Origin of the sequence: Paenibacillus dauci (assembly GCF_000971985.1) — a bacterium.
GTDB classification, from domain to species: domain Bacteria; phylum Bacillota; class Bacilli; order Paenibacillales; family Paenibacillaceae; genus Saccharibacillus; species Saccharibacillus dauci.
Genome location: NZ_KQ040800.1, coordinates 57888 through 159800 on the forward strand (window position 1 = coordinate 57888; position 101913 = coordinate 159800).

Genomic DNA, 101913 nt, shown 5'->3' on the forward strand with positions numbered 1-101913 from the left:
AAAATTGACCAAGTCGCTAGGATGAATAATACTTCTGTTTAATTAAAGTAGGATAACATTTCATGAGTCTGCTATTGTCTATTGTATAACTGTCTTATCAAAGTCTATGTTGATTTATGTGTAATCGTTATTCGTATCTTACAACTTTCAGTTTATATCCATATATGCAAAAGGAGAGTCGTCATGAAAGGAACACTGTTTACCGAAAGACATGCCGGTCGTGAACTGTTGATTTATTTGCCTCCTTCCTATGATCAGGCGGCCTATCCGTTGCCGGTGGTCTATGTGCAGGATAGTGGCGATCTGTATGACCCTGTGCTGAATGCCAATCTGTATCATCTGGAGCTACGCTTTGCAGCCGGAACTTTACCTGAATGCATTCTGGTCGGCATTATGCCCCATGACCGGATTCATGAATATACGCCGTGGACGGCCCAGAAGCTATTGCCAGGACGAAGATATGATGATTTTGGTGGCAGAGCCAGCCAGTATCTGTATATGATCGTCCATGAGCTCAAGCCGTGGATCGATCGCAATTTCTATACTGACCCGCGCCCGGAAAGCACCGGCATCGTTGGCAAATCACTCGGCGGTCTGGTTGCCTTGTTCGCCGCCTATGTATATCCGGAGGTATTCGGCCGCATTGGTGCGATGTCGGCTTCCCTCTGGTACGAAGGATTCGTGGAGTTTATGGAAGAGCGCCAGCTGAATCCCCACCTGCGGATCTATATGGATATCGGCTCTCTGGAAGGCACAGCCAAGACCAATCGACAGCGAATGATGCAATCCCTTACCGATGAAGCAGCAGCCATTCTGGCGCGCAGTGAGCTGCCTCCTGAACAGCGACAATTTGTGAGGATTGAGGGAGAAGATCATAACGAAGAGGCTTTTCACCGCCGATTCCCGGAAATGATGGACTGGCTGTATGCCCGTCATAGCATCCGGCTGCTGCAATAGATACCTTGCCAAATTTAACTAAAAAGCAGATAATGAAGACAGAGAATTCTTTAAATTAAGATAGCTGGAAAGATCGCAGTCATTCATTGCTGCTGATTGGACAGTCAAATAAATCGATTTGGAAGGAGCGATTCTCTAATGGAAAGAATAGAATCCGCAGAGCAGTACCAGCAATTGATCGGTGAACAAGAATATACAGTTATCAAGTTCGATACGAACTGGTGCCCGGATTGCAGAACGTTGGATCGCTTTATGGGCGGGATCATTGAACAGAACCCGGACAAACGCTTCTATGCGATGGATGCAGAGAAATTCCAGGATCTGGCCGAGCAAAATGAAGTACGCGGTATCCCGAGTCTGCTTGTGTACCGTAATGGGGAGAAAGTCGCCCATTTGCACAGCAAATTTGCCAAAACACCAGCACAGGTATCCGAATACCTGGCCGAAGTTAAATAAATACCCGTATACCAGCAAAAAACCCGGTACAGGATGATCATCCTGCCGGGCTTTTTTTGTGGTAAGGTATATGTTAAGCAGCTAAAGTATATGTGAAATGTAAAATAACATCATTACATTATTATCTTTGCTTCGCAACCAGCTCTTTACGTTTGAGAATAAGATGCTCTACACTGCGCAGATGGAGCAGTAGCTCATCCGCGTCTTCGTCATTGAGTTCACGGATATTCTCGACCAGTTTGCTGGCCATGATACCAAAAATTTTATCCAAAGCTCTTCCGCCCTTGCGGGTGATGGAGATACTCACATAACGGCGATCTTGGTCGGAGCGGGTGCGTTCAATCAGTTCTTCTTGTTCCAGTTTGTCACAAATTTGAGTTACAGCACTTGTTGTCAGGCCGGTTGCCTTGACGATGTCAGTACCATATTGACTGCCGTTGTTCAGCAGAAAGTGTAGAATAAAGATCTCGGTCGTATTGGACTTCAGCTGACGCATCAATGTAGGTAGTTCCATGATCCGCGGCATACGGTCTACAAGTAATAAATAACTCTTAAGCATTTCACCAGACGTTTCCAATTGTTAAATCCTCCTCAATAATATAGGTAAAACTGTTAGTTAATTATCGATATGATGAAAAGTGTGAAAAATGATTAACTATCAGAATTCCATTATGTAACATCAGGTTGTCCAAAATAGAAAATGCAAAAATTCAAATAAGAAATGCAAGATTCTTAAAACTTCCTTAACAATATAGTAATTTGTTACCAGTATTACGTCAATGCAAATTCGACAGATTGAGACAAAAAACCGCTGTCATTGACGTAAATTTGAACTTTTTTTATAATTAAATATAAATATCGCCGATTTAGCTATCATTTTTTAAAATGTTGAACTATGCACAGTCTGTCATTGTCTTGGGCAGGCGAATTATATCAATTAAAAGGTGGCCCAATTCTATTGAACCATTCATCACTTCCCTTTGTAACCATGGACGAAATTGTACGTGAAGGTGATCCGATTCTTCGAGAGGTAACGGATCCGGTAACCCTTCCTTTATCCGAAGAGGAACGCACAAAAGTCAATCGCATGATGGAGTTCCTCAAAAAATCCCAGGACGAAAAAGCGGCTGAGCAATATGGACTGCGGGCGGGTATAGGTCTTTCTGCCAATCAGATTGGATGGAACAAACGCGTCTTTGTTGTGTATTTTACCGATGATCAGGACCGTCAGCTGGAATATATCTTCTGTAATCCCAAGCTGGTCAGTCATTCGGCTGCAATGATCTATCTGGAGAGCGGTGAAGGGTGTCTGTCTGTAGATCGTCCAGTGGACGGTTATGTACCAAGATATGAGAAAGTTACGGTGCAGGCATATACGCCGGACGGGCAACTGTTCAAGCTCAAGTTGAAAGGCTTTGCTGCTGTAGTATTCCAGCATGAGTATGATCATCTGAATGGTGTCATGTTCTATGATCATATTAATAAAAAAGATCCATTCCGTCTGCCTGATGCTGAATATATACGTCCGCTATAATCTTTATAGTATATCGGACAAATATTCATTTTCATGAATTATTTTCATAAAAAAATTCATACTTTCTTAAAACTTTTAAAATGGGGCAGATTGGTATGAAAGAGGAATTCGAACTGCAGCCATTTACCCAGATGGGGAATTCAACTATAGTTCGCAAGCCTGAAATGCTATTCTGCTATGCTCCTATAGACTACATGATGAGGAAAGACCGTCGATGAAAGACGGTCTTTTTCATCTGGTTGTGATATGATACATTATATTTCCGATTGATTGTAAGCGTTTTAATATGCCGTATATATAATAATTTGGAATAGTGACGTACAGTAATCAGCCAGTAATTATCTATATTGATCAGGCGGAGCGATGAGAAGATATGAAGAAAGTGCGTGGAACGATGCTGCAGCTGCTCATTGAGCGTATCAATAATATCAAGATCAAGAATAAGCTTATTTTTGCGTATATTTTTGTCGTAGTACTGCCCGTACTATGCATTGGCGGGCTCGTCGTAGATTATCTGCGCCAGGAAGCGCTCAATAATGCAATCGAACAGACCACGAATAATGTAGAGCGCATCAAAAATCAAATGACGACTATGCTGCGTATCCCCATTAATATCTCGAATGAACTATTATTCGATAGTCGGCTCAGTCAGGTCGTCAATACACGCTATGAGCGGGTGTATGATCTGGTAGAAGCTTACCATAATTATCAGGAATTTGATGAATATCTGCGCCTGTACTCCGAAATATCAGCGATACGTTTTTACACCAGCAACGACACGATCCAGAATAACCTTGAATTTATGAAAATTAATTCGGATACCCGCAGCAGTGAATGGTATCAAACAGCCATCAACAGTCGCAAGATCAACTGGTTCTATCGCAGTGATGACCAGATCAGCCCGATCAAAAAGCTCAGCCTTGTACGTGATATCAAATTCAGTGATTATACGACAAGCGGAGTTCTTGTTATCGAATTGAGCCAAGCGTATCTGAATTCACTGATTAGTGCAGAGCCATTTGAGACGATGATTCTGGATCAAGACGGTAATATTGTAGCAGCCAAGGATACGACGCTCATCGGCAAGCGTCTGGATGATCCCGTGATCGATATTGATATTGATCCTGCCGGCAAAGGCACCTATGAGCGGGAAGTTAACGGTCAGCAGTCCAATATTGTTGTTGATGAACTGATACCGGAGAGCAGTGCCAATGGACTCAGGATTGTATCCGTGTTCTCCAATAATACAATTGTACGGGATTCCAATATGATCATACTGATCGGAACCGGTGTACTGCTACTGATTCTGCTCAGTGGACTGCTGTTTCTGCAGTTGATCTCGCTGCTGATTACCCGGCGTCTGTCCGGACTCAGCCGTCAGATGAATAAGGTCGGTACCGGTGATCTGAGTGCGATGTCGCATATTTCCGGAATGGACGAGATCGGTCAGCTCTCCCGCAAGTTCAATGATATGATCGCCAGTATCCGTCAGCTGATGGATCAGGTGTATGAGACGAATGAGCGCAATACTCGACTGGAGATCAGCCAGCGGGAGATTAATTTCAAGATGCTGGCCAGTCAGATCAATCCGCACTTTCTGTTCAACGCGCTGGAGTCGATCCGGATGAAAGCCTACATGAATGGGGAAAAGGAGATCGCCTATATCGTTCGGCTGCTCGGCAAGCTGATCCGCAACAATCTGGAGATCGGCAACAAGCAGACAACGATTGAAGGCGAGATGGAGCTGATTCGCTCTTATCTGGAGATTCAGAAGTTCCGCTTTGGCGATCGGCTGAATTACGAATTGCTGCTTGATCCCCAGACATGCCGGACACCGATTCCTCCACTTATTATCCAGCCGCTGGTCGAGAATGCCATTATTCATGGTATGGAGAGCAAGGAAGGCGGCGGGCTCATCATTATCCGTACCCTCCAGATCGATCATGAAGTGATGGTCGATGTGATCGATAATGGAACCGGAATGAGCGAGAGCAGGCTGGAGCAGGTGCGGCAGTCGCTGCATAGTGAAGGTGAAGGGGAACGCATCGGTCTGCGTAATGTACATCAGCGTCTGACCCTTTCTTATGGAAGCGCCTATGGTCTGCATATCTCCAGTACGCCACATGTCGGCACACAGATTTCCTTTAAAATTCCAGCAGGATAACGATTCAGCAGCATCGCACCATTCATCAGACAGATGTTATACCATTCTTGGCAGGGGGAGGTACATTATGTTTAAAGTAATGATTGTGGATGATGAACCGGCAATACGCGAAGGATTGAAAACGATAGTGGATTGGGATGCGATCGGCTTTGAGGTCGCCGAGACAGCGGCCAATGGCCGGGAAGCACTGCAAAAGTATGAACGGATCCGTCCCGATCTGATGATTATGGATATCCGTATGCCTGGTATGAGTGGACTGGAAGTGATCGAACAGCTGCGTCAGGACAAGCTGCGTCAGGCTCATGTACTGATTTTGAGCGGATATGCGGATTTTGAATATGCACGCAGAGCACTCGGCTATGGAGTAGATGGGTATTTGCTGAAGCCGGTAGATGAGCAGGAGATGGAAGAAGAGCTGCGCCGGGTATACCGTACACTGGAGCAGGAGCGAAAGGTGAGTATACATCGGTCCGAGCCGGTACCGATTCATGAAGTGGTGGAACAGATGCTGCTGAGCAGCTCCGGCAAAGAGCAGCTCAAAGCAGAAACAAAACTGCAGTTGGACTGGAATATGTATCAGATTATTCTGGTAGAGCTGCGGGAAGGACCGGGCAAGCCTTCCGAAGGATTGGCACGTTCGTTCCGTCAGCTGTCAGATGGGTGGGCAGCAGATGCCAAAACCGTTATTTTCCGGGCGGGGAGTTATCTTGGGATACTGGCTGGACGTGAAGCGACGATCCAGAGTCTGCAGCAGCTGCGTGAACAATTGATTGCACTTGAACCGGAAGGCTGTCAGGTATATCTGGCTGCCGGTGAAGTTGTAGAAGACAAAAGTCTGATTCATGACAGTTATGAACAGGCCGAATCATTGATGGCGCAGCGCTTCTGGGCAGGGGAATCGGGTATTCTCGAACCGGAACCCGCACTCGCAGCACCAGGCGGGGAAGGGACAACGCCGCTGGCCGGAGAATGGGCAGATCGTCTGTATTATGCTGTCGATATACGCAGTATAGAGGCAGTAGGGCGTGTGCTTGAGGAGTTGATCGCTGCCTGCCGCAGTGCAGTGTTGTCCGAACAGGATACGAAGAGTCTCTGCTCGCATGTGCTATCGCTTGCGCTGAGTCGCCTGCCAGGAAGCATCGCTGGTTCGGGTCCGGCTGTACAGCAGTGTCTATCTTTGATTCCCCAGCTGTATGCCTTATCGACAGCCAGCCAGATTATCCGATTGGTGCTGCAGCATACGGGCGAACTGCTGGAATCCATGGATGGCGGCAGTCATGAATCGGTTATGAAGCAGATGACCGACTTTATCCGGCGCCACTATAGCGATAATCTGAAGCTGGAGATGCTGGCAGAGATCTTCAACTATAACAGTGCTTATCTGGGGAAAATGTTCAAAACCTACACCGGGGAATCATTCAATCATTTTCTCGATCAGGTTCGGCTGGATAACGCCAAGGAAATGCTGGCTCAAGGTATGAAGGTGCATAAAGTGGCTGCCCAGGTCGGTTATGCCAATGTAGATTATTTCCACAGTAAATTTAAAAAGTATACAGGGATATCGCCATCTGCTTATCGGGAACAGATGGGAGAAGGTTAAAGCAGGAGCATAAAGCTTCTGCTTTTTTATTGGATAGATTTGTATAATTAATCAGGTCGGTGTATAAAGTACAGGCCTTTTTTTAATGGATAAATGAGAATTCCTTCCTCCGTATTACCTTCATTTTTAGTGAATAAGGGGATGGAATTTCCGATGACTAATTTTTATATGAATTTATGTGCAATTTGTAAGGTATTAACAGTAAGCGCTTTCTTTTATAATCGATATGTATCCCACACAGACGCGGTATCAAGTTATCAAGGTCGATCAGGATCGATTATAGGAAGGCGGATGAGTTATGGAATCAACCACCAAGCAGGCCTCTTCCCGTAAAAGGGATCAGGCAGCCAGTCTGAATTCCCGTAAAACCGGGGGATTCTGGAAATTATTCAAGCAGCAGCGTTATTTGTATCTCATGTCGGTGCCTTTTGTAATCTGGGCGTTCATATTCAGCTACGTGCCTCTATGGGGATGGCTGATGGCATTTCAGGAATACAAGCCGGCCCGCTCGTTTTTCGATCAGAAATGGGTAGGGTTCGATCAGTTTATTACCCTGTTCCAGGATCAGCAGTTTTACCTGGCATTACGCAATACGCTGGCGATGAGTTTCCTCGGTCTGATCTTTGGATTTATTTTCCCGGTTATATTTGCCATCTTGCTCAATGAAGTTCGGGGCATGGTGTTCAAAAGAACCGTACAGACCGTCTCCTATCTGCCTCACTTTGTCTCCTGGGTCGTTGTAGCCGGTATCGTAACCAAGGCGCTCTCGACAGACGGCGGTATTATTAACGAACTGCTCGTCTCCCTTCATATTATAGACCAACCGATTCAATTTATGGCTCAAGGGCAGTGGTTCTGGGGAATTGTAACCGCTTCCGATGTATGGAAGGAAATGGGCTGGAGCACGATTATTTATCTGGCTGCCATCACGGGTATTGACCAGGAACAGTACGAAGCTTCCCGCGTGGATGGAGCGGGTCGATTCCGTCAGATGTGGCATATCACGCTGCCGGGGATGCGAACTACCATTATCGTACTGTTAATTATGTCGATCGGTCATCTGGTGAGTATCGGTTTTGAAAAGCAGTTCCTGCTCGGTAATAACCTCGTAACGGATTATTCACAGGTACTGGATCTGTACGCACTGAAATACGGTCTGGAAATGAACCGCTATTCCTATGGTACAGCGATCAGCATATTCAACTCTGTCATCAGTATTATCCTGCTGTTCACAGCGAACGGAATCTTTAAGAAGACTACCAAAGAAAGTATCATGTAACGCTGGAATAGTAGGAAAGACATATTATCATGCTGAGGTCCAATGCATAATCTGAAGGGAGAGAATAACAATGGCTGCAAATAAAGCTTTTAACGCCACACGGGGCGATAAAATATTCGATGTATGCAATACGATTATTATGGCACTGGTGCTGATCGTCACGCTGTATCCTTTTCTGAACGTACTCGCGATTTCACTGAATGAATCCTCGGATACAGTCCGGGGTGGTATTCACTTGATCCCCCGTGCCTTTACACTGGAAAATTATTCGGTAATCTTCCAGTATCAGGGGCTGCTGCAGGGAGCGCAGATCTCGATTCTTCGTACGATCGTTGGTACGATCTTCGGTCTGATCAGTGCCTCGATGCTGGCTTTTACCCTGAGCCGGGTAGACTTCCAGGCTCGTAAGTTTATCTCGACGTTCCTCGCACTGACCATGTATGTAACAGCGGGTCTGGTACCTACGTTCCTGCTGATTCGTGACCTGGGTATGATCAACTCGTTCTGGGTATATGTGCTGCCAGGTGTAGTAAGCGCATTTAACGTATTCATTATCCGTTCCTTTATCGATGGCCTGCCGTATGCACTGCAGGAATCGGCCAAGCTGGACGGTGCCAATGACTTTACCATTTATCTCAAGGTGATCCTGCCGCTGTGTAAGCCCGTACTGGCTACGATTGCACTGTTCCTCGCAGTGGGTCAGTGGAATTCATGGTTTGATACGTATCTGTATAATGCGAGTTCACCGCAGTGGACTACCCTGCAATATGAGCTGATGAAAGTTCTGCAGCAGAGTACCCAGCAGAGCGGAGCAGTCAATGCCAACGATATGGCCAAACAAATGGCAAGCATCTCTCCGGAATCGATCCGGATGGCGATTACGATCGTCGTTACCGTGCCAATCCTGGTCGTATATCCATTCCTGCAAAAGTATTTTGTCAGCGGTATGACACTGGGTGCAGTTAAAGCATAATCGCTCTCAACCCACACATAGGCTATCAGGCGACTCTTGCCGCCTCAGCATACAAGGCTTATGCCACAGCTTTCCGGCGGATGCTAATCAGCAAATGGAATTAGCGCCGCCGGACGATGGGGCAAGCCGGATTGTCCATAGGATGCATTATCTGTTTCATGCAGTATCCATTTCATAAAGGGGGCTATATGAATGCCTAGCAAATTATTCCGATATGCACTGGCTCCACTGGTCGTTATGTCGCTTGTTACAGCGACTGCCTGCGGCGGCTCGGATCCAACCGAGCAGGAGACTTCCGATCCGTCTACACCGATCACCATTTCTTTCTTTGGTTCCGATGCCAGCCCAACCTGGAACAATATGAAAGATGATGTAGGACAGGCGATCACTAAGGCAACCAATGTTACGATCAATGCCGAGTACGATGTCAGCGGTGGCGGCACACAGAAAATCGCCCTGATGACAGCATCCGGTGAATATCCGGACATGATTTTCCCGAAAGGCTCGATTACCAAGCTGGTAGAAGCCGGTGCACTGATCGATCTGACGGATCTGATTGATAAATACGGTCCGAATATCAAAAAAGTATATGGCGACGATCTGTCCCGTCTGAAATACAGCAAAGAAGATCCTTCTATCTATGTCATTCCAACCAATGCCGGTGTAGGCCAGACTACATTTGATGCGGGCGGCGGATTTGAAGTACAAAATGCAGTCATGAAGGAACTCGGCTATCCAAAAATCAAAACTGTCAAAGATTTTGAGAACGTTCTCAAAGAGTACAAAGAAAAGCATCCAACCATTAATGGTCAGCCGACGATCCCATTGTCGCTGAATGCAGATGACTGGAAAATTATGATTACGGTTACAAACCCGGCGTTTAATGCAACAGGCGCACCGGATGATGGTGAATTCTATATCAATCCGGAAACCTACGAAGCACAGCTGCACTACAAACGTCCGGAAGAGAAAGAATACTTCCGTTGGTTGAACCATATGTATAATGAAGGTCTGCTCGATCCAGAGACATTTACCCAAAAGAGTGATCAGTATATGTCCAAAATCGCCAGCGGCCGTGTACTGGGTCTGATCGACCAGGAATGGGATTATCAGCAGGCCGAGAACTCCCTGAAAACATCCGGCATGGCAGAGCGCACCTATGGTCATTATCCGGTACAGCTGGATGAGAAGACCAAAGACCGCTCGTTCCAGGATATCGGTGCACCGGTCGGATATGGTATTGGTATCACTACATCAGCCAAAGACCCGATCCGTATTATCAAATTTATGGACTGGATGGCATCCGACGAAGCTCAGGTACTGAACAACTGGGGCGTGGAAGGCAAACAGTATGAAGTCAAAGACGGCAAACGCGTAGTGCCTGCTGCTGTACAAGAGCGCAAAGTCAATGACAACACCAACTTTACCAAAGAATCCGGTATCGGCATGTACAACTTCTCCGTACGCTACGGTGATGGTGTCAAAGATCCGGGTGGCAACTATTACACTACCAACTTCCCTGAGCAGATTATAGCCGGATATACCGACCCGGAAAAAGAAACGCTCAAAGCATATGGTGCGAAAACATGGAAAGATCTGTTCCCGCAAAAAGACGAGTTCCCGGTTAAAGCATGGGGGGCAGCGTACAATCTGCCGGCTCCTGATGACCCGAACTACACTGTAAACTTCCAGAAATCCCAGGATATCGTCCGTAAACGTATCCCGGAAGCCATCCTCGCGAGTCCGGATCAATTTGATAAGATTTATGATCAGATGATTGCGGAAATCAGCACGGATGATATGAAGAAGATGGAAGCGGAATATACGCAGATGATCAAGGATACAGTCGAGCTATGGGGCGAAGCTCCAGCTGCAAAGTAAGTATCTTATGAAGTGAAGATCGGTCTATACGACAAGTACGACAAGTACGACGAGTAAAAAGAATTACTGGAGCTGATTGTACTATCGCTCCTGTATACTGAATAAAATGGGGACTCCGGTTGCTGGAGTCCCTTTTCCATGAAATACTGCGGTAAGAAACGCACCTACTACAAAGGAGGAATAAATAACGATGCCTGGCAAATGGCTTAAACGTACGCTTGTACCACTCGCTGTCCTCTCATTGGCAGCAGTAACAGCCTGTGGTGACAGCAGTGACCCAACCCAGATGGAAACCACCGATGTATCCCAGCCCATCACGATTTCGTTTTTTGGATCGGATCCCAATGCCACCTGGAACAATATGAAGGATGATGTGGGACAGGCGATTACCAAAGCAACCAATGTGACGGTTAATGCGGAGTATGATGTCAGCGGCGGCGGCACACAGAAAATTTCCCTGATGACCGCATCCGGTGAATATCCGGACATGATTTTCCCAAAAGGCTCGATTACCAAATTGGTCGATGCCGGGGCGCTGATTGATCTGACGGATCTGATTGATAAATACGGTCCCAACATCAAAAAAGTATATGGCGATGATCTGTCCCGTCTGCAGTACAGCAAGGAAGATCCATCCATCTACGTGATTCCGACCAATGCGGGAGTCGGACAGACTTCTTTTGATGCCGGGGGCGGATTTGAAATCCAGAACGAAGTCATGAAAGAAATGGGTTATCCCAAAATCAAAACCGTTAACGATTTTGAGAAAGTACTTAAAGCGTACAAAGAAAAGCACCCAACTATTAATGGTCAACCAACAATTCCTTTGTCACTGAATGCGGATGACTGGAAAATTATGATCACTGTAACCGACCCGGCAGTTAATGCTACAGGCGGTACACCTGACGGTGAATTCGATATTAATCCCAAAACATATGAAGCGCGTCTTCATTACAAGCGGCCGGAAGACAAGGAGTACTTCCGCTGGTTGAACCATATGTATAATGAGGGACTGCTTGACCCCGAGACCTTTACCCAGAAAAATGATCAGTATCTATCCAAAATCGCCAGTGGACGTGTACTCGGTCTGATCGATCAGGAATGGGATTACCAGCAGGCGGAGAATTCTCTAAAAACATCTGGTATGGCAGAGCGTACGTACGGTCACTATCCGCTGCAGATGACCGAATCGACCAAAGATCATTCGTTCCAGGATGCAGGTCCTCCGGTAGGTTATGGAATCGGAATTACGACTTCGGCCAAAGATCCGATTCGTATTATCAAATTCCTGGACTGGATGGCTTCGGATGAAGCACAAGTGCTCAATAATTGGGGCGTTGAAGGCAAGCATTATGAAATGAAGGATGGCAAACGCTCGATGCCGGCGGAGATTCAGGATCGCCGGGTGAATGACAATACCAACTTTACCAGAGAGTCCGGTATTGGCATGTACAACTTCTCGGTCCGTTATGGTGACGGGGTCAAAGACCCAAGCGGCAACTACTACACCACCAACTTCCCGGAGCAGATCGTAGCCGGTTACACCCAGCCGGAAAAAGATGCACTCAAAGCTTATGGGGCAACCACCTGGAAAGACCTGTTCCCGGCCAAGGAAGAATTCCCGGTCAAGGAGTGGGGCGCAGCATACAATCTGCCTGCTCCAAGTGATCCAAGCTACACGGTAGCTTTCCAGAAGTCACAGGATATTGTACGTAAACGTATTCCGGAAGCCATTCTGGCCAGCCCGGATCAGTTCGACAGCATCTATGATCAGATGATCGCCGAGCTGAGTACCGATGATATGAAGCAGATGGAAGCACAATACAGCCAGATGATCAAAGATACAGTCGAGTTGTGGAGCCAGCCGGTAGCTGCCAAGTAAGTCAAGCTGCCAGCCGATACACAAAGGGGGCTCCTGCAGAGGGGCCCCCTTTTATAATGTAGAAATAAATTTACGGAAAGGTGTGCTGGTATGAAAACATCGAGACAACACTCGCCATGGTCGCTATGGTATAACCGCCCGGCAAGTGTATGGGAAGAGGCGCTTTCTATAGGCAATGGACGACTGGGAGGCATGGTATTCGGCGGAGCTGCCAAAGACCGTATTCAGCTTAATGAGGATACATTGTGGTCAGGCAGACCGCAGCAGAGTGTGCCTGTCAGTGATCCCGGAGAGCTGGCTGCTGTGCGGAAGTTGCTTCTGGACGGTCAGCTGGATGAAGCGCAGGAAATGATCAACAGCCGGATGCTGGGCAAGGACGTAGAAGCCTATCAGCCGCTGGGTGATCTGGAGATTGAATACATCAGCCCGGAAGGCGAGCTGTCCGATTATTATCGTGAACTGGATATCAGGGAAGCGATAGCGCGTACATACTGGACAACGAATGGTCAATCGATGCAGCGCGAAGTGATAGTCAGCCGCCCGCACCAGGTTATGGCCTACCGGCTCAGCAGCACGGATGGTACACCGTTCAGTGCAGCAGTAAGGCTGAATAGTATCCAGCCGCATCAGCTCCACATCGAGCAGCAGGAATTGCAAATGCATGGATATGTGTATCCGGATATGGAAAGGTATGCAGTAGAGCCTGATGTAGAGTATAAGGTGGACAATCTTGAACTGGATCGTGGTCGGAATGATCCCGATCTAGAACATTATCGGGATGATCCCGATCTAAAACATCATCGGGATGATCCCGATTTAAAACATCATCGGGATGGACACAAGTCGTATCCGTATCGGGTGGAGGAAGAACATGGTATTCATTTTCAGGTTCATGCCCGTGTACAGCATTGGGGTGGGCGTATCGAGAGTCGCGACGGGCGGCTCTATGTAGAAGATACGACAGAGCTTATTGTTCTGCTGGCGGCAGTGACTGATTTTGACGGATATGATCGGGTGCCGGGAAGTGTGGGACGTCATTTGGATGAAGAATGTACCGAGCGTCTGCAGGAAGCGGCGGTATACAGCTGGGCAGAACTGACAGCCGCTCATCAGCAGGATCATCAGCAATTGTTTGACCGGGTGGAGCTGGAATTGTACTCGTCTCTGCCGGAACAGAAGGGAGCCGATACAGAAGCACCACGTCAGACTACCCAGCTGCCTACAGATGAACGGCTGGAGCAGTATCGTCAGGGAAATACAGACCCTCAACTGGAAGCTCTGTATTTCCATTATGGACGTTATCTGCTCATTGCCTGTTCGCGTCCGGGAGATCAGGCTGCCAATCTGCAAGGAATCTGGAACCCGCATGTACAGCCGCCCTGGAATAGTGACTATACGACCAATATTAATGTACAGATGAATTACTGGCCTGCTGAAGTGTGTGGTCTGGGTGAATGTCATCAGCCGATGTTCGATCTGATTGAGGAGCTGAGTCATACCGGGCGCCACGTGGCAGAGCAGCGCTATGGAGCCAGAGGCTGGACAGCACATCATAATACCGACCTGTGGAGATCGGCACTTCCGACAGGCGGTGACGCCAGCTGGGCGTTCTGGCCAATGGGTGGCGTATGGCTGTGTGCGCATCTGTGGGAACATTATGCCTTTTCCGGAGACATGGACTTTCTCCGTCAGACCGGCTATCCGGTGATGCGGGAAGCAGCCCGATTTGCGCTGGACTGGCTGGTAGAGGACAGACAGGGTTATCTTATCACCGTACCGTCCACTTCACCGGAAAATAAATTCAAAACCTCTTCCGGTCAGCCATGCAGCACATCCGCAGCCTCTACGATGGATATGACGCTGATTCGTGAACTGTTCACGCATTGTATCGAAGCTTCCGCGCTGCTGGGGATCGACGAGGAGCTGGCTGGGCAGCTGCAGGAAGCGGCGAATCGATTGTATCCTTTCCATATCGGACAGCACGGACAGCTGCAGGAATGGTATGAAGATTATGAAGAAAATGAACCGGGTCATCGGCATGTATCCCATCTGTACGGATTGTATCCGGGACAGGAAATCAACCGCTACGAGGCCCCGGAACTGGTAGAAGCCGCACGTATTTCGCTGGAACGGCGAATTGCTCATGGAGGCGGTCATACCGGCTGGAGCTGCGCCTGGCTGATCAATCTGTATGCCCGGTTGCTCGACGGGGAGCAGGCTTACCACTTTGTGCATACTCTTCTGGCACGCTCCACCTATCCGAATCTGTTCGATGCCCATCCACCTTTCCAGATCGATGGCAACTTTGGTGGAACCGCCGGTATCGCCGAGATGTTGCTGCAGAGTCACCTGAATGAGCTGCACCTGCTGCCCGCCCTGCCAAAAGCCTGGTCCGACGGCAAAGTAACCGGTCTGCGTGCAAGGGGCGGATACACCGTCGATCTGAACTGGCAGGAAGGTGAACTGGTATCCGTCACTATCGTATCGGATAACGATACGATATGCAGCATACTCTCTCCAACGGCATTAATGCTGCCAGAGCATAGCCCTGTCTCAGCTACTCTAAAGGAGAAAGCCGTATTTCCAATTCAAACCCAAACAACTTCAGCAAAACTGACGGAAGACAAGCATTCCGATGAACACCGACTGGAACTGCCCATGAAAGCAGGGCAACGCTATACACTGAAGGTACAAATATTATAAGACGGCAATGCCTATCAGCACAGTAATAACATCCGTTATCCCATAACCTTATTAAATGTACAAACCTGCAAAACCACTAACTTACAGATTCATAAACCTGTACATCAACAAAGCGATTACAAAACCACTAAAGACCTTGCAACAAGGATGCAAAAAGCCCACCAAGCTCCAAGCACAGAACGCAGGAAAGGAAATAAGAGCAACAACCGACATTTAAGCCTGGAGATCTTCGTTCCCTTTTCCAAGTAAAAGATCTCCAGGCTTAACCGGAGGGCGTACTCTTATTCCTTTCCGAAGTGGATGATGCCTATAGCAGCCAGACATTGCATCCAGTAAAGTCCTTGAATTTTCGTACCATGAAACATAAGTTACATCCTTTTAGAAGATTCATCCCTACACTATAATGTAAGCGAATGTAAACGCATACGAACAAATATCTTCACAGCATAGCCAAACAGATGAATGAAGCGACTTTCCATCCAACCACCATACAGGAGGCACAAAACATGACTATTTTCCAATTTCCCAAAGACTTTATGTGGGGTACAGCTACCGCAGCCTATCAAATCGAAGGTGCTTATCAGGAAGGCGGACGCGGTCTGTCGATCTGGGATACCTTTGCACATACGCCGGGCAAAGTATTTGACGGACATAACGGCAATATTGCCTGTGACAGCTATCACCGCTACGAGGAAGATATTCTGCTCATGAAAGAGCTTGGTATTCAGACGTACCGTTTCTCGGTAGCCTGGTCACGCATTATTCCGGATGGAGACGGCGAGGTCAATCAGGAAGGGATTGATTTCTATCACCGGTTCGTCGATTGTCTGCTGGATGCGGGTATCGTTCCTTTCTGTACGCTGTATCACTGGGATCTGCCGCAGACGCTACAGGATGATGGCGGCTGGGAGAATCGCCGTACTATCGATGCTTTTGTCAAATATGCAGAAGTAATGTTCCGCGAGTTCTCCGGCAAAATCAAATTCTGGCTTACCTTTAATGAGCCATGGTGTATCGCATTCCTGTCCAATCTGGAGGGCAAGCATGCACCGGGCAACCAGGATCTGCAGATCGCGCTGAATGTGGGTCACCATCTGCTGGTCGCTCATGGCCACTCGGTAAAATTGTTCCGGGATCTGCAGCTTGAAGGACAGATTGGTATTGCGCCGAATGTGGCATGGGCAGTGCCTTACAGCAAGAGTCCGGAAGATCGTGCAGCCTGCGACCGCAATATCGAAGTCTATGCCGACTGGTTCCTTGATCCGATCTACAAAGGCAGTTACCCGGATTCATTGTATGAATGGTTCGTGCAGGCAGGTGCCCAGCCACCGGTACAAGACGGAGATATGGAGATTATTGCCCAGCCGATTGACCTGCTCGGTATTAACTACTACCATCCATCGGTGAACCGTTATCATCCGGAAGCCGGCTACCTGCAGAGCGAAGAGGTAGATATGGGATTGACCAAAACCGATATTGGCTGGCCGATTGATGCTACCGGGCTGTATGATGTACTGCATTATCTACAAAAATACGGCAATGTCGATATTTATATTACCGAGAACGGTGCCTGTGTGAATGACGGCCCGGTAGACGGAGTTGTTAATGATACGCTGCGTATCCAGTATTTGCAGCAACATATCGCGCAGGTGCACCGGGTGATCAATGATGGTATTCAGCTCAAAGGGTATATGGCCTGGTCGCTGATGGATAACTTTGAATGGGCAGAAGGATACCGAATGCGCTTTGGATTGATTCATGTCGATTTCCGTACTCTCGAGCGTACACCCAAAGAAAGCTACTATTGGTACCAGAATGTAGTTCGCAACAATTGGATGGAGACACGCTGATGATGTAGATGTCTTTCTATCTCCTGATTGTTTTTTGAAAAAGCCGGTATTTCGCAGCTATAGGCACAGGCCTGTCTGCGAAATACCGGCTTTTTGCGTTCATTTAATACCAAGTTACCAAATATTTTAAGGGAAAAGCAGCTAAAGCGAATCAAACCCCTGCTTTTGTGGTAATAAGCTCTATATCATACTAACGTCATACAAACGCTACTATGAACAAACCAACCGGTAGACGGACCAGAATTACAATTATGAAAGGGGAGTGGAAGATATGGCTACCAAGAGCAAAGGGCATTCCAATTCGCCCCGCAATCATTCACCAAGACATAATACGTATGCTATGAGCAGAGCGCTAACCATCGTATCATGGGTGATCTGCGCAGTAGGTGTCTTTTTGATTATTTTCAATCTTCAACCGTTCAATGACAACAATATGGGATTGATGGGCGGAATTGGCTGTCTGGTGGCAGCAACGTTTATTTACTTTATTGGTAAATCCTTCGGTTCCATGCAGGCGCGAAGTGATGAAGGCAAGGACGGAATCAAAGAAGACTGATTGTCCTGCTTACAATTAAATAGTAGCTCCTTTGAGAATTTGTTCTTGAAGGGGCTTTTTTACGGAGTAAATATATGTTAATCTTTAAATAATGTGAAAACATTCACTTCCGCTTGCTAATAAATTGACAGATTTGTTAACAAGCTAAAAAAAAACGAAATTTACACGTCCTATGGATACGCAAAAAGCAGACTTAGTGTTAACATAGGAATGTGTGGTTTCAATATTATGAACGTCATAAGCGTTATGTGAGAAAGGGGATCAAGATGAGCAAAAAACCAGGTTCGCGCCTTATGAAATGGGTTGTTCTGATTGTGACCGTTCTGTCACTGGCCCTGACGGTTTGGGCGTTGTTTGCCGGTACAGGCAACTATTTCGTTCTTAACCCGAAAGGACCTATTGCAGAAGGACAGCGGGACTTAATCGTCATTTCTACGATTCTGACGGCAATCGTTATCGTGCCGACGACAATAATTGCTTTTATTATTGTATGGAGGTATCGTGACAAGCCAGGCAGAAAGGCCAAGTACGATCCGGATTTCAGCCACAACAATTTGCTTGAAACCATCTGGTGGGGCATTCCGATCGTTGTTATCTTTATACTGGCTGTCGTAACTGTTCGTTACACGTATGCCCTGGAACCTTCTGTGGCTCTCAAGTCCGAGAAGAAACCAGTCACAATTCAGGTTGTATCACTGGATTGGAAATGGGTGTTCTTTAACCCGGAAGAAAATATTGCCACTGTGAACTCCGTGACAATTCCGGAAGATACACCAATCCGTTTTGAACTGACAGCCGATGCGCCGATGAACTCCTTCTGGGTACCGCAGCTAGCCGGTCAGATTTACACAATGTCCGGTATGGCGATGACCCTGTACATGCAGGCTGATCATCCGGGAACCTATTTTGGTTCAGGAGCGAACTTTAGCGGTGAGCACTTTGCCGATATGAGATTTGATGTGAATGCTGTATCCGATGCCGATTATCGTGCATGGGTAGAGAAAATCAAATCCGAGTCCAAACCAATGACAATGGAAACTTACCAGTCACTGGCGATTCCAGGAACTGCTGAAAAGCAAAGCTTCTCCTCGTTCCCGGATAATTTGTTCCAACAACTCGTAACCAAATACCTGCCTGGCGGTCTGGCTGATACCAGCAACCGTGCGACTCACACGACTCCTCAGACGGAAATCAATGAGAAGGAAAGTGAACAAGGGCAGAGCGATATGGGTACAGACACCAAATCCAACAATGAGCATGACGGACTGGGTACAGACACTCAGGAAGGCTCAAACAACTAGGTTTGATCAGGTTCCGCTTGCAGATAGGCTGCTGATCGTGAAGCAGTGTACCGGTAAGCGGAGCGCATAAAGACAGTGAAAGGAGCTCCCCGATGCTCGAGAATATTAAACAGTTTGCATCAGAATTTTTTGTCACCGGTGACCCGCTGATTTACGGTGCAGACGTATCCATCGCATTGGTAACGATCGCGATCTTTGCGGGACTAACCTATTTCAAGAAATGGAAATGGTTATGGCGTAACTGGTTGACTACCGTCGATCACAAAAAAATCGGTATCATGTACATCCTTGCTGCGATCATCATGATGTTCCGTGGCGGTGTCGATGCTCTTATGATGCGGACACAGCTGGCGATTCCGAATTTCGAGTTTTTGCATCCCGAGCACTATAACCAGGTATTTACTACGCATGGCGTAGTTATGATCCTCTTTATGGCGATGCCATTTATGTTCGGTTTGTTCAACGTCGTTGTACCTCTTCAGATTGGTGCACGTGACGTCGCATTCCCTTATCTGAACTCACTCAGCTTCTGGCTGTTCTTCCTGGGTGCGATGCTGTTTAACCTGTCGTTCGTAATCGGTGGTTCACCGGATGCGGGCTGGCTGAGTTATCCGCCGCTCTCGGAACTTCAATTTAATCCAGGTCCTGGACAGAACTTCTATATCTGGGGTATTCAGATCTCCGGTATCGGTTCCCTGGCAACAGGTATCAACTTCCTGGTAACCATCATCAAAATGCGTGCACCAGGCATGACAATGATGAAAATGCCGATGTTCACATGGTCGGTATTTGCAACTTGTGTAATCATTATTTTTGCATTCCCAATTTTGACTGTTACACTGGCACTGCTGTTCCTTGACCGTTTTGCTGGAGGGCACTTCTTCACGCTCGATGGCGGCGGTAACCCGATGATGTATATCAACTTGATCTGGATGTGGGGTCACCCTGAAGTATACATTGTTATTCTGCCGGCGTTCGGTATTTTCTCCGAAGTCGTCAGCGTATTCTCCCGTAAAAAACTGTTTGGTTACACATCCATGGTATTCGCCATGATGATCATCGCCTTCGTATCCTTCTTCACCTGGGCTCACCATTTCTTCACAATGGGTTCCGGTGCAGACGTCAACGCATTCTTTGCGATTTCGACGATGCTGATTGCGATTCCGACAGGGGTTAAAATCTTTAACTGGCTGTTTACGATGTATCGCGGACGAATTCGCTTCGATCTGCCGATGCTGTGGACCGTTGCCTTTATCCCGGCCTTTATCGTCGGTGGTATGACAGGGGTTCTGCTGGCGGTTGCGCCTGCTGACTTCCAGTATCACAACAGTTACTTCCTGATTGCTCACTTCCACCAGGTTCTGATCGGTGGTGTCGTATTTGGTTACTTCGCTGGTATGTACTACTGGTGGCCAAAAATGTTCGGCTTCAAGCTGAACGAGACGCTGGGCAGATGGTCCTTCTGGTTCTGGAACATCGGTTTCTACGTATGTTTCATGCCTCAATACCTGCTCGGTCTGATGGGTATGACTCGTCGTGTAAGTACGTTTGACTGGGATACAGGCTGGGGACCACTGAACGTGGTATCTACAGTCGGTGCATACCTGATGGGTATCGCATTTATCTTCCAGGCAATCCAGATTGCCTACAGCTTCAAGTATCGCGAAAAAGATACAACAGGCGATATCTGGGATGCTCATACGCTGGAATGGACAATTCCTTCCCCGGCGCCAGAGTATAACTTTGCAATTACACCTGTAGTGGACAGCAGAGATCCGCTGTGGGTTGAGAAGCAGCGTCGTGCTGCCGGCAAGCTTCCGAAGAAAGATGCGAAGCCGAAATACGAACCAATTCACATGCCTAGTAACTCGGGTATACCGATTGTATTTTCTACTTTCTTCTTCATCGCTGGTTTCGGATTTACGTTCCACTGGGTATGGATGGCAGTCCTGGGTCTTGCAGGCGTCCTGGCATGTCTGGTTGCGCGTTCCATGAACGATGATGAAGGCTTCTACATCCCTGCTGAAGAAGTAGAAAAGACTGAGGCTTCATTAAGGGGGACACTTTAATGGCACAAGCCGTATCACAGAATGATCATGGTCATCACGATCATGGACATCATGATCCGCAAGAGCTAAAAATGCTTGGCTTCTGGATCTTCCTGATCACAGACGTTATTCTGTTCGGTACGCTGTTTGCTACGTATGTGGTGCTTCACCACAACACGGCAGGCGGACCGAGCGGTGCTGATATTTTCGAAATGCCTGGCGTTATCGCTGAGACATTCATCCTCTTGACGAGTAGTTTCACAAGTGGTCTGGCTGTTCTGGCAATGAACAAAGGTAAAGTAAAACAATTGATCGGTTGGCTCGTTGTAACATGGATTCTGGGTGCTGCCTTTATCTACCTCGAAGTAGATGAGTTTGCCAAACTGATCCATGAAGGTCATGGCTTCTCCGGAAGTGCATTCCTGAGCTCCTTCTTTACACTGGTAGGAACGCACGGACTTCACGTTTCTATGGGTCTTGGCTGGATGCTGCTGTTGATTATCCAACTGTCCCGTCGTGGTATTAACGATGTAACACGCGGCAAAATCAACGTAATCAGCTTGTACTGGCACTTTTTGGACGCAGTATGGATCTTCCTGCTGTCGGTCGTATATCTGATGGGGGTGATGTAACATGGCGAATCATTCCAACCATTCACACGGACATGACGAAGCTCATGCGCATGGCTCACTGAAGTCTTATATCATCGGCTTCATCCTGTCGATTATACTGACCATTATTCCACTGGTTGTCGTTATGAATCATATGATGGATCCGATTCCTACGATCTTTGTCATTATGATTACAGCGATTCTGCAGTTCGTCGTACAGCTGTTCTTCTTCATGCACGTACGCGAGCGTCAGGGTAACCAACCGCGCTGGAACGTTATGGCTCTGATCTTCGGTCTGGCTATCGTACTGGTAGTCGTATCCGGTTCGATCTGGATCATGACTTACAACGGCGTAGGTTACTAATTCGAGTGATCCTGTTTGATAGCTTAAGCGGTTATGGAACAGGTATAGAAATACAATAAAAGCTCTTCTGCAAGTTGGCTTTCCCTTTCGAGAGAAGGGAGGCTGATACTGCAGAAGAGCTTTTTTGTTGTGTCTGGATGGTCTGGAATCCGAAGTGTACTCTATAAGACTAAATCATTTTCCAACAAGTTAAGAGCAGTTGACCCCATCTCGGCTTAATAAGCTATAAGAAGGATAAGCCTGGTACATTGTGATCGAGCTTGTTCAGGACAGAACGCTGTTCATATAAGCAGGTTGATACTTATCTTGTAAATACTTCTCGATCTCATCACGCAGTTCGGGGCGATTCAGGGCGAATTCCAGTGTCGCTTTGACATAGCCCAGTGGATCGCCAATATCATAGCGGCTACCTTGAATCTCCAGTGCGGCGAGGTGGGGCAGACGGGAGATTGCATCAGTCAGCTGGATTTCGCCACCTTTGCCCGGTGCAGTATTTTCCAAAATATCAAAAATCTCAGGTGGCAGTACATAACGGCCGATAACCGCCAGATCAGAGGGAGCATCTTCTACATTCGGCTTCTCCACAATATCGCTGACCGGGATAATTGAATACGGTGTACTGGATACAGCAGCTGGAGCAACAATACCGTATTTATGGGTATGCTCATACGGTACATGCTGCACGCCGACGATAGCCGTCGAAGGGTACACATTCTGTTTAAGCAGCTGCTGGAGTCCCGGCTCTTCATGTACAATCAAATCATCGCCCAGTAGTACAGCAAAAGGCTCATTACCGACAAACTGGCGTGCACACAGAATCGCATGACCCAGTCCAAGCGGTTTTTTCTGACGGATGTAATGGATATCTGCCATTTCGGAAATACGGTTGACCTGCTCCAGCAGAGCCGTTTTGCCTTTGGAAGCCAGATCCAGCTCTAATTCAATCGAATGGTCAAAGTGGTCTTCAATCGAGCGCTTGCCGCGTCCGGTGACGATTAATATAGATTCAATGCCGCTGGCGACAGCTTCTTCGATAATGTACTGAATAGCCGGTTTGTCGACGATGGGAAGCATCTCTTTGGGTTGTGCCTTGGTAGCAGGCAGCAGTCGTGTACCGAGACCGGCTGCAGGAATAATCGCTTTGCGTACTTTCATAATAAATGCCTCCTTGGTTGTAATCCTCGTAATCCATGTATAAAAAGGGACAGCGTAGAAGATCTGCCGCTGTCCGCGTGGTGCCTAACGAAATACCCACAATTTGCTAAAGCCAAAATTAATAACAAGTCCAAGCACGGTGACGACCATTTTGGCGATCCAGACTGGAATAGTAGCTGAAATCAGACTGATGGCAATTGTCGTAATAGCTGCGACAATACCATTGACGAGCAGGAAGCGCAGCAGTTCGCCCATATTCCATCCTTTACCTCGTTCAAAAGTCCAGCGCCGATTCCAGAAATAGCTGTTGGCTGTACCGGCCGCATAGCTAATCACTTGTGCCGGAGCCACACCGATCAGATGATGAAGCAGCATAAAGACGATAAAATCAATCGCCGTATTGGAGACGCCTACTGCAGCAAAACGCACGGCTTGATTCGTAAACAGCTTAGAAACCAACATAACGTTGTTCCTGGATCATGGGACGTTGTTCGCTGACAGGACGCTGCTGCTCCTGACTGAAGTTCTTGGTCTCCTGTACGAGATATAGTGGCCGCTGCTTGACCTCGTCATAGATACGGCCGATATATTCGCCCAGCACTCCGAGAATAATCAGCATAATGCCATTCAGGAACAGAATGCAGGCGATTACGGATGCCCAGCCAGGCGTAGTAGAGAAATGCAGCAACTTCTGACCGACGACGAATAGCAGATAGATAAAGCTGAATACAGAGATGACACTGCCGAGTATACTGGCCAGCCGCAGCGGTTTCAGGGAAAAGGCCACCAGTGCATCGGAAGCGAATTTGAGCATTTTCTTGAGTGGATATTTGGTTTCGCCGGCGAAACGTTCTTCCCGTACATAGGAGATAGATGTCTGGCGGAATCCCACCCAGCTCACCAGACCGCGTACAAAGCGGTTCGTTTCCTTGAGGCTCTTCATCGCTTCGCATACTTTACGATCGATCAGCCGGAAGTCACCGGTATCAAGCGGAATATCAATATCGCTCAATTTGTTGAGTGTCCGGTAAAAAGCGGCTGCCGACCATTTTTTGAATCCAGTCTCGCCTTTGCGCTCAGCGCGTGTAGCATAGACGACATCGTAGCCTTCTTTCCATTTCCCGATCATTTCCAAAATCAGTTCGGGCGGGTCCTGCAGATCGGCATCAATGACAACAATAGCATCACCTTGTGCATGATCCATCCCTGCCGTAATCGCAATCTGATGACCAAAGTTACGGGAGAAGTCAATCAGCTTCACTGCAGGATCGCTGCTGCACAGCTGGCTGACCATCGACGATGTCTGATCCTGGCTTCCATCATTAATAAAAATAAGTTCATAACTTTCCCGCGTCTGTCTCATCACATCGGTCAGACGGCGATAGCATTCAAATACGACAGCTTCCTCGTTATACACCGGAACGACAATCGAGTATCGCATATTTATTTCCTCCTTATCAATCCCAAGCTCTATTTATCATGTTGTATAATCCCAAGCGTCTATTCCGTCAGTTGCTCTGTTGATCCCGGCTGCTTTTCTTTTGTCTGTAGTAGTGCTGGATAATGCTATGCCGTAGTAGGGTAAGCATCCATTTTGCAATGACAGGAGAGTGATCAACAAGACCAGTAGTTTATGTAAAAAATATAACAATGCAATATGAACAATAAATGAACGTTCCCTTAAAGACCGCTGAATATTCCTGTAAAGGAACATAAAAAAATCGGCAAACCCTATGATACTGCAGGGTTTGCCGATTATATGGCTAAATATTTTACATGGATTCATCAAGTGTATTTTACCGAAAATACAGGGCGAGTCTGCTCCATGATGACTGACCCAGTCTCTGATATAGCAGGTTGACTGCACGGATCTAATACAAGCAGAGGAACGGACGATTTAGACGTCTGCTTCCCTATCTCTTGGCAAATACACTCTCATGATTGTACCTTGCTCCGGTGCGCTATCCACCTCAATATGTCCGCCATGCAGACCAACGATTTTGTGGACGATCGACAAGCCGAGTCCATTACCGCCTGTAGCCGAGTTACGGGATGTATCCGCTTTGTAGAAGCGTTCAAAAATATGCTGCCGGTGCTCCTCGGTGATCCCGCAGCCGGTATCCTGCACCGACACCTGAATCCATTGCTCATCCTGGGTGAGAGTAATGTAGATATTTCCATGATCCGGAGTGAACTTGATCGCATTGGACAGCAGATTCATCCATACCTGACTGAGCAGATCTTCATCACCGGTAAACTGGATTTTGTCCAGATCGGCAGAGAGATCGATCTCTTTGGCCATCCACATTGGAACACAGGATACAACAGACATCCGTATCTGCTCATCCAGCCGGAACTGGCTGGTATTCAGCTTGACGACATCCAGAGAGGCGAGTTTGAGCAGATTGCTGCTTAGCTTGGAGAGACGCTCGCTCTCCTGCTCGATAATCTGCAGATGCCGGACTTGCTCCTCGGTAGCACTGTCCCGCAGAGCACCTGCGAATCCACGAATCGAGGTAAGAGGTGTCTGAATCTCATGTGATACATTCGAGACGAATTCCTGACGCATCGCTTCGATCTTGGATAACTGGCTGGTCATCTGGTTAAAGTTATTGCCCAGTTCTCCAATCTCATCCCTGCGATTGAGATTCACGCGTACGCTGTAATCCCCTTTGGCGACAAGACGTGTTGCCTCGGACAGCTTGTTGATCGGACGGGCAATCAGCCGGGCAGCGAACAGGAACAACATCACTCCTGTAACCAGCATGACCGACAGCACCAGAATCATCCAGTTATTGAACTGGTTCACAAAATGACCGGGAGAAGGACGAACAAAAAGGGCATAATGCTCGCCATTTCGTTCGAACGGTACACCTACATATCGAGGTGTTTTATCTGCAGACGATTTGGTATTCAAAAAGAAATTCAGGCTAGGTACACCAGGAGCCTTGTTATCCTGCGAGTTAGCCGGATGATACGTCTGACCCTTCAGCACCAGCTGCTGCACCTGCTCGGGAATCACCCACTGTCCTGCCGGGTCGGTACCCGGAGGTGGATTGCCATTGCCTTTATTGCCCGATGCCGGAGCAGCCGAAGAAGAACGGTCAGTAGATGGCTGACTGCCATTTTCGGTAGCTGCTGGTGAAGAAGAACTTTCGGACTTGTCCGACTGTTGCGCAGTAAGGGAAGGCAGAGTACTGCTGTCATCCGTAGATGAAGGAGAAGAAGATAATCCGGGAGGACCGCCCGGACCATCGCCGGTAGAGCGGTATTCCGCACCATTTTCCCCAACGACAACGATCTGCAGTTGACCGCCCTGACTGTCCAGATACTTCTGGATCATCGATTCTGGCAGGGAAGACTGAATATCTGCCATGGCCCGTGCATCCGTGAGAATCCGGTCTTCCACAAAGTTCACCTGCTGGCGCTGGAATACCCAGTCAGATAGCAGTAGCGTTACCACGAAGCTAGCGACGATAACGAGGATAAAAGTCAGCACCAGCTGGCTATAGATATTTTTCAATCCGTTTTCACCTCGATCCGGTAGCCAATCCCCCGAATCGTCTGGATCACAAATCCATTCTCCTCGGAGAACCGGTCGCGCAGCCGCTTAATATGCACATCAACGGTACGCTCATCTCCGTCATAGTCATGACCCCAGATCTTCTCAATCAACTGATCTCTGGTAAAAATCTGTCCAGGGAATCCGGCGAGTGTATAGATCAGTTCGAATTCCTTGGCAGGCATGGACTGCAGGGTTCCACCCACATCGGCTTCCTTGGTGGAAGCATCGAGTCTGACATTGCCAATCGTCAGCGATTCGCCGGCGAAAATACGGTAACGCCGCAGCAGTGCTTTGACCCGCATAACCAGCTCTTCCGGTACAAATGGCTTGGCAAGATAATCATCGGTGCCGAGCCGGAAGCCTTTGATTTTGTCTTCGGCTTCTCCCTTGGCGGTTACGAGCAGGATCGGTACATCTCCGTAATAACGGCGGATATCCATGCACAGTTCCCAGCCATCCATATGCGGCATCATTACATCCAGAATGATCAGGTCCCATTTGCCATCACTCAGCATATCAAAAGCTTCCCGGCCATCCCGTGCCCGGTGCACACTATATCCCTCACGGGTCAAATACATATGAATCAATTCCAGTATGGATGCATCATCATCAGCGATCAGAATACGTACCATGGTTAACGCTCCTTTGGTTGTAGTGGAGTAGAGCAGATTGTGAATAACAGATTATCTGTAAGAACAGGATTCTCTAACTGTATCGGTTACAGCCGATAGTTTATCTATCGTATCACAGCAATATGTAGAATATATGAACAACCACCGAAATAAAATAAGATTAAAATGAACAAACCTCTTTTCAAAATGAACAATATGAACTAAAATGAACTTATATAAACGTAAACAGTCATTAGCTACCTATAATAAAACAAACAATCGAGAGGATGAATATTATGGAAAACCGTTATGTCTCCCACCCGAATGATGTAAAAACATTTGATACTGCCCGTCTGCGTGAGGAATTTCTGATTGAGAGTCTGTTTGCACCGGATGAACTTGTAACCGTTTACAGCCATGTAGACCGTTATATCGTCGGTTCGGCTGTGCCTGCTTCCCGCGAGATCAAGCTTGAAGTCAATCTTAAGGATATCGGAACCGACTTTTTCCTGGAACGTCGTGAGATCGGTATTATCAATATCGGTGCAGCCGGAACGGTAACTGCCGATGGGGAAAAATACGAAATCGGCGCTTTTGAATGTCTATATGTATCGCTCGGAACGAAGGAAGTGAGCTTTGCGAGTGGTGGCAGCGAACCTGCCAAATTCTATTTTGTATCGACACCGGCGCATAAAGCCTATCCGACAACCAAAGCAACCAAAGAAGACGCAACACCAAGCCATCTGGGCGATATCAAAACTTCCAATGAACGTACGATCTACAAATACATCCACCAGGGCGGTATCCAGAGCTGTCAGCTGGTCATGGGGATTACCGAGCTGGCACCGGGCAATATGTGGAATACGATGCCTTCTCATACCCATAATCGTCGCTCGGAAGTATATCTGTACTTTAATCTTCCGGAAGATGCGGTCGTATTCCACTTTATGGGCGAGCCGCAGGAGACCAAGCATCTGGTTATGCGTGACGGACAGGTTGCCATTTCTCCGAGCTGGTCGATTCACAGTGGAGTAGGTACGAGCAATTATACGTTCTGCTGGGCGATGGCTGGCGAGAACCAAACTTTCGATGATATGGACGCAGTAGCCATGAAGGATTTAAAATAAACCCAAAACCATTCCAGTGCACAGAAATGAACATATTGTATTCGTGATGGGCTCTGAACATGCGTCCAGCAGATGGTGCTGCACAGAATCATAACGAATACAGTCGATACTGGAAGGGACGGGGGTCAGGATGAGCGCACTCAAACGGCATGAACGTATTATGGAAATATTGATCGCCAGCCAGGAGATTACGGTAGGCGAACTTAGCGATACACTGAATGTAACCGGCAAGACAATCCGTGAGGATCTGGCCAAACTGGAAGAAATGGGACTGCTGGTTCGTGTACATGGAGGCGCTGTACTGGCTCAGAACGATCAGTACGGCATCCTGTCCGGACAGGGCGTGAATACCAAACATATGCCGGAAAAGGCCGAGATCGCCGAACGGGCGCTGCATTATATTCAGCCCAACGATATTATCGCGCTGGATGGTGGCAGTACCACGCTGGAGATTGCCCGCAGGCTGCCAGCGATGCCACTGACCGTTGTGACCAATGATCTGTTTATTCTTAGTGAACTGGCCAAAAAGGAACAGATTCGTCTGGTTGTTCCCGGCGGCGAGCGCAACCGCAATATGCTGGTCAGTAGTCAGGCCATTGAATATGTACGTGGACTGAATATTCATAAAGCATTCGTTTCTTCAACTGCACTGCATCCGGAGTTTGGATTGTCGATCTATACCGGCGATCTGGTTCCTTTCAAAAAAGCACTGGTGGAGACGGCCCAGCATGTATACGGTGTAATCGATCACCAGAAATTCGGGCAATTTGCGCTCTGGACATTTGCAGGCTGTCAGGAGCTGGATCGTATTATTACAGACAGCGGACTGTCAGCAGAGCAGGCGGAGCAGTTCCGTCAGGCAGGTATCCCGCTGGATCAGGCAGATTCGTCATCATAATTCCATCACTCAATAGGTAACATAAGCGATTCCATTACAGGAGGATGAACAGGGATGAAAGCATTTGATTTGAGTGGCAAGGTAGCACTGGTAACCGGAGCAAGCGGCGGACTCGGACAAGGAATGGCACTGGGTCTCGCAGAAGCAGGAGCGGATATCGTCTGTGTCTCCTACTCCAATAGCGATGACACGGTCAACAAGGTTCGCGAACTGGGCAGAGAAGCACATTCGATTGAAGCGGATCTGAGCCAGCATGACCGGCTGGAAGATGTAGTGAAGCAGGCACTGGAATTTAAAGGACGTATCGATATTCTGATCAACAATGCAGGTATCATCCGCCGTACACCAGCTGTCGATCATGCATGGAAAGACTTTGCTGATGTAATTGATATCAACCTGGAGACAGTATTCTATCTGTCCCAGCTCGTAGGTCGTCATATGATTGAGCGCGGCAGCGGCAAAATTATCAGTGTGGCTTCGATGCTGTCCTATCAGGGTGGAATCAATGTACCAGGATATACAGCGAGCAAGCACGGTGTAGCCGGGATTACCAAGGCACTTGCGAATGAATGGGCATCCAAAGGCATCCAGATCAATGCGATTGCTCCCGGCTATATGATGACGGATAATACCGCTCCGATCGTAGCGGATCAGGCACGCTTCGATGCGATTACCGAACGTATTCCGGCAGGTCGCTGGGGCAAAGCGGAAGATATGAAAGGGCCGGTTGTGTTCCTGGCTTCCGAAGCTTCGGATTATCTGAATGGACATATTATATGTGTAGATGGCGGATGGATGGCACGTTAACAGAGACTGCATTTCAGAATCGGAGGTGTCATCTTGAGACAGGCAGTATTATCTCATTTATACGGCAAGCAGCCCGTCGCTGATCTGGCCGCCCGAGTGGCACAGGGTGGATTCACCGGTGTACAGCTTGCACTGGCCAAGGCGATCTCGGACGTGGATACATCAACTGGCAAGTTAAGCCCAGGACTCGGTCATATGATCGCCGAACAGTTCGACCGGCAGGGAGTACGAATCTCTGTGCTCGGCTGTTACATTGACCCGGTGCATCCCGACCCGGCTGTCCGGCGGCAGGAGATCAATCGGTTCAAGGAGCATCTGCGTTATGCCCGCGATTTTGGCTGCAGTATGGTAGCGACAGAGACAGGCTCTCTCACTACGTATCAGCAGGCTTATCCGGACAGCTATCAGGAAGTTGGCTGGAATACACTGCGGGATACCGTAACCGAACTGGCGGAAGAAGCGGAGAAGTGGGGCGTACATATGGCGATCGAGCCCGTAGCGGTTCATACGTTGCATACCGCCGAGCTGATGGAACGACTGATCGAAGAAGTTCCTTCGCCTACCGTCGGTATGCTGTTTGATCCCTGTAATATGATGAAGACCGAATTTGTAGCCGATCAGCAGGCTTTTCTGCGTGGTGTATTCGAGAAACTGGCGGAGCGGATTATTCTGATCCATGCCAAGGATATTCGATTTACCGAGGATGGTATCAAGCAGGAATGCCTGGCAGGTACCGGTATTCTGGATTATTCGTACTTTTTTGAATTGCTGCAGCAGTATAAGCCGCATATCGATATTTCGCTGGAGGGTGTAGCAAAAGAACAGCTACCGGAAGCTTCCCTGTATATGCGCCGCGTCTGGCAGGAGACGCTGGACAAGCGTCAGGCATTGGTTACAGGATAAAAGAGAATAGTTATAGGTATAACGGATAAGCGAATAGTAGATAAAGGAATAGCGATATAGTTGCTGCTAATTGCCAGCATAGTCATATAGCTTTGCCGCTTCCTGTAAGGAAAGTCTGTCCTATTCAGGAAAAGCCTGCTGCTGTAAACGCTGGATAGACGATTGAATAATCCATATCCGTTTATGGGCGAGTTCCAGGGGTAATGATGAACATACTATTCCCCTGGGAGGAGACGACTATGACGCAATCGCCACAGGATCATCGCAAAGTTGCCCTGGTCACCGGAGCAGCGATCGGAATCGGAAGAGGAATTGCCAAAGTGCTGGCACAGAAAGGATATCGTCTTGCTTTGACCTATCATTCGGATGATGAGGATATGGAGACGGTGGCTCAGGAACTGGCTCATATTTACGGAGCAGATCCCTTTACCATTCAAAGCGATCTGACCCGGCAGGATGAGGTGGAATCGACGGTTCGTCAGGCGGTAGAGCATTTTGGTCGACTGGATCTGCTCGTTAATAATTCCGGTGGAGGCACGATGAAGCCACTGATCGAGCTGGACAGGGAAGCGATGAATCAGATGATCGATCTGGATTATCGCGCACCGATTCTGGCTACACGCTATGCGGCACAGGCGATGATTGAGCGCAATATTCAGGGGAATATCATCTATATCACCTCTTCCCGGGGAGAGAGGGCTTATCCCGGCGACAGCATCTATGGCGGTATGAAAGCCGCGCTGATCCGTTCCTGCGCTTCGATTGCTCTGGAGCTGGCTCCGCATGGCATACGTGTCAATTGTATTGCTCCAGGTGCCACAGTGAACCGGCTGGAGCAGGACCCGCTCAAGGAGCCGCTGGGCAAAAAGATTCCACTCGGACGTATGGGTACGCCTGCGGATATCGGAGAGGCTATTGCCTGGATAGCATCGGATGAAGCTTCCTACATTACAGGTATCAATCTGCGTGTAGATGGCGGACTGATTTTGCCGGGAATGCCGGAAGATGTGTCGGAGGAAGCCGGTTATGGCTGGGGTAAAGTCTACGATTGATGAAGAGCAGCTACTCACTGTCATTGTATCCGTATAAATGTATAGAAATCAGATAAAGGGTGAATTCCGCGGGAGACCGGAGAATTCACCCTTTTGGCGTTTCATCAAAACTTCATTTGACTACAGAGACGAGTGGAATCATAATAAAATATATCTTCAAAACAAATAAATTGTATACAATTTAATTAATGGCATGTATAATAAAGATAACTTCCAGATTATATAATAAACATAGTAATAATATAGCAGGATAATACTTTTATTTATGAAGCAAAAGGGTGTCTGTCTTATCACTTCCAGTGTCGTCATTGCAGGCAGCAGGTGATGCAGCAGCACCGAAATTATAATATATATGGAGGAATTCACATGTACAAATCTATTATTATCGGTACTGGTCCTGCGGGACTGACAGCTGCGATCTACCTGGCTCGTGCCAATATGAGCCCACTCGTTATCGAAGGACCACAGCCTGGTGGACAGCTGACCACGACTACAGAGATCGAGAACTTCCCCGGTTTTCCGGAAGGTATTATGGGTCCTGAACTGATGGATAATATGCGCAAACAGGCTGAACGCTTTGGCGCCGAATTCTTTACCGGCTGGGTGAACAGCGTAGACATGTCCGAACGTCCGTTCAAGCTGCAGGTAGAAGGCAAAGGCGAGATCATTACTGAGACGCTGATCATTTCTACTGGCGCAACAGCCAAATATCTGGGCATCCCGAACGAGCAGGACAATATCGGACGCGGTGTCAGCACCTGTGCGACCTGTGACGGTTTCTTCTTCCGGAATAAAGAAATCATCGTTGTCGGCGGCGGAGACTCTGCGCTGGAAGAAGCCAGCTTCCTGACCCGTTTTGCTTCCAAAGTAACACTGGTTCACCGCCGTGACGAGCTGCGTGCTTCCAAAATTATGCAGGATCGCGCACGTGCCAACGAGAAAATCGAGTGGGCGCTGAACAATACACCGGTTGAAGTGGTAGCAGGCGATATGGGCGTGACGGGTCTGAAAGTGCTCAATAATACGACAGGCCAGGAAGAAGTCATCCCGGCTCACGGCGTATTCGTAGCGATCGGCCACCATCCGAACACCGGCTTCCTCGGGGGACAGATCACTACGGACGAGAACGGTTATATCGTGACCACACCGGGCACTGCCGAGACCAATATCCCTGGCGTATTCGCTTGTGGCGACGTGCAGGATACCAAGTATCGCCAGGCCATCACTGCTGCAGGCAGCGGATGTATGGCAGCGATGGATGCGGAGAAATATATCGAAGCACTGGAGCATGCCGCAGTAACCCTGTAATGCGATGAGCTGAACGGATAATTGGTGAATTGAATATAACTCAAAAAGCTGTCTGATTTACTCAGGCAGCTTTTTTGGCTTTTCAAACTCAAGAGAATAATAAAATTCGTCCGATATAGCTGGTTACGTTTGTTTATTCTTTTCCAGTGACTACATACTGCCACGCCTCTATGCGACCTTTTTCGAATTTGAGAAATAAATCAGCGTGTGGATGATACAGATCTGGTTGGAACGGGCTATCCAGCGGCTCCGGCTGCAGGGTAGAGAGATCCCATGCCTGCATATCTACCTCGCGTCCCCAGGCAAACAGTTTGCCGGTAGAGGAGACAGCCAGCTGCGCTTGAGGATGGACAAATAGACCCGGTAAAGTTACAGAAGTCAGAAAGGTCGGTGCGTTGGTAATTACCGCATGACGATCATGCTGCTGAACGTCATAGATTACAATAGCAGACTGTACGCCTTCCTGTTGCCAATCTTCCTTTTCCAGCAAGTCTTCATCCAACTGCCCCCAGATGGCCAGCCGCTGCGCATCCAGCCATATCATGGGAAGATCCCAGTCGAGCAGCGGGTACCAGATCGATTCAAGTGAATCGCCATCTTCGGATTCCCATACATTGTCCATCCATTTGGAACTATTCCACACTCTGGCAATACCAGCAGGCCCCCATATCCAGCCCGTCTCAGCGAGATGCTCTCCATCTGGTGAGACATGCAGTTCCCCGTGAAAATAGTCCAGATAGTGTTCGGTGGCCTTGGCTGACTGGGCTTCTGATTGAGAAACCGGGATATCCCGGTCGCTGAGCGGCTGGAGTTCCGGCAAAAGAGATACAAGTTCCAGCCGATTCCAATCTGTCCCATACACCAGCAGCAGCTGTTCCTTTTTCATAATAAAAGCCAGAGGGTACACAGACTTGTCGTAGTGATACTCTCCGCGCTCCAGTGACAGCAGCGTATTGCCCGAGGCTAGTTCAATCACAACCGCATTTTTACCAAACCGGTTGGATATGGCAGCGACACGTCCACATGGGCTAACGATCAATTGAACCGGATAAGCCGGCTGGAATGCCGGTAATTCAACCTGGCTAATCAGCCGGGTCTGTCCGGTAAATAGCTCAATCTGCCACAGCTCTGCCTGCTCATTGAATGCCAGCAGCAGCGGCTGTTCTCCGGTAGCAACAGGAATAGCGCACCAGGCAATCATGGTGCCCAGGTCCGGATGCAGCGGAGGCAGAGATACCGATATCTTTTGCATATCTATTCTCCTTACATTATGTATATGAAAAATGATATAAAATAAAGCCAGTGGCCCATAGGGAGTCACTGGCTTTATCTGGATTATACGTTATTGTCTACATTATGCCAATGACTGGCATTTACGTCTTCTTTACTAAAACCAGACACTTGATATGGCCTGGAAAATCAGAAATATTCCCAACCCGGCCATTAACAACGACATGCCTTTTTTTCGCTTGGCCTGTGAGAAGTTAAACACACCCAGACTGAGCAGAGGGAAAATGATGAGCGCGAATAGGAACATCATAAAATAAAAAGGCAGCGAAATGTCGGCAGTTCCCCAGAAATTCATGGTCGCTCTCTCTCCGTTTCACAAATGGTTGATCTCTATCTATCTATAAGTTTGTATAGTGGCTACAATAGCCTTTTTTGAATATCCTACAATTACCAATAACGAAATTATAGATCAAAATGCCGAATCTGGTTCATCCTAAATAAGGCAATTTTACGTCAAATTTTAAGCAATTGAGTGAGCATATATTGTTCGCCACTCTGTCTGTGTCGATGTCGTGACCGATATGATCTATAGCAACGTTCCGTGATCATTTTCAGCATCATCCATAGACAAAACAAGAAGCACCGACGTATCTATTCAATAAATCTATAACCGGCTGCATCATAATCACATAGCCAGACTATTGTATTTGCCTATATTCCGAGTATAATACTCGGTATAAAAAGAAAGCAAAGGTGTGAATGACTGTGAATCGTATTCAGGAAATAATATCAGAACGTAATGATGACTATCTGGATCTGCTGAATTATGCGATCCAGCTCGGCGACCTGGAATGGCAGGAAGAGATTCTCGAGAGCCTCTCTCGCTGGAATACATCGAGCGACTGGGCGATTACAGAGAATCTGTGGAGAGAATTTGACCGTATCAATTATAAATTAATACAAGTGTACCAAGATATCCGCCAGAGCACGGATGAGCCGACCAAGAAGCAGCTGCTTCAGCAGTGGTGGGAGCTTAAGCTTCAGCGTATCCACGTATCCCGCCAGATCCAGTCCGAGACGACAGAGCAGGACAGCCCTGAGCAATCCTGTCCCTAGACTTTGATGGAATCGGCTTCGTGGAACCAGGCATGATCCATCTGCCTGACAGTGCTTGCTAGCCGCTGATTGCCTATAATCGGCATACCTATAGGCAGACACCGTTCACATCGCAAATGATGCAATAACAAATAAAAAGAGAGCCGTATCTGCCCCAGCAGACGGCTCCCTATATATCTTCTTTTACACGACAAGCCAGCTTGTATTCACATCCTACTGTGAATTACATGCTGGCTTGTTTCATATCACGCATCATCGTCATCATCGTAGTCATCATTTCATCGCATTCTTGCAGCTTGCTCATCATCATGTCGGTATTCATGCCCATATCCTTCATGTTCATATCCATCTTGCTGCACATTTCCATCATCATCTTCATGTTGTTCATCTTGCTCATCATGTCTTCCATACCCATACCCATCATCATTTGCATACACATCTTTTCCATAGCCTTCAGCTCCTCATGAGTGTATTGATGTTGCGGTACTGCTGATAATCTAAGGTTCTAACGCTGTTAGAATACTACAGATTTGGAAGAAAGACAATCAGCAATCCGTCAGCATGGCTCTACGATAGAGGAGAAATTTATTGTTCTGTGTAATCCAAATATAAGAAAGAGCAGAGCAGACACAACCGGGAACCGGCGGTACTACACCGATACTCGCACCCGGCCCAGAAATTGTGAAATCGCGGCATATGCCGCACCGATCACGGCAGACTGATCGCCCAGCTCGGAATACTGGATCACGAGCTTTTGCCGATGATAGGGCAGGGTACGCTGAGAGACAACCGTCTGGACGTGTGGTGCAATCCACGGCTCTGCCTGACGCATATGACCGCCGATAATGATCACTTCCGGGTTAAAGCTGTTGACCAGATTGGTAATCCCGATCCCCAGATATTCCCCGATCCGCCGGAACAGTTCGATGGCTTCCGGTTCATCCCATTCTGCCTGCTGTACCCAGTAAGCGGTCGTACTGTCGAGCAGCGGATCACGAAGCGCATGATCATAAGCCAGCTCCGAAGCATATAGTTCCCAGCAGCCGCGGCTGCCGCAGGAGCAGGGCAGACCGTATGCCTCGACCGACATATGACCGGTCTCCCCGGCATAACCACGAGCTCCCTTGTAAGGTTCACCGTCAATAATAATACCGGAGCCGATTCCCATGCCTACACTGACATAGACCAGATTGCGTACATGTCGTCCTGCACCGAACTGCAGCTCGCCAATCGCGCCGGCATTGGCTTCATTATCAATCGTGACTGGCAGTCCGAACAACTGCTCCAGCTCCTCGCGTAGCGGCACACCTTCCCAACCCAGATTGGGTGCGAACAGTACATTGCCGAGTGCATCGACCATACCAGGCACACCAACGCCCATTCCGATTAGTCCATGTACAGAGGCCGGTACCTCGGTCAGCAGCCGGGTCATCATCTGCTGCATCAGCTCGAGGGTTGTCGATACCTGATGATCCTGCAGTGGCATCATCTGCCGGGCGATAATCTCTCCTTCCAGATCGGTCAGTACAATCGTCAGCTCATTGACCGTTAGTTCCACACCGGCAGCATAACCAGCTGTCCGGTTGAATTCCAGCATGAGCGGCTTACGACCGCCACTGGACTGACCTTCACCGGATTCTAGCACCAGTTGATCATCGATCAATTCCTGCACCAGATTGGAGACAGTTGCTTTGTTCAACCCGGTTAATCGGGAGACGCTCGTGCGGGAGAGTGGTGCATGCTGGCGGATACTGTCCAGTACGAGCGACTTGTTGATACGTTTGACGAGTGCCTGGTCTCCTGTAATTTTCATAAATGATACCCCTTTATCCGATTTTTTTAAGACTTTGTTTAATGAATAGACAAAGTATTCTGTATATGTTAGGATAGCGATGTAAACGATTTCTTTCAAGCGGTTATTTTGCGCAGCGGACAGCTGGACCCAAGATGGACGACCTGTTCTGCCGCGAAATCTCACGCCCATGAACACATAAGAGGAGGATTTATGTAATGGCTTACTTTGCAAATGTTGAGAAAGTAGCTTACGAAGGTGTCCAATCCAAAAATCCCTATGCTTTTAAATTTTATAATCCGTCCCAGATCGTAGCGGGCAAGACGATGGAAGAGCACCTGCGCTTTGGTATGGCGTACTGGCATACACTCGTTGCCGGTGGTTCCGATCCGTTCGGTGTTGAAACCGCTTCCCGTCCATGGGGCTCCTATACAGGTATGGACCTGGCCAAAGCTCGCGTTGAAGGACTGTTCGAGCTGATGGACAAACTGAGCATGCCTTACTTCTGTTTCCACGATGTGGATATCGCTCCCGAAGGAGATAGTCTTCGCGAATTTTACAACAATATCGATACCATTGTCGATATGATTGAACAACATATGAAGCAAACCGGCAAAAAATTGCTGTGGAATACAGCCAACATGTTCAGCAATCCGCGCTTTATGCACGGTGCAGCTTCTACATGCAATGCCGATGTATACGCTCATGCAGCTGCACAGATCAAAAAAGGTCTGGAAGTCGGCAAGCGTCTGGGTGCGGAAAACTATGTATTCTGGGGCGGCCGTGAAGGGTACGAGACACTGCTGAATACAGACTATGCGCTGGAGCAGGACAATATGGGCCGCATGTTCCATATGGCAGTGGATTACGCCAAGGAAATCGGCTTTGATGCCCAGTTCCTGATCGAGCCGAAGCCGAAGGAGCCGACCAAGCATCAATACGACTTTGATGCGGCAACAGCCATTTCCTTCCTCAAAAAATATGATCTGACCGATCATTTCAAACTGAACCTGGAAGCCAACCATGCGACACTGGCAGGTCATACGTTCCAGCATGAGCTGCGTGTAGCCCGTACAGAAGGCATGCTCGGCTCGCTGGATGCCAACCAGGGCGATATGCTGATCGGCTGGGATACGGATGAATTCCCGGTAGATCTGTACGCAGCAACCACAACCATGTATGAAGTGCTGCAAAATGGTGGTCTGGGCCGCGGCGGTATTAACTTTGACGCCAAAGTACGCCGTCCTTCCTTTACACCAGAAGATCTGGTAATTGCTCATGTAGCCGGTATGGATACATTTGCCAAAGGTCTGACCACAGCTGCCCGTCTGCTGGAAGATCGCGTGTTCGAAGACTTTATCGATCAGCGCTACAGCAGCTTCCGCGAAGGCGTTGGTGCCGACGTAGTAAATGGCAAAGCAACACTGTCTTCACTGGCAGAGTACGCGCTGAACAACGAGCAGCCGCGCCAGAATGAATCCGGCCGTGAAGAATTGCTCAAAGCCACACTGAACCAGTATCTGGTAACTGAATAATTCTATCTTTACAGCAGACAGTCATGCATCTTATCAGATCCTGCAGGTGTGATCCAGATAGCTGTTGTCTGCATTATAAAGAGTCCATGATCGCTTCCCTGGGTCCCGTAAGGGAACCGGCAGGGGAGCGATTTTTGGTATGGATACCATCCGCTGTAAGATATTATTTTTATGTATGCAGTCATCCTATCGGGTTATTCAGCAATTTATAGAGGAGGAATACTATGAGCTACGTTATTGGAGTAGATCTGGGGACCAGCGCTGTCAAAACGGTACTGGTCAACAAGCAGGGACAGGTGGCATTTGAGACATCGGAGTCGTATCCGCTATCCCAGCCCAAGCCAGGATACAGCGAGCAGAATCCCGAAGATTGGGTAGAGCAGACGCTGGTCTCGCTGGGCAGACTGCTGGAGGTATCCGGCGTACCGGCAGAAGAGATACAGGGTATGAGCTTCTCCGGACAGATGCATGGATTGGTATTGCTGGATCAGGAGCACCAAGTGGTTCGTCCGGCGATCCTGTGGAATGATACACGTACAACTTCCCAGTGCCGCCGAATCGAACAGACACTGGGTGGAGAACTGCTGCAAATTGCCCGCAACCGTGCGCTTGAAGGGTTTACTTTACCCAAAATACTGTGGGTACAGGAACATGAACCGGATAACTGGAGCCAGGCGGCACTGTTCCTACTGCCCAAGGATTATGTACGCTATCGGTTGACCGGTGATCTGGCAATGGATTATTCGGATGCGGCAGGTACGCTGCTGCTCGATATTACCGCCAAGTCTTGGAGCGAAACGATTGCTACTGCGTTTGATCTGCCATTATCGCTTTGTCCGCGTCTGGTAGAGTCTTTTGACGATGTAGGCGGACTGCTGCCAGAGGTCCGGGAACGTACAGGTCTTGGTGAGACTACGCGTGTCTATGCGGGTGGCGCGGATAATGCTTGCGGCGCGATCGGAGCAGGCATTCTAAGCGAAGGCCAGACGATGTGCAGTATCGGTACCTCCGGGGTTGTGTTGTCCTATGAAGAACGCAAGGATTTGGATTTTGAAGGTAAAGTGCATTTCTTTAATCATGGGGAAAAAGATGCCTTTTATATTATGGGAGTCACACTGGCAGCAGGTTACAGCCTGGAATGGTTCCGCAGCACATTTGGCAAGGAATTGTCATTTGAAGCCCTGCTGTCAGGAGTAGACGAAATCACTGCCGGAGCTGAAGGCTTGCTGTTCACGCCGTATATTGTTGGTGAACGTACACCGCATCCGGATGCGGATATCCGCGGCAGCTTTATCGGGATAGATGCGTCGCATCGTCTCCCCCATTTTGCCCGCGCGGTGCTGGAAGGCATTACATTTTCTCTGCGGGAATCAATCGATATTCTGCGCGAGTCCGGCAAAAATATCACTGAAGTGGTCTCGATCGGTGGCGGCGCACGCAATGAGACATGGCTGCAGATGCAGGCGGATATTTTCAATGCCAAAGTGGTCCGGCTGGAGAATGAGCAGGGACCAGCGATGGGAGCGGCTATGCTGGCTGCCTATGGCAGCGGCTGGTTCGAATCATTGGCAGATTGTGCAGCAGCGTTCCTGCGCACCTCCAAATCGTATGCGCCTGATCCGGGCCGGGCGGAACGGTATAATCAGTTGTTTGCGATTTATCAGGAGATTTACAATCAGACGGCAGATTTGAACCGACGGCTGACTGCTTTTAGAGGATAAGAATGGTTGATCGCCGTCCTACGTGAGCCTGTGCAAGGAAGGGAAGTGTATGTATGTTCTGCTGCTAATATCAGGATGCATGTGACAGCAGAGTGAGTAGGGAACAAGCAATACAACAAGCAATAGAACGAACCACAAGCCTGATAATAGAATCAGCAGCAGATATATAATGACGCAGCCCTTTTTCTGTTTGTTGGAAAAAGGGTTGTACCTATTTTTGACAAATATGCATACATACCAGGATAAGCGGTTAAGTTGATTGTACACGCAAAAAAGTTTTACAATAAAAGAAAAAGAAGCAGTATACTATAGAATAACTGTACAGGATAAGTAGGATTGCTGGATAAGCGCCATTTATTTTCCTTTATGCAGGAAATAGGTTGTATTAGATAGCTATCACACACTTTTTACCAAATAATACAGTCGTGCAGCGCAACTATTTGCTGTCACATGCGTCTTATGCTATAGGCCTGGCAAATCGCGGGCGCAGAGCGGAATCAGCCCCTGTAAGACACAATACACACATCACTGAAATTTATCGGTAAAGCGCCCTCATTCTATTACCGGAAACGGCTTGTCTGCCGATAAATACAATCAGAGCAAATCATAGGAGAAGGGCGGTTACGTCTGCATGAAAATGTCAAATAACATCTGGGTCAAAACCCTTTTGGCCGGAACAATCCTGTTCACAGGACTTCCTGCTGTTACTCCCAATCAGGCCATCTATGCGGCCTCTTCACAGGTAACCGTTAACAGTTCCACCGATGTGACCAATGCGCTTTATACGTCGCTAATGAATCGTGATGCCGAAGTTACTCTTTTATATAAAGGAAGTACCAGTGGCCTCAAAGCAATGCTGCAAAATGCATTCGAAAATGCGCTGGAGAAAGACCCGTATACCCAGTACATTCTGGACAGCTATGGACTGAGCTGGCGCCAGAATGCCTATTCTGCCCGTGTGACGGTTACGATGAATTATCGTGAGACAACCACCCAGACCGGCTATGTCAAAAATAAAGTGCAGCAGATTCTCTCCAATATCGTGTCTTCCAGCATGAATGACCATGAGAAAGTCAAAGCGATCCATGACTGGGTCGTGCGCAATGTGAAATATGATGAGACGTATACCCGCTATACCGCATATGAAGCACTGCATGATGGTACGGCTGTCTGTCAGGGATATGCCCTGCTGACCTACGAGCTGCTCAAGGAAGCCGGTATCCAGAATATGATCGTCGAAGGTACAGCCGATGGTGAACTGCATGCCTGGAATCTGGTGAACCTGGACGGCAAATGGTATCACCTGGATACGACATGGGATGATCCGGTACCGGATCAGGGAAATGATGTGCAGACCGCTTACTATCTGCTGACCGATTCGCAGATGAAGCAGGATCACAAATGGACCAAAACGTATCCGGCAGCAAATACAACGTATCACAGCACACTGGATCAGCTGATCGCAGCAGGCGATCCCAAAGCAAGCTTTTACCAGCAGCTGGAGAAAACGCTGAACTATGTAACTGCAGCTAGCGAATCCGATTCGATTCGTTCGGCAGCAGGTCTCAAATCACAAGTACAGGCAGCTCAGACAGCTGGCAAAAGTGCAGTCACTTTCCGCTACAGCGGCAGTCTGACCAGTCTCAAAAACGATCTGCGCGGTTTGTCTTCGGTTGGCGTAAAGTCGCTTTCCTATAGCGTAAAATCGATCAGCAGCACTAATGATCTGAAAGTTACTTTGAGCTGGAGCTAATCCATGCCTTGACGTACGGCATGTAATGGATCAATGATCATAGAATCCATAACTATACTTTTTACGTAGGAAGCCCCGATTGCTGTATGCGATCGGGGCTTTTTTTGGGGAAATGGGAGTAAGAAAAGATGCAGATATATTCTGACTTGCACAAAAACCAATATTTGACCAAAAATTAGCTTGATCTGGAGCAAGAAATGACTTTGCTACTGTACGTTATTTTTATTCGCAATAGAAAAATTAGAAAAAAATATTCGTATGATTACTTCTATATTATTATATGAATTTTATTTCTCAAATAAATAAAAGAACGAAAAGTGCATTTGTGTATTTACCTTAATCAACAATAACCTTTACAAATTAACATTTAAACATATTAATTTACATTTATATTAACTATAAAATGTGCAAAAGATACCTAAATGTAGATCAAATAAAAATACGTGAATATTATATTCCCCTTTTCTGAAAGCGCTTTATAATTAAGTGTAGACATTGAGCAGCGCAGGTTGAACGTTCGATGTTAAATTGATTCAGAAGGGTGGAAGTTTCTTGAATATGAAACGCAAAGTACTTACGATGGTAGTTATAATGACGCTCCTACTGCCTATTTTTGCTGATACCAAAGGATTCGCAGCTCACTGGGCACTAAGTGGAGACGTGAATGTTCATGATCCATCTTATATCAAAGAAGGCAGCGGAACTTATGTATTCTCAACAGGTCCTGGGATTCAAGTGTTGAAGTCCGATAATGGAACCAACTTTTACCGTGTACCACAGGTTTTCCTTTCTCCTTTATCCTGGTGGAGACAGTATGCTCCAAACTTGAAAAATGATCGTGCCAATGATGTATGGGCACCGGACGTCAAACAATATAATGGTCGTACATGGTTATACTATTCGATCTCTTCTGATTTTGGCCAAAACACATCGGCGATCGGCCTTGCTTCAGCAAGCAGTGTTGGTGCAGGTAACTGGCGCGATGATGGTGTTGTTCTGACTTCGAACAGCACAAAAGACTACAATGCGATTGACCCTGAGCTGGTTATCGATGCCAGCGGGCAGCCTTGGCTTGCTTTTGGATCATTCTGGACAGGTCTGAAAATTACCAAATTGGATAAAAATACGATGAAGCCTACAGGCGGTATCTACTCTATTGCCAAACGTACTGTTAATGATGGTGCAATTGAAGCTCCATCCATTACGTACAATGCACAGACTGGATACTACTACTTATTCGCTTCCGTTGATAAATGTTGCGATAAAGCCAACAGCACTTACAAAACTGTCTATGGACGTTCGAAGAGCATTACTGGTCCTTATGTAGACAAAAATGGTGTAGATATGATGAAAGGCGGTTTCACGATTCTCGATGCAGGTAATGATCGCTGGAAAGGTCCGGGCGGTGAGGACGTCTACAATACCAACCTGATTATCCGTCATGCTTACGATGCCACCGATGAAGGCAAGCCAAAGCTGCTGATCAGTGATCTGAAATACGATTCTGCCGGCTGGCCGACCTACTAATCTCGTAGCAATCTTTACATCTGTTGCAGCTCATAAGACTGCTACAGGCTAACCGATAAGATAACTCAAAAAGCCTTTCCTGCTTCACTGTGATACCGGGAACCCGGTTGTAGACAGAGAGCGGAAAGGCTTTTTGAGTATATATTTTGGTAAAGGTTAGAGTAGGAATAGGTTCGCGACCAGCATTCAAAGATATAAGGTCAACCAATCACATCTCTGGATACTGATCGTACGGCATTATGATACCGAATCATCCGGCCGCGCGCCCGTTTCCAGATCGCATTCCGTCAGCGGGATTACTTTGGTACGCTTGGTCCATTTATAACCCAGCCATAGAATCAGGAACAGTGGGACGCTGATGTAAGAAGCGAGCAGGGATTTCCAGTCAATTGCTTCCGGTGTAATGTATGACAGACTCTGTCCTACGATAACGATCGCACACAGTACAAAAGCAAACAGTGGGCCAAACGGGAACCATTTTGCCTTGAATGGCAGATCATTCATATCACGACCCTGCGCCTGGAAAGCACGACGGAAGCGGTAATGACTGATCGCAATCCCTAGCCATGTAATAAATCCGCACATTCCCGAAGCGTTCAGTAGCCAGCTATAGACGACGCCATCCCCGAACAGGGAAGCCAGAAAGGCCAACATTCCAAAAGCAGCGGTCACGATCAGTGCATTTTGCGGAATGCCGCGGGAGTTCAGACGGCCAAACATTTTCGGTGCTTTGCCGGAGCGTGCCAATGCATACAGCACCCGGGTTGAAGCATACATACCGGAGTTACCGGCAGACAGCACGGAGGATAGGATAACGGCATTCATGACTGCAGCCGCAAAAGCCAGCCCTGCTTTTTCAAAAATCAGGGTAAATGGGCTGACACCGATATCGCTCAGATCACTGCCCAGCAGCGATGGTGTTGTATAGGGAATGATCAGACCAATCACCAGAATCGCCAGAATGTAGAAGATCAGAATACGCCAGAATACCTGACGGATTGCACGCGGTACATGCTCACGCGGGTTCTCGCTCTCACCGGCAGCAACTCCGATCAGCTCGGTACCCTGGAAAGAGAACCCGGCTGCCATGAATACACCGATAAAGGCGAGCAGTCCGCCGTTGAATGGAGCATCGCCAATCGTAAAGTTACGGAAGCCGATCGCTTCGCCGCCCATAATGCCAAAGATCATCAGTACGCCAATCACGAGGAAGGCGAGTACAACGACGATCTTGATCATGGCGAACCAGTATTCCGACTCACCGTACCCTTTGACTGACAGGATATTCAGCAGGAAGATCAGGGCCAGGAATAGCAGACTCCACAGGAACGAAGAGCTCTCCGGGAACCAGTATTTGATAATAATCGTGGCAGCGGACAGTTCGGCAGCGATCGTCACGGCCCAGTTGTACCAGAAATTCCAACCCATCGCAAAGCCAAAAGCCGGATCGACGAAACGGGCGGCATACGTATTGAACGAGCCGGAATCCGGCATATAGGTCGCCATCTCGCCAAGACTCGTCATCAGGAAATAGACCATAATACCGACGCAGGCATAAGCGAGCAGAGCCCCGCCGGGTCCGGCATTGGCTACCGCCCCGCCGCTGGCGAGGAATAATCCTGTCCCGATCGAACCGCCGAGGGCGATCATCGTCATATGTCTGGCGCGCAGGCCAGCGCGGAGCTGAGGCTCCGGTGTAGATGTAGGTTTAGCGGTTGAACTCATGATGCTTGTGTACACTCCTTCATAATCGTCCAGGGAAAGAATGCCAAAAAATAGACCGCGGCCAGGCCGGGTCTATTTCTATAGATTCCGCACCATACTTTCCCTTTAAGATAGCTCAACACAATGAAATGCTTGGATTTTTTCATTGTGACAGTTCTGTCCCTTTCGGGTACAGCCCCAGCACAGGATTCCCAGAGCGGAATCTGCACTTCGGCAGCAGGACCTTTTCAACCGGGATTCGCGGCGGCTCTACGCCTGCTCCGGTTGTACTGATTCATGCTGCGACCTCTACCTCATCGGTTATGTGTGATGAGGCATATTATTCAGTTATAGATTCATATCAACCTGTTGCGCACAGCTTGTGTTGTCTAAGCTGTTTAGCTGACATGGACGTGTTACAGTATACGTGCTTAGCAGACATTTGGCAATGATTTTGTACAGCAAGACGAAGAAAGTGAATTAGCTGGATGCATTTTGCTGACGGCTTTTGGCCATTTGCTGCCAGATCGTGCCGGCGGCTTCTTCACCGGATTCGATGCGTTCCAGTGCCATTTTGGCCTGCAAGCTGACTTCGAATTCCGGATCTTCGACAGCTGTCTCCAGCGCCTCTCGTGCTTCTTCGGTACCGACTTCGTACAGGAAGCGGGCAGCCCGCCAGCGTACCAGTTTGCTGCTGTCCTGCAGGGTTTTCAGCATGGCTGGTGTTGCTGCCGGATCACCGATATCGGACAGGGTGTCGCCGGCTGTACGACGAACCGCAGCCGATTTGTCTTCCAGTGCGCGGTACAGCAGTTCCATCGCTGCTGGTGTTTTCAGATCGCCGAGATACACAACAGCAAGACGGCGGATTTGCATTTTCTCATCCGACAACGCTTTTTCGATCAGCGGCAGGCTGTCTTCGGTCGGTTCCAGTACGTCAAAGCCGGCATAACGTACACGCCAGTCTTCACTGTTCATGGATTCGGTAATCTCCTCCAGCGTCATACCGCGGCGCTGCTCGACGAATTCTTCATTGCTGGCGCCGTGGGAGATAGCCTGATCGATAATTTTGCGCAGACGTTCCTGCGGGAAAGCGGCTTCCAGTTCCTGCTCCACTTCGCGGGCAATATCTGGTAGTTCCCCATAACGTACACCATAATCAGTCAGCTTGCGCTCCTTGATCAGCGTCGCACTGGCGACTTCGGTTACAGCCTGCACGAACCGTTCGGAGAGAGAGATGCGCTCTTCTTTGGTACCTGCTTTGACCCGGATCTGCATCGGGATACCGCGGAAAAACTGTACGAATACATTCGCTTCTCCAAAATGGTCCCCAGACAGATCTTCCGGTACTTCCAGCTTGTTCTCGATGCCCTGTTGGCCGAGCTTGTCCTGCACTTCGTTCAGAATAGCTGACCAATCGGCACTGGCACGGCGATCCAGAGCGACAAAGTCCGCGGTATGGAATACGCTTTTGACCCCGTTAATATGAAGCATCTCCCGGATAAAGGAAGGAGCCGAACGCTCGTTATCCAGTGTGTAGGTTTTACGGATCCCTTGCGGCAGTTCTTCGTCCAGACGCAGCATCATCGTGTTCGGACTGGGAGTAGGTTCAATCGAAATAATTTTCATAAATAGGTAGACCTCCATATATCAAATTGTGATTATGCAAAATGCAGATACCTATCCTGCAGAGCATTGCAGCCTGCTGCAGCCGGATATTATCGCATGATGAGTAAGAATCATCCTGTAAGACGGTCAGCATAAGCAGACAGATCTCTTCTATACTATTGTAACCCAAAGAGGAAAAGGTTGGCACATGAGAAAACGATGAAGATTGATCCGGTCAAATGAAAAAGACGATTCTGCTTGATCGATGAACAGGAAGAATCGTCTTTTTGGTAGATCACCTATAGAATTAACCGGCATCGCGTACAGTAGCTGTTTCTTTCATGCCCATCAGCGCATTCATCTGTTCCAGCAGATTGCCGCCGCCAGTCAGGGAAATGGTGCCAATTTTCTCGCAGATTTTCTCCAGGAATTCCAGTTCCTTGAGCCGGTAGAGCGTAGCATTCTCATCCATTAGCTTGGCGGTATTGAGCAGGCTGCGGGTAGAAGCCGTCTCTTCGCGGCGGGTAATCATATTGGCCTGCGCTTTTTTCTCGGCGAGCAGTACAGTATTCAGGATGGTACGGATATCGCCGGGCAGAATGACATCCTTGAGACCGGCGGACAGGAACTGCACACCATATTCCTCACTCTGTGTCTGCAGGCGACTCAGGACAAAGTCACCGATCTCCTGCTTCATGCGCAGCAGATCATCCAGCTTGAGCGTACCGACATATTCGCGCAGTAGCAGTTGCAATTGGATATAGACCTGCTCGTCAAAATTCTTGATCTCTGCTGCTTTGAGCGGATCGGTTACTTTGTACTGGCAGACAAAGTTCAGCCGCAGCGTGACTTTGTCTTCGGTCAGAATCTCCTGTCCGGTCATATCCAGCTGCTGACGGCGCAGATCGATCTTTTTGACAGTGACATTAACCGGTCCACGCCAGTAGAAGGTACGGCCCGGTGGCAGCAGCTGCTGCAGCTGATTGTCAAAGTACAACAGACCGGTCTCATGGCTGGCAATATCGATGACATACAGATGGGAATGCAGTTTCGCCAGAATACTGCGGCTGATCTCCGGTCCCACGACAGGCTGACGGATATCCGCATGGATAAACTGGTGCTCCTGCAGTACATTCCAGTATACATACGTACCGGCTGTCAGCAGCGTGTTATATTTGCCATTGACCAGATGGATCACATATTCATGGTCGCTGACTTCAACGACAGTCAGTTCACGCATCAATTCGGCATCGTGCTGATAGAGCCGGATATGAACAGCTTCGTCCTCGGTATGAGTAGAATTCCACTCGGTTGGTGTGAACTGAAGCGGCTCACTAAGCTTACAGCGCCGGATTGTAGTCTGACCGGACAGATTGAGGAATCGATAGCTTCCGGGCTGAAGAGTTTTGATGTAACTGCCTTGCTCGAACAGCAGTCCGCGCTCGTCGGCAGTAATATGTATTTTATGCAAAGGTTGTGGTTGGATGATAGTCATGGGTGTTTCCTCCTGATTTTATCTTTGTGCGGAAAGTTCTCTCGCATCACATACGGAGCCTGAGCTTGAGACAGCATCTGCTGAACCGAAGCGCCAAGTAGGGAGAATGGCATGAATCCGGCTGTGTGACTCGCCTGATTCTGCTGATCTGCCTTTCGTGACGATCTGTCCGAACACGATAACTGCCGAATCCGCCGGCTGCAAAGTAGGCTGCTGCGTGGTACCGATGCTAGCGGCACCCAGAGAACTTCCTGCTGCAAAGATTTGATTTTAATAAAGCTCCATTAACAGTGGAGTGCGCTACCTGCGCTCACGTGAAAGGTGAGTGGGATTCGAACCCGATCTACTATTTCATAGGGCGTACAGACGAATGCACGTTACGACATACCGTCATACATTGTATGCGGCACCGCCGGATCATGGAGATCCGCAGCCTGAAGGGTAAGTCATTCGTAGTGGACGCTTTATTATCATCGCTGATCAGGGGCTTCATGAACAGGGCGCAAGTATGGCGACAGGAACAAGAAGTGCATTTCGGAAGAAGCATTCATAGTATAGAAGCGCTCCATCAACCGATATTCTTGCCTATCTTTGTTCAGGCTATATGGCAAAGCAGCGGCAGATCATTCAGAAGCACAATTCAAATCAAATGTAGAGCGGCACATTCTTTATAATAAAGAAGAACAAGAAGAACATGGGCAAAGGAGGCAGCAGCATGAGTGAGCAGGTTCAGCACATGATCGATTGGTTGGAAGATCATCTGCTGGAAGAGCTTTCGCTGGCGGAGCTGGGACAGAGTGTAGGATATTCGCCGTACTATTGTTCCTTTCTGTTCCGGCATCATACAGGAATCAGCATGAAGAAATATATTCAGCTGCGTCGGGTTTTTCTGTCCAGCATCCGGCTGGCAGAGACGCAGAAGCGGATTATCGATATTGCAGTAGAACATGGATATTCCTCGCAGGAGGCATTTTCCAGATCATTCAAGGATGTACTCGGGGTCACACCCCATGCGTTTCGGCAGCATCCCCAGCCGATACAATCCTATATAAAATTAACGATTGATTCATACGGGAGGGAATTAATGATGGATATTTCCGGTAAACAAGGTATTGAACAGCTGCAGCGTCAAGTCGAGGAATTGTACGAGCACGAGATTCTGAATGTGCTGAACGGGCAGATGATGTTTGAGAAGTTCCGGGAGAACCAGTGGATGGGTCAGAGCGATTATGTTCCTTTTAATGAAGCGATGTGTGTACACGAGACGACGGAAGAGATTTTCGGTGATTCGTTCTGCAGGGTAAGGGCGGAGGGACATGGCAGCTCACTGGAGCAGTATGAGCAGATTGTGATCCAGCCGCTGCAGCCTCTGATGGAAAAGGAATATCGCTGCATTGTGCTCTGGTTTGGCGACGATATGTTCTGTCAGATCAATCTGCTGACCCTGCTTGCCTATCTGGAGCAAAAAGATTACCAGGGAACGGTGTACGTTAATGTGGTTCAGGAGCAGACTTATGACGTGCAGCAGACAGCTATCCAGCTGGGTTCATTTGCCGATATCTACTGTCAGGTGCTACTGAATCAGCAGATGCCACAGGAACAAATGCTGCCTGTCATGTATCAGGGAATCCGGTTGTATCTGAATCTGCAGCTGCCTGACAATGAAGTGACAGCATTTATACGCAGTCATCCGTCAGATTCCGCCGAGCAACTGCTACCACAGCTATTTTCCCTGTTCAGCCATTATGGCATGGGCGATACCCAGTATCTGGAGCTGATAGCATCCGTGCGTCAGCCCTCATTGTAATAGCTTGGTGCGACTCTACCAGATAGAGCAGAATAATCATCCAGACATCATATAGGAAGAAAATAAAAGCGAAGGCACTCTACCACTGAGGTAAAGTCCTTCGCTTTTTGGTACTTCTATGCATGCGGCTATCCAATCCGTTTCTTACACCGCTGCCTGATCTTCTGGCGCAGTCTTTGGATTGCGTACAATTTTCACTTCATAAAAAGTGATCTTGTTATCCAGGATATAATCCGGAATATTGCGGTGGGCATGAGATTCACGGAAAGCATCGCTGCGTGTCCAGCCCTGGAAATGATCCTTGGATTCCCAGCGTGTGCTGATCGTCACTTCGTCATACTCTTTGTTGCTGTCGTTGAACAGTACTTCCAGACCGAGAAAGCCTTCCATGAATTCCACTTTGCCGACTTTGTCAAAACGCTCGACGAGCAGATGAGCACTGCCTTTGGTAAGCTGGGATGTATTGGTTACGATAATCATATTATCTTCCTCCTGAGTGGTGAGGGATCTCCGGCAGAATAACCGGGTACTTCCCTTCAAATTGGATAGTGGCATTCATTCCATAAATATTGCGGATAAAGTCATCGTTCAACAGTTCCATTGGATGACCGGAGGCAGCGAGCCGACCTTGTCGCAGGGCAATCATATAATCACAGTAAGCGGCAGCCTGCTGCAGATCATGCAGTACCATCACAATCGTCAGCCCGGTCTCCCGGTTGATCCGGTGCAGCATATCCATCACTTCAAACTGATGGGCAATATCGAGAAACGTTGTCGGTTCATCGAGCAGTACAATATCGGTCTGCTGAGCGAGAGCCATGGCAATCCTTGCCCGCTGCTGCTCGCCGCCGGACAACGTATGGAACATGCGATCGGCATACATGGAGATACCGGTCCACTGCATGACCTGGTCCAGAATTGCCTGATCTTCGGCACTCTGCAGCGGCTGGAATCGTTTCTTGTAGGGAGCTCGTCCATAGGCGACCAGTTCCCGCACAGTCAGCTGTGGGAGCGATTCCTTTAACTGCGGCAACATGGTGATGGTATGAGACCATTCACGCAGGCTGTACTTCGCAGCAGGTCTGCCATGTACACTCACCTGTCCCTGATCGGGTTGCAGCAGGCGAACCAGAATACGCAGCAGCGTGGATTTGCCGGAACCGTTCGGTCCGACGATCGCGGTCAGCTGTCCGGCAGGTATGGAGATATGTACATCTTCCAGCCGGAAGTGTCCGCGGTTCAGCTGGATGCCGCTGGCTTCAATCGCATTCGTCATGACAGCACCGGCCCTTTTCGTTTTAATAAGTAAAGGAAGAATGGAGCACCGAGTACAGCCAGCAGAATACCGACCGGCAGTTCAATCGGATCGAACCAGGAGCGGGCAACCGTATCGGCAAACACGACCAGTACCCCGCCGCCCAGCATCGAGAAGGGAATCAGAAAACGGTAATCTTCCCCGATCAGTAGCCGGATCATATGCGGTACGACCAGTCCGACAAAGCCGACCAGTCCGGCAACACTGACCGCCGTACCTGCCAGCAGTGCCGCCAGCATAATAATCATGAATCGCTGCAGCTCGACACGCTGACCGAGCAGCCGCGCCGAATCATCTCCCAGCAGCAGCAGATTGGCAGGCTGGATGGCGAACAGGCAGAGCAGCAGACCGATAATCGCATACGGCGCCATAAACTCCAGATGATGCCAGCTACGACCATTGAGCCCACCGGACAGCCAGGGCAGTACTGCCTGCACGCGATCGCTGAAAATAACCATGATCCCGTTCGTAAACGCACCAAGCAGTGCATTAACTGCTACTCCTGCCAGCACAATTTTGACCGGTGAAGCACCGCGTTCCCAGGCCATGACATAGATGACGATAGCGGTAATAAAGGCTCCCGCAAAAGCAGTGATCGGCAGCAGATAGCTGAACTGGGGAAGGATGACCATCGTAATCATCGCTGTCAGTCCGCCGCCTGCCGAGACCCCGATAATCCCCGGATCAGCCAGCGGATTTTTCATAACCCCCTGCAGCAGTGCACCGGATGCAGCAAGACAGGCGCCGACCAACAGCCCAACCAATACCCGTGGTACACGCAGATCCATAACAATCGTACGATATACCGATTCCTGACCATACAGCCAGACTGCCATCAGTTCCTGCAAAGGAATAGACACCGCCCCATGCACAATCCCATAGATAGAGACCAAAACCAACAGCACCGGCAGCAGTATTGCGATTAGCCATCTGCGACGTGATCGTTGTCGCAGATCTGGACGTGATCGTTGTCGCAGATCTGGACGTGATCGTTGTCGCAGATCTGGACGTGATCGTTGTCGCAGATCTGGACGTGATCGTTGTCGCAGATCTGGACGTGATCGTTGTCGCAGATCTGGACGTGATCGTTGTCGCAGATCTGGACGTGATCGTTGTCGCAGATCCCGACGTGATGGGCGCAGATCCGTACATGACGTTTGCGGATCTACACTCAACCGTTGTCGCGAATCGCGGTGAGAACGTTTCTGCAAATCAGGATTACTCATGAGCCTTATCCGGATACAGCAGACCGTGCATCAGATCAAGCGCTTCGGTAACTCTTGTGCCCGGATTAGTACCGAACAGATCTGAAGGCAGAACGTCTACCTGACCATTCTTAACGGCGCTGACGCTACTCCATGCCTGATTCTCCTGCATTTCTTTCAGAAATCCTGCCTTGACTTCCTCTCCGCTACCATGGGTCATGATGAGCACATAATCCGGATCCGCTTCGACAATACGCTCGGTGTTAAGCTGGGCATACTGCGGATAATTTTGCAGTCCCGGCAGATCGGCAGCGATATTGATGCCACCGGCCAGTTCCAGAATGTTGCCGCTGAGCGAATTGGGCAGAGCAGCCATGTATGTACCGGGAGCTCCGTAGACGAGCAGTACCCTTGGTGGATGGGCAGCAGCTTTGGCAGAGGTCGACAGCTTCTGGATATGCTGTTTCAGTTCATCGTTCAGCTGACTGGCCTGGTCTTCACGCTGAAGCATCTGTCCAAACAGGGTGATCTGCTGCTGGATATCCGCTACCGAGTTCGCCGAGCTAAGTACCATCTGAGCTCCGATACTTTCGATCGTCGGAATATCCTTTTCATTGAGCGGTGCGTTACCGAGTACGATATCCGGCTGCAGGAAAGCGATCTTTTCCAGATCAATCTCATGGGTGGAGCCGATAGTCTGTACCTTTTCGGCATCGGGTACAGGTGCCTTGCCTGTAGAAGTAGGGCGTCCCACGACCGTTCCGCCCAGTGCATAGATAATATCGACATCCCCGTTGCTGAGAGCTACGATTCGCTGGGGAATATGCTGCAGCGGTATAGTGCGATTGGCAAAGTCTGTAAGAGATACTGTACTGGCAGCTGCTGCAGACGTTGCAGTGGCAGCCGTTCCGGTGGAAGAAGCAGCCGGTTGACTGCATCCGGCCAGTGTGCAGACGAGCAGGATGGATATGCCCAAATGTGAAGCCTTCATACGAATTGATGTCCTCCTGCTTTTTGTATACAAGCTATTTAAGCTAATTGATAATCATTTTCAATTATCAAGCTTGATTTAAATGATAATTAATATCATTTGTAACGTCAATAATAAAATAAATTTAAAATTTAATTTGCAGCTTTGTAGCTCTCCAGGCAAGACAACAGAATTTGTGCATATAGAGGAAATGAAACTTTACCAGAGGATGAAAAATCCTTTAAAAATAAGGTATTACGCCAAAATTGACGTATTGACAAAGATCAAAAAACTGGTCTAACATGAGCATTGTGTAATGCACACATCTTCCCTGATTATGCATGGGGAGGGGAAATCAAGCATTTCACATGTCCTGTGGACATTTATTTTTTAGATTTAATTGAGAATGATAATCAATTAAATCTCGCTCAATTCAATTTCATATGAAAGGAGGAGTTTTGTCCGATATGCAACGGAAATATGCATTACCGGTACTGTGGATGCTGATGATAGCGATGGTTATTGTTGTAGCTGTTCCATCGTCTGCTATTGCAGCGTCATCGAGCCGACCGGCGAAAGGTACATACACCATTGATTACGACATACTCCGCGCGGAAGACAATTCCGTATCCATGGCGAACGATTATTTTGAGAAGCCGGCCAAACTGTATGTGACTGGCAGCAAAATGACCATGCAGATCACTGTTAACCATAGCGCCTGGACAACGAAGTTCAAGGTGAAATACAAAGGCAAGATCGTGGATACCAAAGTGATCAAGACCAATACAGCCAAAGATACGCGTGTTGTCCAATTCCCGGTCGCCGATCTGAACAATGCGATGATCTCGCAGATCCATGTCACCGTACCGTCTTACAGCTACGATCATGACTATACGATTCGCTTCAAATTCGACCGCAGCAGTCTGAAGAAATCCAAATAATGCAATGATCCATATCCCATCATACGTATCGAGGAGAGTGTTACTATGAATATTGCAATGAACCGTTCGACAAAATGGAGCTTCAAAAATACCCTGCTGGCTGTTGTACTCACAGCTCTGCTGGCAATGATCATACTGCCTGTCAGTGCAGCTCACGCAGCACTGGCAAATGGCACGTATTCCGTAGATTACAAAGTACTCGCCGATGGATCGACCAGTACTTCCCGCCTGGACAGCTATGTAGTAAAGCCGGCCACTGTTACTGTAGCAGATGGCGTAACCAAAGCTCGTCTTACTATTACCAGCAGCAATCTGATCACTGCATTCAAAGTAGAACAAAATGGTCAACTGGTAGATGCTACTGTAGTTAGCACCAATACGGCTAACAACACCCGTGTTGTGGAATTTCCGGTATCCGATCTGGATGCTACACTGAACGCTTATGCCGAGATCAAAATTCCGGTTATCAACTACACTGGTAAATACAATGTAGATCTGAAATTTGATTCTGCCAGCGCCGAGTAATTAAGAATTTATTTACAAAAAGAAAATGCAGCTTCATTACACTACGCTTTGTAAGGTGAAATTGGGGAAAGAGTGGACGGTTATTCAAAATTGACCAAGAAGGAGAATGAATCCAAGTGAATATAACAATGAACCGTACGGAAAAAGGAACATGGCTCAAAGCTCTGATGATCGCAATGATCGTGGCATTGATTGGTGCTCTGATGGCACCGGGAGCTTCCAAAGCAGACGCAGCGGTAGCGGATGGTACGTATCTGATCGATTATACCGTCTATGCCAATGGCACGAACAATGCGTCTTATATGGATAACTCCGAATACTCCAAAAAACCGGCTACCCTGATCGTATCCGGCGGCAAAGCCACAGTAAAAGTAACACTGAACCATAAAGACTGGATCAAATCCTTTAAAACACAACAAAATGGCACTTATGTAACTGCTGCATCGACAACAAGCGGTGACACGGTAACCTATACGTTCCCGGTCAGCAATCTGTCGAACAAAGTAAACGCCCAGATTCGTGTAGTCGTTCCTGCTGATGTAGCAGGTCAACCATATGACCATACGTACACTGTGCAGTATCTGTTTGATCAAGCCAGCATCTAAACTAAAAAAACACAAATAGGTAGATAGATGACTACTGCTTATCTGGGGCCACCCGGCTCCGGATAAGTCTATTTTGTTAACAGGGGGAGCATGACTTTGAAAAGGCGCTTTGCACCATATTTAATTAAATGTATTGTTTTTGTGATGTTGTTCTCCATGGTTTCACCGGCACTGCCTTCCGCCTTCGCAGAGGATGTCGGCAGCAGTGAAGCCGGCAGCGTAAGTACAGATACCTATGGCGCTACTTCATCTGAAGCAGTGAGCGAGAATACGTATGCACCTATCGGAACACCGATTCATGTTCCTTCACAGGACCCGATGAGCCTGTTTAATTATTCGACCGCTACGACGGCTACATACAGTACGTATGCAGACGGGCAGTACACGATCGGTTACAAAGTGGTTCGTACTACGGATACGAGCAGAGAAGTAACTGCTTTTCGCGAAAGTTATGGCAATGCCGATCGTCCCGGTCGTGTTATTGTCAAAAACGGTCAATACACATTCAGCTTCCGCGGCATCAATGCCGAAAGTTTTACCGAGGTAACCGCTACTCAAAACAATCAGACCAGCACAGCAGTCTATACACAGGAGACGCAGGCTGCAACCAATCATTCGGCAGCCAAGAACTATACGAGAGTCCATTTTGACGTCTATGATCTGAACAGTCCAATCACTCTGAATTACAAGTTCAATGATGTGGCGGGTTCGGGTTATTTGATACTGGATACATCGACTCTGACCAAAGATAACACAGGAGAAACGCCGTCTACTCCGGCGGACCCCGAGCTGGTTGAACCTGCAACAGGTACCCGGCAAACCCTGAACTATAATGTTCTCAAGGATAGTACAAGCGAGACATCCATGATGGACAGTTACATGCAAAAACCTGCTACCCTTGTGACGACAGCGGATAACAAACGCTATATCCAGCTGGGTATCAATAACAGCAGCATGGTGACCGAACTTCAGACCGATGTGAATGGTTCGTATACCAATGCAGGTATTATTGCAAAAGATACAGCCAATGATACACGTACGGTGCAATTCCCTGCCGATGCTTTGACAACGAGCAATTCCAAAATATCCGGCAAGGTACATGTTACAATTCCAGCGCTCCAATATGACAACTGGTATACCGTACAATTCCAATTCGACAACAGCAGTCTGATCGAAGAAACCGTATCAGATATTAACTATACCGTACTCAAAAATGGGACCGAAGAAACCTCCATCATGGATGGTTACATGAACAAGCCAGCCCAGCTGGTAACCAAAGGCGATCAGCATTATATCCGCCTGACCATCAATAGCAGCAGCCTGATTACTTCCCTGCAAACCAGACAAAACGGGACCTACACCGAAGTAGATACCCTTTCGGAAGATCATTCCAAAAATATGCGTGTTATTCAATTCCCGATTGATGATGTATCACAAAAAGTAGATGCCTATACCCATGTAGTTATCCCCGGTATCGGGTATGACAACTGGTACTATGTGCAGTTCAAGTTTGGCAATAGCGTACAGACACCGATCTATCAAAATGGTGACTACAATCTGAACTACACGGTTCTGCATGCGACCAAAGAGCAGCCTTCTTCCATGGCCAATTACTTTACTGCACCAGCCACATTTACAGCCAAAGATGGCAAGTACTATGTGTCCTTCACAGTAAAAAGCAGCAGTATCGTAACCAGTCTGAAGACCGAAGCCCAGGGTACATTGGTCGAATCGACTACCGTTAGCCAGGATGCAGCCAACAATACGCGCCAGATTCGATTCGAGGTAGCCAATCTGGACGATATCCTGAAGGCGCAGGTACATGTCAAAGCAACACCGACATACGAAGCGGATTATGCGATCCGTCTGAAATTTGATGCTTCCAGCCTCAGTCCTGTAACAACGGCGCCAAGTACAGGCACGATTGCAGACGGACAATATGATGTGAATTTTACCGTGTACAAAAATGGTACGAATGAAACTTCTGTTATGGATGGTTATACCGCCAAGCCGGCACAATTGATTGCCGATGCCGGCAAGTATACAATTCGCCTGACGCTCAAAAACAGCTCCTGGATTCCTTCTTTCCAAACCAAGGTGGAAGGCAAGCTTCAAGAAGCACCAACAGTGTCGACAGGTAATGATACCCGCGTCGTTGAGTTTGCTATCGACAATCCGACGCAAAAAGCGGAAGCCTATACCCATGTGGTAATACCTGCCCTGAATTATAACAACTGGTATACCGTCCAACTGCAATTGGATACTTTGGATCTGCTTCCGGATACGACGACTCCAGAGGTTCCAACGCCGGAGAATCCTGTGCCGGAAGTTCCGACACCTGAGCAGCCTACCACACCAGACGGTATGGCAGATGGAAAATACAGTGCTTCCCTGACTGCCTACAAATACGGAACCAAAGAAACATCCGTTATGGACGGCTATCTGGGCAAACCGGCAACTGTCATCAAAAAAGGCGGTAAATATGTTGTACAGGTACTGCTCAAAAACAGCAGCTGGATTAAAACGTTCAAAGTAGGCGGACAGGAAGCAGAAGTCATTGCGACTTCCGGTGATACTCGTACCGTGCAGTTCCCGGTAACGGATCTGCCGCGTAAAGTAAAAGTGAACACCCATGTTATCGTTCCGGACCTGGTAATCGGTGGTATGGATTACGATCATACGTATGATGTGGATCTGCAAGTAGGCTCGCTCACTTCGTATGAGGCGCCAATATTATCTACGACAACAACTGCTGTTCCACTGGACTTTGCCAAGCTGACAGCTGGCACGTACAAGCTGCCATTCAGCATCGTGATGCCGGGTATCGCTTCTGGTACATCCACTCCGCTGGAGCGCTTTATGCCAAGCGATCAACCCGTTCAGCTGACTGTGGAAAATGACAGCCGCTATGTCACCCTGACACTGAACAACGGCAATGAGATCAAAACGCTGCGTGTGGGCAGTAGTGATGGCTACAAAGATGCCGAAGTCATGAGCAGCGATGAAGCCAAAAATACCAAAACCGTCAAATTCAGCGTGTCCGATTACACCAAAAATGTACCGGCCCAGCTCGTAACGACCGGTGGTGTCAGCATCGCCAGCACATCAGCAGACAGTAGCAGTGATACCGTATACGATTTTGAGTTCAAATTTGATACAAGCGCTGTGACTGCAGACAGCAAGGCAACAGATGCAAGCAGCGACAAAGGCAACAACAATATTGCCGACGGTGATTACACAGCCACTTACCGTATTTTGAGAAATGGTACCGATACGGATTCTGTCCTGACCCCTTATCTGGATCGAACTGCCCAATTAACTGCCAAAAACGGTAAAGTATATGCCACTATTCAGGTTACGGATAGTGAATCGGTACCGATGTTTATGACCGATTATGCAGGCAAATATACGGCGCCACAGATCGTAGCCCAATCGCAGGATGGCAAATCCCGGACGATAACATTTGAAGTGCCGAATCTGGACAGCAAACTCAGTATTTTCGCTCAGGCTCTGAATACCGGGAAAATGGGTGGTCAGCTGCTCTTCGACCACTCCACGCTCAGATCGACAACAGACAGCACACAAGCAGTACCGGCAGTAGAAACAGTCCCTTCCAGCCCGTCCGGTGCTGACGAAGCTACTCCGGCTGGAGTAGCAGCTGTAGACAGCAATGCTTCTGCCAATACAGGCAATGACGAGCCATCTGCCAGCGAAGCTGCTGCACAGAAATACAGCATTGCTGTCAAAGTATACAAAGACAAGAGTAATGAGCTGTCCGTCATGAACGATTACATTAAGCCAACAGCAACATTAATAGAAGAAAAGGGTCAGACCTATGCCGAACTGACGCTGAATAATGGCAGCTGGATGCCTGTTCTTCAGGTCGAGCAGGATGGTGTACTGAAGGACGTAGAGAAAATATCTTCAACCGATAAAGTAACCACTGTTCGTTTCAAGGTCGATAATCTGTCCGGCAAAATCAATGCCTATACCCATGTTGTTGTACCCGGTCTGATCATTGGCGGTGTACCATATGACCACTGGTATAATGTACAGCTGAAGTTCGATGAAGCGACCAAAAAAGCCAAATCATAATATCCTTATACTGCAATACCGACTGAATCGGTATCAGATTCGTCGTACATTGCAGGGAAGAATCATTGATCAACAGCATATGGGAGCAGGAATAATAGACCTGCCTACTTGCAAGTCTTGGTGCATCATAGTGCCAGGACTTGCAGGCATTTTGGCAAATATTTAAATGATGGAGGGAAAAAGGTGCATTTACACAAACAGCAGCGTCCTCGTACAACAGTGCGTCATGGGCGAATGTCATGGAAGTCATCCTGTCCTATGCTTCTGCTTATCGTATTGATCCTGTGCTTGACCGGCTGTTCTTCGCCAGGGGGCTCGGCAGCTACATCTGCGGCACCGCAGGCGGAGGCAGCTGCCAAAGACTCGGCGCGCATCGTTGCGACTACAGTCGCTATTACAGAGATTGCGAATGCACTGGATCTGGATCTTGCCGGCAAGCCAACCAGCAGCAAGACATTGCCGGAGCGGTATGCCAGCGTACCGGATGTCGGTAACCCGATGAGCCCGGATATGGAAAAGGTACTGTCTTTGCAGCCAACAGACATTTTATCCGTCACTACGCTCAAGTATGACCTGGAACCCAAGTTCAAGGATATGAGCGTTAATGCCGAATTTCTGAATCTGGAAAGTCTCGGTAATATGGAACAGGAAATCCGCAAGCTGGGAGAACGCTTCGACCGTACCAAGCAGGCCGATCAGGTCATTAACCAGCTGCAGAGCAAAGTAAAACAGATCCAGCAGCAGGTCAAAGGCAAATCTTCTCCCAAAGTACTGATTCTGCTCGGGGTGCCCGGTAGTTATCTGGTAGCTACCGAGAATTCGTATATTGGGGATCTGGTTCGAATCGCCGGAGGTACCAATGTGGTGCAGGGAGAGAGTGTAGAGTATCTGGCATCCAATACCGAGTATTTGCAACAGTCCAATCCGGATATTATTCTGCGAGCGGCTCACGGTATGCCCGAAGAAGTCGTGAAGATGTTTGATGAAGAATTTAAAACAAATGATATTTGGAAGCATTTTAACGCGGTTCAAAAAGGACATGTATACGATCTGCCGGAGCCTCTGTTTGGCACAACAGCCAGTCTGAATGCCGATGCTGCAATGGATGAACTGGTGAAAATGCTCTATCCGGAATCCTGATCATCGTAGAAAGGAGCAAATCATGATATCCAATACTCCCAAACCGGCATGGTCTGCCGCTGCGAATACAGCTGTACCACAGACAGTGCCGGATTATCCGCGTCAGTATCGCAGACGAATGTGGAGCTTTGTCGCTGTGAGTCTGCTGCTGATTGGTGTCGTGCTGTTCTCGGCTATGACCGGCAGCCTCAAAGTAGGCGCAGTGCAGCTCATTCAGGGTCTCTGGTCAGGCACCGATGCACAGGTAAATGTAGTACGTGATCTGCGCTTGCCACGCATTATTGTGGCACTGATGGCCGGAGCAGCACTCGCAGTAGCCGGCGTGCTGCTCCAGGCGGTGATGAAGAATCCGCTGGCAGATTCGGGCGTAATCGGCATCTCTTCGGGAGCTGCACTGATTTCACTGATTGCGGTTACCGTATTTCCGGCGCTGTATTTCTGGATGCCTGCATTTTCTTTTCTTGGCGGGGCACTCGCCTGGGCGATGGTATACGGATTCTCCTGGAAATCCGGGCTCAATCCGGTACGTCTGATCCTGATCGGCGTGGCGGTCAATGCTATTTTCTCGGGGCTCGGACAGTCATTTAATTACCGGGGGAGTTATGCGGTCACCAGTATCAATCAGGTCACCACTTCTACCTTGTCGATGAAAAAGTGGGTCGATGTCGAGGTGATACTCTGGTATGGCGGGATTGGACTATTACTGGCACTGCTCGTCGGCACGTGGTGCAATTACTTGTCTCTGCAGGAGAAAACCGCCCGTAATCTGGGTCTTCATGTGACCAGAGCAAGGCTAATTATCTCGGTTATCGCAGTTATACTCGCGTCCAGTGCGACAGCGATTGCCGGTGTGATCGTATTTATCGGTCTCCTGATTCCGCATATTGCGCGTCAGCTGGTCGGTTCGGATCATCGCTGGCTGATTCCATTTTGTGCATTGTCCGGAGGACTGCTGCTGCTGGTAGCCGATACACTGGGCCGTACGCTGCTCGCTCCGCAGGAGATTCCTGCTTCTATTATTATGGCTATTATCGGGGGGCCCTTCCTGATTTTCCTGATCCGAAGGAGTGACCGTATCCATGGACATTAGAGAGATTACTTTTTCCTATGATCGCAAGATTGATCGTCTGCATCAGGTGAGCGCGGAGATTCAGCCCGGCAGGATTACGACGATTATCGGTCCCAATGGCTGCGGCAAGTCAACCCTGCTGAACGTAATGTCCAATAATGCTGTTCCGCGGCAGGGACAGATTATTCTGGATGGCAAAGAGATCCGGCAGTATCGTCCTCGCGAGCTTGCACGCAAACTGGCTGTTGTGCATCAGCAGAATGAAGCACCTGCAGATCTCACGGTAGAACAGCTGGTGCGCTTTGGTCGACTGCCGTACAAGACCATGCTGTCCAGCCGCCGGGAAGAGGATGATCAGGCGGTAGAATGGGCGCTGCAGTGCACCAATCTGGAGGAGCGGCGCTATCGTACACTCGATCAGTTATCCGGCGGAGAACAGCAGCGGGTATGGATTGCGATGGCTTTGGCACAGCGTACACCTGTACTGTTTCTCGACGAGCCAACCACGTATCTGGATATGTACTACCAGCTGGAAATTATGGAGTTGATCGAGCGGCTGAACCGGGAGCATGAATTGACGATTGTCATGGTGCTGCATGATATCAATCAGGCGATCCGGTACAGTGATCACCTGATCGCCATGAAAGAAGGCAGGATTGTGATGAGTGGAGAGCCGGAGCAGATTGTCACTGCCGAGCTGATCCGCTCTGTGTATGATGTGCATGTAGCCGTTCGGCAGGATGAAGAGGCAGGATTGTATGTGATTCCTGTCAGCGTACGTCAGCAGACACTCATAGAAGCTTAACAGCCAATTTACCGTCTCGACTCTATCCGACTAAAAAGCCCTGTAACCCGATCGCCGGGATTACCGGGCTTTTTTTGCATTGGGATATTATAGGGATCGGTTGATACGTAGATATGTAAACCGGGTAATAATCTTTCAAATACCAGCAGGTAAAACAGAAGACCGAAATATACACATGATACGTCGGGATTGCCTGCCAATAAGCAGTAGGAACCTGCACACTAATCGTCAAGACTCATCAGGGAGGAATACAATCCTATGCCGAAGATTCGTTACGATAATATAGACAACGTCAGTATCGACAAGACACTCAAACAATTCAAGCAGTGGCGTGAAGACCGACGCCGCAAAGCATCAAGGGACCGTTCTTATGTCGTACCTCATGCAGAACCGGAAATGGACTACCTGCATGCCAATCGGGAAGATGCTTCGATTACCTGGATCGGTCATTCGACCTTTTTCCTGCAATATGAAGGGCTGAATATTGTTACTGATCCGGTATGGGCACAGCGGCTGGCATTTCAGCGCCGGATCGGTCAGCCGGGTATACCGATCGAGGATGTGCCGCCGATTGATATTATTCTGATCTCGCATTCCCATTATGACCATATGCATATCAATTCCATTCGCAAGCTGTATCGCAGCTCCACTACTATTATTGTGCCAGCAGGATTGAAGTCCAAAATGGTTCGCAAAGGCTTTCATCGCTGTCATGAAATGCACTGGTGGGAGACGTTCAAAGTAGGCGATGTAAATATTACCTTTGTACCGACCCAGCACTGGAGCCGCCGTACGCTGCTGGATACGAATACTTCCCACTGGGGCGGATATGTTCTTGAGCCGGTACAACATCCGGTGCTGCCGGACGAGCCGCATAATGTATGGAATACCGAGCAGGACCCGACTGCACCCAAACCGAGTGTTCCTGCGGTATCGGGGGATAGCCATGCTGATGGGTATATCCATGAGCCGCTGCCGCCTACCATTTATTTTGCCGGAGACAGTGGATACTTTCCGGGATTCAGCGAGATCGGCCGACGTCACAAGATCCATGTAGCACTGATGCCGATCGGCGCGTATGAACCGGAGTGGTTCCTGAGCTCCCAGCATACGACGCCCGAAGAAGCGCTGCGTGCCTTTTGCGATGTAGGTGCCGAGACGATGATTCCGATGCACTACGGAACGTTCAAGCTCGCCGATGATACGGCCAAGGAAGCGCTGGATCGGCTGGAGGCTGAACGAGAGCGGCTGAAGATCGAACCGGAGCGTATCCGTGTACTTGGTTATGGCGAGACGCTGATCGTCCATGGTAATGCCGATGAAGAAGCAGATAGCGAAGACAAGGAAAACGTAATCTAATCTCCTATCAGACAGCCGGTCAGCAAGGTAGCCGGCTGTCTTTGTTGATGCCCATGATTACAAATTTTAAATAAGAAAAGATAGCAGGAATGGTTCGATTACCCAAAGTTGTGTGGTATACTATTGCCAACAGTAATTTCATGAAAATGAATACTGCCTTTTTTCATGAAATAAGATAGGTTTCATTACACAATACTTTATTAATGATAAGGATGGGTTGTATACATGATAAGTACTTCAGGTGTCACGCTGCGTTACGGTAAGCGCGCCCTTTTTGAAGATGTAAATATTAAATTCACGCCAGGTAACTGTTACGGTCTGATCGGTGCGAACGGTGCCGGTAAATCCACATTCCTCAAAATTCTGTCCGGTGAAGTAGAACAGAATGAAGGGGAAGTGCATATCACTCCGGGCGAGCGTATGGCGATCCTCAAACAGAACCAATCCGAATACGATGAGTTCCAGGTGCTGGAGACCGTAATTATGGGTCACAAACGCCTGTACGATATTATGAAAGAAAAAGATGCTCTCTATGCCAAAGAAAACTTCAGTGACGAAGACGGCATGCGTGCCGGCGAACTGGAAGCCGAATTTGCAGAGATGAACGGCTGGGAAGCGGAAGCAGAAGCTGCCGAGATGCTGAACGGTCTGGGTATCGATAACGAAATGCAGTACAAAATGATGAAGGAACTGAACGGTAACGAGAAAGTACGCGTCCTGCTCGCTCAGGCCCTGTTCGGTCACCCGAACATCCTGCTGCTGGATGAGCCTACCAACCATTTGGACATCGAATCCATTCACTGGCTGGAGAACTTCCTGGCTTCCTACGATGGCACTGTTATCGTAGTCAGTCACGACCGTCACTTCCTGAACACGGTATGTACGCATATCGCCGATATCGACTTTGGCAAAATCCAGATGTATGTCGGTAACTATGATTTCTGGTACGAGTCCAGCCAGCTGGCACTTCAGCTGAGCCGCGAACAGAACAAGAAAAAAGAAGACAAGGTCAAAGAACTGCAGGCCTTCATTCAGCGTTTTAGCGCCAACAAATCCAAGTCCAAGCAGGCAACTTCCCGTAAGAAAATGCTGGACAAAATCACACTGGATGACATTCGTCCATCCAACCGTAAATATCCGTTTATCAATTTCAAAGGTGAGCGTGAAGCAGGCAAACAGCTGCTGTTGATCGATGGCCTGAGCAAAACGATCGACGGCGAAAAAGTCATCAACAATCTGACGCTGACTGTTAACAAAGGCGATAAAATCGCTCTGGTCGGTCCAAACGGCAACGTCAAAACAGCATTGTTCCAAATCCTGATGGGTGAAGTGGAACCCGATGAAGGTACGTACCAATGGGGTGTAACTACTTCCCAGGCATACTTCCCTAACGATAACTCCGCTTACTTTGATGGTGTGGACGAGACGCTGGTAGACTGGTTGCGTCGTTATTCCAAAGATCCGGATGAATCTTTCCTGCGTGGTTTCCTTGGCCGTATGCTGTTCTCCGGTGACGAAGCGCTCAAAAAAGCAAGTGTATTGTCCGGGGGAGAAAAAGTTCGTTGTATGCTGTCCCGCATGATGCTTATGGGCGGTAACGTTCTGCTGCTGGACGAGCCTACCAACCACTTGGATCTCGAATCCATCACAGCACTGAATAATGGTCTGACTGATTTTGATGGTACGATTATCTTCACTTCCCATGACCATCAGTTCGTACAGACAATCGCTAACCGCATCATCGAGATTACGCCAAACGGCATTATCGATCGTATGATGAGTTACGATGAGTACCTGGAGAGCAAAGAAATCCAGGAAATGCGTGACAAAATGTACCCGGTACAAGTATAATTCCGGTGACTTGAATAAAAAGGCGGTTCCTTTCGGGGAATCGCCTTTTTTTGTTGCCCTAACGTTCTGCTGCTGGAAGAGCTTACGCGAACGTCTTATTTCTCCTCCGGTATCGTCTTGTGTTGCCTGAGGGGAATTATATTTACCAGAGTGAAAAGTGTTGCTAGATCTTCACAACATTTCACCTGGCTTACTTGCTTTGCCCGGCGCTACAAGGTTTGCTCCAACCTACAAGGTTTACCTTTCCCTACAACGTTTCTCTAGACCCACAACAAAGCCGTTTGTTACGATGAACAGATGAAATGGGAAGCGGGCTATGAAGAGAAAGAAAAGCACGGTCTGCATGAGGAGGAACCAACAACATGGTGGATGTATATCAGAATATCAAGGAAGGCGAGCGCGGAGCATGGCTTAGTATTGTCACCTATCTGATTCTGTCCGCATTCAAGCTCATTCTTGGTTATCTGTTTCTGTCGAGTGCGCTGCGTGCAGACGGGATGAATAATCTGACGGATATTGTAGCATCTGTTGCTGTATTGATCGGACTGCGTATTTCGCGGAAACCACCGGATTCGGATCATGCGTACGGACATTTTCGGGCAGAGACCGTTGCGGCGCTGATTGCGTCTTTTATTATGGCGATGGTAGGGTTCCAGGTACTGGTAGATGGTGTGGGGCTGTTATTTGCCGGGCAAGAACAGGCACCCGAGCCGTGGCTGGCAGGAGTCGCTATCATTTGTGCAGTCATTATGTATGGAGTCTACCGCTATAATCGGAAGCTGGCCCAGCGTACCAATAGTCAGGCATTAATGGCAGCGGCCAAAGATAATCTCTCTGATGCAATGGTCAGTGTAGGAGCCGCAGTCGGAATTATCGGCTCCCAGCTGGGGATGCCATGGCTGGATATTGTCGCTGCTCTGGTCGTAGGCGTGCTGATCTGCAAAACCGCCTGGGATATACTCAGCGATTCGATGCACCGGCTGACAGACGGATTCGATGAGCAGGAACTGCCCGGTCTGCGCGAGACCATTGCTTCTATTGAAGGCGTAGAGAATATCAAGGATATCAAAGCCCGTATCAATGGCAGCCAGACGCTGGTTGATGTCATTATCGAAGTCTCTCCTGAACTCACAATTACCGAGAGCCATCATATTAGTGATAAGGTTGAAGCGAAGATGGCAGAGGTGCATAATATTCATTATGTGCATGTACATGTGGAGCCAAAAGAGATTTGAGCAGGGAATGGTTTGAGGATTCCTTATGCATTATTCTATTTAAAAGGGAAGACTCGTATACCGTATACTTGCTTTTGCTCCCTATCGTACAGGATCGAATGGAAAAGAGGTATATACCGTGAGAGAATCATCGGTTTCCGAGCGGCATTCCAGACGTTTTCGTTGGAAATGGCTGCTGGTTGCTCTGGTTATCCTACTGGTCATCGCGGCAGCCGGAGTCGCATGGCTGGCCTGGATGGTCGCTCCGCAGCGTCATCCCGGTCTTGATTACACAGAGCTCGACACAACCGCCAAGATACAAAACATGATCCAGCAGAAGCGGCTGGAAATTACACTTAGTCCGCAGGAATTTAATCAGCTTGCCCGCAAGGAGCTGCTGGATCATCAGGAAGATTATCCGCTGGGGCTGCATATCAAGGGAGCAGATTTCACCTGGCAGGGGAATGTAGTACAGGCGGATCTGACAGGAGATTATCTGGGTATTCCTTTTGGGGCGCTGTTGGATTTTGATGCCCGGCTACAGGGTAACCAGCTGGTGTTGACCCATCGTCATACTACCGTACAACATGGTGAATGGACAGGAGCGCTGTTGGAGCCTATAGACATTTCGCTGACCAAGTATTTTCCGGCTATTGTAGAAGTAAAACAAATGGAATTTGGCAAAAATGAGGTTTTGGTCCGTTTTCGGCTGGATTTATTCAAGCTGCCCCGATTGCTAATGCGTTAAATAGTAATTGCAAAGTGTAGCAGGTTATTTCCGATAAATCCGTAACTATGGCCAACCATACATAAAGAGCCCTTCTCCCGAAGAGAAAGGCTCTTTTTGCTGATGAGATACTATCTGGATCGCAGCAGAGCTGCATATTCATTCCATTTGGTACAATGAATGACTTTATTGTTAATACGTTCGTCTGCGTCCTGTAAACAGGCTGATCACGAACAGCACCAGGAAAAGGAAGAACAGCACCTTGGCAATAGTAGCAGCCGCTTCAACGATTCCGAAGAATCCGAACACGCCAGCAACAATCGCAATAATCAGAAAAATAACGGACCATTTTAACATAAATATCACCCTTTCGTTTGTAAATTTGAACAAACCGCATTTCCGATTGGATATCGGGTAACGAGGACGGTATGAAATTAGTTACTTATTAATTAGTAAAAGTACCTTAACCGCGCGGTTAGTAGGTTGAAACAGATGTTGGTATATTTCCCCGAACAAGTCTCGCTTCTGTTTCGGTGGTAAAACAGAAGGGTAGTTTATGAATAACATCCTGAAAAAATGTGAAACCAAAACATTCATTGTTGAAAGAGAGGGTAAATTATGAACATTGTTATCAGTATCAGTGTAGCGGTTGTCGCTATCGCATTCGCAGTACTCGTTGTATTCCTCGTTAAGACCCTGTTATCCGCCAAGGATTCGCTGGATAATGTATCCGCAACCTTGAAGGATGTACAAAAGACAATGGAAGAACTGACATACGAAGTAAAACAGACTATCCGTAATGTTAATGAGATTACAGGAGATGTCGAACATAAGCTGCAGCAGGTTGATCCGGTTGTAGAATCCGTTAAAAATCTTGGCGTGGTACTGAGTGAAATCACCGAAACTGTAAAAGATCTGACGCTCAAAACCAAAGAAGTATCCGGTACATTGTTTGATCGTGTGAAATTTGCCAGTGGCAAATCGGAGCATTCTACCAATGCACATTCCATGGTAACAGCTTCTACTCCGGAAGATCGTACGTTGCAATCCTACTCTGCTACATATGACAAAAATGGTCATAACAATGGTGCATGGTTGAACTGGGTAGATACAGCAGTGAACGTATGGCAGAAATTCCGCAAGATCCCGACTAAATAACCATATTTGATTAAATATTCCGAATTCAATGTTCTGATAATCTCCAAACGACCAACGGCTACATGATGATTCATGTGTAAACCGCAGAAAGGGTGAGACGATGCTTACTTACATGATGTTACTCGCTGGAATATTGTCCCCTTACAACGGTTCTGCCCAGGTATCTGATGCACCGTTACAGCCAGTCGTAGCTGTGCAGTCTGCTGAGTATGCCGCGATGCCCGCGGATAACAGTATCCATACTGCTTCCATAACATCTGCAACAGATTCCGTATACGAAGAACCCGATACCGAGGATACACTCAGCTACCATACTCTAAATGGCGTCTCTCTTAGTGACAGCCGGGCAGAGCTGCTGAACAAAAAGGGCGAACCGCTTCATCAGGTGAAGACGGATGCCGGCTATACGGAATATGAGTATGACGATGTGAAAGTAGGCATGATGGGGGATCACATTTACTATGTAAGTGTACCCGCACAGGCTGGCTCACTGACACTGGATGGTCACACGCTTCCTATTAATAAGCAGGCGATTACCAGTGAGTTGGGTGAACCGGATTTCACAGCAGATGATGGGGAAGGCTACAATAATGACTTTTATGCTTTTAAAGTCTTTACCGACCCTGGCACAGGGAAGATTGTCAGCGCAGATATTTTCGATACATTATCGGAGTGAATATTAATTATTTCTGAAAAAAATGTTTCATAGATTGGCAGTGTGGGTAAATGGTATATTGACTATCTTGTGAAAGCAGGTGATAGACATGAATCCGACTAATGCCAAGCCATACGCCAAAGTTGTAGCAAACGGTATACAAGCTGTAGAAGTCGTGAAGGAGCTGCAAAGTACGGGATATGGGTTTGATGATATCTATGTACTGGCGCATCAGCAGGACGTTACAGCCAAAATTGCCGAGACAGCCGGGGCACAGGAGATCGGGCTGAAGGAAGAAGGCATGTTTGACTCACTTGCCAATCTTTTCCGTTCACGTGGTGATGAACTGCGTTCCAAAATCACCTCACTTGGATTTACCCAGGCAGAGGCAGATTTTTACGAGCAGGAATTAGACCAAGATAAAGTACTTATTATTGCCAATCATAAATCCTAATTATAGAGGCTGCATGCTAAAGACAAAGAGGTTGTATCAAAATCATATAACCGTTGTCCCCGCTAGGGCCTAGATTTGTAAGGAAAATGCCTTCAATTCCACTTCCATGGTGGAGTTGGAGGTTTTTTGACGAGTTTTTGATACAGCCCCTTTTTGGATAACAATCACAGTTGGCTTATAATGAAAACAAGGTATATGAATCCGCTTCATGAAATAAGGGAATGAGGAGAAGTTATGAATATATTAATCGTTGATGATAATCCGACCAATGTAATAATTATCCGTGAGATTCTGAAAAGAGAACAATATACCAATATCGTCACTTCCGCATCGGCCCGGGAAATGTTCGAACATCTTGGTCTGGGTGAACCTGATGCAGTAGCACGTGCCAAAGCCAATTCGTTTGACCTGATTTTGCTGGATATGATGATGCCCGAAATGGATGGTATTGAAGCCTGCCGGATTATTCAGCAACATGAGCTGCTGAAAGATATTCCGATTATTATGGTCACAGCAGTAGGAGATTCCAAAAAACTGGCGGAAGCACTAGATGCCGGAGCAATGGATTATGTGACCAAGCCGATCAACAAAGTGGAATTGCTGGCTCGTATGCGTCTGGCCCTGCGACTCAAACATGAGAAAGACTGGCATAAAGAAAGAGACCAGCATATCCAGGATGAGCTTAAATTAGCCAGTCTGGTACAGCATGCGGTGCTAAGTACGCCGATTCATGATCCTTCTTTCCAGATTGAAGCCCTGTACAAGCCTTCTTTTGAGCTGGCAGGTGATTTGTATGCCTGGTATCCTCTTGGAGAAGGACGTTATGGCGTCATTTTGCTGGATATGATGGGGCATGGTATTTCTTCATCCTTGTTCTGCATGTTTATCGCATCTGTGCTTAAGGATACAGTTACTACCTATGTAGAACCGGAGAAAGTCATCCAGGAGCTGAACCGTCGTTTTAATCAGCTTCATATTGAGAATCAGCTGGTACAATACTACTTTACGGCGATCTATCTGGTGGTAGATACCAAGTACAAACGGATCGATTATGTTAATGCCGGACATCCTCCAGGTCTTTTCTTTGATGATAACGGAGAAGTGACCAAGCTCAGTACGAGTACGTTCCCTGTTGGCTTATTTGACCGAATTGAAGCAGAGCCACGCAGTTTCCATTATGAAGGAGACGGACATCTGGTACTGTATACAGATGGTCTGCTTGAAGCAGTAGAAGGCGATCAGGATGTGCAGCTTGATTTCCTGATTGATCAGCTGAAATCCAATCATCAACTGGATAAACAAAAAATCGAAACCGTATTTTTTGAAGCAAGTGCACCTGCAGATCGGGATGATGATAAGTGTCTGGTGTGGATTTCACTCAATGAAGGAGCGGACAATTAATGAAGCTAAGAACGAAGCTGGTCTTGGGGTTCAGTGTCATCATTTTATTATTGATGACACTGGGCTTTATTACGTATGACCGGATGAACTATATGAATGAACAGCTTGATAAGGTATACCAGGAGCGCTATCTCAAAGTACGGTATTCAACCGATATCCGCTCTCAAATGAATGTGATTGCCCGCGAAGCAGCCAATATGCTGCTCAGCGCTTCGACGCAGCCGGTAGAGCAGAGCCGCGTCACAATAGAACAGATGATTACGAGCAGTCAGAACAGCCTCAAACTGCTGAGTGAATCTTCCAATACACCAGAAGAAAAGAAACAGATTGAAACGGTGGCGGTTAACTGGCAGACCTTTATTGATTACTCGCGCCAGCTGACTTCGCTAGTAGCAGGAGACCAGATTGCCGCTGCGAACAATTACCGAACCCAGGTAGGGCTGGATGCGCAGACAAATCTGAATCAGAGCATATCCGACCTTGCGGAATATCAGGATAATGCGATTGATACGGAGATTGCGCAGGCCAATCTTGCTTATCAGAATTCGATTCGGATTACCACCTATGTGATGCTTGCCGGCGTTGTACTGAGCTTGTTGGTCATGCTTTGGATTGTACCAAGTATCAGCAAAGGTCTTGGAACCGTATCCCTGATGATCAAAGGATTCTCGGAAGAACGTTTTGGCGTTATTCGTCGTATTAAGATCAAATCCAAGGACGAGATCGGCGACGTAGCCAGAGTGTTCCAGCAGATGGCCGAAGATTTGCAGGAAAAGCGTCATATGGAAGATCAATATCGTCAGGCACAGGAAGACCAGTCCTGGCTGGATTCCAATACATCACGCATTACCGAGCTGCTGCGAGGCGTTAACACGTTGGAGCAGAGTGCACAGACTTTTATCAATGAATTTTCTCCGACACTTGGAGCCCATTTTGGAGCTCTGTATTTGCGAACGAATGAATCCAGCGACAAAATCATGCTCAAAGCAGCGTATGCTGCCGATGGCGAATTATGTTCCAAAAAAGAGATTCGTATTGGTGAAGGACTGACCGGACAGTGTGCTGCCGATCAGAAGCCGATCGTGCTGGATCAGGTACCGGAAGGGTACATTCCGGTCAATTCCGGACTGGGTGCGAGCAAGCCACAGAGCGTGCTGATTTATCCAGTACTGTTTAACGACGAGCTGCTGGGCGTTATCGAGCTGGCTTCACTGCGTGCATTTACATCGCTGCAGAGACAGCTGCTTCACTTACTTACCCAGGATCTTGGTATTATTATCAATAACATCAATCGTCGTTTGCACGTAGAAGAACTGCTGCGTGAATCTCAGGCACTGACAGAAGAGCTACAAAGCCAGTCCGAAGAGCTGCAAATGCAGCAGGAAGAACTGCGCCGCTCCAATGAACGTCTGGAAGAACAGACCGAGGAACTCAAGCGTTCCGAAGATATGCTGCAGCGCCAGCAGGAAGAACTGGAGCATTTTAATAATGAATTGATCGCCAAGACCCGCGAACTGCAGGAACAGATCCAGCATGTGGAAGAGCAGAATGAAGAGATTGAACAGAGCAAGCATCAGCTGGAACAACAGGCGATGCAGCTCGCTGTAACGAGTAAGTACAAATCGGAATTCCTGGCGAATATGTCCCATGAACTTCGTACACCACTGAACAGTCTGCTGATTCTTTCCCAGCTGCTGACCGAGAACAAGGACGGCAATCTGACCGACAAGCAGATGGAGTACGCAAGTACCATCTATATGTCTGGCGCGGATCTGCTCAAGATGATTGATGAGATTCTGGATCTCTCCAAGGTCGACGCCGGCAAAATGGAAATTAACCGTGAAGCTATACCGGTGACCAATCTGGAGTCCTTTGTAAATATGAACTTTGCTCCTGTAGCGGCGAAAAAAGGAATTGATCTGCATATTACGATCGGCGATCAGGTGCCGGAAGCCATTGTAACCGACGAGCACCGGGTTAAGCAGGTTCTACGCAATATGCTGTCCAATGCATTCAAGTTTACGGAAAAAGGATATATCGAAATGAATATCGATCAGGCAGAGCCGGGAGAACTTCCATCCTACCTGAACAGAGAAGAAGCGTATATCGCAGTCAAAGTGATCGATAGTGGTATTGGTATTCCGCAGGATAAACTGGATCTAATTTTTGAAGCGTTCCAGCAGGTGGATGGTACGACAAGTCGTAAATATGGCGGAACTGGATTGGGATTGTCCATCAGCCGCGAGCTGTCCCGTCTGTTGGGCGGTGGAATTACCGTCACTTCGGAAGAAGGCAAAGGCAGTACCTTTACCCTCTATCTGCCGAAGCTGGTTCCATCATCGGCTGACGAGACAGAAAGCAAGACGGATAGTACTGCCGACCGCATCAATTCCGGCTACATGTCGGCTGATTTTACCGATCAGGTATTGCAGCAGTCCTCCATGCGTATGAATAATCGCAAACAGGCTGCCGAGACAGAGTCTGCCGTTATTCCGCAGCCGCTGGCTGATGACCGTGACCAGATCAGCAAGGAAGACAAAGTACTGCTGATCATCGAGGATGATCCGAACTTTGCCAAAATCCTGATGGATATGGCCAGAGATCGTGGATTCAAAGCACTCGTAGGTATGCAGGGCGACACTGGCCTGCATATGGCCAAGACTTACAAACCGGATGCAATCATACTGGATATCCAACTGCCGGTGATCGATGGATGGGCAATCCTCAGTGAACTGAAAAGCAATGCCCATACCCGTCATATTCCGGTACATGTCATTTCTGTCATGGATGATGTCAAGCAGGGACTCATGATGGGGGCGATTGCCTACCTCAAAAAACCATCCAGTAAGGAAGCGCTGGAAAAAGCATTTTCCCATCTGGAATCCTATACCGAGCAGGGACTGAAGCAGCTGCTGATCGTAGAAGATGATGCGATTCAGCGTCAATCTATTATTGAACTGATTGGTCATGATGATGTCTCCATCACTGCAGTATCGACAGGCAAGGCTGCGCTGGAAGAACTGGACGGCAAGCGTTATGATTGTATGGTACTGGATCTGATGCTGACCGATATGACCGGCTTTGAACTGCTGGATCGTATTCGTGATAATCATCGTCTGAGCGATTTGCCGATCATTATTTATACTGGCAAGGATCTGGATACCAAGGAAGAGACCCAGCTGCGCAAGTATGCGGAGTCTATTATCGTCAAAGACGTCAAATCGCCGGAACGTCTGCTGGACGAGACGACCCTTTTCCTGCACCGGGTAGAAGCGGATCTGCCTGAAGACAAACGCCGTATCTTGCAGAAACTGCATAACAAGGAGACTCTGTTCGAAGGCAAGCGAATCCTGTTGGTAGATGATGATGTACGAAACGTATTTGCCCTGTCCAGTGTACTGGAAGGATACCGGATGGAAGTGACGTTCGCCGAGAATGGACGCGAAGCAATCGATATTCTGGCACAGCAGGATTTTGATCTGATTCTCATGGATATGATGATGCCGGAAATGGATGGATACGAAGCGATGCGGATTATTCGTCAGATGCCAGGGTATGACAAATTACCGATTATTGCGCTGACTGCCAAGGCAATGAAGGACGATCGTTCCAAATGTATTGAAGCGGGAGCCTCAGATTATGTCAAAAAACCAATACAAACGGACCAACTTTTATCATTAATGCGTGTTTGGTTGTATTCGTAGAGCACAAAAGTGGGTAAATGATTTATAATGTTAAACGTTGGCGATTTATCTGTGTGTTCAGATACGACCAATTCGGATAGAAATGGTTCCGATTTTACGCGGATCCATCTTGATCTCAAGCCAAAGAACAACGAACGACCATATAATTTTGACGAACATGTACAAATGTTGAGAAGCCGGTTGCACAATACAGTGAACCGGCTTTATACCGAATACGAATCACGTACAGTTTACAAGGAATCGGGGCTGAAAAGATGACACCGACGGATCATGAACAAATACAGAACAACTCAAACTCGCCCCAAGGGGAAGGTCAGATTATCACTAATCTCGCAGAGCGCGAGAATATTGAAATCGATCTGCTGCTGGAAGGGGTACATCGTTTGTACGGATATGACTTCCGTAATTATGCGCGTGCTTCATTGACCCGCAGAATATGGCATCATGTCCATGCGGAGAATCTCAAATCTGTCTCGGCTCTTCAGGAGAGAATACTGCATGATCGTTCCTGTTTTGAACGATTTGTACAGAACCTGTCGATTCCGGTGACAGAGATGTTCCGGGATCCGCACCTGTTCCGTATGTTCCGGGAAAAAGTCATTCCCCTGCTGCGGACCTATCCGTATATTCGGATATGGCATGCGGGCTGCTCCACGGGAGAAGAAGTATACTCGATGGCAATCTTGCTGCACGAAGAAGGTCTGCTGGACAAAGCACGGATCTATGCGACCGACATGAATAACCGTTCACTACAGCAGGCGCGCGAAGGCGTCTTCGGTATTGATCGTATGCAGCTATACACCAAGAATTATCTGGAAGCTGGCGGTACCCGCTCTTTTTCCGAATATTATACAGCCAAGTACCAATCCGTTATTTTCCAGCCGTTTCTTCGCAAGCATATTATTTTTGCGGAGCATAATCTGGCTACTGACCGCTCGTTCAACGAGTTTAATGTAATCTTGTGCCGAAATGTAATGATTTATTTTGACGATAAACTCCGTGAACGTGTTCATGGATTGTTTCATGAAAGTCTTAGCCGCTTCGGTATTCTGGTGCTGGGCTCCAAAGAGTCGATGCAATTCACCGGCTACAGTGATTCGTATGAACCACTGGATCGACTGGAAAAGGTATACCGGAAAATTAACTAGAGAATGTAGGGGGATACCATGAGGTTTCATGAACCGATTCATATCTTGCTGGTAGATGATCGACCTGAAAACTTGCTTGCCCTGGAAGCCGTTCTCGAGAGTGAACGTTATAATCTCGTCAAAGCGACTTCAGGGGAAGAAGCGCTGCGCTGTCTGCTCAAGGATGAATTTGCTGTTATTATTCTGGATGTTCAGATGCCGGGGATGGATGGCATTGAGACTGCCAAACTGATCAAAGCCCGTGAGAAAACCAAAGAAATTCCGATTATTTTTGTGTCTGCCAATAGCAAGGAAGCCGAGCATCTGTTTGCCGGATATTCTGCAGGTGCTATTGATTACATGGTAAAACCATTTATTCCGCAAATCCTGAAATCCAAGATTGAAGGATTTGTAAATATGTATCTGACCAACAAGCGTCACAAAACCCAGTCCATGCTGCTGCAGCAAAAAACGCTGGAACTTGAAAAAATGAATCAGGAACTGGTTCGTGCCAAAGAAGCTGCCGAGATTGCAGCCAAAGCGAAAACCGAATTCCTGGCAATGATGAGCCATGAGATCCGTACTCCGATGAACGGAGTAATCGGTATGATCGATCTGTTGATGGAGACCGATCTTCAACCTGAACAAAAGGACTATGCCGAGATTATCCGCAGCAGTGCAGATACACTCGTTATGGTCATTAACGATATTCTGGACTTTACCAAAATGGAGTCAGGCAAAATGGAACTGGAAGAACATCCATTTTCGCTCGAAAATTGTATTTCCGAAGTGTTTGGACTATTTTCGGTGGAGGCTGGCAAAAAGGGTCTGGAGCTGCTTTACCGAATTGGAGATAATGTACCGGGCTATCTGTTCGGAGATATGGCGCGCCTGCGTCAGGTGCTCATTAATTTGACGGCGAATGCTATCAAATTTACCGAGCAGGGCGGTGTCTATCTGGAAGTAGAAGCGGTAGGCCAGCATGATAATCGTCTGGAACTGGAGTTCAAAGTCAAGGATACAGGTATCGGGATTGCTCTGGAGAAGCGGGAGCAGCTGTTCCAGCCATTTTCTCAATTGGATTCATCCATGACAAGAAAGTATGGCGGAACCGGACTGGGTCTGGCGATTTGCAAAAACCTGGTACAGATGATGGGCGGAGATATCCGTCTGGAATGCAAAGAGATGGAACCTGGCGATGGAGCAGTATTTGCCTTTAGCATCCGTGTGGGTGAATACACGGTTGAAGAGACAGAAGTAGATGTGGTGGAGGAAAGGCCGGTAAGTCTGCTTCAAAAGAGCGGCTCCATTCCCCGCATTCTGATTGTAGACGACCATCCGATCAATCAGAAGCTGATGGTTAGTATGCTCAATAGACTCGGTTACGAGCCGGATACTGCAGATGACGGAGATGAAGCGATCCGGATGGCTTCTGCCCAGACGTATGATTATATCTTTATGGATGTACAGATGCCTAATATTGACGGACTGGAAGCTACGCGGATTATACGCGAGCTGGGGAATGGAGAACGTTCGGTCATTATTGCAATGACTGCTGATGTGATGGAAGGTATCAAAGGACGATGCTTTGCAGCAGGCATGGATGATTATATAAGCAAACCGGTCAAAATGAGTAGCGTAAAAGCAATGATGGAACGTTATGCATTGGAATTATCACGGTATGAAGCCAAAAAAACGGTATATTGATCATTCGTATGTGATAACCGAATTAACATATAATGCGCAATAAGGTCTTGCTGCCACTGGCGGAAAAGGCTAGATTTGCGCTGCCCCTACTAAAGTTGTTATAACAACTAAAAATTGTATATACTATAAAAAACAGGATATAATCAAAATCAGTTCTCTAATCGGTTATTTAGGATATGTTTCATAAGATAACAGATTGGGTTATTAGTAAAGAAACCATTGTTCAGGGGAGAATGTCTATGACTACTAACAAAAACGAAAAATTTAATGCAGTAACCCAACTCGAAGAAGGCGCATGCACTGTCTTTTTAAGCGGGGAAATGGATTTATCGGTAGCGCCTGATTTTCGTCTGGTTATGGAGCCGCTTGTAGGCGACGCTGGCCAGGATCTGATCGTAAATATGAAAGACCTGAAATATATTGATAGCACAGGTATCGGTATACTGCTCTCTATCCTCAAAGCACGGCACGGTATGAATGCCAGCTTTACTGTTGAAGAGGTTCCTCCACAAATTCAGAAACTGTTTGAAATGACCGGAATTGCCAAGTTTTTTGCCCCTCAGGAGAACTCCCACTAGGAAAGGATCGAACATAGCATGAAAGCTGATACTCAAAAAGTAATACTTAATTTACCTGCAACCGCAGAGTTTGTAGATGTAGTACGATTGAATCTGTACGGAATTGCTTCCAAAATGGGATTTTCATATGAAGATATTGAAGATATGAAAGTAGCCGTATCCGAAGCATGTAACAATTCCGTGCTGTATGCCTATGGGCAAAATGATGGACATATTGATGTAACTTTCGAAATCGGTGAAGAAACGTTATCCATTACTGTCGAAGACGAAGGGGAGAGCTTCGAAACAGTAAAAGGTGGCGGAGAAGAAAGCACACTGCATGACAAAGATCTGAATGATGTTCAGATTGGCGGACTTGGCTTCTATCTGATGCAGGCATTGATGGATGATGTCAGCATTGAAAATGTAGCTGGCCAGGGTACTCGTGTCGTCATGTCCAAAAGCCTTGCTCTAAGCGAGGAAAGAGTATGAGTGAAAGAGTGACTCCCCCCGAATCGATGGACGAGGCGATCGGCCTGATCTGGGAGTATCAACAAACAAAAGACAATGACATTGCGACCGTGCTGATCAAAAAGTACGAGCCTATGGTTAAGATGGCTGCGGGTAAAATTGCCCGTAACCGCCCTGACTTGTACGAAGATTTGTACCAGGTCGGTCAAATGGCATTGATTCGTCTTTTGCAACAGTATGATATTTCTTTGGGGATTCCCTTTGAACCATATGCCATGAAGAGTATGATCGGGCATATGAAAAACTTTTTGCGCGATAAATCGTGGTACATACAGGTTCCGCGCCGAATCAAAGAAAAGGGAGCCCTGGTTCAGCAGGCGATCGACGAATTGACGGTCAAGCTGGAACGTTCCCCTAGTGTGCGGGAAATTGCCGGTTTTCTGGAACTTTCGGAAGAGGAAACCATTGAAGTCCTGGCAGGACGCGAATGCTATCACTACGTATCTTTGGATTCGCCATTGTCCCAGGAAGAAAGCGCAGCTACACTGGGCGAACTTATCAGTGCAGATGTGAATGATTACGATGCAGTAGAGAAGCGGATGGATCTGCAGCAGGCACTTAGCCAGCTGAAGGAGCAGGAACAAAAAGTACTGCTGCTTGCCTTCCAGGAAGGTCAATCCCAACGTGCGATTGCACAAAAGCTGGGTGTATCCCAGATGAGTGTATCGCGTATCCAGAAGCGCGCTACGGAGAAGCTTAAACAAATTATGTCTAACGCTTCATCATCGGGTTAATGTTGCACATGTACAAGATTAAATTGTCGGTTATGGCAATTGACTGAGGTATGCTTTGATTCTCCGAATGGAGGTTGAAGCATACCTTTTTTAATTTCCTGCTGTGTTTCATATGATGCAGAATTTGGAGTGTAAGTGTAAGTGTAAGTGCGTTTGCTGTTCTATTGGATGCTTAGACTTGGATTTGTAGTACAGTTATAAATGAAGCTGAAGTGAATGTAAGTTTGTCCGCTCCGAAATTGGATTAGTCTCCTGCCCCTCGTTAAGATCAGATATCCTGAATATCCGCTTGCAGCGGAGGATATCCAATCTTAAATAGGGCCGCTTCGCTGCTGGAGTCTAATTCCAATTCCTTCGCTTAGAGCTTGGAATACATTCTTGTTTCTCTAAAAAATCTGCGTAAACAGCAGAGCGGAGGGAAGGGAATCTTTCCAAAGGACGACATTTAAGAATGGATATTTACCGATACAATCGGTGATTCAAAATATCCATTCTTAACCGGAGGACGACGGAATGATCCCTTTCCGCAGCGGTTGATGCATCATCAGTATACTAGCATAGCAGGCAGCCAACACCGATCGATCCCATGCCACATATTCCTGTTGTACAACTTGATAATAAAAAATCCCTGTGCGCGGATAAAGGATAACATTGCTGTATCTTTTATCTATGCACAAGGATTTTGATAAAGGAAGCGATGCGAATTTACTTCTGTTAACCTTTGCCTCCACTTGTATCTGCACCTTGGGAAGCCTTGACATAATCGAGAATCTGACTGATATAGTCACCGATCAGCGGCAGGGAAACCATCTGGCTCAGGATAAAGGCAAGCAGCGCCAGGATGACGATAGTACCCAATGATAAGCCAAGACCACGAGCAGTACCAGCAATAAAGTTGGTGATCAGGCGGCGGCGTACACTGCTGTAATTCTCGATGATATCTCTGATTTCCGCTTTGTCCAGCGCTTTGGTCAGCTGATCGAGGCGTTCATTCAGACGCTTCACTTCATGACGCAATTCGAATGGATGCTCGCGCACATTATCTGGCGGAGGTACCACTTCAGGGGATGTAGGTGATAACTCTTTGTCTTTGTCAGCCATGAGATTCCCTCGCTTTCATATGAATTCGCCACATCGGGCATAAAAATAGCCGACTGCAATGAGCCGGCTATTTTGGTCAATCCAGGTTATATTAGCGTTTGTTGTTAGAGTTAAAGTTATTGTTTGTTGACGGGTTGGAACCCGTTGTAGTGGAACCTGGTGTAGTAGATGTTGTAGAGCCCGCTGTTGCAGATCCAGTTGTCGTCGAAGCACCTGTGCTGGAACCTGTAGATGTGGAAGAACCGGAACCGGACGAAGTCAGCGGCTTGGAATCTTTTTTCACATCTTCAGCAGCTTTGGTTACTTCTTTGGCTACATCTTCTTTTGCACCTTTTACATCTTCAGCGATGTTTTTGGAAGCTTCGGCTACATGTTTTACGATGTTTTCTTTGGCTTCTGCTTTTTCTTGATCAGCAGATTCGCCTACACCGATCGAAGATTTGGCTTTACCAGTCAGGTCAGTAGCTTTGGTAGCTACAGTCTGAGCAATGGTTGTAGCTTTGTCACCTACCACACTTGCCAGTTCTACGGTTTTGTCGCTGATCAGGCCAGCTGCTTGCATCGTCTGGTCGGATACAGTACCGTATACATTTTTGGTTTTCTCACCGGCTACAGCCAGTTTGTCGGACAGATCGCTACGCAGCTCACGTCCCGGTTTTGGCGAGAAGAGCAGTGCGGCAGCAGCGCCGATCAGGCCACCGATAAATACACCTTTCAAAAATGTGGAACCGCTTTGCATTGGATATTCTTTTTCTGCTTCGTTCATAAAAAATCACTCCTTCAATTAGTGTAGGTTGCGTGTAATAGCGTACGGTTCTGCGACTAGAGCCGAAGAGCCAGCCATATCATATCAAGTGAAGCTTCTCTGGGAGTATTAAGTATTATGTTGCAGCTTACCATAAGTATGGCTTATATCATGCCTGTCTGAGATCAAGATGCTCTGTGGAGCAGTCGGGATAACAGTCCAAGCAGAAAAACGAAAATCGCAGTTCCCAGAATAGCCGGGATAATCGCAAAATCACCGATATTCGGGCCAAAGTCACCAAACAACAGGGCGCCCAGCCATGCTCCTACAAATCCGGCAATAGCGGCTCCAATGATACCACCAGGCATTGCTTTGCCTGCGAGCGCATTACCGATTAGGCCAATAATAACGGCGAGCACAATACTGATAATGATTCCCCACATGCAGATCGCCTCCTTTACTTTACGCTACGCTAGTCCATTTCAGCTGAAGGCACGTAACCGTTGAAGTGGGCTATCTCGCTTGTTTGTCTTACTTCGTATATAAACATGGGGCATACGCATGAAACATTGGTTGCTTACCCCTTTGCATCGTCAAAAGGTTGCTGGGGCTTTCTTTTTTGCCATACAGACAAGGCATACGCACATGTAATCAGCCACAGAAATCCGCTGGCAAAACCGGCAATAATATCGGTTGGATAGTGAACGCCGAGGTATACACGTGTAATGCCGATCAAGGCGATGAGTATAATACCACACAGGATGGCTGGTACCATGGACTGGTTTTTCTGCCTGCGATAGCGGGCCCAGATAAAGAACAACATCCCGTACATAGCTGCCGCGATCGTCGCATGACCACTGGGAAAGCTGTACCCTGAAGCATGAGTCCAGAATTCCAGTTCAGGACGTGGACGCATAAAGTGTGCTTTCAGAATCGTATTCAGCAGCCATGCACCCAGTGATGTCACAAGCAGCATCAGTGCTTCACGGTATTCGCGCCATACTGTCAATAGCAGTGCAAAACCAAGTGATACACAGACTGTCGAATAAAATCCGCCCAGATATGTGAAAAACAGCATTGTACTTCGGAGTGGTTCTTCATGATAAGTGCGCACCTCGCGCTGGAATTCATTTTCCCATATATGAACCTGACCGCCGAATGCATTCTGAATCAGCCAGGTAACCAGATTAAGGAGGATAAAAGAAACCGCTGCTCCTGCAATCAGCACGAGGGTAATTATGAGCCATAGAGGGAGATTGGAGAACTTGCGTCCTGAACGTTCAGGAAAAGCTGGAGATGAGATAGGGATCGCCTTCTTTCATTTGTTATCGTTATGTTAAATTTAACCCTGTATTCACGACTGAACCCTGTTAACAGCAAACATTCGTGAACAATATGCTAAATGTCTACGAATCAAAAGAAGCATAGTAACAAAATCCACATAAAAAAGCCTGCTTCCTCAAAAAAGGAAAGCAGGCTTTGATACCTGGAAAAGTGAAAAGTTATTTGCTGCGCAGACGTCCCAGTTCGGACACAAGTGCTTCAACTTCACTGATGCTCAAGTTGGGTTTATTCATCACAATATCATAGACTTCATGGATATCTTCATACTGATCCAGCGAAAAAGCAGAAGCCTGCATCGCTGCACCACTGGCCATCCGAAGCTTGGTTTTGATCGCTTCAATCATGACTTCCAGATTTTCCGTTGTAGGTTGGGACAAATCCATCGGTACGTTCTCCCTTTCTGTAACAAAAGCTGATTTTGTTGTATTGTACCATGGATAGCGACAGGGAACCAATATTTTGCGGTAATAGGGCGCATCGGTTAAAATTACTATAGATACGCACAGTTGAGGAGGGAATCTACTATTATATGATTAATCGTCAGTCAAGTCTGCTTCCCTATGACCAGCAGAATCGGCGCAATGTGAACCGGGATGGGTTGACCCAGTTTTTCCGGATGATTCACAGCCGTCATGCGCTGGAGGAGCTTGCCTTTGTGTGTATCGGTACAGACCGTTCAACGGGAGATGCACTGGGACCGCTAATCGGCAGTGGTCTGAAAGCACGCAGCATTCCCAATATTACAGGCACAATGGAGTATCCCTGCGATGCGCATAATCTGCATGAGCGTATTCCGCGCATATCGGGTGATCTGACGATTATTGCGATAGATGCCTGCCTCGGTCAGCAGCGCTCGGTAGGACTGTATAGCATTGGAGAAGAGCCGCTATTCCCTGCGTTGTCGGTAGGAGGCAAATTTCCGGGCGTAGGCACATACAGTATCGCAGCCATTGTGAATGAGAATGGACCCAAACCCTACTGGACGCTACAGACAACCTCATTGCGCCATGTTATGAAAATGGCAGAGGACGTCGTGGAAGCGGCGGTTCGTGGACTAGGCATTACCGATTGAATAGGCATATATCATTCGTCTGAATAAAATGATCATAGTGAATTCGATATCGAATAGGTTATACCTACTATAGATAAATGATTTCTATACATTTCCGAACTAACTGCACAGGGAGGCAATCATTCATGAATCAACCTATACAGCAACCATCCGAACTTCTTTATTTTACCGATACCGGTGCAGGTGAGCCGCTTGTATTGCTGCACGGTTTTATGGGCAGCTCTGCCTACTGGGATGAAGTTGTTCCCGAATTGTCCAGAACGTATCGCTGCATTGTGCCCGATCTGCGTGGGCATGGCCGCAGTCCGGCACCGGAAGGAGCCTACCGGATTGAACAAATGGCAGAAGATATTATCCGATTGCTGGATCATTTAAATCTGAACAAGGTTACGGTACTCGGTCACTCGATGGGTGGTTATGTGGCTCTTGTGCTGGCTGAGCAGTATGCAGACTATTTGAACGCATGGGGACTGGTTCATTCGACCGGATATGAGGATTCGCCAGAAGCCCGGGAGAAACGTCTGCAGACCGTCTCCAAAATTAACAGTGAAGGCGTAGCTGCTTTTGTAGACGGATTCATCGAAGGGTTGTTTGCACCGGATTCGGTAACTGAGCTGCCACAGGCTGTACAAAAAGCAAGGGAGATTGGATACCATACGCCTCCACAGGGAGCTTGCGGTGCAGCCATGGCGATGCGCGAACGTCCAGATCGTCGCTCGGTTATCGCTTCTTCCATTCTGCCGGTGCTATTGGTTGCCGGTGAGAATGATCATGTTGTACCGGCAGAACGTCTATTTACCGCTGAGGGAGAACAGATTACATCCGTAACGATACCGGGTGCCGGACATATGAGCATGCTGGAAGCACCAGAAGAACTAATCGCAGTGATCAACAAGTTTATTCGATAAAATCTACTATAGAATCATATTGAAGGCGGGATAGGAATGTTCAGAAAAGATTACCTCATGGGCATGATCGAGGATATGGCCAGCATGATTTCCAAAGCGTTCGGACTCAAGGAAGAAAAGAAATATACGGAAGCACTGTGGGAAGTTGATGACCTCATGCGCAAAAACTTCCGTTTGAACAGTGAACTGGTAAACCGTATGCCTACAGATGAAGTTATAGATATGTTCCGCGTAGGTCCCACTGTCGAAGTGGATCAGCTGCAGGGATTGGCACGCATGATCGAAGTAGAAGCCGATATTTATGCAGCCGGCGGTCATGATGAAGATGCTGTAGTACGCCGAATCAAATCGCTGCATCTGTTCCTGTACAGTGCGGTGAATGGGGCAGATCGCAGTCTGCTGGATTATCCACAGCATATTGATGGACTGCTCGATCAGCTGGAAGAGTACGTGCTGCCGGCTGCAGTAGAAAAACTGATGCTGGAATATGAAGAGCAGGAAGGCTATTATGATAATGCGGTAGATGCACTTCGTCGCCTGACCGAGCTGGACCCTACTGAAGGACAGCAGACCGGCGCAGCCTTTTACGAACGGATGCTAAGCAAAAGCGATGAAGAGCTGCAAGAAGGCGGCATCACCCGGGCCGATATAGAAGCGGCGCATGCCCGGCTGCAAAATTGAAAAGGAAAGAAAGTGATTGTACATCATGGATTCACTCCAGAAACTCGTTCATCAGCTGATTGAAGGCGGTGAACTGATCTCGGCGACGCTTAGTCAGCGCCGCAAACGGGACGCCGATGCCTTTAACAAAGTTATTATCAAACCGGTTGAACTCAAGAAGCAGCTGCATTATCAGTTTGCTTATCATTATAATAATAAAGTTACTCATGAGAATGTACCTGCTGCCGAAGCGGAGCGTCCGTTAATGGAGCTATTCGAGCAGTCGATGCGCCAGGGTCTGCTGTGCACCACAGAGGCGGATTATCAGGTATTGATCAGCAAGAAATACAAAGTGTCGATTTTAACCAAGACAGCGACCAAAACAGAAGCCGATCTGAATCATAACCGCAAAAAGCGCTATATTCTGGATGAAGGCGAACCTGTTCCTTTTCTGGTGGAGCTAGGTATCATGAATGCCGATGGCAAAGTGTTTGCCAAAAAGTATGACAAGTTCCGCCAGATCAATCGCTTCCTGGAGATGGTACAGGATATACTGCCATCGCTGCCTGAGGATCGTGAACTGACGATTGTGGATTTTGGCTGCGGTAAATCCTATCTCACCTTCGCTCTTTATCATTATTTGAATATCCAGCAGCGTCGCCCTTTGCGTATTGTTGGTCTGGATCTCAAAGCCGATGTCATTCAGCACTGCAGCCAGCTGGCCGAGAAGCTGAATTATGACAAGCTTCAGTTCCTGGTCGGAGACATTGCAGATTATAACGAGCTGGATCAGGTCGATATGGTCGTTACTTTGCATGCTTGTGATACAGCAACCGATGCTGCTTTGGAAAAGGCAGTACGCTGGGACGCCTCGGTTATCCTGTCTGTTCCATGCTGTCAGCATGAGCTGTTCAGCCAGGTAGAGAATGATGCCCTGAGCCCTCTTTTGTCCCACGGTATACTCAAGGAACGTTTCTCCGCGTTGGCTACTGACGCGATTCGTGCCAAGCTACTCGATCTGATGGGCTACCGTACACAGCTGCTCGAGTTTATCGATATGGAGCATACACCCAAGAATATACTGATCCGCGCGGTCAAAGGTTCTGCCGGTGATACAGCGACGATGTGGCAGGAATACAGTGTATTCCGAAATATGCTGCAAGCTCGCCCGTATCTGGAAAATGCCTGCCGTGACCTGCTTCCGCAGGAGACTACCAGCGAAGCTGTCCTGTAAAATCAATTCAGACGGCTACGTATCAATAAGACTGTATTGTGTACCATATATGTACCGCTTAATATCAACACCAACGGACTGTTTGTTTTGGCAGTCCGTTTTTTTATATTTTCCAAAGACGTACATATCACTGTCTGTGTGCATTGTTTATCCTTTTCCCCTTCTGGATAGCGTCCTCGGAATAGATGAGGTTAAAACTAGCCCATGTTCACATCACTGTGCTAAAATATGTAAGGACATCATTACGACACAGCGCTTGAGTCATGTGGGAATACATAAGCCTGATATAGAGACAGGAACACAACCATACTGAAGGAGGACTGGTGGAGATTATTTCCGATATTATTTCACAACTACTGCACTGGGTGGAACAGCTCGGTTATGCAGGTATTATGCTGGGATTGATGATTGAGGTCATTCCGAGTGAGATTGTGCTGGCCTACGGCGGATATCTCGTATCCACAGGCAGTATCAATTACTTTGGAGCGGTAGCGTTTGGTACCGTTGGCGGGGTCATCGCCCAGCTGTTCATTTACTGGATCGGACGTTACGGCGGACGCCCTGTACTGGAAAAGTACGGCAAATACATTTTGATCAAAAAAAGCCATATCGACCACGCGGAAGAATGGTTTGATAAATACGGCACAGGTGTTATTTTTACCGCGCGTTTTATTCCGGTTGTACGCCATGCCATTTCGATACCGGCAGGCATTACCAAGATGTCCCATGTACGCTTTATTACACTGACTACGCTGGCGGTGATTCCATGGTCTGCCCTGTTTGTTTATCTGGGTATGGTACTGGGCAGCCAGTGGGAGAATATCGATCAGATCGCAAGTAAATATACGACACCGATCCTGATTGTGGCAGTTGTGCTGCTGGCATCCTACTTTTTGGTTAAAAGGAAGATGAAAAAGAAATAAATCATCCGAAAGGCGGCGAATATAATGAGCAAGCGCAATCTGGCAGACAAATGGGAAGTGGCAATTACTCCGGAGCAGTTTATGGAGGGAATGACACAGAACAAGGAAGCTTTCCATGATGGACATACCTTATTCAATTGGACCGATCTGGAGGATCACGAATTTTTCAAATTGCTCCAGCATCGTGATGACTTGCGCTCCATTATTATAGCGGCTGACTGGTGTGGCGATGTAGTTCGTAATATTCCGGTTGTATTCCGTGCTTTTGAGGAAGCGGCTATTCCAACCCGGGTTCTTATTCTGGAGGAGCATCAGGATGTTATGGACGAATATCTGACGATGGGTGGGCGTTCTGTACCGATAGTTATCATTACGGATACTGGCGGTCATGTGCTGGGACAATGGGGACCGCGTCCACAGCATGTGCAGGAGCTGATGGTGGCTTTCCGTCAGGAGAATCCGGATCGTGAAGCTCCCGACTACAAGGACAAGATGGCAGAGGTACGCAAAGGAATGATGGAGCGCTATGGAGAAGGTTCTGCTTCTCATGCGATGGTGATCCGTGAACTGCGTGAATTATTATCAGGAGTGTGAATAACGTGTTCAAAATAGAGACTTTTTCGCTTGGACCGCTGCAGACCAATGCGTATCTGCTGATCGCAGAAGATAATCAGCATGCGGTAGTGATTGATCCGGGGATGAACCCGGGCTCACTGATTCGGCGTATAGATACATTGAATCTGAAGCTGGAAGCCATTTTGCTAACCCATGCTCATTTTGATCATATGGGCGGGGTACAGGAGATGCGTCAGCATTATTCCTGCCCGGTTTACCTGCATGATCTGGAGGCAGAGTGGATGACCAATCCACGGCTCAACGGTTCGGCGATGTGGCCGGATGTGACTCCGCCAATTACAGCCGAGCCTGCAGAATACGCCTTGGATAAAGGACAAAAGCTGGAGCTGATCGGCCATACATTTACCGTGTACCATACACCGGGTCATTCACCGGGCAGTGTCAGCTTCCTGAGTGGAAAAGAACTGTTCTCCGGTGACGTACTGTTCCGCATGGGTGTGGGACGTACCGATCTGACCGGCGGCAGCGAGCGGGCATTGATCGATTCGATCCGTACCGTATTGTACCGTTTTGATGATGAGACGACAGTTTATCCGGGACATGGACCGAGAACAACGATTGGTAACGAGAAAGCAGGCAATCCCTACGTTCCTGCATAATGTAGCAGCATCTGCATGAGCGCTTGCACGGCAGATAGAATTTTGCATCATCGCTTCTGTCTGTAGCGAGGTACTTTTATACAGAAGATGATTTTCTCAAAGACAATTACTTAGACAAGCAGACTGGATCTTTTTCTGTCTGCTTGTTTTATTTTGGAAATAAAATGACACCAATCGACCTCTATAGACGTACTTTATAAAATGCATATTTTCACAAGGGTATTAAGATGTAATTTTTGGGATTAAAGTGGACACCACTTACTTATTGTAGTAGGATGTACAAATAAGGAGATAAGCTAGGGGGAGATAGACGATGCTGCATCTGGGAGAAAAAGTCGTAGTGGTCACTGATACCTTTGAGCAAAATCTGCCTGTAGGTGATTATGGATATATAATTGCGTATGACCGTAACCCTGATAATGCCTTCGATTATGTCATTCGTATTCCTAAAGCAAACCGTAATTTCTTTGTACCGGCTGGCGATATTGAGCCGGAGGAGATACTGCTGCAACAGGAAGCAGAACGAATCGGACGCGAGGCGCTAATCGATTATGCTCTGGCGACACACAATGAAAAGTTGTTTTTCCAAGTGATGAATGGTGAGGAACTTCCGGTACCTGAAGAACCTTTAACAGATAAAAGTACACAGGCTGATTTCGTCAAACAAATCAATCTGCGTGCTTGGATTTAAAAGAGTCGGCGCTGCCGGCTCTTTTTTTATTGCTATCGCTTTAACGGATTGAATTGTAAGGGTATGTACCCTATAATGGAAAAAGTTATTTCCCGCCGGTTTGGCTGTGATGCGGACAGAAGTTATAGGTTCTGCATGCTATCCAGTACATCCAGCGAGAGACCGGTACAGGATTGAAGGAGGGTTTATCAATGACAATCAATATTCAGGATGTGGAACATGTAGCCAGACTGGCGCGTCTGGATTTGAATGAAGAAGAGAAGGAACAATTCACTGCGCAGCTGGATGCCATTCTCAAATATGCAGAAAAGCTGAACGAGCTGGATACGGACAATGTCGAGCCTACCACGCATGTGCTGCATGTCAGCAATGTAATGCGCGAAGATAAAGTGCATGAAAGTCTGCCGATTGAAAAAGTACTGCGCAATGCTCCCGATGATGAAGACGGGCAGTTCAAAGTACCGGCTGTTCTGGAATAGACTCCTGCAGCCCGATCCCAAGTAAACCGAATTGAAGGAGGACACGAAGTGACTTTATTTGACCTCAGTCTGAACGAAATACATAACCGGCTTCATGCCAGAGATCTGGCAGTAACCGATCTTGTAGCACAGGCTTTTCAGACGATTAACGAACGTGATGACCGTATCCAGGCTTACCTGACGCTGGATGAGGAAGCAGCCAACTGCAAAGCAGCTGCACTGGATGAGAAAATGGCCAGCGGGGAAGCCCGTGGTCTACTGTTTGGCTTGCCGGCAGGGATCAAGGACAATATCGTGACCGAAGGACTGCGCACGACCTGTGCCAGTCAATTTTTGCGTAATTATGATCCGATTTATAATGCTACGGTTATGGAAAAGCTGCAGCTGGCAGATTCCGTTACACTGGGCAAACTGAATATGGACGAATTTGCCATGGGCGGCTCCAATGAAAACTCCAGCTTTATGCCGGTACGCAACCCGTGGAATCTGGATTATGTACCAGGCGGTTCAAGTGGTGGATCTGCAGCAGCAGTTGCAGCCGGCGAAGCATATTTCACCCTTGGCTCCGATACCGGCGGTTCGATCCGTCAGCCCGCTTCCTACTGCGGCGTTGTTGGACTCAAGCCTACTTATGGTCTGGTATCCCGTTTTGGTCTGGTTGCTTTTGCTTCATCTCTTGACCAGATTGGTCCGATTACCAAAAATGTAGAAGACTCCGCTTATGTGCTACAGGCAATTGCCGGATACGACGAGAAAGACTCCACATCAGCCAAAGTGGATATTCCCGATTACATTAGCTCGCTCACAGGTGATATCAAAGGACTGAAGATTGCCGTTCCTTCCGAATACATTGGTGAAGGTGTCGATGCTGCAGTCAAGGAATCGATCATGAGCGCGCTCAAAGTACTGGAAAGTCTGGGCGCAGAATGGGAAGAAGTTTCTCTTCCGTATACCGAGTATGCAGTAGCTACCTATTATCTGCTTGCTTCTTCCGAGGCTTCTTCCAACCTGGCGCGTTTTGACGGTGTACGTTATGGTGTACGTGCCGAGAATCCGGGCAATCTGCTGGAGCTGTATCATCAGTCCCGCAGTGAAGGATTTGGCCCGGAAGTGAAACGCCGGATTATGCTGGGTACCTATGCACTGAGCTCCGGTTATTATGATGCTTATTATCTCAAAGCCCAAAAAGTACGTACATTGATCAAGCAGGACTTTGACAATGTATTTGCCAAATATGATGTTATTGTTGGACCTACTGCGCCGACAACCGCATTCAAGCTGGGTTCCCAGGTGAATGATCCACTCACCATGTATCTGAATGATATTCTGACCATTCCAGTGAGTCTGGCAGGTGTACCGGCGATTAGCGTTCCTTGCGGATTAGTGTCGGGACTTCCTGTCGGCATGCAGATTATCGGCAAAGCCTTTGATGAACAGACGGTTTTGCGTGTGGCGCATGCATTTGAACAAAATACCGATTTCCATAAGCAGCGTCCACAGCTGTAAAACCATCTGAAGAAGGAGGACGATACCGATGTCTACAGCCAGATACGAAACAGTCGTCGGACTGGAAGTTCACGTTGAACTTCATACCCAATCAAAAATCTTTTGCGGCTGTTCTACCGCTTTTGGAGCACCGCCAAATACGCATACCTGTCCGGTCTGCCTCGGTCACCCGGGTGTACTGCCCGTGCTGAACCGTCAGGCCGTGGAATATGCAATGAAAGCAGCGATGGCGCTGAACTGCCAGGTTGCCGATGTAAGCAAGTTTGACCGCAAAAACTACTTTTATCCCGATTCTCCCAAGGCCTATCAGATTTCCCAGTTTGATCAGCCAATCGGAGAACATGGATGGATCGATATTGAAGTGAATGGACAGACCAAGCGAATCGGCATTACCCGTCTGCACCTGGAAGAAGATGCAGGTAAGCTGACCCATACTTCGGGCGGCTATGATTCACTGGTAGACTTTAACCGTGTGGGTACACCATTGATCGAGATCGTCTCCGAACCGGAGATTTCTTCTCCCGAAGAAGCACGTGCCTATCTGGAGAAACTGCGTGCCATTATGCAGTATTGTGATGTATCCGATGTGAAAATGGAAGAAGGATCGCTGCGCTGCGATGCCAACATCAGTCTGCGTCCTGTTGGTCAGGCAGAGCTGGGCACACGCGCCGAACTGAAAAACATGAACTCTTTCCGCGGTGTACAGCGCGGTCTGGAATATGAAGAGCTGCGTCAGGCGCAGATTCTGGATGATGGGGAAAAAGTCGTTCAGGAGACCCGCCGCTGGGACGAAGCACTGGGCAAAACCATTTCTATGCGCGGCAAGGAAGAATCGCATGATTACCGCTACTTCCCGGACCCTGATCTGGTGACCCTTCATATCGATCAGCAGTGGAAAGACCGTGTGCTTGCGTCGATTCCGGAGCTGCCGGATGCACGTCAGGCACGCTATACTTCCGAGTATGGATTGCCTGCCTACGATGCAGCCGTTATTACTTCTTCCAAACCGCTGGCAGATCTGTTCGAAGAAAGCCTGCAGTATACAGGAGATGCCAAATCGGTTGCCAACTGGATTCAGGGCGAACTGCTCGGTTATCTAAATGCCAACAACCTGGAGTTCTCCGCTGTTCCACTTACCGGACAGGCACTTGGTGAGATGATCGGCCTGATTGAAAAAGGAACGATCAGCAACAAAATCGCCAAAACCGTCTTCAAGGAAATGCTGCAATCCGGCAAGAGCCCACAGCAGGTCGTTGAAGAACAGGGATTGACCCAGATCAGTGACGCAGGTGCGATCAAGACGATTGTGCAAGAAGTCATTGCTGCCAATCCGCAATCGGTTGCCGATTATCAGGCCGGCAAGGACAAAGCCATTGGCTTCCTGGTTGGACAAGTCATGAAACAAAGTAAAGGCAAAGCCAATCCGGGCATGGTTAACCAACTTTTGGCTGAATTGCTGCCGCGCTAAATACAGCGTATAATTTAACGGGATTCATGATATACAGATTTATGACATACAGATATGTAGAGGACATGCCAATCAGGGCATGTCCTTTTTAAAATAAACACTGTCCATACAGCCTGTTATCAGGCTGCTGGCCGTTAGAGGAGACGCCGACCATGATACGCCAATGCTCACTGGAAGATGATGATGTAGTAAGACAGATCTGGGCGCTTCAGCATATTGCCTACCGAATGGAAGCACAGCTGATAGGAGTCAAGGAGCTGCCGCCGCTTATGGATACGGTAGAGAGTATTCGCCGCTGCGAAGAGACGTTTTATGGGTACTTTAATGAAGAGGAAGAAATTCAGGGCGTTGTCGCCATCGAGCAGGAGGAGCCGGATACACTGACAGTCTCACGCATGATGGTGCATCCGGCGGCTTCCAGACAGGGAATCGCCAGCCAGCTGTTATCCTATGTATTTGAAGAGTATCCGGATGTACCGTTATACATTGTGTCTACAGGTACCAAGAATGAACCGGCAGTTGGTTTATACCGCAAGCATGGCTTTGAGCCGATCGAAGCTTTTGAAGTGGCTCCTGGTGTGGAACTGACTACTTTTCATCGTCATAATCCTAACATCACGAATGAATAGGAGGTGTAATTATAAATATGAGTAGTCCCTGGCTCATTGATAATATGCATATTTTATTCCGCCTGCTGGCTGCGATGCTGATGGGTGGGTTGATTGGATGGGAACGGGAACGTTCAAGTCATGCTGCGGGTCTGCGTACGCATATTCTGGTGTGTGTTGGTTCGGCACTGATCATGATGCTGTCCGTGTACGGCTTTGCGGATTTTATACATGAGACCAATGTGCGTATTGATCCGGCACGTTTGGCGACAGCCGTTATTTCCGGAATCGGTTTTCTTGGAGCAGGTACCATTCTGTTTACCGGCAAGGCCATTACCGGACTGACCACAGCTGCTTCTCTCTGGGTAGTAGCAGCGATCGGTCTGGCCATCGGAGCCGGCTTTTATTTTGCAGCTTTTGTATCCACATTGCTGGTAGTACTGAATCTTTGGGTACTGAATATTGTGGAACAGCGCTATATCCGGCGCAGCAAGGCTCATGAGATTACGATCGAAGGCATATCAGGTATACTGACGCTCGATCGGGTATCCCAATTTTTATATAGCGAGAATATTACGATCAAGAGAATTACTTTTATTAAGGAGCGTAGCGGTCATACCTTATCGTCGGATACACTGCTTACCGAGCTGCGTATGAACGTGGAGATCCATCATGCATACAACCCGATGGATATTATCAGCCGTATGCAAAAAATTGATGGAGTGACTGCTGTCTCTATTGAATAGACTCATAAGCAAGTATCTGTGTACAGATAAAAGGCACTACTTTAACACTATCGAAAATTTCGGACATACCTATCGTCAGCGGTATGGAAGGAGGAATCAATATGGCGAACTCCCCGTCCAGACTCCCGCTCAAACGCAAATTTATTGCTGTGCTGCTTGCAGCCATTTTACCGGGTTTTGGTCATATTTATCTTGGATTGGCACAAAAAGGCATTCAATTTATCGCTTTGCTGCTGCTGGATATTACAGCACTCTTTTATTTTACCTCCCAGGGCATTCAGATCAATCTGCCATTCCTCGGTCTGCTGGCGCTTCTCGTACCGGTGATTTACTTTTATAACGTATACGATGTACTACAGTCGACCGATTGGATTAATGAGCATATTCGGGCATATATTCCTTTCAAAAAGAAAAATCGGCCTTACGCCGGTCTGCGCGGTATCAGTTTTGGCTTGTTGCTCATTCTGGAAGGAACGATGATTTGTATTCTGCTGCTGCGTCCCTATTGGCTGCGCAATATTGTCAGCTTCTGGGGCGGCTATCTGACAGCATTGGTATGCTTGCTGATCGGGATACTGCTGTTAACTTTCCAGGGAATACGCATCTACCGTGCTCTGCATAAAGGATCGCAGGAGAAGACAGGAGGTGCAATCCATGCCCACAAAAATTAGAGTCGGCAGGATCACCGCTTCCTTGCTCTGGCTGGTATTGGGTGTTTTGGTATTTCTGGATCAGTGGACCGGTGGTGGACAGCTGCTATGGCTGCTAACATGGTGGCCGGTAATACTCGTCGTATGGGGAATCGAATATATTATTTTTTATATCCTGTCACGCCGTCGGTTGTTCAGACTGCGGATGGATATCAGAGGCATGTTAATCGCTTTACTGGCAGCAGTGTCCATTTTCCTCGTTACCGAGCAGAATCAGTATTTGTATTTATGGAGCAGGGTCAGTCTTGACCTGACAGCAGCTTCAGCCGAATTCAGTGAAGCATCAGGTACACGTACGGAACTGGATAGCCTGGCAGTACCGATTACGGAAGAGACGGATGAACTGAATGTAGAAGGTATTAATGGCGATCTGATTATTCACTCCGGCAGTGTAGACCAGATTCAGATCCGGCCTGTAGTGTGGGTCGATGAAGTGCAGCGGGAAAAAGCCAAAAAGATCGCCCTGTCTACCAAAATCAACTTTACTGAAGGGCAGGATATCGATATTCGTCCGGAGACGACCTCTTATGGAGAATCCAGCAATCGTCAGCCGCGAGTCAATATGGAGATTACCGTACCGGCCAGTCGGCACTTTGATATCAATGTCCAGACGACCAACGGCAAAATTACGATGAACGGTATAGAGGCGCTGCGCAGCATTTCGGTTCGGAGCGGTAACGGGGGTCTTGTGCTTCGTGACTTGCTGGGTGATGTCAAAGCACAGACCACCAACGGTAATATGGAAATCACTTCTATACTGGGCAATGTGAATGCAGAGACCAACCAGGGAACATTCCGGGTTAATGATATTAGTGGAGCTGCCAAACTGTATACACAGGTAGGCGATGTATCACTTACCGGAGGGCTCGGTGATATTGACGTCAATACACGTAATGGTAATATCTTTGTCGACGAAGCCAACTTCGAGACACGAGCAGAGACGCTGAATGGCAATATCGAAGTGCGCTCTGTCAGTATAGGTGGAGACTGGTCCGTATACAGTGCAGTGGGAGTCATTAATTTGTATCTGCCAGCCGCTGGCAATTATGAAATTTCCGGCTCCAATAGCTATGGCACGATCAAGACGGATTTACCTTTGGAAGTGAAAAATAAAGCGGTTAGCGGAACATTTGGTACTGCTGATCATACCATTCGTGTCGATGGCAATGGCGATTTGAATATATTGCACAATACAGACTCGATGATCCAAGACAATGATCAGCAGCGGGTTGTACCTTCTACAGGTCAAAAAGAGCCTTCCGACACTGCAGGAACAAAAACAGATGCTGCAGATAAGACAGCAGATCCATCTGCGGCAAAGAAAACAACAGAACCTGTTCCGGAGCCGAGTGGTAATTCTTCGACCGATAAATAACGGATACAGTTCATTGTTTACCGCATTGGAAAATAAGACTATACCTGTTTTAAGGCTGTTTCAGTAGCGTTGACAAGCTTCTTCAGCAACCTTTACAATGTGAAGGGCAATCCTGCAACAAGAGACAGCTGATAATGATCAGGCAAAATGCAGTTTGCGTAGTTCAACAAGGCGGTGGACCAGATGACAACACGTGTTCAACATGCACTCGAACAACTGAAAACCAGTGGCGTACGAATTACACCACAGCGTCATGCCATACTCGCCTATTTGCTGGAGTCTATGGAACATCCGACAGCTGATGAGATTTATCGTTCACTGGAACCGCAGTTTCCCAGCATGAGTGTTGCGACTGTATACAATAATTTGAAAATGTTTATCGAAGCAGGGATGGTTCGTGAGCTTACGTATGGAGATAGCTCCAGCCGCTTTGACGCGAACGTCACCGAGCATTATCATATTATCTGTGAGCAATGTGGCAAAATTGAAGATTTTAATTACCCTTCACTTCGCGAAGTAGAGAATCAGGCAGAACAGCATACAGGCTTTCAGATTTCCGGTCACCGGATGGAATTGTATGGAATTTGCACCGATTGCAGAGATTGATAGTAAAGGTTAATTCCAGCAGCACGGGATCAGAATATCCAGTGCTGCTTTTTTTATTAGGTTCAAATGACACAACTACATACAGGAGGCTGTATTGAGCAGACAGAAGCGAGCACGAGTGAACAGAAGTCGTAGAGCCAGACGTTGGTGGATGGCAGTATGTATTTTAATCATAATCGCAGCTGCAGCATATATTGCTATTCCCAATCCATTTCATGAAGATCCAGACTGGAAAGGGATCGATAAGCCGATCTTTGTTAAAGGTGAGCTAATGCAGTATCCGGCAAAGGGGACAGGTGATTCCCTGCAAATTCCACTGCCGGTTCTTCAATCCAAAATAGATCCGAATATTAGATATGAACAAGCGACCCAATCGATTATTTTGACATCAAGCAGTCATATTATGCATCTCAAAGAGGGAAGTACCAAAGCAGAATTAAATATGAAGCCAGTTCAGCTTCGTTTTGCTCCAGAACAGCAGCAGCAAGTAATATACGTTCCATTAGCGGCGCTGAAGCAAATTTACCATATAGATGTACATGAAGATCCGGATACGGGAGCCGTGATCCTGATGCGGGCCGGGGAACGGGTTCAATACGCGAAGGTGTCTGCAGGCGGTAGCGACCAGACTGTAGCACTCCGCAGTGAAGCCAGTATTCATGCACCGGTATATAACGATGTACCGGATGGTGCGAATTTGAGAATCTGGCAGACAGGTGATCAATGGCTAAAAGTACAGCTGGATAATGGAATTACCGGTTATATGCAGCAGCAAGCTATCCGATTAGGCGAGTTGACGACTATACCTGTTCCTGCCATTCCGGATAACCGTGTACAAACCGATTGGAAAGGTAAAAAAGTTAATCTTGCCTGGGAAGCGGTATACGAGAAAAGGCGTGACCCACATACGATTGGGGAACTACCGGGTATAAATGTACTGAGTCCAACATGGTTCGAGATTGTTGATGACTCCGGTAATGTCAGAAGCAAGGCAGATATGGAGTATGTAAACTGGGCCCATCATCGCGGCATTGAAATATGGGCGCTGCTGAGTAATGGATTTGACGCTGACCGGACGACAGAGGCATTGTCCAGCTATGAGAACCGGCGACGTATCATTACACAGATATTGGAGTACGCCAGAATATATCAATTGGACGGGATTAATATTGACTTTGAGAATGTGCATACTACAGATGGTCCGAATGTGACACAGTTTATTCGTGAATTGAAGCCGCTGGCATCCGAGTACAGTCTGGTGCTGTCTATGGATGTTACGCCCAAATCCAACAGTGAACTCTGGTCCAAATTCCTGGATCGGCAATCACTCGCGCCTTCGCTCGATTACATGATGGTTATGGCATATGATGAGCACTGGGCATCCAGTCCCAAAGCAGGTTCGGTCGCATCCCTGACCTGGACAGAGAAGGCAATGCAGCGTGTACTGGAAGAAGATGAAGTGCCTGCAGACAAATTGATACTGGGTATTCCTCTATACACTCGTATATGGACAGAGAAATCAGAGAATGGACAAACCAAAGTATCCTCCAAAGCGGTAGGCATGGAAAGTATCGCCAAGCTACTAGCCGAAAAAAAACTCAAACCGCGCCTGGATCCTGATACAGGACAGAATTATGTGGAGTACAAGGAAAAGGATGTCACATACAAAATCTGGATAGAAGACGAGTTGTCCCTAACCGCAAGAGTAGAGCTTGCCCGTAAGCTCCAGCTGGCAGGAGTAGCTTCGTGGACACGTAGCCTAGGCGATGAACGCGCCTGGAATACATTATCTACATTCAAATAAGCTGATTTTTATAGACACTCTGTACACCTATCAGCTATTAATCTTAAATACGGTTCACCAGATACGTACAGTTATCATTACCGAATAACTGTATACCATCCGATTACATCTTCTGCCTTGTTAAGCACTATGCTTAGCAGGGCTTTTTTTATGAAAATAGGCAAATTCCTCTATTCAGGCAGGAAAGGTATTCCAAAATGTAGAAATTAACCTTTAGATAGAAAAAGTCAGAAAAAATAAAAGTATATTAATCCCCATACCAACAAGGGAGGATCATGTGGAATTAACCAATCTTTCGTTTCTAAATGAAAGCTTCAATAACCGCAAAGTAGTCGGGGCTGTGGCGTCCGAGAGCAATAGTAAACAGTTCAATGGTTCACTGCTGCATGATTTTGAAGTTTTGATCATCGTTGTTTGTCGTCAAGATATGGAAGAGGAAATTATAGAGCACCGTATGGATATTTCCAATACGCATATTCAGGTCATTTATATAGATCGTGAACTTATGGAGAACTACGCAGTAGCGGGCCAGCAGCGCCGTATCGTCGAGCAGTTTATCAAGGGAGAGGTTATCTGGGATACCGATGGAGAAATCCAGCGGCTTAGAAGCCAATTTATCGAGATGGCAGGTCATCTGGCAGAACGGCGGGTGTTCAGGGAATTCAGTCTGTTTTTGACGCTTTATGTAGAAGCACGCTACCATATGCAGAACGGGCAGACTATGGATGCATATCATTGCATTTTTCAGGCTCTACAGCATTGGGCCAAGCTTGAATTATGTGAAAGAGGCATCTATCCTGAGTCAGCGATCTGGCAGCAAGTACAAAAGCATAAACTGGATGTCTATAAGCTGTATGAACAGCTTGCATTCAGTATGGAGACAATGGATCAGAGAGTAGAACTTGTTTTGCTGGCTTGTGAGTTTTCCGTAATGTCCAAAATGCAGGAATGCTCTGCGGTACTGTTCCGTGTACTTCGCAGTAGAAGACAACCATGGAGTATTGAAGAGTTAATCCAGCATCCGGAACTCAGTCATGTTGGAAATGCCTTATCCACTGTTGTTCGTAAGCTGGTATACCGTTCTCTAATCAGCGAGACCGTAACCTGGACACCCCAACCAGGAGGGGAAAGAGAAATCCGTTATTGGATCATTTAATATCGGCTTCCCCTGAAGCAGCTAAACTGTATGATCTAGTATTCCAGATTTAGTATTACCGTATAATGAACAATACGGAATAGCGCACAATGAACAATGCTGGATAGATCAGCAGTACAATCAACCAGTTCTTCTAGTTCTTCTAGTTCTTCTAGTTCTTCTAGTTCTTCTAGTTCTTCTAGTTCTTCTATATAGAAGAACATACTTGAAGATATAATCTATCCATAAAAGAATAAGCGGCAAATAATAAGCACTAAACAATAAGCACTAAACAATAAGCACCAATAGCAGTTTAGATATAATAGTTTTAATACAATTTTTAAAAAATATTGCTCTAGCAACGATGCATAAAGTGATCTTTCTTCACTACCAACCGAGCCATCAAAAATAGGACAGAGCAGTATAGAAAATACAACCAATAAAATGCTAAATAAATAGTTGACGACATTTAGGGAAATATGATAAATTATAAAACGTTCCGCTTCGGAATAAATTACTCATTAATGAGTGATTTCAACATCATATTTTAAGGGTATTGATTCATATCAAAACCTAATAAAAAAAGTGTTGACAAAAATAAACTCACATGATATATTATAAAAGTTGTCACGAACGAGTGACAATGAAAGATAAAGTGTCATGAGAGTCACATCAGCGAGTTACACATTAAGAAAAACTTCTTAAAAAAAGTGCTTGCTAAATGAAAACGAACATGATATGATATAAGAGTTGCTGCGAGAGACACAGCGGTAACGAAAAAGACTTTGATCTTTGAAAACTGAACAACGAGTGAGTGAAGAACTTCGGTTCTTCAAAATAT

92 protein-coding genes and 1 riboswitch (1 of these 93 cut by a window edge) are annotated in these 101913 nt (G+C 47.6%); of the genes, 69 read left to right on the top strand and 23 right to left on the bottom strand.

Going from position 1 to position 101913, the window contains the following annotated elements:
• From WH46_RS23275 to WH46_RS05685, 3 genes are all read left to right on the top strand, one after another.
• A protein-coding gene (locus tag WH46_RS23275; RefSeq protein WP_052714131.1) for an SMI1/KNR4 family protein crosses the window boundary here: on the top strand, window positions 1–25 show its 3' end. 839 nt of this gene lie to the left of the window's left edge; the window shows 25 of its 864 coding nt (coding positions 840–864); the start codon falls outside the window, past its left edge; it ends in the stop codon at window positions 23–25.
• Between the two features lie 158 nt (window positions 26–183).
• Window positions 184–957 (top strand): alpha/beta hydrolase, encoded by a 774-nt coding sequence (locus tag WH46_RS05680; protein WP_046226052.1) that lies wholly within the window; start codon window positions 184–186, stop codon window positions 955–957.
• A gap of 138 nt (window positions 958–1095) precedes the next feature.
• Window positions 1096–1413: a thioredoxin family protein gene (locus WH46_RS05685; RefSeq protein ID WP_046226053.1), complete on the top strand. Its 318-nt coding sequence runs from the start codon at window positions 1096–1098 to the stop codon at window positions 1411–1413.
• Between the two features lie 121 nt (window positions 1414–1534).
• Here the strand turns inward: WH46_RS05685 and WH46_RS23280 are convergent, their stop codons facing one another.
• Window positions 1535–1990, bottom strand: coding sequence for a MarR family winged helix-turn-helix transcriptional regulator (locus WH46_RS23280; protein WP_017814254.1), 456 nt, complete (start codon window positions 1988–1990; stop codon window positions 1535–1537).
• Window positions 1991–2371: 381 nt separating this feature from the next.
• Here WH46_RS23280 and def point away from each other — a divergent pair, with 381 nt between their 5' ends.
• The 14 genes from def (at window position 2372) to cyoD (ending at window position 22159) form a co-directional block, all read left to right on the top strand.
• A complete protein-coding gene (def, locus tag WH46_RS05695) occupies window positions 2372–2947 on the top strand; it encodes a peptide deformylase (protein ID WP_231584300.1) in 576 nt (191 codons plus the stop codon).
• Between the two features lie 373 nt (window positions 2948–3320).
• Window positions 3321–5111 carry a cache domain-containing sensor histidine kinase gene (locus tag WH46_RS05700; RefSeq protein ID WP_082208321.1) on the top strand — a complete coding sequence of 597 codons (1791 nt, stop codon included), beginning with the start codon at window positions 3321–3323 and terminating at the stop codon, window positions 5109–5111.
• Between the two features lie 67 nt (window positions 5112–5178).
• Entirely contained in the window at window positions 5179–6711 is a 1533-nt protein-coding gene (locus WH46_RS05705; RefSeq protein ID WP_046226054.1) for a response regulator transcription factor, read from the top strand.
• 298 nt (window positions 6712–7009) lie between these two features.
• A complete protein-coding gene (locus tag WH46_RS05710; protein WP_046226055.1) occupies window positions 7010–7990 on the top strand; it encodes an ABC transporter permease in 981 nt (326 codons plus the stop codon).
• 70 nt (window positions 7991–8060) lie between these two features.
• Complete coding sequence (locus WH46_RS05715) at window positions 8061–8963, top strand: carbohydrate ABC transporter permease (RefSeq protein ID WP_017814259.1); 903 nt, start codon at window positions 8061–8063, stop codon at window positions 8961–8963.
• A gap of 192 nt (window positions 8964–9155) precedes the next feature.
• Complete coding sequence (locus WH46_RS05720; RefSeq protein WP_017814260.1) at window positions 9156–10844, top strand: ABC transporter substrate-binding protein; 1689 nt, start codon at window positions 9156–9158, stop codon at window positions 10842–10844.
• Between the two features lie 190 nt (window positions 10845–11034).
• A complete protein-coding gene (locus tag WH46_RS05725) occupies window positions 11035–12726 on the top strand; it encodes an ABC transporter substrate-binding protein (protein ID WP_046226056.1) in 1692 nt (563 codons plus the stop codon).
• A 90-nt stretch (window positions 12727–12816) separates the two neighbouring features.
• On the top strand, window positions 12817–15429 hold the full coding sequence (locus WH46_RS05730; RefSeq protein WP_046226057.1) for a glycoside hydrolase family 95 protein: 2613 nt from the start codon (window positions 12817–12819) through the stop codon (window positions 15427–15429).
• 506 nt (window positions 15430–15935) lie between these two features.
• Window positions 15936–17279, top strand: coding sequence for a GH1 family beta-glucosidase (locus tag WH46_RS05735; protein ID WP_046226058.1), 1344 nt, complete (start codon window positions 15936–15938; stop codon window positions 17277–17279).
• 271 nt (window positions 17280–17550) lie between these two features.
• The gene (locus WH46_RS05740; RefSeq protein WP_017814264.1) at window positions 17551–17835 is read left to right on the top strand and encodes a hypothetical protein; all 285 of its coding nucleotides are present in this window, start codon (window positions 17551–17553) and stop codon (window positions 17833–17835) included.
• A 266-nt stretch (window positions 17836–18101) separates the two neighbouring features.
• Window positions 18102–19136 carry a cytochrome aa3 quinol oxidase subunit II gene (gene qoxA, locus WH46_RS05745; RefSeq protein WP_017814265.1) on the top strand — a complete coding sequence of 345 codons (1035 nt, stop codon included), beginning with the start codon at window positions 18102–18104 and terminating at the stop codon, window positions 19134–19136.
• Between the two features lie 92 nt (window positions 19137–19228).
• On the top strand, window positions 19229–21205 hold the full coding sequence (locus tag WH46_RS05750; protein WP_017814266.1) for a cbb3-type cytochrome c oxidase subunit I: 1977 nt from the start codon (window positions 19229–19231) through the stop codon (window positions 21203–21205).
• Window positions 21205–21816 carry a cytochrome o ubiquinol oxidase subunit III gene (gene cyoC / locus WH46_RS05755; RefSeq protein ID WP_017814267.1) on the top strand — a complete coding sequence of 204 codons (612 nt, stop codon included), beginning with the start codon at window positions 21205–21207 and terminating at the stop codon, window positions 21814–21816. The genes WH46_RS05750 and cyoC overlap by 1 nt, the downstream gene beginning before the upstream one ends.
• Window position 21817: 1 nt before the next feature.
• A complete protein-coding gene (cyoD, locus tag WH46_RS05760) occupies window positions 21818–22159 on the top strand; it encodes a cytochrome o ubiquinol oxidase subunit IV (protein ID WP_017814268.1) in 342 nt (113 codons plus the stop codon).
• 264 nt (window positions 22160–22423) lie between these two features.
• On the opposite strand, the gene galU is transcribed toward cyoD, so the two are convergent.
• From galU to WH46_RS05785, 5 genes are all read right to left on the bottom strand, one after another.
• Window positions 22424–23314 (bottom strand): UTP--glucose-1-phosphate uridylyltransferase GalU, encoded by an 891-nt coding sequence (gene galU / locus WH46_RS05765; RefSeq protein ID WP_046226059.1) that lies wholly within the window; start codon window positions 23312–23314, stop codon window positions 22424–22426.
• 84 nt (window positions 23315–23398) lie between these two features.
• The gene (locus WH46_RS05770; RefSeq protein ID WP_017814270.1) at window positions 23399–23776 is read right to left on the bottom strand and encodes a GtrA family protein; all 378 of its coding nucleotides are present in this window, start codon (window positions 23774–23776) and stop codon (window positions 23399–23401) included.
• Window positions 23763–24755, bottom strand: a complete 993-nt coding sequence (locus WH46_RS05775; RefSeq protein ID WP_046226060.1) for a glycosyltransferase family 2 protein — start codon at window positions 24753–24755, stop codon at window positions 23763–23765. Before WH46_RS05775 ends, WH46_RS05770 begins: the two co-directional genes overlap by 14 nt.
• A gap of 456 nt (window positions 24756–25211) precedes the next feature.
• Window positions 25212–26837 carry a sensor histidine kinase gene (locus WH46_RS23285; protein ID WP_052714132.1) on the bottom strand — a complete coding sequence of 542 codons (1626 nt, stop codon included), beginning with the start codon at window positions 26835–26837 and terminating at the stop codon, window positions 25212–25214.
• On the bottom strand, window positions 26834–27511 hold the full coding sequence (locus WH46_RS05785) for a response regulator transcription factor (protein ID WP_046226061.1): 678 nt from the start codon (window positions 27509–27511) through the stop codon (window positions 26834–26836). Before WH46_RS05785 ends, WH46_RS23285 begins: the two co-directional genes overlap by 4 nt.
• Window positions 27512–27786: 275 nt before the next feature.
• Here WH46_RS05785 and kduI point away from each other — a divergent pair, with 275 nt between their 5' ends.
• From kduI to trxB, 6 genes are all read left to right on the top strand, one after another.
• The gene (gene kduI / locus WH46_RS05790) at window positions 27787–28617 is read left to right on the top strand and encodes a 5-dehydro-4-deoxy-D-glucuronate isomerase (RefSeq protein WP_017814274.1); all 831 of its coding nucleotides are present in this window, start codon (window positions 27787–27789) and stop codon (window positions 28615–28617) included.
• Window positions 28618–28747: 130 nt separating this feature from the next.
• Entirely contained in the window at window positions 28748–29515 is a 768-nt protein-coding gene (locus tag WH46_RS05795) for a DeoR/GlpR family DNA-binding transcription regulator (protein WP_017814275.1), read from the top strand.
• A 54-nt stretch (window positions 29516–29569) separates the two neighbouring features.
• A complete protein-coding gene (gene kduD, locus WH46_RS05800) occupies window positions 29570–30322 on the top strand; it encodes a 2-dehydro-3-deoxy-D-gluconate 5-dehydrogenase KduD (protein ID WP_017814276.1) in 753 nt (250 codons plus the stop codon).
• Window positions 30323–30355: 33 nt separating this feature from the next.
• On the top strand, window positions 30356–31225 hold the full coding sequence (locus WH46_RS05805) for a sugar phosphate isomerase/epimerase family protein (RefSeq protein ID WP_052714133.1): 870 nt from the start codon (window positions 30356–30358) through the stop codon (window positions 31223–31225).
• 239 nt (window positions 31226–31464) lie between these two features.
• Entirely contained in the window at window positions 31465–32277 is an 813-nt protein-coding gene (locus WH46_RS05810; protein ID WP_046226063.1) for an SDR family NAD(P)-dependent oxidoreductase, read from the top strand.
• 366 nt (window positions 32278–32643) lie between these two features.
• On the top strand, window positions 32644–33585 hold the full coding sequence (gene trxB / locus WH46_RS05815; protein WP_046226064.1) for a thioredoxin-disulfide reductase: 942 nt from the start codon (window positions 32644–32646) through the stop codon (window positions 33583–33585).
• Between the two features lie 133 nt (window positions 33586–33718).
• On the opposite strand, the gene WH46_RS05820 is transcribed toward trxB, so the two are convergent.
• Together WH46_RS05820 and WH46_RS05825 are read right to left on the bottom strand one after the other, a co-directional pair.
• Window positions 33719–34837 carry a hypothetical protein gene (locus WH46_RS05820; RefSeq protein ID WP_046226065.1) on the bottom strand — a complete coding sequence of 373 codons (1119 nt, stop codon included), beginning with the start codon at window positions 34835–34837 and terminating at the stop codon, window positions 33719–33721.
• A gap of 135 nt (window positions 34838–34972) precedes the next feature.
• The gene (locus tag WH46_RS05825) at window positions 34973–35170 is read right to left on the bottom strand and encodes a hypothetical protein (RefSeq protein ID WP_017814281.1); all 198 of its coding nucleotides are present in this window, start codon (window positions 35168–35170) and stop codon (window positions 34973–34975) included.
• 410 nt (window positions 35171–35580) lie between these two features.
• Between WH46_RS05825 and WH46_RS05830 the strand changes: the two genes are divergently transcribed.
• On the top strand, window positions 35581–35931 hold the full coding sequence (locus WH46_RS05830; protein WP_052714134.1) for a hypothetical protein: 351 nt from the start codon (window positions 35581–35583) through the stop codon (window positions 35929–35931).
• 223 nt (window positions 35932–36154) lie between these two features.
• On the opposite strand, the gene WH46_RS05835 is transcribed toward WH46_RS05830, so the two are convergent.
• Together WH46_RS05835 and WH46_RS05840 are read right to left on the bottom strand one after the other, a co-directional pair.
• Window positions 36155–36379, bottom strand: a complete 225-nt coding sequence (locus tag WH46_RS05835; RefSeq protein WP_017814283.1) for a hypothetical protein — start codon at window positions 36377–36379, stop codon at window positions 36155–36157.
• Window positions 36380–36580: 201 nt separating this feature from the next.
• Window positions 36581–37744 carry an ROK family protein gene (locus tag WH46_RS05840; protein WP_017814284.1) on the bottom strand — a complete coding sequence of 388 codons (1164 nt, stop codon included), beginning with the start codon at window positions 37742–37744 and terminating at the stop codon, window positions 36581–36583.
• A 197-nt stretch (window positions 37745–37941) separates the two neighbouring features.
• Between WH46_RS05840 and xylA the strand changes: the two genes are divergently transcribed.
• From xylA to WH46_RS05860, 4 genes are all read left to right on the top strand, one after another.
• Window positions 37942–39258 carry a xylose isomerase gene (gene xylA, locus WH46_RS05845; protein WP_017814285.1) on the top strand — a complete coding sequence of 439 codons (1317 nt, stop codon included), beginning with the start codon at window positions 37942–37944 and terminating at the stop codon, window positions 39256–39258.
• A gap of 224 nt (window positions 39259–39482) precedes the next feature.
• A complete protein-coding gene (gene xylB / locus WH46_RS05850; protein WP_046226067.1) occupies window positions 39483–40979 on the top strand; it encodes a xylulokinase in 1497 nt (498 codons plus the stop codon).
• A 631-nt stretch (window positions 40980–41610) separates the two neighbouring features.
• Window positions 41611–42732 (top strand): transglutaminase domain-containing protein, encoded by a 1122-nt coding sequence (locus WH46_RS05855; RefSeq protein WP_046226068.1) that lies wholly within the window; start codon window positions 41611–41613, stop codon window positions 42730–42732.
• 558 nt (window positions 42733–43290) lie between these two features.
• The gene (locus WH46_RS05860) at window positions 43291–44259 is read left to right on the top strand and encodes an arabinan endo-1,5-alpha-L-arabinosidase AbnA (RefSeq protein WP_046226069.1); all 969 of its coding nucleotides are present in this window, start codon (window positions 43291–43293) and stop codon (window positions 44257–44259) included.
• A gap of 237 nt (window positions 44260–44496) precedes the next feature.
• Here the strand turns inward: WH46_RS05860 and WH46_RS05865 are convergent, their stop codons facing one another.
• The 3 genes from WH46_RS05865 to WH46_RS05875 form a co-directional block, all read right to left on the bottom strand.
• Window positions 44497–45984: an amino acid permease gene (locus WH46_RS05865; RefSeq protein WP_046226070.1), complete on the bottom strand. Its 1488-nt coding sequence runs from the start codon at window positions 45982–45984 to the stop codon at window positions 44497–44499.
• Window positions 45985–46087: 103 nt separating this feature from the next.
• A riboswitch (Lysine riboswitch) is annotated at window positions 46088–46283 on the bottom strand.
• Between the two features lie 160 nt (window positions 46284–46443).
• Window positions 46444–47592 (bottom strand): virulence factor, encoded by a 1149-nt coding sequence (locus tag WH46_RS05870; protein ID WP_046226071.1) that lies wholly within the window; start codon window positions 47590–47592, stop codon window positions 46444–46446.
• Window positions 47593–47878: 286 nt separating this feature from the next.
• The gene (locus WH46_RS05875; RefSeq protein WP_046226072.1) at window positions 47879–49066 is read right to left on the bottom strand and encodes a slipin family protein; all 1188 of its coding nucleotides are present in this window, start codon (window positions 49064–49066) and stop codon (window positions 47879–47881) included.
• A 715-nt stretch (window positions 49067–49781) separates the two neighbouring features.
• On the opposite strand from WH46_RS05875, the gene WH46_RS05880 reads away from it, so the two are divergent.
• Window positions 49782–50873, top strand: coding sequence for a helix-turn-helix transcriptional regulator (locus tag WH46_RS05880; RefSeq protein ID WP_046226073.1), 1092 nt, complete (start codon window positions 49782–49784; stop codon window positions 50871–50873).
• Between the two features lie 144 nt (window positions 50874–51017).
• Here the strand turns inward: WH46_RS05880 and isdG are convergent, their stop codons facing one another.
• From isdG to WH46_RS05895, 3 genes are read right to left on the bottom strand one after another with little or no spacing between them, the layout of a single operon-like run.
• Entirely contained in the window at window positions 51018–51353 is a 336-nt protein-coding gene (isdG, locus tag WH46_RS05885; RefSeq protein WP_017814294.1) for a heme oxygenase, read from the bottom strand.
• Window position 51354: 1 nt separating this feature from the next.
• Window positions 51355–52149: an ABC transporter ATP-binding protein gene (locus tag WH46_RS05890; RefSeq protein WP_046226074.1), complete on the bottom strand. Its 795-nt coding sequence runs from the start codon at window positions 52147–52149 to the stop codon at window positions 51355–51357.
• Window positions 52146–53165, bottom strand: coding sequence for a FecCD family ABC transporter permease (locus WH46_RS05895; protein ID WP_231584303.1), 1020 nt, complete (start codon window positions 53163–53165; stop codon window positions 52146–52148). The genes WH46_RS05890 and WH46_RS05895 overlap by 4 nt, the downstream gene beginning before the upstream one ends.
• On the opposite strand from WH46_RS05895, the gene WH46_RS24220 reads away from it, so the two are divergent.
• Window positions 53105–53416 carry a hypothetical protein gene (locus WH46_RS24220; protein WP_197088251.1) on the top strand — a complete coding sequence of 104 codons (312 nt, stop codon included), beginning with the start codon at window positions 53105–53107 and terminating at the stop codon, window positions 53414–53416. The genes WH46_RS05895 and WH46_RS24220 overlap by 61 nt on opposite strands.
• Here WH46_RS24220 and WH46_RS05900 read toward each other — a convergent pair.
• A complete protein-coding gene (locus WH46_RS05900; protein ID WP_046226075.1) occupies window positions 53407–54384 on the bottom strand; it encodes an ABC transporter substrate-binding protein in 978 nt (325 codons plus the stop codon). The genes WH46_RS24220 and WH46_RS05900 overlap by 10 nt on opposite strands.
• A gap of 446 nt (window positions 54385–54830) precedes the next feature.
• On the opposite strand from WH46_RS05900, the gene isdC reads away from it, so the two are divergent.
• The 11 genes from isdC (at window position 54831) to WH46_RS05955 (ending at window position 68715) form a co-directional block, all read left to right on the top strand.
• Window positions 54831–55304 carry a heme uptake protein IsdC gene (isdC, locus tag WH46_RS05905; RefSeq protein ID WP_046226076.1) on the top strand — a complete coding sequence of 158 codons (474 nt, stop codon included), beginning with the start codon at window positions 54831–54833 and terminating at the stop codon, window positions 55302–55304.
• A 45-nt stretch (window positions 55305–55349) separates the two neighbouring features.
• Window positions 55350–55829, top strand: coding sequence for an NEAT domain-containing protein (locus WH46_RS05910; protein WP_046226077.1), 480 nt, complete (start codon window positions 55350–55352; stop codon window positions 55827–55829).
• A gap of 116 nt (window positions 55830–55945) precedes the next feature.
• Window positions 55946–56434 (top strand): NEAT domain-containing protein, encoded by a 489-nt coding sequence (locus tag WH46_RS05915; protein ID WP_046226078.1) that lies wholly within the window; start codon window positions 55946–55948, stop codon window positions 56432–56434.
• Between the two features lie 96 nt (window positions 56435–56530).
• Window positions 56531–60529 carry an NEAT domain-containing protein gene (locus WH46_RS05920; protein ID WP_046226079.1) on the top strand — a complete coding sequence of 1333 codons (3999 nt, stop codon included), beginning with the start codon at window positions 56531–56533 and terminating at the stop codon, window positions 60527–60529.
• A gap of 234 nt (window positions 60530–60763) precedes the next feature.
• Complete coding sequence (gene isdE, locus WH46_RS05925) at window positions 60764–61669, top strand: heme ABC transporter substrate-binding protein IsdE (RefSeq protein WP_046226105.1); 906 nt, start codon at window positions 60764–60766, stop codon at window positions 61667–61669.
• Between the two features lie 118 nt (window positions 61670–61787).
• Window positions 61788–62759 (top strand): FecCD family ABC transporter permease, encoded by a 972-nt coding sequence (locus WH46_RS05930; protein ID WP_046226106.1) that lies wholly within the window; start codon window positions 61788–61790, stop codon window positions 62757–62759.
• Window positions 62749–63543, top strand: coding sequence for an ABC transporter ATP-binding protein (locus WH46_RS05935; RefSeq protein WP_046226080.1), 795 nt, complete (start codon window positions 62749–62751; stop codon window positions 63541–63543). The genes WH46_RS05930 and WH46_RS05935 overlap by 11 nt, the downstream gene beginning before the upstream one ends.
• 258 nt (window positions 63544–63801) lie before the next feature.
• Entirely contained in the window at window positions 63802–64902 is a 1101-nt protein-coding gene (locus tag WH46_RS05940) for an MBL fold metallo-hydrolase (protein ID WP_046226081.1), read from the top strand.
• 225 nt (window positions 64903–65127) lie between these two features.
• Window positions 65128–66753, top strand: coding sequence for an ABC-F family ATP-binding cassette domain-containing protein (locus tag WH46_RS05945; RefSeq protein WP_017814306.1), 1626 nt, complete (start codon window positions 65128–65130; stop codon window positions 66751–66753).
• A 362-nt stretch (window positions 66754–67115) separates the two neighbouring features.
• Window positions 67116–67988: a cation diffusion facilitator family transporter gene (locus WH46_RS05950; RefSeq protein WP_046226082.1), complete on the top strand. Its 873-nt coding sequence runs from the start codon at window positions 67116–67118 to the stop codon at window positions 67986–67988.
• Window positions 67989–68106: 118 nt separating this feature from the next.
• Window positions 68107–68715, top strand: coding sequence for a hypothetical protein (locus tag WH46_RS05955; protein WP_046226083.1), 609 nt, complete (start codon window positions 68107–68109; stop codon window positions 68713–68715).
• A gap of 171 nt (window positions 68716–68886) precedes the next feature.
• Here WH46_RS05955 and WH46_RS23770 read toward each other — a convergent pair whose 3' ends face one another.
• Window positions 68887–69051: a DUF1328 domain-containing protein gene (locus WH46_RS23770; protein ID WP_017814309.1), complete on the bottom strand. Its 165-nt coding sequence runs from the start codon at window positions 69049–69051 to the stop codon at window positions 68887–68889.
• 261 nt (window positions 69052–69312) lie between these two features.
• On the opposite strand from WH46_RS23770, the gene WH46_RS05965 reads away from it, so the two are divergent.
• The 10 genes from WH46_RS05965 (at window position 69313) to WH46_RS06010 (ending at window position 80722) form a co-directional block, all read left to right on the top strand.
• Window positions 69313–69852, top strand: coding sequence for a DUF948 domain-containing protein (locus tag WH46_RS05965; RefSeq protein WP_017814310.1), 540 nt, complete (start codon window positions 69313–69315; stop codon window positions 69850–69852).
• A gap of 100 nt (window positions 69853–69952) precedes the next feature.
• A complete protein-coding gene (locus tag WH46_RS23290) occupies window positions 69953–70528 on the top strand; it encodes a hypothetical protein (protein WP_017814311.1) in 576 nt (191 codons plus the stop codon).
• An 88-nt stretch (window positions 70529–70616) separates the two neighbouring features.
• Window positions 70617–70961 (top strand): YflT domain-containing protein, encoded by a 345-nt coding sequence (locus tag WH46_RS05975; protein ID WP_017814312.1) that lies wholly within the window; start codon window positions 70617–70619, stop codon window positions 70959–70961.
• Window positions 70962–71195: 234 nt separating this feature from the next.
• Window positions 71196–72362 (top strand): PP2C family protein-serine/threonine phosphatase, encoded by a 1167-nt coding sequence (locus tag WH46_RS05980; RefSeq protein WP_046226084.1) that lies wholly within the window; start codon window positions 71196–71198, stop codon window positions 72360–72362.
• Window positions 72362–76066, top strand: a complete 3705-nt coding sequence (locus WH46_RS05985) for a response regulator (RefSeq protein ID WP_046226085.1) — start codon at window positions 72362–72364, stop codon at window positions 76064–76066. Before WH46_RS05980 ends, WH46_RS05985 begins: the two co-directional genes overlap by 1 nt.
• A 254-nt stretch (window positions 76067–76320) precedes the next feature.
• On the top strand, window positions 76321–77214 hold the full coding sequence (locus WH46_RS05990; protein WP_017814315.1) for a CheR family methyltransferase: 894 nt from the start codon (window positions 76321–76323) through the stop codon (window positions 77212–77214).
• An 18-nt stretch (window positions 77215–77232) separates the two neighbouring features.
• Window positions 77233–78900 (top strand): response regulator, encoded by a 1668-nt coding sequence (locus tag WH46_RS05995; RefSeq protein WP_046226086.1) that lies wholly within the window; start codon window positions 77233–77235, stop codon window positions 78898–78900.
• A gap of 239 nt (window positions 78901–79139) precedes the next feature.
• Entirely contained in the window at window positions 79140–79478 is a 339-nt protein-coding gene (locus WH46_RS06000) for an STAS domain-containing protein (RefSeq protein WP_017814317.1), read from the top strand.
• An 18-nt stretch (window positions 79479–79496) separates the two neighbouring features.
• Window positions 79497–79949: an anti-sigma B factor RsbW gene (gene rsbW / locus WH46_RS06005; RefSeq protein ID WP_017814318.1), complete on the top strand. Its 453-nt coding sequence runs from the start codon at window positions 79497–79499 to the stop codon at window positions 79947–79949.
• Complete coding sequence (locus WH46_RS06010; RefSeq protein WP_017814319.1) at window positions 79946–80722, top strand: sigma-70 family RNA polymerase sigma factor; 777 nt, start codon at window positions 79946–79948, stop codon at window positions 80720–80722. The genes rsbW and WH46_RS06010 overlap by 4 nt, the downstream gene beginning before the upstream one ends.
• 714 nt (window positions 80723–81436) lie before the next feature.
• Here WH46_RS06010 and WH46_RS06015 read toward each other — a convergent pair.
• From WH46_RS06015 to WH46_RS06035, 5 genes are all read right to left on the bottom strand, one after another.
• Window positions 81437–81823 (bottom strand): DUF5665 domain-containing protein, encoded by a 387-nt coding sequence (locus tag WH46_RS06015; protein ID WP_017814320.1) that lies wholly within the window; start codon window positions 81821–81823, stop codon window positions 81437–81439.
• Between the two features lie 91 nt (window positions 81824–81914).
• On the bottom strand, window positions 81915–82589 hold the full coding sequence (locus tag WH46_RS24575) for a YtxH domain-containing protein (RefSeq protein ID WP_017814321.1): 675 nt from the start codon (window positions 82587–82589) through the stop codon (window positions 81915–81917).
• Between the two features lie 164 nt (window positions 82590–82753).
• Window positions 82754–83011: a GlsB/YeaQ/YmgE family stress response membrane protein gene (locus WH46_RS06025; RefSeq protein WP_017814322.1), complete on the bottom strand. Its 258-nt coding sequence runs from the start codon at window positions 83009–83011 to the stop codon at window positions 82754–82756.
• Window positions 83012–83145: 134 nt separating this feature from the next.
• A complete protein-coding gene (locus tag WH46_RS06030; RefSeq protein ID WP_052714135.1) occupies window positions 83146–83796 on the bottom strand; it encodes a phosphatase PAP2 family protein in 651 nt (216 codons plus the stop codon).
• Window positions 83797–84070: 274 nt separating this feature from the next.
• Window positions 84071–84295, bottom strand: coding sequence for a DUF1128 domain-containing protein (locus WH46_RS06035; RefSeq protein ID WP_017814324.1), 225 nt, complete (start codon window positions 84293–84295; stop codon window positions 84071–84073).
• Between the two features lie 146 nt (window positions 84296–84441).
• Here WH46_RS06035 and yyaC point away from each other — a divergent pair, with 146 nt between their 5' ends.
• From yyaC to WH46_RS06125, 18 genes are all read left to right on the top strand, one after another.
• Entirely contained in the window at window positions 84442–84984 is a 543-nt protein-coding gene (yyaC, locus tag WH46_RS06040) for a spore protease YyaC (protein WP_052714136.1), read from the top strand.
• A 125-nt stretch (window positions 84985–85109) separates the two neighbouring features.
• Window positions 85110–85892 carry an alpha/beta fold hydrolase gene (locus WH46_RS06045; protein ID WP_046226087.1) on the top strand — a complete coding sequence of 261 codons (783 nt, stop codon included), beginning with the start codon at window positions 85110–85112 and terminating at the stop codon, window positions 85890–85892.
• 36 nt (window positions 85893–85928) lie between these two features.
• Window positions 85929–86573, top strand: coding sequence for a DUF6483 family protein (locus WH46_RS06050; protein WP_017814327.1), 645 nt, complete (start codon window positions 85929–85931; stop codon window positions 86571–86573).
• A 25-nt stretch (window positions 86574–86598) separates the two neighbouring features.
• A complete protein-coding gene (locus tag WH46_RS06055) occupies window positions 86599–87786 on the top strand; it encodes a class I SAM-dependent methyltransferase (protein ID WP_046226110.1) in 1188 nt (395 codons plus the stop codon).
• 323 nt (window positions 87787–88109) lie between these two features.
• Window positions 88110–88709 carry an undecaprenyl phosphate transporter UptA gene (locus WH46_RS06060; RefSeq protein ID WP_017814329.1) on the top strand — a complete coding sequence of 200 codons (600 nt, stop codon included), beginning with the start codon at window positions 88110–88112 and terminating at the stop codon, window positions 88707–88709.
• Window positions 88710–88733: 24 nt separating this feature from the next.
• On the top strand, window positions 88734–89303 hold the full coding sequence (locus WH46_RS06065) for a thioredoxin family protein (RefSeq protein ID WP_046226088.1): 570 nt from the start codon (window positions 88734–88736) through the stop codon (window positions 89301–89303).
• Window positions 89304–89308: 5 nt separating this feature from the next.
• A complete protein-coding gene (locus tag WH46_RS06070; RefSeq protein ID WP_017814331.1) occupies window positions 89309–89944 on the top strand; it encodes an MBL fold metallo-hydrolase in 636 nt (211 codons plus the stop codon).
• 313 nt (window positions 89945–90257) lie between these two features.
• Window positions 90258–90635 carry a hypothetical protein gene (locus WH46_RS06075; RefSeq protein ID WP_017814332.1) on the top strand — a complete coding sequence of 126 codons (378 nt, stop codon included), beginning with the start codon at window positions 90258–90260 and terminating at the stop codon, window positions 90633–90635.
• Between the two features lie 191 nt (window positions 90636–90826).
• Window positions 90827–91114: an Asp-tRNA(Asn)/Glu-tRNA(Gln) amidotransferase subunit GatC gene (gatC, locus tag WH46_RS06080; RefSeq protein WP_017814333.1), complete on the top strand. Its 288-nt coding sequence runs from the start codon at window positions 90827–90829 to the stop codon at window positions 91112–91114.
• Between the two features lie 48 nt (window positions 91115–91162).
• Window positions 91163–92620: an Asp-tRNA(Asn)/Glu-tRNA(Gln) amidotransferase subunit GatA gene (gene gatA, locus WH46_RS06085; RefSeq protein ID WP_046226089.1), complete on the top strand. Its 1458-nt coding sequence runs from the start codon at window positions 91163–91165 to the stop codon at window positions 92618–92620.
• Between the two features lie 28 nt (window positions 92621–92648).
• Complete coding sequence (gene gatB / locus WH46_RS06090) at window positions 92649–94088, top strand: Asp-tRNA(Asn)/Glu-tRNA(Gln) amidotransferase subunit GatB (RefSeq protein WP_046226090.1); 1440 nt, start codon at window positions 92649–92651, stop codon at window positions 94086–94088.
• Window positions 94089–94240: 152 nt separating this feature from the next.
• Entirely contained in the window at window positions 94241–94717 is a 477-nt protein-coding gene (locus tag WH46_RS06095) for a GNAT family N-acetyltransferase (protein ID WP_017814336.1), read from the top strand.
• Between the two features lie 17 nt (window positions 94718–94734).
• Entirely contained in the window at window positions 94735–95442 is a 708-nt protein-coding gene (locus WH46_RS06100; RefSeq protein ID WP_017814337.1) for an MgtC/SapB family protein, read from the top strand.
• A gap of 101 nt (window positions 95443–95543) precedes the next feature.
• A complete protein-coding gene (locus tag WH46_RS06105) occupies window positions 95544–96113 on the top strand; it encodes a hypothetical protein (RefSeq protein ID WP_017814338.1) in 570 nt (189 codons plus the stop codon).
• The gene (locus WH46_RS06110) at window positions 96097–97527 is read left to right on the top strand and encodes a DUF4097 family beta strand repeat-containing protein (RefSeq protein WP_046226092.1); all 1431 of its coding nucleotides are present in this window, start codon (window positions 96097–96099) and stop codon (window positions 97525–97527) included. The genes WH46_RS06105 and WH46_RS06110 overlap by 17 nt, the downstream gene beginning before the upstream one ends.
• Window positions 97528–97710: 183 nt before the next feature.
• Window positions 97711–98133, top strand: a complete 423-nt coding sequence (locus WH46_RS06115; RefSeq protein ID WP_046226093.1) for a Fur family transcriptional regulator — start codon at window positions 97711–97713, stop codon at window positions 98131–98133.
• A gap of 151 nt (window positions 98134–98284) precedes the next feature.
• Window positions 98285–99937 (top strand): glycosyl hydrolase family 18 protein, encoded by a 1653-nt coding sequence (locus WH46_RS06120; protein WP_046226094.1) that lies wholly within the window; start codon window positions 98285–98287, stop codon window positions 99935–99937.
• Window positions 99938–100214: 277 nt separating this feature from the next.
• Window positions 100215–101093, top strand: a complete 879-nt coding sequence (locus WH46_RS06125) for a nucleotidyltransferase-like protein (protein ID WP_046226095.1) — start codon at window positions 100215–100217, stop codon at window positions 101091–101093.
• Window positions 101094–101913 lie beyond the last annotated feature (820 nt).

Coding starts and splice junctions, on each gene's coding strand:
- trxB (WP_046226064.1), top strand. CDS start 32,644: ATGTACAAATCTATTATTATCGGTACTGGTCCTGCGGGACTGACAGCT.
- WH46_RS06045 (WP_046226087.1), top strand. CDS start 85,110: ATGAATCAACCTATACAGCAACCATCCGAACTTCTTTATTTTACCGAT.
- WH46_RS06095 (WP_017814336.1), top strand. CDS start 94,241: ATGATACGCCAATGCTCACTGGAAGATGATGATGTAGTAAGACAGATC.
- WH46_RS05900 (WP_046226075.1), bottom strand. CDS start 54,384: ATGAAGGCTTCACATTTGGGCATATCCATCCTGCTCGTCTGCACACTG.
- WH46_RS06105 (WP_017814338.1), top strand. CDS start 95,544: ATGGCGAACTCCCCGTCCAGACTCCCGCTCAAACGCAAATTTATTGCT.
- WH46_RS05930 (WP_046226106.1), top strand. CDS start 61,788: ATGTGGAGCTTTGTCGCTGTGAGTCTGCTGCTGATTGGTGTCGTGCTG.
- WH46_RS24575 (WP_017814321.1), bottom strand. CDS start 82,589: ATGAACGAAGCAGAAAAAGAATATCCAATGCAAAGCGGTTCCACATTT.
- WH46_RS05865 (WP_046226070.1), bottom strand. CDS start 45,984: ATGAGTTCAACCGCTAAACCTACATCTACACCGGAGCCTCAGCTCCGC.
- WH46_RS05890 (WP_046226074.1), bottom strand. CDS start 52,149: ATGACGAATGCGATTGAAGCCAGCGGCATCCAGCTGAACCGCGGACAC.
- WH46_RS05750 (WP_017814266.1), top strand. CDS start 19,229: ATGCTCGAGAATATTAAACAGTTTGCATCAGAATTTTTTGTCACCGGT.
- WH46_RS05870 (WP_046226071.1), bottom strand. CDS start 47,592: ATGAAAATTATTTCGATTGAACCTACTCCCAGTCCGAACACGATGATG.
- WH46_RS05730 (WP_046226057.1), top strand. CDS start 12,817: ATGAAAACATCGAGACAACACTCGCCATGGTCGCTATGGTATAACCGC.
- WH46_RS05910 (WP_046226077.1), top strand. CDS start 55,350: ATGAATATTGCAATGAACCGTTCGACAAAATGGAGCTTCAAAAATACC.
- WH46_RS05985 (WP_046226085.1), top strand. CDS start 72,362: ATGAAGCTAAGAACGAAGCTGGTCTTGGGGTTCAGTGTCATCATTTTA.
- WH46_RS06015 (WP_017814320.1), bottom strand. CDS start 81,823: ATGGCTGACAAAGACAAAGAGTTATCACCTACATCCCCTGAAGTGGTA.
- WH46_RS05875 (WP_046226072.1), bottom strand. CDS start 49,066: ATGACTATCATCCAACCACAACCTTTGCATAAAATACATATTACTGCC.
- WH46_RS05965 (WP_017814310.1), top strand. CDS start 69,313: ATGAACATTGTTATCAGTATCAGTGTAGCGGTTGTCGCTATCGCATTC.
- WH46_RS23770 (WP_017814309.1), bottom strand. CDS start 69,051: ATGTTAAAATGGTCCGTTATTTTTCTGATTATTGCGATTGTTGCTGGC.
- WH46_RS05810 (WP_046226063.1), top strand. CDS start 31,465: ATGACGCAATCGCCACAGGATCATCGCAAAGTTGCCCTGGTCACCGGA.
- WH46_RS06055 (WP_046226110.1), top strand. CDS start 86,599: ATGGATTCACTCCAGAAACTCGTTCATCAGCTGATTGAAGGCGGTGAA.
- WH46_RS05680 (WP_046226052.1), top strand. CDS start 184: ATGAAAGGAACACTGTTTACCGAAAGACATGCCGGTCGTGAACTGTTG.
- WH46_RS05705 (WP_046226054.1), top strand. CDS start 5,179: ATGTTTAAAGTAATGATTGTGGATGATGAACCGGCAATACGCGAAGGA.
- WH46_RS05770 (WP_017814270.1), bottom strand. CDS start 23,776: ATGTTGGTTTCTAAGCTGTTTACGAATCAAGCCGTGCGTTTTGCTGCA.
- WH46_RS05785 (WP_046226061.1), bottom strand. CDS start 27,511: ATGGTACGTATTCTGATCGCTGATGATGATGCATCCATACTGGAATTG.
- cyoD (WP_017814268.1), top strand. CDS start 21,818: ATGGCGAATCATTCCAACCATTCACACGGACATGACGAAGCTCATGCG.
- gatC (WP_017814333.1), top strand. CDS start 90,827: ATGACAATCAATATTCAGGATGTGGAACATGTAGCCAGACTGGCGCGT.
- qoxA (WP_017814265.1), top strand. CDS start 18,102: ATGAGCAAAAAACCAGGTTCGCGCCTTATGAAATGGGTTGTTCTGATT.
- WH46_RS06010 (WP_017814319.1), top strand. CDS start 79,946: ATGAGTGAAAGAGTGACTCCCCCCGAATCGATGGACGAGGCGATCGGC.
- WH46_RS05975 (WP_017814312.1), top strand. CDS start 70,617: ATGAATCCGACTAATGCCAAGCCATACGCCAAAGTTGTAGCAAACGGT.
- isdG (WP_017814294.1), bottom strand. CDS start 51,353: ATGATTATCGTAACCAATACATCCCAGCTTACCAAAGGCAGTGCTCAT.
- kduD (WP_017814276.1), top strand. CDS start 29,570: ATGAAAGCATTTGATTTGAGTGGCAAGGTAGCACTGGTAACCGGAGCA.
- WH46_RS06025 (WP_017814322.1), bottom strand. CDS start 83,011: ATGTGGGGAATCATTATCAGTATTGTGCTCGCCGTTATTATTGGCCTA.
- WH46_RS05935 (WP_046226080.1), top strand. CDS start 62,749: ATGGACATTAGAGAGATTACTTTTTCCTATGATCGCAAGATTGATCGT.
- gatB (WP_046226090.1), top strand. CDS start 92,649: ATGTCTACAGCCAGATACGAAACAGTCGTCGGACTGGAAGTTCACGTT.
- WH46_RS06115 (WP_046226093.1), top strand. CDS start 97,711: ATGACAACACGTGTTCAACATGCACTCGAACAACTGAAAACCAGTGGC.
- WH46_RS05775 (WP_046226060.1), bottom strand. CDS start 24,755: ATGCGATACTCGATTGTCGTTCCGGTGTATAACGAGGAAGCTGTCGTA.
- WH46_RS05715 (WP_017814259.1), top strand. CDS start 8,061: ATGGCTGCAAATAAAGCTTTTAACGCCACACGGGGCGATAAAATATTC.
- WH46_RS23290 (WP_017814311.1), top strand. CDS start 69,953: ATGCTTACTTACATGATGTTACTCGCTGGAATATTGTCCCCTTACAAC.
- rsbW (WP_017814318.1), top strand. CDS start 79,497: ATGAAAGCTGATACTCAAAAAGTAATACTTAATTTACCTGCAACCGCA.
- WH46_RS05980 (WP_046226084.1), top strand. CDS start 71,196: ATGAATATATTAATCGTTGATGATAATCCGACCAATGTAATAATTATC.
- WH46_RS05950 (WP_046226082.1), top strand. CDS start 67,116: ATGGTGGATGTATATCAGAATATCAAGGAAGGCGAGCGCGGAGCATGG.
- WH46_RS05700 (WP_082208321.1), top strand. CDS start 3,321: ATGAAGAAAGTGCGTGGAACGATGCTGCAGCTGCTCATTGAGCGTATC.
- WH46_RS05860 (WP_046226069.1), top strand. CDS start 43,291: ATGAAACGCAAAGTACTTACGATGGTAGTTATAATGACGCTCCTACTG.
- WH46_RS05940 (WP_046226081.1), top strand. CDS start 63,802: ATGCCGAAGATTCGTTACGATAATATAGACAACGTCAGTATCGACAAG.
- isdE (WP_046226105.1), top strand. CDS start 60,764: ATGTCATGGAAGTCATCCTGTCCTATGCTTCTGCTTATCGTATTGATC.
- WH46_RS06050 (WP_017814327.1), top strand. CDS start 85,929: ATGTTCAGAAAAGATTACCTCATGGGCATGATCGAGGATATGGCCAGC.
- WH46_RS06035 (WP_017814324.1), bottom strand. CDS start 84,295: ATGGATTTGTCCCAACCTACAACGGAAAATCTGGAAGTCATGATTGAA.
- xylB (WP_046226067.1), top strand. CDS start 39,483: ATGAGCTACGTTATTGGAGTAGATCTGGGGACCAGCGCTGTCAAAACG.
- WH46_RS05720 (WP_017814260.1), top strand. CDS start 9,156: ATGCCTAGCAAATTATTCCGATATGCACTGGCTCCACTGGTCGTTATG.
- xylA (WP_017814285.1), top strand. CDS start 37,942: ATGGCTTACTTTGCAAATGTTGAGAAAGTAGCTTACGAAGGTGTCCAA.
- WH46_RS06110 (WP_046226092.1), top strand. CDS start 96,097: ATGCCCACAAAAATTAGAGTCGGCAGGATCACCGCTTCCTTGCTCTGG.
- WH46_RS05840 (WP_017814284.1), bottom strand. CDS start 37,744: ATGAAAATTACAGGAGACCAGGCACTCGTCAAACGTATCAACAAGTCG.
- WH46_RS05725 (WP_046226056.1), top strand. CDS start 11,035: ATGCCTGGCAAATGGCTTAAACGTACGCTTGTACCACTCGCTGTCCTC.
- WH46_RS06000 (WP_017814317.1), top strand. CDS start 79,140: ATGACTACTAACAAAAACGAAAAATTTAATGCAGTAACCCAACTCGAA.
- WH46_RS06065 (WP_046226088.1), top strand. CDS start 88,734: ATGAGCAAGCGCAATCTGGCAGACAAATGGGAAGTGGCAATTACTCCG.
- WH46_RS05880 (WP_046226073.1), top strand. CDS start 49,782: ATGAGTGAGCAGGTTCAGCACATGATCGATTGGTTGGAAGATCATCTG.
- WH46_RS05820 (WP_046226065.1), bottom strand. CDS start 34,837: ATGCAAAAGATATCGGTATCTCTGCCTCCGCTGCATCCGGACCTGGGC.
- galU (WP_046226059.1), bottom strand. CDS start 23,314: ATGAAAGTACGCAAAGCGATTATTCCTGCAGCCGGTCTCGGTACACGA.
- WH46_RS05795 (WP_017814275.1), top strand. CDS start 28,748: ATGAGCGCACTCAAACGGCATGAACGTATTATGGAAATATTGATCGCC.
- yyaC (WP_052714136.1), top strand. CDS start 84,442: ATGATTAATCGTCAGTCAAGTCTGCTTCCCTATGACCAGCAGAATCGG.
- WH46_RS05740 (WP_017814264.1), top strand. CDS start 17,551: ATGGCTACCAAGAGCAAAGGGCATTCCAATTCGCCCCGCAATCATTCA.
- cyoC (WP_017814267.1), top strand. CDS start 21,205: ATGGCACAAGCCGTATCACAGAATGATCATGGTCATCACGATCATGGA.
- WH46_RS05735 (WP_046226058.1), top strand. CDS start 15,936: ATGACTATTTTCCAATTTCCCAAAGACTTTATGTGGGGTACAGCTACC.
- WH46_RS05825 (WP_017814281.1), bottom strand. CDS start 35,170: ATGAATTTCTGGGGAACTGCCGACATTTCGCTGCCTTTTTATTTTATG.
- WH46_RS05990 (WP_017814315.1), top strand. CDS start 76,321: ATGACACCGACGGATCATGAACAAATACAGAACAACTCAAACTCGCCC.
- isdC (WP_046226076.1), top strand. CDS start 54,831: ATGCAACGGAAATATGCATTACCGGTACTGTGGATGCTGATGATAGCG.
- WH46_RS05995 (WP_046226086.1), top strand. CDS start 77,233: ATGAGGTTTCATGAACCGATTCATATCTTGCTGGTAGATGATCGACCT.
- WH46_RS06120 (WP_046226094.1), top strand. CDS start 98,285: ATGGCAGTATGTATTTTAATCATAATCGCAGCTGCAGCATATATTGCT.
- WH46_RS05835 (WP_017814283.1), bottom strand. CDS start 36,379: ATGGAAAAGATGTGTATGCAAATGATGATGGGTATGGGTATGGAAGAC.
- WH46_RS05685 (WP_046226053.1), top strand. CDS start 1,096: ATGGAAAGAATAGAATCCGCAGAGCAGTACCAGCAATTGATCGGTGAA.
- WH46_RS05945 (WP_017814306.1), top strand. CDS start 65,128: ATGATAAGTACTTCAGGTGTCACGCTGCGTTACGGTAAGCGCGCCCTT.
- WH46_RS05710 (WP_046226055.1), top strand. CDS start 7,010: ATGGAATCAACCACCAAGCAGGCCTCTTCCCGTAAAAGGGATCAGGCA.
- kduI (WP_017814274.1), top strand. CDS start 27,787: ATGGAAAACCGTTATGTCTCCCACCCGAATGATGTAAAAACATTTGAT.
- WH46_RS06100 (WP_017814337.1), top strand. CDS start 94,735: ATGAGTAGTCCCTGGCTCATTGATAATATGCATATTTTATTCCGCCTG.
- WH46_RS05855 (WP_046226068.1), top strand. CDS start 41,611: ATGAAAATGTCAAATAACATCTGGGTCAAAACCCTTTTGGCCGGAACA.
- WH46_RS06075 (WP_017814332.1), top strand. CDS start 90,258: ATGCTGCATCTGGGAGAAAAAGTCGTAGTGGTCACTGATACCTTTGAG.